This window comes from Brevundimonas faecalis, assembly GCF_040549405.1.
Classification (GTDB): Bacteria; Pseudomonadota; Alphaproteobacteria; order Caulobacterales; family Caulobacteraceae; genus Brevundimonas; species Brevundimonas faecalis.
The window spans coordinates 278,610-386,507 of record NZ_JBEPTF010000004.1 but is presented as its reverse complement, the minus strand read 5'-3'; the positions used below and the strand labels follow the sequence as shown (position 1 = coordinate 386,507).

Annotated in this window: 113 protein-coding genes, 1 pseudogene and 2 riboswitches (2 of these 116 running past the window's edge); of the genes and pseudogenes, 55 read left to right on the top strand and 59 right to left on the bottom strand. The window is 68.5% G+C overall.

Annotated features, from left to right (window positions below; all coding sequences use genetic code 11):
* From nagE to ABIE19_RS15200, 7 genes are all read left to right on the top strand, one after another.
* Positions 1-835 carry the 3' portion of an N-acetylglucosamine-specific PTS transporter subunit IIBC gene (gene nagE, locus ABIE19_RS15230; RefSeq protein ID WP_354090064.1) on the top strand. Its footprint begins 878 nt before the window's first position, so 835 of the gene's 1,713 nt are visible here — the last part of the coding sequence; its start codon lies beyond the left edge, outside the window; the stop codon is at positions 833-835.
* A 64-nt stretch (positions 836-899) separates the two neighbouring features.
* The gene (locus ABIE19_RS15225; RefSeq protein ID WP_354090063.1) at positions 900-2,519 is read left to right on the top strand and encodes an acyl-CoA dehydrogenase family protein; all 1,620 of its coding nucleotides are present in this window, start codon (positions 900-902) and stop codon (positions 2,517-2,519) included.
* Positions 2,520-2,639: 120 nt separating this feature from the next.
* Positions 2,640-3,113, top strand: a complete 474-nt coding sequence (locus ABIE19_RS15220; RefSeq protein WP_354090062.1) for a helix-turn-helix domain-containing protein — start codon at positions 2,640-2,642, stop codon at positions 3,111-3,113.
* 13 nt (positions 3,114-3,126) lie between these two features.
* Positions 3,127-3,645, top strand: a complete 519-nt coding sequence (locus ABIE19_RS15215) for a hypothetical protein (protein WP_354090061.1) — start codon at positions 3,127-3,129, stop codon at positions 3,643-3,645.
* The gene (locus ABIE19_RS15210; RefSeq protein ID WP_354090060.1) at positions 3,611-3,937 is read left to right on the top strand and encodes a hypothetical protein; all 327 of its coding nucleotides are present in this window, start codon (positions 3,611-3,613) and stop codon (positions 3,935-3,937) included. The genes ABIE19_RS15215 and ABIE19_RS15210 overlap by 35 nt, the downstream gene beginning before the upstream one ends.
* 116 nt (positions 3,938-4,053) lie before the next feature.
* Positions 4,054-6,435 carry a TonB-dependent receptor gene (locus ABIE19_RS15205; protein ID WP_354090059.1) on the top strand — a complete coding sequence of 794 codons (2,382 nt, stop codon included), beginning with the start codon at positions 4,054-4,056 and terminating at the stop codon, positions 6,433-6,435.
* Positions 6,436-6,496: 61 nt separating this feature from the next.
* Positions 6,497-6,757, top strand: a complete 261-nt coding sequence (locus ABIE19_RS15200; protein ID WP_354090058.1) for a hypothetical protein — start codon at positions 6,497-6,499, stop codon at positions 6,755-6,757.
* A 3-nt stretch (positions 6,758-6,760) separates the two neighbouring features.
* Here ABIE19_RS15200 and ABIE19_RS15195 read toward each other — a convergent pair whose 3' ends face one another.
* Complete coding sequence (locus tag ABIE19_RS15195) at positions 6,761-7,132, bottom strand: DUF983 domain-containing protein (protein WP_376854899.1); 372 nt, start codon at positions 7,130-7,132, stop codon at positions 6,761-6,763.
* 293 nt (positions 7,133-7,425) lie between these two features.
* Between ABIE19_RS15195 and ABIE19_RS15190 the strand changes: the two genes are divergently transcribed.
* On the top strand, positions 7,426-10,278 hold the full coding sequence (locus tag ABIE19_RS15190; RefSeq protein ID WP_354090056.1) for a tetratricopeptide repeat protein: 2,853 nt from the start codon (positions 7,426-7,428) through the stop codon (positions 10,276-10,278).
* 126 nt (positions 10,279-10,404) lie between these two features.
* Here ABIE19_RS15190 and ABIE19_RS15185 read toward each other — a convergent pair whose 3' ends face one another.
* The 3 genes from ABIE19_RS15185 to ABIE19_RS15175 form a co-directional block, all read right to left on the bottom strand.
* Positions 10,405-10,683 carry an HU family DNA-binding protein gene (locus ABIE19_RS15185; RefSeq protein WP_105564062.1) on the bottom strand — a complete coding sequence of 93 codons (279 nt, stop codon included), beginning with the start codon at positions 10,681-10,683 and terminating at the stop codon, positions 10,405-10,407.
* A 114-nt stretch (positions 10,684-10,797) separates the two neighbouring features.
* The gene (gene fliP, locus ABIE19_RS15180; protein ID WP_354090055.1) at positions 10,798-11,622 is read right to left on the bottom strand and encodes a flagellar type III secretion system pore protein FliP; all 825 of its coding nucleotides are present in this window, start codon (positions 11,620-11,622) and stop codon (positions 10,798-10,800) included.
* Complete coding sequence (locus ABIE19_RS15175; RefSeq protein ID WP_354090054.1) at positions 11,619-11,894, bottom strand: flagellar biosynthetic protein FliO; 276 nt, start codon at positions 11,892-11,894, stop codon at positions 11,619-11,621. The genes fliP and ABIE19_RS15175 overlap by 4 nt, the downstream gene beginning before the upstream one ends.
* Before the next feature lie 147 nt (positions 11,895-12,041).
* On the opposite strand from ABIE19_RS15175, the gene ABIE19_RS15170 reads away from it, so the two are divergent.
* The 3 genes from ABIE19_RS15170 to fliE are packed head-to-tail and all read left to right on the top strand — an operon-like array spanning position 12,042 to position 13,222.
* Positions 12,042-12,446, top strand: coding sequence for a flagellar basal body protein (locus ABIE19_RS15170; protein ID WP_354090053.1), 405 nt, complete (start codon positions 12,042-12,044; stop codon positions 12,444-12,446).
* A gap of 19 nt (positions 12,447-12,465) precedes the next feature.
* Entirely contained in the window at positions 12,466-12,900 is a 435-nt protein-coding gene (flgC, locus tag ABIE19_RS15165) for a flagellar basal body rod protein FlgC (RefSeq protein WP_354090052.1), read from the top strand.
* 10 nt (positions 12,901-12,910) lie between these two features.
* Positions 12,911-13,222: a flagellar hook-basal body complex protein FliE gene (gene fliE / locus ABIE19_RS15160; RefSeq protein WP_354090051.1), complete on the top strand. Its 312-nt coding sequence runs from the start codon at positions 12,911-12,913 to the stop codon at positions 13,220-13,222.
* A 41-nt stretch (positions 13,223-13,263) separates the two neighbouring features.
* Here fliE and ABIE19_RS15155 read toward each other — a convergent pair whose 3' ends face one another.
* Positions 13,264-13,575: a hypothetical protein gene (locus ABIE19_RS15155; RefSeq protein WP_354090050.1), complete on the bottom strand. Its 312-nt coding sequence runs from the start codon at positions 13,573-13,575 to the stop codon at positions 13,264-13,266.
* Positions 13,576-13,584: 9 nt separating this feature from the next.
* Positions 13,585-14,544, bottom strand: coding sequence for a DUF2268 domain-containing putative Zn-dependent protease (locus tag ABIE19_RS15150; protein WP_354090049.1), 960 nt, complete (start codon positions 14,542-14,544; stop codon positions 13,585-13,587).
* 187 nt (positions 14,545-14,731) lie between these two features.
* Here ABIE19_RS15150 and ABIE19_RS15145 point away from each other — a divergent pair, with 187 nt between their 5' ends.
* Together ABIE19_RS15145 and ABIE19_RS15140 are read left to right on the top strand one after the other, a co-directional pair.
* Positions 14,732-15,181, top strand: coding sequence for a GFA family protein (locus ABIE19_RS15145; protein ID WP_354090048.1), 450 nt, complete (start codon positions 14,732-14,734; stop codon positions 15,179-15,181).
* A 77-nt stretch (positions 15,182-15,258) separates the two neighbouring features.
* A complete protein-coding gene (locus tag ABIE19_RS15140; protein ID WP_354090047.1) occupies positions 15,259-15,633 on the top strand; it encodes a VOC family protein in 375 nt (124 codons plus the stop codon).
* On the opposite strand, the gene ABIE19_RS15135 is transcribed toward ABIE19_RS15140, so the two are convergent.
* From ABIE19_RS15135 to ABIE19_RS15120, 4 genes are all read right to left on the bottom strand, one after another.
* Positions 15,630-16,733, bottom strand: coding sequence for an acyltransferase family protein (locus tag ABIE19_RS15135; protein WP_354090046.1), 1,104 nt, complete (start codon positions 16,731-16,733; stop codon positions 15,630-15,632). The two genes, ABIE19_RS15140 and ABIE19_RS15135, sit on opposite strands and share 4 nt — an antisense overlap.
* 100 nt (positions 16,734-16,833) lie before the next feature.
* Complete coding sequence (locus ABIE19_RS15130; RefSeq protein ID WP_354090045.1) at positions 16,834-17,757, bottom strand: alpha/beta hydrolase; 924 nt, start codon at positions 17,755-17,757, stop codon at positions 16,834-16,836.
* A 28-nt stretch (positions 17,758-17,785) separates the two neighbouring features.
* A complete protein-coding gene (locus ABIE19_RS15125) occupies positions 17,786-18,466 on the bottom strand; it encodes an SdpI family protein (protein WP_354090044.1) in 681 nt (226 codons plus the stop codon).
* A complete protein-coding gene (locus ABIE19_RS15120; protein ID WP_354090043.1) occupies positions 18,463-18,750 on the bottom strand; it encodes a metalloregulator ArsR/SmtB family transcription factor in 288 nt (95 codons plus the stop codon). The genes ABIE19_RS15125 and ABIE19_RS15120 overlap by 4 nt, the downstream gene beginning before the upstream one ends.
* A gap of 119 nt (positions 18,751-18,869) precedes the next feature.
* Here ABIE19_RS15120 and ABIE19_RS15115 point away from each other — a divergent pair, with 119 nt between their 5' ends.
* A complete protein-coding gene (locus ABIE19_RS15115) occupies positions 18,870-19,628 on the top strand; it encodes a 3-oxoacyl-ACP reductase (RefSeq protein ID WP_354090042.1) in 759 nt (252 codons plus the stop codon).
* Between the two features lie 40 nt (positions 19,629-19,668).
* Here the strand turns inward: ABIE19_RS15115 and ABIE19_RS15110 are convergent, their stop codons facing one another.
* The 4 genes from ABIE19_RS15110 to ABIE19_RS15095 are packed head-to-tail and all read right to left on the bottom strand — an operon-like array spanning position 19,669 to position 23,253.
* Complete coding sequence (locus ABIE19_RS15110; RefSeq protein ID WP_354090041.1) at positions 19,669-20,157, bottom strand: DUF411 domain-containing protein; 489 nt, start codon at positions 20,155-20,157, stop codon at positions 19,669-19,671.
* 2 nt (positions 20,158-20,159) lie between these two features.
* Positions 20,160-20,357, bottom strand: coding sequence for a heavy-metal-associated domain-containing protein (locus tag ABIE19_RS15105; protein WP_354090040.1), 198 nt, complete (start codon positions 20,355-20,357; stop codon positions 20,160-20,162).
* Positions 20,354-20,773, bottom strand: a complete 420-nt coding sequence (gene cueR, locus ABIE19_RS15100; RefSeq protein WP_354090039.1) for a Cu(I)-responsive transcriptional regulator — start codon at positions 20,771-20,773, stop codon at positions 20,354-20,356. Before cueR ends, ABIE19_RS15105 begins: the two co-directional genes overlap by 4 nt.
* Positions 20,770-23,253 (bottom strand): heavy metal translocating P-type ATPase, encoded by a 2,484-nt coding sequence (locus ABIE19_RS15095; RefSeq protein WP_354090038.1) that lies wholly within the window; start codon positions 23,251-23,253, stop codon positions 20,770-20,772. The genes cueR and ABIE19_RS15095 overlap by 4 nt, the downstream gene beginning before the upstream one ends.
* Before the next feature lie 150 nt (positions 23,254-23,403).
* Between ABIE19_RS15095 and copC the strand changes: the two genes are divergently transcribed.
* A complete protein-coding gene (gene copC, locus ABIE19_RS15090; RefSeq protein ID WP_354090037.1) occupies positions 23,404-23,769 on the top strand; it encodes a copper homeostasis periplasmic binding protein CopC in 366 nt (121 codons plus the stop codon).
* A gap of 1 nt (position 23,770) precedes the next feature.
* Entirely contained in the window at positions 23,771-24,673 is a 903-nt protein-coding gene (gene copD, locus ABIE19_RS15085; RefSeq protein WP_354090036.1) for a copper homeostasis membrane protein CopD, read from the top strand.
* Here copD and ABIE19_RS15080 read toward each other — a convergent pair.
* Positions 24,670-25,404 (bottom strand): PepSY domain-containing protein, encoded by a 735-nt coding sequence (locus ABIE19_RS15080; protein WP_354090035.1) that lies wholly within the window; start codon positions 25,402-25,404, stop codon positions 24,670-24,672. The two genes, copD and ABIE19_RS15080, sit on opposite strands and share 4 nt — an antisense overlap.
* A 123-nt stretch (positions 25,405-25,527) precedes the next feature.
* On the opposite strand from ABIE19_RS15080, the gene ABIE19_RS15075 reads away from it, so the two are divergent.
* The 8 genes from ABIE19_RS15075 (at position 25,528) to ABIE19_RS15040 (ending at position 34,068) form a co-directional block, all read left to right on the top strand.
* Complete coding sequence (locus ABIE19_RS15075) at positions 25,528-25,809, top strand: hypothetical protein (RefSeq protein ID WP_354090034.1); 282 nt, start codon at positions 25,528-25,530, stop codon at positions 25,807-25,809.
* The gene (locus tag ABIE19_RS15070) at positions 25,806-26,246 is read left to right on the top strand and encodes a Spy/CpxP family protein refolding chaperone (protein WP_354090033.1); all 441 of its coding nucleotides are present in this window, start codon (positions 25,806-25,808) and stop codon (positions 26,244-26,246) included. The genes ABIE19_RS15075 and ABIE19_RS15070 overlap by 4 nt, the downstream gene beginning before the upstream one ends.
* Before the next feature lie 7 nt (positions 26,247-26,253).
* A complete protein-coding gene (locus ABIE19_RS15065; protein ID WP_354090032.1) occupies positions 26,254-26,808 on the top strand; it encodes an RNA polymerase sigma factor in 555 nt (184 codons plus the stop codon).
* Between the two features lie 149 nt (positions 26,809-26,957).
* A complete protein-coding gene (locus tag ABIE19_RS15060; protein WP_354090031.1) occupies positions 26,958-28,727 on the top strand; it encodes a copper resistance system multicopper oxidase in 1,770 nt (589 codons plus the stop codon).
* On the top strand, positions 28,724-30,187 hold the full coding sequence (locus ABIE19_RS15055; protein WP_354090030.1) for a copper resistance protein B: 1,464 nt from the start codon (positions 28,724-28,726) through the stop codon (positions 30,185-30,187). Before ABIE19_RS15060 ends, ABIE19_RS15055 begins: the two co-directional genes overlap by 4 nt.
* A gap of 78 nt (positions 30,188-30,265) precedes the next feature.
* Complete coding sequence (gene dusA / locus ABIE19_RS15050) at positions 30,266-31,276, top strand: tRNA dihydrouridine(20/20a) synthase DusA (RefSeq protein ID WP_354090029.1); 1,011 nt, start codon at positions 30,266-30,268, stop codon at positions 31,274-31,276.
* A 49-nt stretch (positions 31,277-31,325) separates the two neighbouring features.
* On the top strand, positions 31,326-32,150 hold the full coding sequence (locus tag ABIE19_RS15045) for a sulfite exporter TauE/SafE family protein (protein ID WP_354090028.1): 825 nt from the start codon (positions 31,326-31,328) through the stop codon (positions 32,148-32,150).
* Between the two features lie 94 nt (positions 32,151-32,244).
* Positions 32,245-34,068: a methyl-accepting chemotaxis protein gene (locus ABIE19_RS15040; protein WP_354090027.1), complete on the top strand. Its 1,824-nt coding sequence runs from the start codon at positions 32,245-32,247 to the stop codon at positions 34,066-34,068.
* A gap of 59 nt (positions 34,069-34,127) precedes the next feature.
* On the opposite strand, the gene metB is transcribed toward ABIE19_RS15040, so the two are convergent.
* On the bottom strand, positions 34,128-35,306 hold the full coding sequence (gene metB / locus ABIE19_RS15035; RefSeq protein ID WP_354090026.1) for a cystathionine gamma-synthase: 1,179 nt from the start codon (positions 35,304-35,306) through the stop codon (positions 34,128-34,130).
* Positions 35,303-36,370 carry a homoserine O-succinyltransferase MetX gene (gene metX / locus ABIE19_RS15030; protein WP_354090025.1) on the bottom strand — a complete coding sequence of 356 codons (1,068 nt, stop codon included), beginning with the start codon at positions 36,368-36,370 and terminating at the stop codon, positions 35,303-35,305. The genes metB and metX overlap by 4 nt, the downstream gene beginning before the upstream one ends.
* Positions 36,371-36,450: 80 nt before the next feature.
* Positions 36,451-36,574: riboswitch (SAM riboswitch) on the bottom strand.
* 433 nt (positions 36,575-37,007) lie between these two features.
* On the opposite strand from metX, the gene ABIE19_RS15025 reads away from it, so the two are divergent.
* Both ABIE19_RS15025 and ABIE19_RS15020 read left to right on the top strand, forming a co-directional pair.
* Complete coding sequence (locus ABIE19_RS15025) at positions 37,008-38,741, top strand: amino acid kinase family protein (protein WP_354090024.1); 1,734 nt, start codon at positions 37,008-37,010, stop codon at positions 38,739-38,741.
* Positions 38,742-38,744: 3 nt separating this feature from the next.
* Positions 38,745-39,707, top strand: a complete 963-nt coding sequence (locus tag ABIE19_RS15020; protein WP_354090023.1) for a homoserine kinase — start codon at positions 38,745-38,747, stop codon at positions 39,705-39,707.
* A 3-nt stretch (positions 39,708-39,710) separates the two neighbouring features.
* Here ABIE19_RS15020 and ABIE19_RS15015 read toward each other — a convergent pair whose 3' ends face one another.
* Complete coding sequence (locus ABIE19_RS15015) at positions 39,711-40,205, bottom strand: nuclear transport factor 2 family protein (protein WP_354090022.1); 495 nt, start codon at positions 40,203-40,205, stop codon at positions 39,711-39,713.
* A gap of 104 nt (positions 40,206-40,309) precedes the next feature.
* Positions 40,310-41,698 carry a threonine synthase gene (thrC, locus tag ABIE19_RS15010; RefSeq protein ID WP_354090021.1) on the bottom strand — a complete coding sequence of 463 codons (1,389 nt, stop codon included), beginning with the start codon at positions 41,696-41,698 and terminating at the stop codon, positions 40,310-40,312.
* Positions 41,699-41,853: 155 nt separating this feature from the next.
* On the opposite strand from thrC, the gene ABIE19_RS15005 reads away from it, so the two are divergent.
* Both ABIE19_RS15005 and ABIE19_RS15000 read left to right on the top strand, forming a co-directional pair.
* Complete coding sequence (locus ABIE19_RS15005) at positions 41,854-42,807, top strand: retropepsin-like aspartic protease (protein WP_354090020.1); 954 nt, start codon at positions 41,854-41,856, stop codon at positions 42,805-42,807.
* A gap of 58 nt (positions 42,808-42,865) precedes the next feature.
* Positions 42,866-44,164, top strand: a complete 1,299-nt coding sequence (locus tag ABIE19_RS15000) for a DUF418 domain-containing protein (RefSeq protein ID WP_354090019.1) — start codon at positions 42,866-42,868, stop codon at positions 44,162-44,164.
* A 21-nt stretch (positions 44,165-44,185) separates the two neighbouring features.
* Here ABIE19_RS15000 and ypfJ read toward each other — a convergent pair whose 3' ends face one another.
* The 3 genes from ypfJ to erpA form a co-directional block, all read right to left on the bottom strand.
* A complete protein-coding gene (gene ypfJ, locus ABIE19_RS14995) occupies positions 44,186-45,037 on the bottom strand; it encodes a KPN_02809 family neutral zinc metallopeptidase (protein WP_354090018.1) in 852 nt (283 codons plus the stop codon).
* 82 nt (positions 45,038-45,119) lie between these two features.
* A complete protein-coding gene (locus ABIE19_RS14990) occupies positions 45,120-45,521 on the bottom strand; it encodes a hypothetical protein (protein ID WP_354090017.1) in 402 nt (133 codons plus the stop codon).
* A 43-nt stretch (positions 45,522-45,564) separates the two neighbouring features.
* Positions 45,565-45,918 carry an iron-sulfur cluster insertion protein ErpA gene (gene erpA / locus ABIE19_RS14985; RefSeq protein ID WP_354090098.1) on the bottom strand — a complete coding sequence of 118 codons (354 nt, stop codon included), beginning with the start codon at positions 45,916-45,918 and terminating at the stop codon, positions 45,565-45,567.
* A 103-nt stretch (positions 45,919-46,021) separates the two neighbouring features.
* On the opposite strand from erpA, the gene ABIE19_RS14980 reads away from it, so the two are divergent.
* The 10 genes from ABIE19_RS14980 (at position 46,022) to ABIE19_RS14935 (ending at position 53,540) form a co-directional block, all read left to right on the top strand.
* A complete protein-coding gene (locus ABIE19_RS14980; protein WP_354090016.1) occupies positions 46,022-47,209 on the top strand; it encodes a deoxyguanosinetriphosphate triphosphohydrolase in 1,188 nt (395 codons plus the stop codon).
* 78 nt (positions 47,210-47,287) lie between these two features.
* A complete protein-coding gene (locus ABIE19_RS14975) occupies positions 47,288-48,088 on the top strand; it encodes an SPOR domain-containing protein (RefSeq protein ID WP_354090015.1) in 801 nt (266 codons plus the stop codon).
* A gap of 22 nt (positions 48,089-48,110) precedes the next feature.
* A complete protein-coding gene (gene nagZ, locus ABIE19_RS14970; RefSeq protein WP_354090014.1) occupies positions 48,111-49,172 on the top strand; it encodes a beta-N-acetylhexosaminidase in 1,062 nt (353 codons plus the stop codon).
* A gap of 4 nt (positions 49,173-49,176) precedes the next feature.
* A complete protein-coding gene (locus tag ABIE19_RS14965; protein WP_354090097.1) occupies positions 49,177-50,004 on the top strand; it encodes a segregation and condensation protein A in 828 nt (275 codons plus the stop codon).
* Positions 50,001-50,666, top strand: a complete 666-nt coding sequence (gene scpB / locus ABIE19_RS14960) for an SMC-Scp complex subunit ScpB (protein ID WP_354090013.1) — start codon at positions 50,001-50,003, stop codon at positions 50,664-50,666. The genes ABIE19_RS14965 and scpB overlap by 4 nt, the downstream gene beginning before the upstream one ends.
* Before the next feature lie 192 nt (positions 50,667-50,858).
* The gene (locus ABIE19_RS14955; protein ID WP_354090012.1) at positions 50,859-51,209 is read left to right on the top strand and encodes an AtpZ/AtpI family protein; all 351 of its coding nucleotides are present in this window, start codon (positions 50,859-50,861) and stop codon (positions 51,207-51,209) included.
* Positions 51,210-51,259: 50 nt separating this feature from the next.
* On the top strand, positions 51,260-52,024 hold the full coding sequence (locus ABIE19_RS14950; RefSeq protein WP_354090011.1) for a F0F1 ATP synthase subunit A: 765 nt from the start codon (positions 51,260-51,262) through the stop codon (positions 52,022-52,024).
* 60 nt (positions 52,025-52,084) lie between these two features.
* Positions 52,085-52,309, top strand: coding sequence for a F0F1 ATP synthase subunit C (locus ABIE19_RS14945; protein ID WP_105562970.1), 225 nt, complete (start codon positions 52,085-52,087; stop codon positions 52,307-52,309).
* An 83-nt stretch (positions 52,310-52,392) separates the two neighbouring features.
* A complete protein-coding gene (locus tag ABIE19_RS14940) occupies positions 52,393-53,025 on the top strand; it encodes a F0F1 ATP synthase subunit B family protein (RefSeq protein WP_354090010.1) in 633 nt (210 codons plus the stop codon).
* Positions 53,025-53,540 (top strand): F0F1 ATP synthase subunit B, encoded by a 516-nt coding sequence (locus tag ABIE19_RS14935; RefSeq protein WP_354090009.1) that lies wholly within the window; start codon positions 53,025-53,027, stop codon positions 53,538-53,540. Before ABIE19_RS14940 ends, ABIE19_RS14935 begins: the two co-directional genes overlap by 1 nt.
* Before the next feature lie 102 nt (positions 53,541-53,642).
* Here ABIE19_RS14935 and ABIE19_RS14930 read toward each other — a convergent pair whose 3' ends face one another.
* The 6 genes from ABIE19_RS14930 to gcvT form a co-directional block, all read right to left on the bottom strand.
* Positions 53,643-54,113, bottom strand: coding sequence for a DUF6789 family protein (locus ABIE19_RS14930; RefSeq protein WP_354090008.1), 471 nt, complete (start codon positions 54,111-54,113; stop codon positions 53,643-53,645).
* Between the two features lie 112 nt (positions 54,114-54,225).
* On the bottom strand, positions 54,226-54,645 hold the full coding sequence (locus tag ABIE19_RS14925; protein WP_354090007.1) for a hypothetical protein: 420 nt from the start codon (positions 54,643-54,645) through the stop codon (positions 54,226-54,228).
* Positions 54,646-54,819: 174 nt separating this feature from the next.
* Positions 54,820-56,400, bottom strand: coding sequence for an aminomethyl-transferring glycine dehydrogenase subunit GcvPB (gene gcvPB, locus ABIE19_RS14920; RefSeq protein ID WP_354090006.1), 1,581 nt, complete (start codon positions 56,398-56,400; stop codon positions 54,820-54,822).
* A gap of 14 nt (positions 56,401-56,414) precedes the next feature.
* A complete protein-coding gene (gene gcvPA, locus ABIE19_RS14915) occupies positions 56,415-57,761 on the bottom strand; it encodes an aminomethyl-transferring glycine dehydrogenase subunit GcvPA (RefSeq protein WP_354090005.1) in 1,347 nt (448 codons plus the stop codon).
* Positions 57,762-57,882: 121 nt separating this feature from the next.
* Positions 57,883-58,248, bottom strand: a complete 366-nt coding sequence (gcvH, locus tag ABIE19_RS14910; RefSeq protein WP_354090004.1) for a glycine cleavage system protein GcvH — start codon at positions 58,246-58,248, stop codon at positions 57,883-57,885.
* A 27-nt stretch (positions 58,249-58,275) separates the two neighbouring features.
* Positions 58,276-59,391, bottom strand: a complete 1,116-nt coding sequence (gene gcvT, locus ABIE19_RS14905) for a glycine cleavage system aminomethyltransferase GcvT (protein ID WP_354090003.1) — start codon at positions 59,389-59,391, stop codon at positions 58,276-58,278.
* A gap of 141 nt (positions 59,392-59,532) precedes the next feature.
* A riboswitch (glycine riboswitch) is annotated at positions 59,533-59,631 on the bottom strand.
* 112 nt (positions 59,632-59,743) lie between these two features.
* On the opposite strand from gcvT, the gene ABIE19_RS14900 reads away from it, so the two are divergent.
* Together ABIE19_RS14900 and pncA are read left to right on the top strand one after the other, a co-directional pair.
* A complete protein-coding gene (locus ABIE19_RS14900) occupies positions 59,744-60,712 on the top strand; it encodes a class 1 fructose-bisphosphatase (RefSeq protein ID WP_354090002.1) in 969 nt (322 codons plus the stop codon).
* Between the two features lie 4 nt (positions 60,713-60,716).
* A complete protein-coding gene (pncA, locus tag ABIE19_RS14895; protein ID WP_354090001.1) occupies positions 60,717-61,352 on the top strand; it encodes a bifunctional nicotinamidase/pyrazinamidase in 636 nt (211 codons plus the stop codon).
* A 397-nt stretch (positions 61,353-61,749) separates the two neighbouring features.
* On the opposite strand, the gene ABIE19_RS14890 is transcribed toward pncA, so the two are convergent.
* The 4 genes from ABIE19_RS14890 to ABIE19_RS14875 all read right to left on the bottom strand — a co-directional run bounded on the left by ABIE19_RS14890 (position 61,750) and on the right by ABIE19_RS14875 (position 66,825).
* Positions 61,750-63,048, bottom strand: a complete 1,299-nt coding sequence (locus ABIE19_RS14890; protein ID WP_354090000.1) for a Y-family DNA polymerase — start codon at positions 63,046-63,048, stop codon at positions 61,750-61,752.
* A 62-nt stretch (positions 63,049-63,110) separates the two neighbouring features.
* Positions 63,111-64,127 carry an adenosine deaminase gene (locus tag ABIE19_RS14885; protein WP_354089999.1) on the bottom strand — a complete coding sequence of 339 codons (1,017 nt, stop codon included), beginning with the start codon at positions 64,125-64,127 and terminating at the stop codon, positions 63,111-63,113.
* A 253-nt stretch (positions 64,128-64,380) separates the two neighbouring features.
* A complete protein-coding gene (argS, locus tag ABIE19_RS14880; protein WP_354089998.1) occupies positions 64,381-66,183 on the bottom strand; it encodes an arginine--tRNA ligase in 1,803 nt (600 codons plus the stop codon).
* 3 nt (positions 66,184-66,186) lie between these two features.
* The gene (locus tag ABIE19_RS14875) at positions 66,187-66,825 is read right to left on the bottom strand and encodes a Tat pathway signal sequence domain protein (protein WP_354089997.1); all 639 of its coding nucleotides are present in this window, start codon (positions 66,823-66,825) and stop codon (positions 66,187-66,189) included.
* Between the two features lie 149 nt (positions 66,826-66,974).
* Here ABIE19_RS14875 and ispH point away from each other — a divergent pair, with 149 nt between their 5' ends.
* Entirely contained in the window at positions 66,975-67,946 is a 972-nt protein-coding gene (gene ispH / locus ABIE19_RS14870) for a 4-hydroxy-3-methylbut-2-enyl diphosphate reductase (RefSeq protein WP_354089996.1), read from the top strand.
* Here ispH and ABIE19_RS14865 read toward each other — a convergent pair.
* From ABIE19_RS14865 to lspA, 3 genes are all read right to left on the bottom strand, one after another.
* Positions 67,943-68,383: a PaaI family thioesterase gene (locus ABIE19_RS14865; protein ID WP_354089995.1), complete on the bottom strand. Its 441-nt coding sequence runs from the start codon at positions 68,381-68,383 to the stop codon at positions 67,943-67,945. The genes ispH and ABIE19_RS14865 overlap by 4 nt on opposite strands.
* 102 nt (positions 68,384-68,485) lie before the next feature.
* On the bottom strand, positions 68,486-69,052 hold the full coding sequence (locus ABIE19_RS14860) for a DUF3035 domain-containing protein (RefSeq protein WP_354089994.1): 567 nt from the start codon (positions 69,050-69,052) through the stop codon (positions 68,486-68,488).
* 68 nt (positions 69,053-69,120) lie between these two features.
* Complete coding sequence (lspA, locus tag ABIE19_RS14855) at positions 69,121-69,648, bottom strand: signal peptidase II (protein ID WP_354089993.1); 528 nt, start codon at positions 69,646-69,648, stop codon at positions 69,121-69,123.
* Positions 69,649-69,756: 108 nt separating this feature from the next.
* On the opposite strand from lspA, the gene ABIE19_RS14850 reads away from it, so the two are divergent.
* The 5 genes from ABIE19_RS14850 (at position 69,757) to ABIE19_RS14830 (ending at position 73,994) form a co-directional block, all read left to right on the top strand.
* The gene (locus tag ABIE19_RS14850; RefSeq protein WP_354089992.1) at positions 69,757-70,626 is read left to right on the top strand and encodes a TIGR01459 family HAD-type hydrolase; all 870 of its coding nucleotides are present in this window, start codon (positions 69,757-69,759) and stop codon (positions 70,624-70,626) included.
* 38 nt (positions 70,627-70,664) lie between these two features.
* Positions 70,665-71,126, top strand: coding sequence for a MaoC family dehydratase (locus ABIE19_RS14845; RefSeq protein ID WP_354089991.1), 462 nt, complete (start codon positions 70,665-70,667; stop codon positions 71,124-71,126).
* 7 nt (positions 71,127-71,133) lie between these two features.
* Positions 71,134-72,063 (top strand): bifunctional riboflavin kinase/FAD synthetase, encoded by a 930-nt coding sequence (locus tag ABIE19_RS14840; protein ID WP_354089990.1) that lies wholly within the window; start codon positions 71,134-71,136, stop codon positions 72,061-72,063.
* 81 nt (positions 72,064-72,144) lie between these two features.
* Positions 72,145-72,999: an alpha/beta hydrolase gene (locus ABIE19_RS14835; RefSeq protein ID WP_354089989.1), complete on the top strand. Its 855-nt coding sequence runs from the start codon at positions 72,145-72,147 to the stop codon at positions 72,997-72,999.
* Positions 73,000-73,211: 212 nt separating this feature from the next.
* Positions 73,212-73,994: a DUF3313 family protein gene (locus tag ABIE19_RS14830; RefSeq protein WP_354089988.1), complete on the top strand. Its 783-nt coding sequence runs from the start codon at positions 73,212-73,214 to the stop codon at positions 73,992-73,994.
* Between the two features lie 13 nt (positions 73,995-74,007).
* On the opposite strand, the gene ABIE19_RS14825 is transcribed toward ABIE19_RS14830, so the two are convergent.
* Together ABIE19_RS14825 and ABIE19_RS14820 are read right to left on the bottom strand one after the other, a co-directional pair.
* Complete coding sequence (locus tag ABIE19_RS14825; protein WP_354089987.1) at positions 74,008-74,622, bottom strand: TetR/AcrR family transcriptional regulator; 615 nt, start codon at positions 74,620-74,622, stop codon at positions 74,008-74,010.
* A complete protein-coding gene (locus ABIE19_RS14820) occupies positions 74,619-75,164 on the bottom strand; it encodes a DUF3828 domain-containing protein (protein ID WP_354089986.1) in 546 nt (181 codons plus the stop codon). The genes ABIE19_RS14825 and ABIE19_RS14820 overlap by 4 nt, the downstream gene beginning before the upstream one ends.
* A 254-nt stretch (positions 75,165-75,418) precedes the next feature.
* On the opposite strand from ABIE19_RS14820, the gene ileS reads away from it, so the two are divergent.
* Complete coding sequence (gene ileS, locus ABIE19_RS14815; RefSeq protein WP_354089985.1) at positions 75,419-78,340, top strand: isoleucine--tRNA ligase; 2,922 nt, start codon at positions 75,419-75,421, stop codon at positions 78,338-78,340.
* Positions 78,341-78,553: 213 nt separating this feature from the next.
* On the opposite strand, the gene ABIE19_RS14810 is transcribed toward ileS, so the two are convergent.
* Positions 78,554-79,240: a 2OG-Fe(II) oxygenase gene (locus ABIE19_RS14810; protein WP_354089984.1), complete on the bottom strand. Its 687-nt coding sequence runs from the start codon at positions 79,238-79,240 to the stop codon at positions 78,554-78,556.
* A 208-nt stretch (positions 79,241-79,448) separates the two neighbouring features.
* Positions 79,449-80,717, bottom strand: coding sequence for a flagella assembly cyclic-di-GMP phosphodiesterase TipF (tipF, locus tag ABIE19_RS14805; RefSeq protein ID WP_354089983.1), 1,269 nt, complete (start codon positions 80,715-80,717; stop codon positions 79,449-79,451).
* Positions 80,718-80,828: 111 nt separating this feature from the next.
* Between tipF and ABIE19_RS14800 the strand changes: the two genes are divergently transcribed.
* The gene (locus ABIE19_RS14800; RefSeq protein WP_354089982.1) at positions 80,829-81,599 is read left to right on the top strand and encodes an SDR family NAD(P)-dependent oxidoreductase; all 771 of its coding nucleotides are present in this window, start codon (positions 80,829-80,831) and stop codon (positions 81,597-81,599) included.
* The gene (locus ABIE19_RS14795; protein ID WP_354089981.1) at positions 81,589-82,524 is read left to right on the top strand and encodes a lysophospholipid acyltransferase family protein; all 936 of its coding nucleotides are present in this window, start codon (positions 81,589-81,591) and stop codon (positions 82,522-82,524) included. Before ABIE19_RS14800 ends, ABIE19_RS14795 begins: the two co-directional genes overlap by 11 nt.
* Here ABIE19_RS14795 and ABIE19_RS14790 read toward each other — a convergent pair.
* Entirely contained in the window at positions 82,494-82,988 is a 495-nt protein-coding gene (locus ABIE19_RS14790) for a response regulator (RefSeq protein ID WP_354089980.1), read from the bottom strand. The two genes, ABIE19_RS14795 and ABIE19_RS14790, sit on opposite strands and share 31 nt — an antisense overlap.
* Before the next feature lie 16 nt (positions 82,989-83,004).
* Positions 83,005-83,205, bottom strand: a complete 201-nt coding sequence (locus ABIE19_RS14785; protein WP_354089979.1) for a DUF2093 domain-containing protein — start codon at positions 83,203-83,205, stop codon at positions 83,005-83,007.
* On the opposite strand from ABIE19_RS14785, the pseudogene ABIE19_RS14780 reads away from it, so the two are divergent.
* A pseudogene (locus tag ABIE19_RS14780) lies at positions 83,204-84,328 on the top strand (DmpA family aminopeptidase); the annotation flags it as partial. The gene ABIE19_RS14785 and the pseudogene ABIE19_RS14780 overlap by 2 nt on opposite strands.
* Before the next feature lie 161 nt (positions 84,329-84,489).
* Here the strand turns inward: ABIE19_RS14780 and xseA are convergent.
* The gene (xseA, locus tag ABIE19_RS14775; protein WP_354089978.1) at positions 84,490-85,956 is read right to left on the bottom strand and encodes an exodeoxyribonuclease VII large subunit; all 1,467 of its coding nucleotides are present in this window, start codon (positions 85,954-85,956) and stop codon (positions 84,490-84,492) included.
* Between the two features lie 274 nt (positions 85,957-86,230).
* Between xseA and ABIE19_RS14770 the strand changes: the two genes are divergently transcribed.
* Positions 86,231-86,650 (top strand): hypothetical protein, encoded by a 420-nt coding sequence (locus ABIE19_RS14770; RefSeq protein ID WP_354089977.1) that lies wholly within the window; start codon positions 86,231-86,233, stop codon positions 86,648-86,650.
* Positions 86,651-86,721: 71 nt separating this feature from the next.
* On the top strand, positions 86,722-87,999 hold the full coding sequence (gene purD / locus ABIE19_RS14765; protein ID WP_354089976.1) for a phosphoribosylamine--glycine ligase: 1,278 nt from the start codon (positions 86,722-86,724) through the stop codon (positions 87,997-87,999).
* A 16-nt stretch (positions 88,000-88,015) separates the two neighbouring features.
* Here the strand turns inward: purD and ABIE19_RS14760 are convergent, their stop codons facing one another.
* A complete protein-coding gene (locus tag ABIE19_RS14760) occupies positions 88,016-88,711 on the bottom strand; it encodes a murein L,D-transpeptidase catalytic domain-containing protein (protein WP_354089975.1) in 696 nt (231 codons plus the stop codon).
* A gap of 125 nt (positions 88,712-88,836) precedes the next feature.
* Here ABIE19_RS14760 and ABIE19_RS14755 point away from each other — a divergent pair, with 125 nt between their 5' ends.
* Positions 88,837-90,153 carry a metal-dependent hydrolase family protein gene (locus ABIE19_RS14755; RefSeq protein WP_354089974.1) on the top strand — a complete coding sequence of 439 codons (1,317 nt, stop codon included), beginning with the start codon at positions 88,837-88,839 and terminating at the stop codon, positions 90,151-90,153.
* A gap of 53 nt (positions 90,154-90,206) precedes the next feature.
* Positions 90,207-90,701, top strand: coding sequence for a hypothetical protein (locus ABIE19_RS14750; RefSeq protein ID WP_354089973.1), 495 nt, complete (start codon positions 90,207-90,209; stop codon positions 90,699-90,701).
* Positions 90,702-90,705: 4 nt separating this feature from the next.
* On the opposite strand, the gene ABIE19_RS14745 is transcribed toward ABIE19_RS14750, so the two are convergent.
* The 7 genes from ABIE19_RS14745 to ABIE19_RS14715 all read right to left on the bottom strand — a co-directional run bounded on the left by ABIE19_RS14745 (position 90,706) and on the right by ABIE19_RS14715 (position 100,102).
* On the bottom strand, positions 90,706-92,991 hold the full coding sequence (locus ABIE19_RS14745; RefSeq protein WP_354089972.1) for a CHASE2 domain-containing protein: 2,286 nt from the start codon (positions 92,989-92,991) through the stop codon (positions 90,706-90,708).
* A 4-nt stretch (positions 92,992-92,995) separates the two neighbouring features.
* Positions 92,996-94,354, bottom strand: coding sequence for a FecR family protein (locus tag ABIE19_RS14740; protein WP_354089971.1), 1,359 nt, complete (start codon positions 94,352-94,354; stop codon positions 92,996-92,998).
* Between the two features lie 11 nt (positions 94,355-94,365).
* Positions 94,366-95,097 (bottom strand): response regulator transcription factor, encoded by a 732-nt coding sequence (locus ABIE19_RS14735; protein WP_354089970.1) that lies wholly within the window; start codon positions 95,095-95,097, stop codon positions 94,366-94,368.
* Positions 95,098-95,215: 118 nt separating this feature from the next.
* The gene (gene lpxK, locus ABIE19_RS14730) at positions 95,216-96,238 is read right to left on the bottom strand and encodes a tetraacyldisaccharide 4'-kinase (protein WP_354089969.1); all 1,023 of its coding nucleotides are present in this window, start codon (positions 96,236-96,238) and stop codon (positions 95,216-95,218) included.
* Entirely contained in the window at positions 96,235-97,545 is a 1,311-nt protein-coding gene (locus tag ABIE19_RS14725) for a 3-deoxy-D-manno-octulosonic acid transferase (protein ID WP_354089968.1), read from the bottom strand. The genes lpxK and ABIE19_RS14725 overlap by 4 nt, the downstream gene beginning before the upstream one ends.
* Positions 97,542-98,234, bottom strand: a complete 693-nt coding sequence (locus ABIE19_RS14720) for a lysophospholipid acyltransferase family protein (RefSeq protein ID WP_354089967.1) — start codon at positions 98,232-98,234, stop codon at positions 97,542-97,544. Before ABIE19_RS14720 ends, ABIE19_RS14725 begins: the two co-directional genes overlap by 4 nt.
* Entirely contained in the window at positions 98,231-100,102 is a 1,872-nt protein-coding gene (locus ABIE19_RS14715) for an ABC transporter ATP-binding protein (protein WP_354089966.1), read from the bottom strand. The genes ABIE19_RS14720 and ABIE19_RS14715 overlap by 4 nt, the downstream gene beginning before the upstream one ends.
* A gap of 115 nt (positions 100,103-100,217) precedes the next feature.
* Here ABIE19_RS14715 and ABIE19_RS14710 point away from each other — a divergent pair, with 115 nt between their 5' ends.
* Positions 100,218-100,883 carry a protein tyrosine phosphatase family protein gene (locus ABIE19_RS14710; RefSeq protein WP_354089965.1) on the top strand — a complete coding sequence of 222 codons (666 nt, stop codon included), beginning with the start codon at positions 100,218-100,220 and terminating at the stop codon, positions 100,881-100,883.
* Positions 100,884-100,885: 2 nt separating this feature from the next.
* Here the strand turns inward: ABIE19_RS14710 and ABIE19_RS14705 are convergent, their stop codons facing one another.
* The 9 genes from ABIE19_RS14705 to ABIE19_RS14665 all read right to left on the bottom strand — a co-directional run.
* Complete coding sequence (locus ABIE19_RS14705) at positions 100,886-101,098, bottom strand: hypothetical protein (RefSeq protein WP_354089964.1); 213 nt, start codon at positions 101,096-101,098, stop codon at positions 100,886-100,888.
* Between the two features lie 129 nt (positions 101,099-101,227).
* Complete coding sequence (locus tag ABIE19_RS14700; protein WP_354089963.1) at positions 101,228-101,479, bottom strand: DUF4170 domain-containing protein; 252 nt, start codon at positions 101,477-101,479, stop codon at positions 101,228-101,230.
* A 15-nt stretch (positions 101,480-101,494) separates the two neighbouring features.
* Positions 101,495-102,289 carry a 3'(2'),5'-bisphosphate nucleotidase CysQ gene (locus ABIE19_RS14695; protein ID WP_354089962.1) on the bottom strand — a complete coding sequence of 265 codons (795 nt, stop codon included), beginning with the start codon at positions 102,287-102,289 and terminating at the stop codon, positions 101,495-101,497.
* The gene (locus ABIE19_RS14690) at positions 102,286-103,632 is read right to left on the bottom strand and encodes a TldD/PmbA family protein (protein WP_354089961.1); all 1,347 of its coding nucleotides are present in this window, start codon (positions 103,630-103,632) and stop codon (positions 102,286-102,288) included. The genes ABIE19_RS14695 and ABIE19_RS14690 overlap by 4 nt, the downstream gene beginning before the upstream one ends.
* A gap of 43 nt (positions 103,633-103,675) precedes the next feature.
* Entirely contained in the window at positions 103,676-104,071 is a 396-nt protein-coding gene (locus tag ABIE19_RS14685) for an MAPEG family protein (RefSeq protein ID WP_354089960.1), read from the bottom strand.
* Positions 104,072-104,073: 2 nt separating this feature from the next.
* Positions 104,074-105,915, bottom strand: coding sequence for a M14 family metallopeptidase (locus ABIE19_RS14680; RefSeq protein WP_354089959.1), 1,842 nt, complete (start codon positions 105,913-105,915; stop codon positions 104,074-104,076).
* A 49-nt stretch (positions 105,916-105,964) separates the two neighbouring features.
* Positions 105,965-106,603: a hypothetical protein gene (locus ABIE19_RS14675; RefSeq protein WP_354089958.1), complete on the bottom strand. Its 639-nt coding sequence runs from the start codon at positions 106,601-106,603 to the stop codon at positions 105,965-105,967.
* A gap of 99 nt (positions 106,604-106,702) precedes the next feature.
* On the bottom strand, positions 106,703-107,638 hold the full coding sequence (locus tag ABIE19_RS14670; RefSeq protein ID WP_354089957.1) for a DUF3829 domain-containing protein: 936 nt from the start codon (positions 107,636-107,638) through the stop codon (positions 106,703-106,705).
* 140 nt (positions 107,639-107,778) lie between these two features.
* Positions 107,779-107,898 carry the 3' portion of a hypothetical protein gene (locus ABIE19_RS14665; protein ID WP_354089956.1) on the bottom strand. The gene runs 465 nt beyond the window's last position, so 120 of the gene's 585 nt are visible here — the last part of the coding sequence; its start codon lies beyond the right edge, outside the window — the gene reads right to left on this strand; it ends in the stop codon at positions 107,779-107,781.

Here is a 107,898-nt window from a genome sequence, read left to right as displayed (position 1 = left end):
CCTGACCGGGGTGACGGAGCCGATCGAGTTCACCTTCATGTTCTTGGCTCCGGTGCTCTACGCCATCCACGCGGTCATGACCGGCGTCGCCATGGTGGTCATGGACCTGCTGGGCGTGCGGCTGGGCTTCACCTTCTCGGCGGGCCTGTTCGACTATGTGCTGAACTTCGGCCGCTCGACCCGGCCCTGGCTGCTGCTGCCGGTCGGCCTCGTCTACGGCGGCCTCTATTACGGCCTGTTCCGTGTCGCCATCACGGTCTTCAACCTGAAGACGCCGGGGCGCGACGACGAGCCCCTGGCCAGCACTCAGACCCCTGACGTCGCGGGCGGACGCGCGGAAGGCTTCGTCGCCGCCCTGGGCGGGCCGCTCAACCTGACCTCGGTCGCCGCCTGCACGACCCGGCTGCGCCTGGGCGTCCGTTCACGCGAGGCCGTGGACGAGGCGGCGCTGAAGCGGCTGGGCGCGCGCGGCGTCGTCTCGCCCGGCGCCGGCCAGCTCCAGGTCGTCCTGGGACCGATCGCCGACGCCGTGGCCGACGAAATCCGCGTGGTCCTTTCCGGCCTGGCGCAGGTGGGCGAATCTGCACCGGCCCCGTCGTCGACTGCCGTGAAGACCGCTGAACCGGTTGTCACGGATGCGGCTCCGATCCTGTCGTCCGAGATGCTGCGCGCCCTGGGCGGGGCCGACAACGTGGAGGACCTCAGTGTTCGGGCCGGGCGTCTGTGCGTGCGACTGGTGAGACCGAATTCGGCGGATCTGGTCAGGCTCAAGGCCCTGGCGCCGCGCGGCGTGGTCAGCACTGGCGCCCGCAGTCTGCAACTGCTGGGCGTCTGACTCGGGGTTTCAACGCAAGATCGGAACGTGGTTAGCTGGTTTCGTCTGAAAACGGAGTCAGCCCATGTCCTCGCTTCGGCCCATCGCCCAACTGGACACCCATGAGGTGACGAACCAGCCGCCGCCGCTGGAAGACGTCAACCTGTTCACCGGCGACCGGGCCTTGTTGGAGGCTGTGAGGCGGACGGGCGGCGCGGCGCATGAAGCGCGGCTGACGAACCTGGGCGCACGTTGCGGTTCGGCCGAGGTCATCGACTGGGGCGTTCAGGCCAACCGGGTTCCGCCGGTTCTGGAGACGCACGACCGCTATGGCCGTCGCATTGACGAGGTGACGTTCCATCCGGCCTATCATCAGTTGATGAGCCTCGGACTGGAGGCGGGGCTGGCGTCGGTCGCCTGGGACGGGACGGCGAACGGCCATGTGCTGCACGCGGCCATCCTGTTTCTCACGGGGCAGGCGGATTCGGGGACCAGCTGTCCCATGACCATGACCTACGCCAGTGTTCCGGCGTTGGCGGTGGAGCCGACCGTCGGCGACGCCTGGGTTCCTCGCGTCAGGTCGGGCCGCTACGACCCCGCCGTCCGCCCGGCCGTCGAAAAGGCGGGCGTGACCCTGGGCATGGCCATGACCGAGAAACAGGGCGGATCGGACGTGCGCGCCAACGCCACCCGGGCCGAACCCACAGGCGAAGACGGCTGGTATCGACTGACGGGACACAAGTGGTTCTGTTCGGCCCCCATGTCCGACGCCTTCCTGACCCTGGCCTATGCGCCCGGCGGCATGACCTGCTTCCTGGTCCCGCGCTGGGCACCGGACGGACAGCGCAATGCGGGCTTCCGCGTCATGCGGCTGAAGGACAAGATGGGCGATCGGTCCAACGCCTCGTCCGAGATCGAGTACCAAGGCGCCCTGGCCCAGAGGATCGGCGAGGAAGGTCGCGGCGTGGCCGCCATTATCCGCATGGTGCAGCATACGCGCCTGGACTGCGTGGTCGGCTCGGCCTTGCAGATGCGCGGCGCCCTGGCCCAGGCCGTCTGGCACGCGTCGCATCGTGCGGCCTTCCAGAAGCGATTGATCGACCAGCCCATGATGGCCGCGACCCTGGCCGACCTGGCGGTGGAGAGCGAGGCGGCGACGGCCCTGGCCCTGCGGCTGGCCCAGACCTTCGACGAGCAGGACCCTCTGAGTCGCCTGCTGACGCCCGTCGCCAAATACTGGGTCTGCAAGCGCGCGCCGGGCGTGGCCTACGAGGCGATGGAGAGTCTGGGCGGCGCCGGCTATGTCGAGACCGGCCCCATGCCCCGCCTGTTCCGCCAGTCGCCGCTGAACGCGATCTGGGAAGGGTCAGGCAATGTCATCGCCCTGGATGTTCTGCGCGCCTTCGGCCGAGAGCCCGAATCGGTCGAGGCCTTGCGCGCCTGGCTGGACGGGCGACGGGGTCTCGACCGCATCTATGACGCCTTCCTGGACGAGTTCGACGTGGGTTCTGCTTCGGAAATGGGCGTGCGCAGTCTGGTTGAACGTCTGGCCCTGGCGTCTCAGGCCGGAGTGCTGTTGGAGGCGAAGAGCCCCTTGGCCGAGGCCTTCTGTCGCCTGAGGCTTCAATCGCGCGGGGCCTTCTACGGCGCCTATGAGGCGCAGATCGACGCTCGGTCGATTCTGGATCGCGCCATGCCGGTCTGATCCATCGGCGCAAGGTGCGACGTGATGACCACCCTGTAAGTAAAACTTGCAGGAACGACGATTTCCCTCTGGACGCGAGCTAAGCCGCAATCCTAACCATGGGATGTGACGCAAGACGGAATGAGCTTCAAATTGACCCCCCGCGAACTGGAGATCGTCCGGTTGGCGGGAGAGCGGCTGGGCGACAAGGAGATCGCACAGCGGTTGGGCCTATCGCCGCGCACCGTTCAGAACCACCTGCACCGCGCCTATGAAAAGCTGGGTGTTTCCGACCGTTTGCAGGCTGCGCGGCGTCTGAGTGATTCCTACTCAGGGGAGCCGCTCCCCCTATCCGACCTCCCGATTTCTACGCCAGTTGAACCTGTCATTGCGGCGCCGTCAGCGGCGGTTGCGGACAGGAAAACCCGCTCTGGCCTCTACGGCTGGTACGCGGCGTTGGACGGCTGGCGCCGACCCAGGAAGCTGGGGGGCTCCCTGCTGTGGTTGGTCATCGGCTGGGCCTTGGTCTGGCTGATCTTCATCATGGTCGGCGTCAGCCTCGTCCATCCTGTCCTCGAAGCCTTGAACCGCATGCGATGGCTTGGATTGATGTAAGACGCCCTCGACCTTGATCGAGGTCGTCGTATCCGCAGGGGGCGGGCGCGAGTCATGCGAGCATCAACGGGGTTCCGTGCATCCGCTTCATTTCACATTGTTGATCGCCAATGCGGTGGGTCTGGCGTTGATGCTTCGGCGTGGCGGACCCTTCGATCGCGCGGCCGTCCTGACGATCGTCGGCATGGTGTTGACGACCAGCGTCCTGCAGATGTTCTACGTCCCGGGCATGCTGATCTGGGCGGCTATGCTGGATATTTTACTGTTCTTCTCTCTATGGTTGATCGCAGAGAGGGCGCAGCGGTGGTGGATCGTTTTCTGCGCCGGCTTCGTGCTGATCGCAGTTCTCGCCCACGCCGTTCCCTTCATCGTGATGAAGCGGATGTCCTGGGCCGTGATCACCGTGAACTGGGGGATGTGGACCATGATCAGCATCTCGATCCTCGTCGGTCTGTGGGAAATCGCCGCCGATCGGCGCTTCCTGCGGGAGCGGCGTGATGGCGAGCCGATGGAGCATGGAAGCGGCGCGTGACCTGTTGCGTCGCTGGAGCAACGACAAGGTGGAAACCGCCGTCCGCGCCGGCGGACTGACGGTCAATCTGAATGCTCTGGAGCGCTGGCTTCTGGATCAGCAGCCGACCTCCCTGGCGGAGGCGGAGCGCCTGCTGGATCTGATCACGGCGCATGAGGCGGGCGTCGAGCCGGATCTGGAGAGTCTCTGCCGTGTCGGCGGCGCCGTGCGCAACGACCTGGGGCGCGGCGACAGCCGCGTGGAGGTCAGCTTTGATCCGCAGGCCTCCGGCCCCTTGGCCGGGCGGGCCTGAAAGTCATCTGATGTTGACGTAAGGTCAGGCTTTCGCTGCTTCGACGCGACTGCTAGAGCGCGGTCTCTCACCGCGACGATGCTGTTCCGTCGCTCCGCCCAGCGGTCCTCCTCCCCATGACCTTCTCTGTTCGCGCCGCGTGCCTCGCGTCCGCCTCCTTCGCCGTGCTCGGTCTCGCCGCCCCCGTTCTCGCCGCTGACGACGAGCGCGCGGCGGACGGGGCGATCCAGGTGTCGGAGATCGTGGTGACGGCCCAGCGGAAAGAGCAGCCGCTGGCGGCGGCGCCCTTGTCCCTGACGGTGGCGACCCAGCCCCTGCTGAACGATGCGGGCGTGCGCGACATCAAGGATCTGCAGATCCTGACGCCGGGCCTGGTCGTAGCCTCGACCTCAAACCAGACCTTCACCACGGCCCGCATTCGCGGCGTCGGCACCGTCGGCGACAACCCGGGCCTTGAAAGCTCCGTCGGCGTCATGATCGACGGCGTCTATCGCCCCCGCAACGGCGCCGCTCTGGGCGACCTGGGCGAGGTTGAGCGCATCGAGGTGCTGAAGGGGCCGCAGAGCACCCTGTTCGGCAAGAACACTTCGGCCGGCGTCATCAACGTCGTGACCGCTGTTCCGTCCTTCACGCCTCGCATGACGGGAGAGGCGACGGTCGGCGAGCATGGGACGCGGGGCGGCTCGGTCTCCCTGACCGGCCCGATCCTGGACGAGGTCCTGGCCGGCCGCCTCTATGTCGCGGCCCGTCGTCGCGACGGCCTCTATTCGGTGCGGACGGGCGACGGCCCGCGCACAGCGGACGACGATCAGAACGAAGACTACGACACGGTGCGCGGCCAACTGCTGTGGCGGGCGACGCCCAGGCTGACGGCGCGCCTGACGGCCGACTGGACCGCGCGGGACGAGCGTTGCTGCGTCGGCGTGCAACTGATCACCGGCTCGACGGCGGCGCTGCTGGCGACCTTCGCGCCGGACGGCGGCGTGGCCGCCTCGCCCAGGCCCTGGGATCGGGTCGCCTGGTCCAACCGCGACACCAACACCCGCATCCGCGACCGGGGGGCGGCCCTGCACCTGACCGCCGACCTGGGCTGGGCGACCCTGGAGACGACGTCGGCCGTGCGCGACTGGCGCGGCGTCATCAGCCAGGACTGGGACTTCACCTCGGCGGATTTGGCCTATCGCCCCGACGACGGCAGTTGGTCCAACCGCTTCCGCACCCTGACGCAGGAAGTCCGCCTGTCGGGCGAGCACGGACGGCTGGACTGGTCGACGGGCCTCTTCCTGGCGGACGAGAAGCTGACCCGTCGCGACAGCCTCTTCTACGGCGCGGACTATGAAGCCTATGTCGGGCGCCTGCTGTCGCGCTCGACGGCCAATCCCCTGGGCGATCCGGCCTATGTCTCGACCCTGACGGGCCTGCCGGTCGGTCAGAGCTTCGTCGCAGGTCAAGGGCAACTGGACCGCTATTGGCAGACGGCCCGGTCGGCCGCCCTGTTCGCCCAGGCCGCCTACGCCGTCACCGACCGCCTGACCCTGACGGCGGGTCTGCGCCGCACGCATGAGACCAAGGACATGGACGCGGCCTATGCCAACACCGACGGCGGCCGCGCCTGCGCCGCCGCACTGGGGCGCGGCGTGACCAACGCCACCCTCTGCCTGCCCTGGTCCAACCCGGCCTTCAACGGCCTGAAATCTTCGGACACGGTCAAGGATCAGGCCTGGACGGGCCTGGCCCGCGTCGAGTTCCGGGCGGGCGAGGCGACCCGTCTCTACGCCTCCTGGTCGCGAGGCCGGAAGAACGGCGGCTTCAACCTGGATCGCGGCCAGACCAACATGATCCCCGACGTTTTGCGATCCTTCCCGGCGGAAACCGCCGACGCCTGGGAGGTCGGGGTCAAGAGCGTCCTGCTGGATCGTCGCCTGCTGGTCTCGGCCGCGGCCTTCCGTCAGACCTATGACGACTTCCAGCTGAACACCTTCCTGGGGACGACCTTCCTGGTCCGCTCCGTGCCCGAGGTTCGCGCCAAGGGGGTGGAGGCGGACTTCATGCTGACCCCGTTCGAGGGCCTGTCGCTGCAGGGCGGCCTGACCTACGCCCAGACCGAATACGGTGATGATCCTGTGCCGGGCCTGCCCCTGCTGGCGGGACGTCGCCTGGCCTTCGCCCCCCTGTGGAGCGGCTCCCTGGCTGGAACCTATGAGCGTCCGGTCGGCGCGGGCCTGACCGGACGCATCACCCTGGCGGCCAAGTATTCGTCGGAATACAACACCGGCTCCGATCTTGATCCCGGCAAGAGCCAGCCTGGCCACTGGCTGGTGGACGGCCGCGTAGCCCTGGCGCGGGACGAGGCCTGGAGCCTGGAGCTGTGGGGCCGGAACCTGTTCGATCAGGACTATCGCCAGGTCGCCTTCGGCGCGCCCTTCCAGAGCGGAACCCTGGGCGCTTTCCTCGGCGCGCCGAGGACGGTGGGCGTGACCTTGCGGGTGATGCGCTGACCCGGGTGGCGCCGGGCGTGGAAATCCCCATGTCCGGCGTCGCCATTCATGGAGAGACGGCATGACCCAGACGCGCGGCAAGACCCTGACCGGAGATGTGGAACTGGACGGCGTGACCTTCGTCGACTGCCGGTTCGAGGGCGCGCAACTGATCTTCCGGGGCGGAACCCCGCCGAACTTCCAGAACTGCCGCTTCGACCGGACGCGGTTCGCCTTCCTGGATCAGGCGGCCAACACCCTGCAGCTGGTGCGGGCCATGGCGCAGCCGCAGTCGAACATGCGCGGCGTGGTCCTGGGCCTGATCCCCGAACTGACGCAGTAGAGATCAGTCGGCCCTGCGGGCCTTTTCGCGAGCGGCGCGTTCGGCCTGGCCCCGCCAGCCGTAGCCTTCGCCGTGCTTGCCGACGCTGACGAAGGTGGCTTCCTCGGCCTTGTGGAAATATTGCTCGGCCACCATCCAGCCCTTGAAGGGGCGCAGGACGCCCAGGCACATCAGGGCCAGGATGGGGAAGGTGACGGCGAAGTGCACCCAGATCGGCGGGTGGACGTTGAACTCGAACAGCATGAAGCCGATCATGCCGACCACGCCCACGGCCGACATGACGAAGAAGGCCGGGCCGTCCGCCGGATCGGCGAAGCCGTAGTCCAGGCCGCAGGCCGGGCAGCTCTCGCGGATCTTCAGATAGCCCTCGAACAGCGGCCCTTCGCCGCAGCGGGGGCAGCGGCAGCGCACGCCGGTCTTCAGCGTGTTGAGCGGGGGATAGACGGGATCAGACACGAGACGCTTTCCTGAACAACGGCGCGACATGACGTCGATACGCCGATGTCGGATTTTCCGACGCGCGCCGCAAGCGGGTGTTTTGTCCTACCCGTCCCCCGCCCGATCGACGTTCGCGGTTTAACCGGCGTTAACCGCGATTAAAGCCCTTGGCGGCAGCATGGCGGCCGATGTCCGGGGCAACCGCCAGCAAGCGCGTTCTGAAGACGACCGTGGCCGCTGCGGCCGCGGGCGTGGTCGTGCTCGCGCCCCTGTCGCCCCACGCCGAGTCCCAGGCCCGCACCGGCGATCCGGTCGAGATCCGCGTCGGCGTCAATCCGGTCTTCACCAAGGTCGAGTTCGCCGGGGTCGTCGGCGCCCGCGCCCGCGTGCGACAGGAGGGCCGGGTGGTGGTCGTCCGCATCGGCACGACGGCCGCGCCCGACGTCAGCCGCCTGCGCGTCGATCCGCCCAAGGGGGTGGAGAAGATCGAGACCCGTTCCACGCCGGGCGGGACCGAGCTGGTCCTGACCCTGGCCGAGGGCGCGGCCGCCAGCACGGGCTCGGCCGACGGGGCGGTGTGGCTGAACCTCTATGCGCCCGGCCCGCGCGCCGACGGCAGCCGTCCCTCGCCCGTTCCGGCCGGGGGCGTCGTTCCCGTCGCGGCCGAGATCAAGGACGAGGCGACCAGCCTGACCTTCCGCTGGGCCGCGCCCGTGGGCGCCGCCGTCTTCCGACGCGGGGAAGCGGTCTGGGTGGTGTTCGACGCCGCTGCCCGCATGAACATGCCCAAGGGCGTACAGGCCGGGGCCGCCGCCAAGGCGCGCTGGGCCGCGGGTCCCGATTTCACCGCCATCCGCATTCCGGCCGCCGAGGGACAGGCCGTCTCCGCCCGCGCCGACGGCGCCGCCTGGGTCGTGACCCTGGGCGGCATGGCGCCCTCGGTCAGCGGCGTGGACATAGAGCGCGACGACACGGCGCAGACGGCCCTGACCGCGCGCATGGCCGGGGCGACCCGCACGATCTGGCTGACGGACCCCATGGTCGGCGATCGTTTCGCCGCCGTCACCGCCCTGGCGCCCGGCAAGGGGCTGCGGACGGGGCGGCGCACGGTGGACCTGAACCTGCTGCCGACCGCCCACGGCCTGGCGGTTGAGACCCCGACGGACGACCTGACCGTCAAGGCCGAGGGGGACGTGGTCGTCCTGTCCCGCCCGAGAGGGCTCAGCCTGTCGCCCCCGACCGTGGGGCTGGAAGCCGCCGCCCACGCCGACACCGCGCCCAAGGCCGCGCCGCGCCCAGCCCTGATCCTGGCCGACTGGGGCGGATCGGAGGAGGGGGGCTTCATCGCGCGACGCGCCCAACTGCAGGAGGCGGCCGAGCGCGAGAGCATGCGCGCCGTGGACGATCCGCGCGCCCCGATCGAGGCCCGCCTGGCCCTGGCGCGTTTCCTGGTCGGCAACGGCCTGGGCTATGAGGCGATCGGCGTCCTTAACGCCCTGGTCAAGCAGACCCCCGCCATGCAGGGCGTGGCCGAGGTGCGCGGACTGCGCGGCGCGGCCCGCGCCTCCATCGGCCGCCTGGACGAGGCCGAGGCCGACTTTTCCTCTTCCGCCCTGGCCGGCGATCCCTCCACCCGGGTCTGGCAGGGCTATATCGCGGCCCAGCGCGGCGACTGGGCCACGGCGCGCCAGGGGTTCGCGGCGGGCGCCGGCGTGGTCGACGGCTTCAGCCCCGAATGGCGGGCCCGCTTCGGCACGGCCCACGCCCTGGCGGCGGTCGAGACTGGCGACCTAAACGCCGCGCGCGAATTGCTGGCCTATGTCTTCAGCCAGCCGGAGATTTCGGCGCCGGACCAGTTGGCCGCCCGCCTGGTCCAGGCCAAGCTGTTCGAGCTGGAACAGACCCCCGACCGGGCCCTGGCCCTCTACAAGGCGGTGGCGCGCGCCCCGCTGGACGGCGTTTCCACCCCCGCCCGTCTCGGCGTGGTGCGCCTGGAAATGGCCAAGGGAACGCTGAAGCCCGATCAGGCCGCCGCCCAGCTGGAGGCGCTGAAATGGCGCTGGCGCGGCGACATGACCGAGTTGTCGGTCATCCGCACCCTGGGCGAGCTCTACCTGTCCCAGGGGCGCTATCGCGAGGCCCTGACCACGCTGAAGGCGGCGGGGCGCAAGATCATGACGCTTCCGGGCGGCGACAAGCTTCAGGCCGATCTGGACGGCGCCTTCCGGGCGCTCTTCCTCGACGGGGCGGCGGACGGCCTGCAGCCGGTCCAGGCCCTTGCCCTCTTCTTCGACTTCCGTGAACTGACGCCGGTCGGCGCCGACGGGGACGAGATGGTGAGGCGTCTGGCGCGACGCCTGATCGACGTCGATCTGTTGGATCAGGCCGCCGAACTGCTGAAATACCAGGCCGAGAACCGGCTGGACGGGGTGGCGCGGGCTCAGGTCTCGACCAATCTGGCGACCGTCTACCTGATGAACCGCCAGCCGGAACAGGCGCTCCAGGCCATCTGGTCCTCGCGCACCACCCTGCTGCCCACGGCCATGAACGCCGAGCGCCGCGCCCTTGAGGCTCGCGCCCTGATGGAGTTGGGGCGCTATGACCACGCGCTGGAGGTGCTGGGCAAGGACGCCTCGCCCGCCGCTCGCGACGTGCGAGCCGAAATCCTGTGGAAGCAGCAACAGTGGGGCGCGGCCGCGGCCCTCTATGAACAGCAGCTCGGCAATCGTTATCGCGACACGGTCATTCCCCTGACGGCGGACGAGGAAAGCCGGCTGATCCGCGCAGGCGTCGGCTATTCCCTGGCCCGGGACGCCGCCAGCCTGAACCGGTTGTCGCGCAACTATTCCGGCTTCGCCGACGGCGCGCGCGCGTCGGGCGCGATCCGCATCGCCCTGGCGGGGCTGGACGGCGCCGACGGTTCGGGCCGGCCCCAGGACTTCGCCGCCCTCAGCGCCGGGGCCGACACCTACGCCGGCTGGATCGCGCAGACCAAGGCCCAGTTCCGCGAGCGGACGACGCCACAGAAAACGGGCGGAGACCGTCCGGCCCCCGCCCGTCCACAAGCGGCCGCGGCCGCCTGATCTTTTCGGTTTCCCCAAGACCTCACGCGTGGCGTCAGGCGACTTGAGGAAGGTCGGCTCCCATTCTTTCGACGCGAGGCGTTGAAGAAGCGGGGAGCCATGGACCCTGCTTGAGGGTCCGAAGGCTTAGCCGTTGACGGCGTCCTTCAGAGGCTTCGACACGCGGAAGCGCACGGCCTTCGAGGCGGCGATCTTGATGGTCGCGCCGGTGGCCGGGTTGCGGCCTTCGCGCTCAGCGCGCTCGGCGGTGTCGAAGACGCCCAGGTTCGAGATGCGAACGTCCGAGCCCGAAACCAGGCTCTTGTGGATGTTCTTGACGATCGCGTCGAGGACGCGGCCGGCGTCGGCCTGCGAAACGCCCGCGTCCTTGGCGACGGCGGCGATCAGTTCGGCTTGAGTGGTCATGAGGGTTTTCCCAAAGGTGGTCGCCCGATTCCCGGGCGAAGACCTCCGGATCAACACGTGTTTGCGCCGGCTTTGCAAGCCCGGATGACGCTCAAAGCCCCTGAGGCTGGGGATTTATCCCGTTCCGGAGGCCCGCTGGAAGCTTTCGACCAGGCTTCCGGCGACCAGTCTCCACCCGTCCACCAGGACGAAGAAGATCAGCTTGAAGGGCAGGGAGACCACCACCGGAGGCAGCATCATCATGCCCATGGACATGAGCACGCTGGCGACCACCAGATCGATCACAAGGAACGGAACAAAAAGAAGAAATCCGATCTCGAAGGCCTTCTTCAGCTCGCTGATCATGAAGGCCGGAGTGACCACTCGCAGGGGCAGTTCCTGCATGTCGCGCGGGGGCTCGATTTTCGACAGGCGTGTGAACAGAGCCAGGTCGTCGCGGTCCACCTGGGCCAGCATGAAGGTTTTCACAGGTTCCGACGCCGCATCGAAGGCCTGGGGCAGCTCCATCTGCTGATCCATCAGGGGGCGGACCCCCGAATCATAGGCGTCCTGCCAGGTCGGGGCCATGACGATGGCGCTCAGGAACAGGGCCAGGGAGACCAGGACCGCGTTGGGGGGCGACTGCTGCATGCCCAGGGCCGTGCGCAGCAGAGACAGGACCACCACGATGCGGACGAAGCTGGTGGTCATGATGACGATGGAGGGCGCCAGGGACAGGACGGTCATCAGGCCGACCAGTTGAACCACCCGCTGGGTCAGACCCGCGCCGGTGCCCAGGTCGATGTTGATGGCCGAGCCCGACTGGGCGGCCTGGGCCGCCTCCTGCGCCAGGGCGCCCAGGGGCCAGACAAGGCACAGGGCGGTGGTGATCAGCGACAGGAGGGCGGCGCGTTTGAGCTCGGCGCGCGTCGGCAGGCCGAGGAGGGCGGGGCGGTTCATTGGGCGTCTCCCGTCTGGCGCGGTTCAACCAGTTCGCGACCCTCGCCCAGGAGGATCAGCCGTTCCTCGGCGTCCACCCGCACCAGGACCAGGCGGCGGGACGGATCCAGGACCAGGGTCTCCAGCACCTGCAGCCGCCGCGCTCCGCGCTCGGCCTGCAGCTTCGCCATCAGCTGCGGCGCGTAGCGACGCGCGGCCCAGGCCGCCAGGCCGATCAGGCCCAGGGTGATGGCCAGGCCGAACACCGCCCGGAACAGGTCGAGGAAATTCATGCGAGATCTGAGCCCCGGCAGCGCGCACAGGTGCGCCGCTTCGCCCGCACGTTTCGCGGCTCGTGGTTAACGGCGCGTTTAGAAACGCGGGATATTAACCATGCAGGCGGCAAATTCTGCCGATCGAACCGCATGAAGGGGACCGGAGTGTCCGTCACCGACCTGCCTCTGCTGAACCAGATCAAGGGCCGCCTCGGCTGGCTCGATGATCGTCAGCGCGTGATCGCCCAGAACGTCGCCAACTCCGACACGCCGGGCTATGTCGCGCGCGACCTGAAGACGCCGACCGACTTCGCCGAGGCCCTGCGTTCGGGCGGCGGTCTGCGGATGGCGGCGACCAATGCGCGGCACCTTTCGCCGCCGGGCCAGCCGGCCCGGTTCGAGGCCGTCAGCACGCCGGATTCCGAAACCACCCTGGACGGTAACTCGGTCGTGGTCGAGGAGCAGATGCTCAAGATGGCCGAGAGCCGGATGGCCTATGACGCCGCCATCGGTTTCTACCAGAAGTCCATGCAGATGATCCGCCTGGCGGCCAAGAAGCCCGCGGCCTGATCCCGGAGACGACTGACCCATGCCCGATCCAATCAACAACCGTCCCGTCACGCCCCGCAACACCGCCATGGCCGTGGCCTCCAGCGCGCTGAAGGCCCAGCAGTCGCGGATGCGCATCATCGCCGAGAACATCGCCAACGCGGAATCCACGGCCAATGTCGCGGGCGGCCAGCCCTATCGCCGCCAGACTCCGGTCTTCCAGGCGCGCAACGTCGACGGAGCGACCGGCGTCGTCCTGGCCGAGGTCCGACCGGACCAGAGCGATTTCCGCATGGAATACGACCCCTCGCACCCGGCGGCCAACGCCCAGGGCTATGTCCAGCGGCCCAATGTCGACACCCTGGTCGAGGCCATGGACATGCGCGAGGCGCAGCGCGCCTACGAAGCCAACCTGAACGTCATCGAGACGGCGCGGAACATGGAGTCCCGCACCCTCGACATCATCAAGAAGTAAGGCCTGACCCATGAATCCCATGATGGCGGCCAAGGCCTATGCGGCGGTTCAGGGCGGGGCCATGCCCACCGCGACGCCGCCCAGCGCGGCTTCGGCGGCGCAGGGGCCGGGCTTTTCCGAACTGCTGCAGAACGTCATGACCCAGACGGCCCAGCAGACGCGCGGCGCCGAAACCCAGATGAGCCAGATGGTCCAGGGCCAGGGCAATCTGATCGACGTCGTCACGGCTGTGTCGTCCGCCGAGGCCTCGCTGGAAACCGTCATGGCCGTGCGCGACCAGGTCATCTCCGCCTATCAGGAGATCATGCGGATGCCGATCTGAGGGGGGGCCTCCTTCCGCAGACATTCAGGCCGAGCCTGATCTCACTCGTTCAGAATGATGCGATGAGGTTGCCCGTCTATGGGGTAGCAGTACACGCCGCTTTCCGTTTCTGTTTCCCATGCATAGGCATAGCCGCGGTTCTTGATCTGACCGACGCCGCAGCGATGCATACTCTTCGGTTGTTGTTGCCGGCTGGCGCGGGCGCCGTGATAGCCGGCTTGTTCCAGCGCGGCCTCAGCAGCTTCCACCCGGTCGCGATTGGGACGCGGACCAAAGTAGCCAATAGCGAGCACGATCAGAAGGCAGAGCAGGAACCAGCCCCGTTTCGCGTGTTTTTTCAGATTTTGGCGCATATTGACCGCTTAGTCCGCCAGATAGCCCGAAGCCTCCACGAAGGCTTGAACCGCCGCCGGATCGGAATAGTCCAGCTCGATCATGGTCTTGAGCGCGGTCGCCTTGTCCGGGGCGCGGTCGTAATAGCCGCGCGTGACGGCGTAGCCGACGTAGTAGCCCAGGTCGCGCACCCCGAAGGCGTTGTCGGTGCTGTTGTAGAGCCAGCCGCTGAAATCCTCGCCCGCCATGTCGCGGCGGAAGGCGGCCTTGATGGCGAGATCATTGGCCGGACCGTAGGCGACATAGGCGAGGTCGGGCATCCGTCCCGTCACCTGTTCCGCCACGAAATCGGCCACGCCCTCATAGACGGCCTGCGCCAGCAGGCTGCCGCGCTCGCCGCCTTGCTGGGTGTGAACCACCTCGTGCACGGCCAGCAGATCCAGGTTTTCCAGCGGCTTGCTGGCGAAATAAGAGGCGAAGAAGCGCTGCAGGCCCGGCGGCATTTCCGAGATGTCGACGCTGGCGTCGCCCGTGGCCATCTCAACGCCCAGCAGCACCTTGTCGCCCTGGGTGGTTCCGGCCGAGCGCAGTGCGCCGACCTCGAAATAGATCGCGGCCGGACGCAGGTCGGGATAGAGGGTCTTGAAGCGTTCCAGGTGGCCCTCAAGTCGCGTCAGAGCGCCCGCCGCCAGCGCCGTGCGCGGTCGCACCGAGTCCCAGTAGGCCGGATAGGCGCGAATGGCGTTCAAATAGGTGTCGGCCGTATAGCCCTTGGCTTCCATGAAAGCCGCCAGGCCCGGCGTGCCCTGGTCGATATAGAGGCGCTGGAAGGCCGCCTTTTGGGCTTCGGTCGTGTCCGCCGCGCGCACGGCGTCATAGGCGGTCCAGAAGCGGGCGACGTCGCCGTCTTCCAGGCGGATCGGCGTGGTCTGCGCCAAGGCGCTCGTGGCCATGAAGCCCAGGCTGATCGCCAGAATCCACCGACGCATGACTGCTCCCCTTAAAACTGAAGCTGTCAGAAGGCGGCTGGCGGCCGGGCTGTCAACTGAAACGCCCGTTATGTCCGGTCGACTCGACGTGCCTTGAGTGGTGCGTTGCCGTGTCGCGTCGCCGCCGTCTGGACAGGACCCGCATCCATGCGTTTCTCTCGACCAAGGCGATTGACGGAGCTTCCCGATGTTGAAGACCCGACGCGGCGGATGCCATTGCGGCGACGTGCGTTTCGAGTGCGAGATCGACCTGGCGCCCGAAGGACAGCGCTCGCCGCCGCCGCGTCCCGGGATCTGGTGGACGACCACCTTTCGCTGCAACTGCACCTTCTGCCGCAAGACCCGGATGTGGAAGGTCTTCACCACGCCGGAGCGCTTTCGCGTGACGCAGGGCGAGGAGAAGCTGGTCGAGTATCGGCACGGCGCCTGCGAGATCCAGCATGTCTTCTGCGGCCGCTGCGGCCTGCACCCCTTCGCGCGCGCCAGCTTCGAGCCCCTGGGCGGCGACTTCGTCTGCGTCAACATCGCCTGCCTGGACGACGTCGATCCGCAGGAACTGGAGGCGACGCCGATCGTCTATGAGGACGGGATAAACGACGCCTATGACGTCGCCCCGCGCTTCACGGGCTATCTCTGAGAACGCCTTCATCAGGCGGACGGAGGATCGAACCTGCTTCCCGATGGTTTTCTTTCCTGAACAAGGGAGAGAAGGACATGCTCAGCGACAGGAATTCCTCGGCCATCGTCGGCGTAACCGATCTGGAACGGGCGCGGGTCTTCTACTCCGACGTTCTGGGCCTGAACCTGGCCGATACGGCGATGGACGGCGTGCTCGGCTATCGCACCGGCAACACCTGGCTGAGCGTCTATAGATCCGACTACGCCGGGACGAACAGGGCCAACGCCGTCGTCTGGGATGTGGGCGTCGAGATCGACGACATCGTCGCCGACCTCAAGGCCCAGGGCGTGGTCTTCGAGCACTACGACCAGATGGAGTCGGACGGCGACGTCCATGTGTCCGGCGGTCTGCGTCTGGCCTGGTTCAAGGATCCGGACGGCAACATCCTGCACCTGGTCGGCGGCGCCTAGCCTTCGAGCGAGATCACCGGCTCCTTGATGGTCGCCCGGGCGTGGCCGCGTTTCTTCAGCCAGGCGCGGATGCGTTTCTGGATTGGATTGTCGACGCCGTAGTGGAACAGAAAGGCGAAGACGAAGGCTGCGCCCACGCCCATGACCCACAACAGCCAGCGCCAGGCTTCGCCCAGGTTCAGCCTGTTCGACGTGGCCTCGGCCAGGCCGAACCAGCCGATCCGCACCACCTCGTTCGAGATGAACATGGAGAAGGAGACGACGGCCGCCTGTTCGATCAGCTTGGACGGCTTCTTCACCGGCACGGCGCCCGCCGCCAGGATGATGATGGAGATGAAGACGAGGGAGATCAGGGCGTGCTTGTCGAAATACTGGACGATCGCCAGGGCGACCGAGGCCAGCAGCAAGGCCCACCCGGCCAGGCGCGGATTGATCCAGACGCCTTGCGCGAACCAGGCCAGACCCATGCCCAGGATGAACAGGGGCAGGGCGCGCCAGATGCCGAAGGCCAGGGGCATCTGATAGGTCGGATACTTCAGGATCGCCCAGCACAGCTCATTGGCCGCCAGATAGCCGACGATCACCAGGCCAAGCGCTGTCCACGGTCCGACCTGCGTCAGGCCGCGCAGCACCCAGGGGAAGACCAGGTAGCAGCCCAGTAGGGCCGAGATCGACCAACTGGGCGCGTTCCAGCCCAGACCGCCGTGAACCCCGAACGACTGCACCAGGGCCAACTGGGCCGGAAGCTGATCCCAGGCGAACCACTCGGGATGGCTGGGCGGCAGGCCGATGGCCGTTCCCAGCAGCACCATGGCGACCAGCAGGCCGCCCATGATCAGATGGGCCGGATAGACTCGCAGCGCTCGTTTCAGGAAGAAGTCGGTCTTCGACATCCGCCCTCCGGCGACCGAGGCGCCGTAGACGCGCATCAGCACATAGCCGCTATCGATCAGGAAGAAGTTGGTCAGCAGGAAGCCGCCGCGCTCGAACACGGGATGGACCGCCGCCGCCAGGGGGACCGGCGCCGAGGCCTGGAAGTGGTGGAGGATGATCAGCCCGGCCACGATGAACCGCAGGGCGTCCAGCCATCCGCCCCGCATGATGGGCGGTGGCTCATTTCGGGACGAAAACGCGCTCCAACCCATGTCGAAGGCCTCCTTTGCGCCAGCCGTCGCAAGAAAGAGGCCGGGGCGTGGAAGCCTAGCGAGGCTTGAGGATAAAGGCGGCCGTAGTGTCGACCACGCCGGGCGCCAGCGGCAGGGACGGATCCATATAGACGGCGATATTGGCGGCGCGGTCCGCCGGGGCCGTCTTCAGGACATGGTTGACGCCCTCCCACACCGCCAGATCGGCGCGGGGTTGCGCGGCCTTGATCGCCTGGGCGTCGGCGACGCCGACCTGGATGTCCGTCGCGCCCTGGCCGATCAGGATCGGACCGTCATAGGCGGCGGCCAGTCTGGCGGGGTCCAGAGCCAACCACGAAATGAGATAGGGCTGGACCGAGGGGCGGAACAGGGCGGCCAGTTCCGCGGGCGGATCGGCCACTGTGCGGCCGGCTTCCAACTCGGTCAGGACAGCGTCGGCGCGGGTCTTCAGCGGCTCGGGCAGGCTGGCCAGTTGCTCGCGCAGCACCGCCCCCGCCGGGCGACCGGCCCCGGACAGCAGGATCAGACCGCAGACCTTGTCGTCTCCGCCGCTGACCGCCGCCAGGGCGACCAGGGCGCCCTCGCTGTGGCCGATCAGCCAGGCGCAGGGACGACCCGCCTTCATCGCGGCTTCGGCGGCCCAGGCGCGGGTGTCATCGACATAGGCGGAAAAGCGCAGGTCGGCCTCGGCGGGGCCGGCGGCGGCGCTTTCGCCGACGCCGCGCTTGTCGATCCGGATGGAGGCGACGCCGTGTTCGGCCAGTCCCTCGGCCAGCAGGCGGTAGGTCGAGGCGCGGATGCCGAACTGCGGGCTGTTCCCGTCGCGATCGGTCGGACCCGAGCCGGGCAGGATGACGGCGACGGCCTTGGCCTGGCCCTCCGGCGTCAGCAGGGTCCCGTGAAGGGGCGCGGGGCTGGAAGCCAGTTCGACAGGGGTCGACACCGGCGAAAGCAACAGGGCGGCGGCGAGGGTCAGCATGCTTGTCTCCGTCTTGAAAAAGGGGAAGCTAGAAGGGTTGGCGGTCGGGATCGGCGCGCCAGACGCGCCAGCTCTCGAGCACGGACCAGGCGGCGGCGATCAGGACGCCCGCGATCAGCAGGCTGAAGCCCAGGGGCTGGGGCGCGACGGGGGCGGTGATCAGGCCGAGCAGGCCCAGCCAGAAGAAGAGGCGGCCCGCCAGCCGGTTGGAGCGGTCCCAGGCCAGACGGCTCTTGTAGTTCCAGGGGGTGCGGACGCCGACGATGGGATTGGGCGCGATCCGGCCCATGAAGGCGCCCAGAACCGCGAACAGCAGGCTCATCAGGGCGGCGGTCATGGTCAGGGACATGCCCGGTGAGGCGGCGCCGCGTCCGAAGGTCATCCAGATCATGAAGGCGCTGACCCCGGCGACGGCCAGCAGGGAGACCAGTTGCCCGATCTCCAGTCCTCGCCGCCGCGCCGCGTCCGGCGTGCGCTTGGCGTACCAGCTCATCGGTCCGGCGGTGATCGCGGCCATGAAGGCCATGAAGGCGATGACGCCCGCCAGTTCGCTGCGGTCGCCCCAGCGGTCGGGCCGACCGTGGATGTCGAAATGCATGGGGAGGGGCGTGGTGGGACCCGCGACCTGAACGGCGACGGCGACCGCAATCAGGCCGACGACCGTCAGAACGGTCAGGGCGTCCAGTACGGTGAAGCGGGGCATGGTCATGTCGGCGTCTCCTCCTCGTCGGTTTTGCCTGTTCCGCTCAGGTCCATCAGGAAGGCCAGGGCCTCTTCGACCGCCGAGATCTCCAGCCGGTAGCGGATCGATTGGCCTTCGCGTTCGGGGCTGACCAGGCCCGCCTCCTTCAGGGCGTTCAGGTGGCCGGTGATGGTGGGCCAGCTCATGTCGAAGGCGGCGGCGATGTCGCCGGACGCCAGCGGTCCCTTGCGCAGCATGGCGATGATGCGACGGCGCACCGGATGGGACAGGGCTTTGAACAGGCTGTTCATAGGGAAAAGACTAATTAGGAATTTTCCTAAATTCAACCCGTGTTCGTTTAGGCGCGACTGGCCTTGGCCGTGCGGGCGGCCTAAGGCTTGGGGGGTTTCATTCTCTGCGAGTCGTTCTCATGGAAATCCGCGATCAGATCGTCCTCATCACGGGGGGAGCGCGCGGGGTCGGCGCGGCGGCGGCGCGCGCCTTTGCGGGGCAGGGCGCGCGGGTCGTCATCAACTGGCGCGCCAGCGGCGAGCAGGCCGAGGCTCTGGCCGCCGAACTGGGTGATCGCGCGATCGCGCTTCAGGCGGATGTGACGGATCGGGCGGTGGTCGAGGTCATGGTCGCCAAGGCCCAGGCTCGTTTCGGCGGGCCGATCAGCACCGTAGTCAACAACGCCCTGGACTACAGCTTCAACGGCGACGCACGGGCGCAGATGGCCGATATTCCGTGGGAAGACATGGAGCGCCAGTTCTCGACCGTGATCCGCGGCGCGCTCAACGTCATCCAGACCACGGCGCCGGGCATGAGCGCGCAGACGTTCGGCCGGGTGGTCAACATCGGCACCAACCTGTTCCAGAATCCGGTGGTGCCCTATCACGACTACACCGCCGCCAAGGCCGCACTGCTCAGCCTGACGCGGACGGCGGCGGGCGATCTCGGCCCGTCGGGCATTACGGTCAACATGGTCTCGGGCGGCCTGCTGCGTACCACGGACGCCAGCGCGGCGACGCCGGACGCGGTGTTCGACCTGATCGCCGGCATGACGCCGCTGCGTTCGGTCACGACACCGGAGGAGTTCGCCGACGCGGTGCTCTTCTTCGCCTCGCCCTGGAGCCGGGCGGTGACGGGACAGAACCTGGTGGTCGACGGCGGATTGGTCAGGGACTGAAGTGAAAGGCCCCGCCGGCGATCCGGCGGGGCCCTTGTCTTTAGCGACGAACCGGGTTCGCGCCCTCGAAGGTCATGAAGCGGGCGGGGGCGCTGCCGCCGAAGCGCATGACGTCATAGCGTTCGGGGGCGTAGCCGGGCGCCTCCATACCGGGCGAGCCGGTCGGCATGCCGCCGACCCCGATGCCGCGCGAGGCGCCCGGCGCCTTCAGGAAGGCGTCGACGGCGGCGGCGGGAACATGGCCCTCGATCACCTTGCCGTCGACGACGGCGGTGTGGCAGGCCCACAGGGAGTCCGGCACGCCGAGGCGGGTCTTCACTGGCATCAGGTCGTCGGTGGAGACGATGCGGATCGCATAGCCGGCCTTGCGCATGTGCTCGACCCAGCCGCCGCAGCAGCCGCAGGAATCGCTCTTGTAGACGGTCATGTCCGCGGCCTGGGCCACGGTGGGAAGGCCGTTGATCAGGAAGCCCGCGCCGCCGAGGAGGACGGCGCCGAAGGCGAGGGTGGCGATCTTCATCTTGTTCATGTTCAGGCCTCCTCGGCCGGATAGCCGGCCGAGGCCAGGGCGGTCAGCAGGGTCTGGCGGTCGGCCTCGGTCGCCACCTCGACGCGGCGAGCCTCGATGTCGGTCTTGACGACGGCGGCGGGGTCCACGGAGGCGACGGCCTTCTCGACGGAGGCGACGCAGCCTTCGCAGCGGATCTTGGGGATGGTCAGGGCGATCATTGAACAACTCCTTGGGAAACGGCGGCGGGCGCGCCCGCCAGGTCGGATAGGATGGGGCAGTCGGGGCGGTCATCCCCGGCGCAGCAGCGGGACAGGTCGCGCAGGGCGTCGGCCATGGCCTGCATCTCGGCGATGCGGGCGTCCAGGTCGGCGACATGTTTCTCGGCCAGGGCCTTCACCTCGCGACTGGGCCGGTTGCGGTCGCGCCAGAGAGAGAGCAGGCGGGTGATCTCCTCGACCGAGAAGCCCAGCCCCCGCGCGCGGCGAATGAAGCGCAGGTCGTTCAGGTCGCGCTCGCCGAAGTCGCGGTAGTTGCTCTCGGTCCGCTCCGAGGGGCGGATCAGGCCGACGGATTCATAATAGCGGATCATCTTGGCCGAGACGCCGGTGGCCTTGGCGGCCTTGCCGATGTTCATGAGACGGCTCCTTCGATGTGGGGCTTGAAGGCGCGCAGGCGCAGGGCGTTCAGCACCACGCTGACGCTGGACAGGGCCATGGCCCCCGCCGCCAGCATGGGCGACAGCATGTAGCCGAAGGCCGGATAGAGGACGCCCGCCGCGACCGGGATCAGCAGGACATTGTAGCCGAAGGCCCAGGCCAGGTTCTGGCGAATGTTGCTCATGGTCGCCCGGGACAGGCCGATGGCGCTGACGGCGCCGCGAAGGTCGCCGCCGGTCAGGACCACGTCGGCGCTTTCGACGGCCACGTCGGCGCCGCCGCCGACCGCCATGCCGACATCGGCGGAGGCCAGGGCCGGGGCGTCATTGACCCCGTCGCCGACGAAGGCGACGCGGCGGCCGCCGGCCTTCAGCGTGTTGACGGCGGCGACCTTGCCGTCCGGCATGACCTCGGCGTGAACCTCGTCGATGCCCAGGCGACGGGCGACGGCCTCGGCCGTGCGACGGTTGTCGCCGGTGATCATCGCCACCTTCAGGCCCAGGCCGTGCATGGCCTGGATGGCGGCGGCGGTGGTCGGCTTGATCGGGTCGGCCACGGCGATGACGGCGGCCAGTCGGCCGTCGATGGCGGCGTAGAGCGGGGTCTTGCCCTCGTCGCCCAGACGGGCGGCGGCCTCGGCGAAGACGGCGACGTCGTGGCCCAGGTCGGCCATGTAGCGGTCGGCGCCGACCGCGATGCGGCGACCGGCGACCACGCCCGCCACGCCCTTGCCGGGCACGGAATCGAAGGCCTCGGGGCGGGCGATGGTCAGGCCGCGCGCAGAGGCGGCCTCGACCAGGGCGCGGGCCACGGGGTGTTCCGACTGGCCCTCGACGGCGGCGACCAGGGCCAGGACCTCGGCCTCGTCAAAGCCGTCCGCGACGCTCAGGTCGGTCAGTTCGGGACGGCCCGCCGTCAGCGTGCCGGTCTTGTCGAAGGCGATGACCTGAACCCCTTGCAGAGCCTGCAGGGCCTCGCCCTTGCGGAACAGGACGCCCAGTTCGGCGGCGCGGCCCACGCCGACCATGATCGAGGTCGGGGTGGCCAGACCCATGGCGCAGGGGCAGGCGATGATCAGCACCGACACGGCGGCGACCAGGGCCATGCCCAGCGCCGGATCGGGCGCGAACAGATACCAGACGGCGAAGGTCAGGACGGCCACGGCCATGACGACCGGCACGAACCAGCCTGTCACCTTGTCCACCAGGGCCTGGATGGGCAGCTTGGCGCCCTGTGCCGTTTCGACCATGCGGACGATCTGGGCCAGCACGGTTTCGGCGCCGACCTGTTGCGCTTCGAAGCGGAAGGCGCCCGTGGTGTTTAGGGTGCCGCCGACGACCTTGGCGCCGGCGTTCTTTTCGACCGGGATGGGTTCGCCGGTCAGCATGGATTCGTCGATGTATGACGAGCCCTCCGTCACCACGCCGTCGACGGGGACGCGCTCGCCGGGGCGGACGACGATGATGTCGCCGGCCTGGACGGTGTCGATGGCGATGTCCTGTTCGACGCCGTCGCGCACGACGCGGGCGGTCTTGGCCTGCATCGATATCAGGCGGCGGATGGCCTGGCTGGTCTGGCCCTTGGCGCGGGCCTCGATCCAGCGCCCGACCAGGATCAGGGTGACGATGACCGCCGCAGCCTCGAAATAGACGTTGGCCGTTCCCTCGGGCAGCAGGCCGGGGGCGAAGGTCGCGATTGTCGAGAAGGCCCAGGCCGCGCTGGCGCCCAGCACCACGAGGGAGTTCATGTCCGGCGCACGGCGCAGCAGGGCGGGCACGCCCTTACGGAAGAAGATCAGGCCCGGAACGAACAGGACGAAGGTGGCGAGGACGAAACTGATCAGCCGCCAGTTCTGCACGCCGATGGTCTGCTCCAGCCAGTGGTGCATGCCGGGGATGAAGTGCGAGCCCATCTCCAGCACGAACAGGGGCAGCGTAGCGACGCCCGCGATCAGGACGGCCCGGCCCAGGTTGCGGATGTCGGCGGCGCGGGCGGCCTGTTCGCGGTCGGCGGCGTCGAGGCCCGCCTGTTCCGGCTGTTCCAGAACATAGCCCGCCTGCTGCACGGCGGCGGCCAGATCGCGGAAGGCGACGGCGCCCGACAGGAAACGGACGGTGGCGCGCTCGGTCGCCAGGTTGACGCCGGCGCTCAGCACGCCGGGCACGGCGGCCAGGGCCTTTTCCACGCGACCGACGCAGCTGGCGCAGGTCATGTCGCGGACAGAATAGACGACCTCTTCTTCCATCGGCTCATAGCCGGCGGTGCGGATGGCGGCGGCCACGGCGGCGGGCGAACCCTCGGCGCCCAGCACCACATGGGCGCGCTCGGCGGCCAAGTTCACGCGAGCCTCGGTCACGCCGGGCGTCGCGAGCAGGGCTTTTTCGACACGCCCGACGCAACTGGCGCAGGTCATGCCGAGAACCGGCAGGTCGAGGGTTCGGAAGGAGGCGTCGGACATGGGCGGAGCCTTTTCGTCGTTGAAGCCTCACCCTTCTAAACCTTCCCGTTATGGGAAGGTCAACGGGGCGAGAGACGGATTCTTTCGGGCGCCGGAGGGACGGATCGTCGCGCCGCGTAGTCATGAGGAAATCCCTGCATGGAGTACGTCATGATCCCGTTCCGCCCTCTATCCGGCCTCGCCTTCGCCGTCGCCCTGACGCTTGCGGCGCCTGCCGTGGTCCAGGCCCATGCGCGCCTGGTCAGCGCCACGCCCGCGCCGGAGACGACCGTAACGTCGCCGCGTGTCCTGACCCTGACCTTCAGCGAGCGCATGGCGCCGGCCTTCTCGAGCTTCGACGTGGTCAACGCCGTCGGGGTCAAGGCGACGATCCGCACCCAGGTCAGCCAAGACGGCAAGACCCTGACCGGAACCCTGGCGCGGCCTTTGCCGGCCGGCGCCTATGTGGTCGACTGGCGCATCGCCTCCAGCGACGGCCACCGCATGACCGGCCGCTACGACTTCACCGTCCGCTGAGATGGTGGAGGTCGGGATCGTCGTCCTGCGCGGCGTGCAATATGTCGCCGGGACCCTGTTGCTGGGTCTGCCCGCCTTCATGCTCTACAGCGCGCGAGCGGTCGAACCCCTGACCCTGGGCTGGCCTCGTCCGGTCCTGATCTGGGCGGCGGCGATCCTGGCCGTGGCCGCGCCGACCGCCCTGCTGGCCCAGACCGTCCTGATGGCGGGCTCCCTGGAGGAGGCGGTCAAGCCCGCTTCCTTCGGCTTCATGCTCACGGGCATGGGTCTGGGTCAGGCCCTGGCGGTGCGGACGCTGGCGGCGGTCCTGGCGCTCGGCGTCGCGATCCTGTCGCGGCCGGGTCGTCTGTCGTGGGCCATGCTGAGCCTGTTCGGCCTGATCGTCGCGGCCAGTTTCGCCTGGACCGGCCATGGCGCGGCGACCGAAGGGATGGGGCGGTGGCCGCATCTGATCTCGGACGTCGTCCATTCCATCGCCGCCTGTGTCTGGATCGGCGCCCTGGCCGCCTTCGCCGTACTGATCCTGCGTCCTCGCCGCGATCCGTCCTGGAGCGCGGGTCTGGCGCGCAGTCTGACCGGTTTCGCCGGGGTCGGAACGGCGGCCGTGGCCGCCCTGGTCGTCACCGGCCTGGTCAACAGCGTCTTCCTGATCGGGCCTGAGAAGGTCGGGGGCCTCTGGAACAGTCCCTACGGCCTCCTGCTGACGCTCAAGTTGGGCCTGTTCGGCTTGATGGTCGTCCTGGCGGCGCTGCATCGCCTGCGCTTGGCGCCGCTGATGGATCGGGATGCGAGCCAGGCCCTGCCGCATCTGAAGCGGAGTCTGGTCGTGGAGTTCGGTCTGGGCCTGGCCGTCCTGGCCGTGGTCGCCGTCATGGGAACCCTGCCGCCGCCCGCCGCGCTCTAGGCGGCGGCCTTGCGGCGGGCCGCCCGGACGGCGCGGGCCGTCTTCAGGTCCCGGGCCAGACGGATCCACAGAAGGATGAAGCCCGTGACCACGATGCTGAGCGTCAGCAGGGTCAGGCCGATCAGCAGGGGATGGTTGAAGTTCTCGCCGTTCTTGAAGTCCAGGATGTGGAGCCGCCAGAAGAAGTCGTAGAAGCGCCAGACCGCCGAGCGCCGCGTCACCACCTCGCCCGTCTGGGGCGACAGATAGAAGGCGGTGCGTTCCGCGTCCTGGAAGTCCACGCGCCAGATCGGCCCTTCGCGGCCGGTCTCCTTCGGCGCCGGGTCCAGCAGGACGGCGGGGCGCGGCGCGGCCTCTCCTCTGTAGGCGGCGACGGCCAGGGCGGCGGCTTCGTTCGCCGTCATGGGGGCGAAGGGGCGGCCGGTGGCGGCGGCGACCGTGACAGGGGCGCCCTCGACCGGGGTCAGGATCCAGGCCGGACCGCGTTGGGTGGATTTCAACTCGGCCTTGGCCGGCGCCACGCCCGACAGGCGCGCGATCTCGGTCAGGGGCAGGGCCTGATCCAGGAGCAGGGCGGCGGGCGTCGGCGACTTCAGGCGATGCTCGCTGCGGACCGTCTCGATCGGGATGGCGGTCATGACCAGGCCCCCGCCGACCCAGAACAGCACCTGTATCCCGACGACAAGGCCGACCCATTTGTGAATCTGGGTCGAATATCGCAGCACCTTCATGGCTTCCCCCAAAGCGCGAACCAACCAAGCCTATACGCCTCTCGACGCGCGCGCCCTCATGCGCTTTCAAGGGAAAGTACAGCGGGACGCGTATTCCCGATCGAACCGCGAGGAAGTGGGATCATGACGGACGAGATCGAGCGCCTGCTGGCGACGCCGCTTTCGGCGGATGAGGACGGACGGCTGGCCGGGCTGGACGTCGGCGTCTGGCGTCGCATTGAGGAGCGGCAGGCGCAGCGTCGCGCCGGGCAGGTGCGTCTGGCCGTCATGGCCGCCGCCCTGGTGATCGGGGTCGCCAACGGCGGTGTCCTGGGCCGGGCGTTCGAGCCGCGCCCGTCCGATATTCAGGTCTTCAGCGTTTCGGCCGGCCTGTCGCCGATGACGCGCTTCGAGGTCGGCGGATGAGCGCGAACTGGAAATCCGTCGCCCTGACCGTCCTGCTGGCCGCCCTGGCCAGCGGCGGCGGCGCCTGGCTGGGCGCAGGCTGGATGATGAAGCGGCACGAGACGCCCGGCCTGCACGACATCGTCCACCGCAAGTTGGACCTGAAACCCGAGCAGGACGCCCGGCTCGACGCGATCGAGGCCCGTTTCGCCGCGCAGCGTCAACAGCTGGAAGCCGATGTCCGCGCCGCCAACCGCGAACTGGCCGACGCCATCGCCGCCAGCAAGGGCGACAGTCCCGAGGTCCGCGCCGCGGTCGATCACTTCCATGACGCCATGGGCGCCCTGCAGAAGGCGACCATCGCCCATGTGTTCGAGATGCGGGCGGTGCTGACGCCGGAACAGGCCCGCGTCTTCGACCGGGAAATCGCCGGCGCCCTGACGCAAGAGCCCCGGTAGGGCTCAGGTGACGGCCGAGGGCGATACAGAAGAGGCGCGCGCGGCGCGCGGCGACAGGGCCGCCTTCTCCGCCCTGATGGCGGCGACCAGCGGCGACCTCTATCGCTTCGTGCGCCGTTATGTCGGCGATGCGGACGAGGCGCGGGACCTGTTGCAGGAAACCTACGCCGCCGCCTGGCTGGCCATGAGGCGCTACGACCCGGCGCGGCCCTTCGCGACATGGCTGCGCGCCATCGCGGTCAACAAGTGCCGAGACTGGGGCCGCAAGCGCGCCGTGCGGCGCATCGTGCGCGGCGTCATGGGCCTAGACGCGCCCGAGGCGCTGGCGAGGGGAGAGCCGGCGCCCGAGCCGGAAGCGCGCCTGGACGACCGGCGTCGCATGGCCGCCCTGGACCGGGCCCTGGCCGACCTGCCCGACACCCTGAAGGCGCCCTTGCTGCTGGCGTCGCTGGAGGGAAGGTCCCATGCCGAGATCGCCGAACTGCTGGGCGTCACGCCCAAGGCGGTGGAGACCCGCATCGCCCGCGCCCGGCAAAGGCTTGCATCCGTCCTGAAATCCTGAGACCCGGGTCGGCCTTGTCCGGGGGCGCTGCGGCGCCCTGCCGCAAGGCCGGCGTGAGGGATGCGCGCGCTGCATGCGTATCGACAGACAGTTCCTTCCCTTGCGCGTCGCCGCGACCGGCCCGCGCCCTGCTTGAGATGATAGGCTTCATGGCGTTGACATCCCTGGACCGTCGAACCCTGCTGCGAGGCGCCGCCCTGGGCGGCGGCGTCCTGGGTCTGCAAGGCCTGCTGCCCGCCTGGGCCCAGACCGGATCGACGGGGTTGCGCGCCGACCTGCCGACGCTGACGGGGCCGAACATCGACCTGACGGTGGGCCATTCGAACTTCACCGTCGGAGGCCGCACGGGGCACGCCTTCACCGTCAACGGCCTGCTGCCCGCGCCTCTGCTGCGGATGCGCGAGGGGCAGAACGTGCGTCTGTCCGTGACCAACACCCTGGACGAGGACACCTCGATCCACTGGCACGGCCTGCTGCTGCCCTTCCAGATGGACGGCGTGCCGGGCGTCAGCTTCCCCGGCATCAAGCCGCGCGAGACCTTCGTCTATGAGTTCCCGATCAGGCAGTCGGGCACCTACTGGTACCACAGTCATTCGGGCATGCAGGAGGCCATGGGCCACTATGGTCCCATCGTCATCGACCCGGCGGGCGTGGACCCGGTCGGCTATGACCGCGAGCATGTCCTGGTCCTGTCGGACTGGAGCTTCCTGCATCCCCACGAAATCCTGGCCAGGCTGAAGAAGAGCCCCGGCTACTTCAACATGCAGAAGACCACCCTGGCGGGTCTGCTGGACGGGTCGGACGACATGAGCCTGGCCGAGCGCCGGATGTGGGGCGGGATGCGGATGGACCCGCGCGACATCCTGGACGTCAATGGCACGACCTACACCTATCTGATCAACGGCCACGGCCCGGAAGAGAACTGGACCGGCCTGTTCCGGCCCGGCGAGCGGGTGCGCCTGCGCATCATCAACGCCTCGGCCATGTCGATCTTCAATGTCCGCATTCCGGGCCTGGCCATGACCGTGGTCCAGGCCGACGGCGAGCATGTCCGCCCGGTCGAGGTGGACGAGTTCCAGATCTCGGTCGCCGAGACCTATGACGTTGTGGTCCGCCCGACCGAGGATCGCGCCTACACCATCGTTTCGGAAGCCATCGACCGCTCGGGTATGGGCCGCGCCACCCTGGCCCCGCGTCTGGGCATGACGGCCGAGGTCCCGCCGCTGCGCAAGGTTCCGAACCTGACCATGGCCGACATGGGTATGGGCGGGATGGACCACGGCTCCATGGCCGGCATGGACCATGCCGCGCACGGCGCTGCTGCCGGGGCGACGGCCGCACCTATGGATCACGGCGCCATGAGCATGCGCGACCCGAACAACGCCCCGGCCGACATGGCCATCGGCGTCGGGGTGGACGCCATTGCGCCCGCGCCGTCCAATCGCCTGGGCGAACGTCCACAAGGTCTGCAGGACGTGGATCACCGGGTGCTGGTCTACACCGACCTGCGCTCGCTCACGCCGAACAAGGACACCCGCGCGCCGTCGCGTTCGATGGAAATCCATCTGACCGGCAACATGGAACGCTTCATGTGGGGCTTCGACGGACGCAAGTTCTCGGAGCTGGTCGAGCCGATCCGGTTCGAGCTGAACGAGCGGGTGCGCGTGACCCTGGTCAACGACACCATGATGGCCCACCCCATCCACCTGCACGGCCACTTCTTCGAGCTGGTCAACGGGCACGACGGCTATCAGCCGCTGAAGCACACGGTGAACGTGGCGCCTGGGTCCAAGGTGACGTTCGACCTGACCGCAGACGCGCCGGGCGACTGGGCCTTCCACTGTCACCTGCTGATGCACATGCATGCGGGGATGTTCAACGTCGTCACGGTTCGTCCGCTGGAAGGAGCCGCCCGATGAGCCGCGCCCTGTTCGCCGCCGTCGCGGTTCTGCCCTTGGTGCTGGCCGCCGGTTCCGCCGTGGCCCAGAGCCATGGGGGCCATGCGGGCCACGGCGCTCACGCTGCACCTGCGCGCCCGGCGCAAGCCCGTCCGCCGCAAGCTCGTCTGAGGCCCGCGCCCAAGCCGCGCGCCGCTGCGCCTCGTCCCCGGCCTGCCGCTCCGGCTCAGACGCCCGCCGCCGATCCGCACGCGGGTCACGACATGGGCGCCATGCAAATGACTCCGGCCCAGGCACCTGCTGCCGACCCTCATGCGGGGCACGACATGGGCGTGGCTCCGGTAGCTGTGGCTGACCCGCACGCTGGCCACGACATGAGCGCGATGCAGATGGCTCCGACCCAGATGCCAGCGGCTGATCCTCATGCGGGCCACAACATGGCCCCGGCCGCGGCGCCTCAAACGACGGACAAGACCTGCACCTGTCCGAAATGCGCTGAGGGAGCCACGACTCATGATTGCGTCATGCCCGGCGCCTCGCCGGTTGATCCCCATGCTGGCCATGACATGAGCAGCATGTCGGCGGCTCCGGTCGTTGACCTTCATGCCGGCCACAACATGGGCGTGGCTCCCGTAGCTGCGGCTGATCCCCACGCCGGTCACAACATGTCGGCCATGGCGGGCGGGGCGCCCAACATCCCGACCAGCGTGGACGCCGTCGGCGGCCGCATGGTCGAGACGCCGCCGCCGGCCGCCGCGCGGGCCGCGCCCGCCCATGCGGCGGACCTGTTGTTCGATCCCGCCGTCATGGCCGCGTCGCGCAAGCAACTGCTGGCCGAGAACGGGGACGTCCGCATCACCGCCGTCTTGATCGACTCCATCGAGGCGAGCTTCGGCGACGGCGAGAAGGGCTACGGCTGGAACGCCCAGGGCTATACGGGCGGCGACATCAACCGCTTCTGGTGGAAGACCGAAGGCGAGGGCGCCCTTGACGGCAAGCTGCACGACGCCGAGGTCCAGGCCCTCTACAGCCGCGCCGTCGCGCCTTTCTGGGACGTCCAGGCCGGCGTGCGTCAGGACTTCCGTCCCGACGGCGACGACACGACCCACCTGACCGTGGGCGTCCAGGGCGTGGCGCCCTACTGGTTCGAGATGAGCGCCGCCGCCTTCCTCTCGACCGAGGGCGACCTGACCGCGCGCGTCGAGGCGGAATACGACCAGCGCCTCACCCAGAAATGGATCCTGCAACCGGCGATCGAAATCGCCTTGTCCGCCAGCGACATCCCCGAACTGGAGATCGGGTCGGGCCTGACCTCTGTCACGGCGGGGCTGCGGCTGCGCTACGAAATCCGCAAGGAATTCGCCCCCTATGTCGGCGTCGAGTGGAGCCGGTCGTTCGGCGACACGGCCGACTACGCCAAGGCGCGCGGCGACGACGTGGACGCGACGCGCTTCGTCGTCGGGATCAAGGCCTGGTTCTGACGCGGGACGACCTTATTCGCCCTGGCGAGCGGTTTGGGCTATATGGCCCGCCTTTCCGCCCGCCGATCTTCTTGAGCGATGACGCAACACCCGCCGCACAGACTGTCCGTCGCCCCCATGATGGACTGGACCGACCGCAACTGCCGGGCGTTTCACCGCGCTCTGAGCAGCCGGGCCCTGCTCTATACCGAGATGGTCACCGCCCCGGCGGTGATCCATGGCGACCGCGAGCGGCTGCTGGGCTTTGACGGGGTCGAGCATCCGGTGGCGCTGCAACTGGGCGGCTCGGACCCGGTGCAACTGGCCGAGGCGGCGAAGATCGGCGAGGCCTACGGCTATGACGAGATCAATCTGAACGTCGGCTGCCCTTCGGACCGGGTGCAGTCGGGGCGGTTCGGCGCCTGCCTGATGCGCGAGCCGGAACTGGTGGCCGACTGCATGGCGGCGATCAAGGAGGCGGTCAGCCTTCCCGCCACCGTCAAATGCCGCATCGGCGTTGATGATCAGGACCCTGAAGTCAGCCTGTTCGCCACGGTGGACGCCTCGGCGGCGGTCGGGATCACCAGCTTCGTCGTACATGCGCGCAAGGCCTGGCTGAAAGGCCTGTCGCCCAAGGAAAACCGCGACGTGCCGCCTCTGGACTACGCCCTGGTGCGGCGTCTGAAGCGGGAACGGCCGCACCTGACTGTCTGCATCAACGGCGGGATCGGCGATCTGGATCAGGCCGAGGCGCATCTGGATGACGCCGACGGCGTGCGGTTGGACGGGGTCATGCTGGGCCGCGCGGCCTATCATGAACCGGCCCTGCTGGGGCAGGTGGACCGTCGTATCTTCGGCATGGACGCCCCGGACGTCGATCCCTTCGCCGCCATCGAACGCTATCGTCCCTATATGGTCGGACGACTAGAGGCCGGAGCCAATCTGGCGAGCATGACGCGGCACATGCTGGGCCTGATGCACGGTCGGGCCGGTGCGCGCGCCTTCCGCCGCATCCTGACGGTCGAGGGCGTCAGGCCGGGCGCGGGCCTGGAGGTCGTGGACCGCGCCGTCGAGGCCGTCCGCGAGGCCGAGGCGCGCAAGGCCGCCTGATCTTCGTCTTCGGGATGACGTCCATGCCGGCGGAGGCTATGCCAAGGGCATGAACGGCCTGCCGCTTTCCGAACTCCTGATGATGACGGCCGCCCTGATCGGGGCCGGGGCGATCGCCGGTCTGATCGGCGGCCTGTTTGGCGTCGGCGGCGGCACGGTGCTGGTGCCGGCTCTCTTCTACGCCTTTTCCGTTCTGGGCGTCGGGGGCGAGGGAAATCTGCATGTCGCCATCGGCACCTCGCTGCTGACCATCGTCGCCACCTCATGGCGGTCTCTGGCCACGCATCGGGCGCACGGCGCCGTGGACGAGCAGGTGTTGAAGACCTGGACGCCCTGGGTGGCGTTCGGCGGCCTGATCGGTGCGGCCGTGGCGGGTTTCACCTCGATGGGCGGACTGGCGGTGGTCTACGGCCTCTGCCTGTTGTTGGTCGCGGCTCAGATGGGCTTGCTGCCGGAGCGGTTCACGCTGCGAAAGGACTTGCCGACCGATTGGGGCCGCCGCGGCGTGGGAACGGGCATTGGCCTGCTGTCGGCCATGATGGGGGTGGGCGGCGGCAGCCTGGGCGGCATGACCATGACCCTGTGCGGGCGACCGATCCATCAGGCCGTAGCGACGGCCAGCGGCTTCGGCCTGGCCATCGGCGCGACGGCGGCTCTGGGCTTCGCCATCTTCGGCTGGGATGCGCCGGGGCGGCCGCCGCTGTCGCTGGGCTATGTCAATGTTCCGGCCGCCGTGATCATGGGCGTGCTGACGGCCCTGACCGCGCCCTATGGCGCGCGACTGGCGCATCGGCTGAATCGCCAGGTGCTCAGAAAGGCCTTCGCCGTCTATCTGCTGTTGACCGCGCTTTCGGTGGTGCTCAAGGCCCTGTAGGGGCTTCTACGTATATTCCCGCTGTCTCACGCTAAACCTTTGGCTAAGAGGGCGCGCTTAGGGAGAGGGCTCAGTATTTTCATCGAGCGTTCCCATGCTGCAGAATCTGTCGGTTCCCAAGAAGCTGATCCTGTCCTTCGCGGCTGTCATCGGCGCCTGCGGCCTGGCCACCATGGTGGTCTTGTGGGCGGTGACGGTTCTGCATAGGGCGGACGCCGACGATGCGGCTTCGCGCGAGATCTTCAAGACATCGGATCTCGTCATGGCCGCAGCCGTGGAGCAGCAGAACGCCATGCGCGGTTTCGTCGCCACGGGGGACGCAGAGTTCTCTACCCACTACAGGGAGGCGGACGAGCGTTTCACCGCGCGGCTGGCCGACCTGGCCGCCAGCGACGGCGCGGGAGCCTATGCTTCTGAGCAGGCGGGGCTGCAGGCCGCAGGCGACTCCTTCCATCGCAGCGCCGAGGGCGTGATGATCCTGTCGCGTGATCCGGCCACCAGAGCCCAGGCTCTGGCTGATCTCAAGAACGAGGGGCGTCTGACAAATATCCGCGCCGCCGTGAAGGCCATTCAGGACAAGGAGGCCATGGTCGCCGCCGCCAGCGCGAAGGCGAAGGAGACGGCCTATGTCCAGGCCTATGTCAGCTTTGCGGTCGGCGGCGTCCTGGCCCTGGTCATCGCCGTGGCGGCGGCGCTGTGGCTGGTCGGGGCTCTCAGCCGTCCGGTGGAAGCCATGACCCGCGCCATGACGCGGCTGGCGTCGGGCGATCTGGATGTGGCCGTGCCGGCCGTCGGTCGCCGCGACGAGATCGGCCGCATGGCCGATGCGGTCCAGACCTTCAAGCACAACGCCGAGGAAAAGGTGCGGCTGGAGGCCGAGGCCGAGGCTCAACGCGCCGCCGCCGAGCAGGCCCGTCTGGCCAAGGCCGAGCAGGACGCCGAGACGGCTCGCCAGCAGGCCCAGGTCGTGGACGGTCTGGCCGCCGGTCTGGGGCGTCTGTCCAACGGCGAGCTGTCCTTCCGCCTGAACGCCGCCTTCGCCGCCGAATATGAAAAGCTGCGCACGGACTTCAACACGGCCATGGAACGGCTGCAGGCGACCATGCGCGTCATCGTCGAGCGGTCCCAGACCATCGGCGCAGGGGCGCATGAGATCAGCCAGGCCTCTGACGACCTGTCACGTCGCACGGAGCAGCAGGCGGCCAGTCTGGAGGAGACGGCGGCCGCGCTGGAACAGATCACCGCCACCGTCGCGCGATCTGCCGAGAACGCCGTCGAGGCCGGTCAGTTCGTCGACGCCGCGCGCAAGGAGGCGGCCCAGGGACAGGCTGTGGTCGGTCGCGCCGTCGCCGCCATGGGCGAGATCGAGCGCTCCTCCAACGAGATCGGGGACATCATCGGGGTGATCGACGAGATCGCCTTCCAGACCAATCTGCTGGCGCTGAACGCGGGGGTCGAGGCGGCCCGTGCGGGCGACGCCGGCCGGGGCTTCGCGGTGGTGGCCTCGGAAGTGCGGGCCCTGGCCCAGCGCTCGGCGGAGGCGGCCAAGGAGATCAAGACCCTGATCTCGGCCTCGGGCCAGCAGGTCGGAGCGGGCGTCAGCCTGGTCGGCCAGACGGGCGAGGCCCTGCAGCGGATCGGCGACCGAATCGAGCGCGTCACCTCCATCACCGGCGAGATCGTCGCTTCGGCTCAGGAACAGTCCAGCGGCCTGCGAGAGGTCAATGTCGCCGTGGCCCAGATGGACCAGGTCACGCAGCAAAACGCCGCGATGGTCGAGCAATCGACCGCCGCCAGCCATTCCCTGGCCCAGGACGCTCGCGAGCTGGATCGGATGATGGGGCAGTTCACCCTGGACGATGCGCGCGACCTCGACGCGCGCGGCCGCATGGAGGCCCTGGCGCGCGCCGTCGCCTAAGGATTCCGTTCGGATTCAAGGAAAGGCCCTCTTTCGCGTGGCGGAAGAGGGCCTTTTTCTTATGCCGCCTGTTGCAGGACCAGGGCGTCCAAGGCCTGAATCAGGTCGGCCAGGATGTCGTCCTGATGCTCCAGGCCGACCGACAGGCGCAGCAGGCCGTCGGTGATGCCGGCGGTGACGCGGGCTTCGGGCGTCATGGCGGCATGGGTCATGGTGGCCGGGTGGGCGATCAGGCTTTCAACTCCGCCCAGGGACTCCGCCAGGGTGAAGATGTCGAGGGCCTCGATCAGGTCGCGCACGGCGTCCGTGCCGCCGTTCAGCTCGAAGCTGAGCATGGCGCCGGGGCCGACCTGCTGACGCGCCGCCAGGGCGTGGCCGGGATGCGAGGCCAGGCCGGGATAGTGAACCGCCTTGACCGCCGGGTGCTGTTCCAGGGCGGCCGCGACCAGGCCGGCGGTGGCCTGTTGGCGCTCGATGCGGGTGAACAGGGTGCGCAGGCCGCGCAGGGTCTGATAGGCGTCGAAGGGCGAGCCGGTGACGCCCAGGCAGTTGGCCCACCACGCCAGTTGCTCATGATCGGCCGGATCGGCCGCGATCACGGCGCCGCCGACCACGTCGGAGTGGCCGTTGATGTATTTGGTGGTCGAGTGGACGACGATGTCGGCGCCCAGCTCCAGCGGGCGCTGCAGGGCGGGCGACAGGAAGGTGTTGTCGGCCACCACCTTGGCGCCGACCGCATGGGCGCGACGACAGACGTCGGCCACGTCCACGACGCGCAGCAGGGGGTTGGACGGGGTTTCGACCAGCACCAGCCTGGCGCCGTCGGCCAGGGCGGCGTCCAGAGCCTCGCCGTCGTTCTGATCAATGAAGGCGACGCGGAAATGGCCCTTCTTGGCGCGGGCGGTCAGCAGGCGGTGGGTGCCGCCGTAGCAGTCGTGCGGCGCGATCAGCAGTTCGCCGGGATTCAGCAGGCTCAGCGGCAGGTCGACCGCCGCCATGCCTGTGGCGGTGACGACGCAGCCGGCGCCGCCTTCCAACTCGGCCAGGGTTTCGGCCAGGATGTCGCGAGTTGGATTGCCCGAGCGCGAGTAGTCGTAACGACGCTTCTGGTCGAAGCCGGCGAAGGAGTAGTTCGACGACAGATACAGCGGCGGCATGACCGCGCCGTGGGCCGTGTCCGTATCGACGCCCGAGCGGGCGGCGATGGTGCGGGGATCGGCGGGGCGGGCGCGGCTCATTGGTCAATGTCCTTCAGTACGGAAGTCAGGATGTCGGCGACCAGGGCGTCTTCCTTCAGGAAGGCGTCGTGGCCGTAGAGGGAGGAGTGTTGTTCGAAGCGCCAGAGGTTGGGCAGGCGCGCGGCCAGCTCTCTCATGTCGTCGATGGGGCAGAGGCGGTCGGTGGTGAAGCCGACCAGGGTGACGGGGGCGGTGATGGCCTCGGGCTCGACCCGGTGGCGGTCGATGGAGTCCGACAGGGTCAGCCAGCGCGAGGGCGTGGTGCGGTCGCGATAGGCTCGGCCGCGCGCCGTCAGATAGTCGCAGACCGGATAGGCCTGGCCCGCATGGCTGGGGGCCTCGGAATCGAAGCGTTCGCCGAACTCTTCCTGGGTGCGATAGGTGGTCATGGCCAGTTCGCGGGCCAGGCCCACGGCCTGATCGACGCGGCCGGTCTCCAGGCCAAGCTGTAGGATGCGGCGCTGGATGCCGCGCCAGGCGGTGGCCAGGGGGTGTGGGCGGTGTGCGGCGGACACCACCACCAGCTGCTCGGCCCAGTCGGGGAAGAGCTCGCCGAAGGCCAGGGCGATCATGCCGCCGTAGGAGCAGCCGATGAAGGCGGCGACCTTCTCGACGCCCAGATGGTCCAGCAGCAGGGCCAACAGTCGGGCCTGATCCTGGGTGGTGACGGTCAGGGGGGTCTTGGCGTCCTTGACGCCCTCGCCGAACTCGGGCGCAAAATCAAAGGCCAGGACGCGGAAACGGGTCAGGTCGATGGGGGCGCGCACGCCCACGGCGCCCGACCACCAGCCCAGGCCCTTGGTCTCGGTGCGGTGGACGTAGCGGTCGGCCGATATGCCGCCGGCCACGACGATCAGGGGGGCGCCGACCTTGCCGTGCAGGCGGCCGATCACCTGCTTCTGGATCAGGGTTCCGCCGAAATCGAGTTCGAAGCCGTCGGGAATGGGGACGAAGACGTCATGAGCCCCGTCGCGCTGCAGCAACTCGGACGGACGGCGCGCGGAAGCGGACCGACAGGCGGGCTCTTCGGCGGGGGCGACGGGATCGATCAGGGCCAGGGTCATGGGTCTCGGTCACTCAGCAAAACGGCTCGCCAAGGAACCCATGCAGTGACAGACCGTGGAGCATCGCCTCGTCGACGCTCCACCCATCTCTCGCGGTCTTCAGGTCGCCCTGAAAACCCCGCAGGAGTTGGCACCGTTTCGGGCGGAACCCGATGGTTGCCCCGGCGTCAAAGGGCCTAATCCCTCAGCCGGTCTTGATGAGTGATCTTACGTTGCGGTTGCGAAGGGCGCCGGTCAAGGGAAAAATTTCACCCCATTTCGTACCGGTGTCGCGAAATGTCGGTGAAATTGCGCTTGTGGGGATGGTTTGGGAGAAATTCGTTCTTTTGGGGCTTGACGCGGCGCGGGGTCGTGGAACACCTTAAGGCACGATCTTCAACCCGGACGCCGCCTGTGCCTGACCGCCTCGCCAGCATGCAGATGACCATGATCGCCGCCTCGGCGACGGGTCTCGTCGCGTCCGTCATTACCACCACCGGTACCACCACCATGCCCTCGCGGGCGGGGACCGGATGATGCGCGCCGACTAGGCGAAAAACGCAAAAACCGAACACCCCGCCCGGGCCCCCGGGCGGGTTTTTTATTGGCCCGAGCCCACCCCGACATCTTCCCCAGACCCGCCTTCAGGATGACCCCGATGCCCGCCTCAGCCCTCGCCCTCGTCGCCGAAAAACAGAAACCCCAGGCCGCCTCCGCCGCCGAGGTGGTGGTGCTGAAGTTCGGCTCCTCCGTCCTGCGCAATGCGGATGAAGCCCCCGCCGTGGCCTCCGAAATCTACGGCCACGTCCGCGCCGGACGTAAGGTGGTGGCTGTGGTTTCGGCCCTGGCCGGACAGACGGACAAGCTGCTGGCCGAGGCCCGCAGCCTGGGCCTGGATCACGAGAACGAACTTCTGCCCGCCTATGTAGTCCTGGGCGAGGAGAAGGCGGCGGCCCTGGTCGCCATCGCCTGCGACCGGGTGGGTCTGGACGCGGTCGGCCTGTCGGTGCGTGAACTGGGGATCGTGGTCGAGGGGCCGGCCCAACACGCCCGTCCCGTCAGCCTGAAGGGCGAAGCCCTGCATGAAGCTCTGGCCCGGCACGAGGTCGTGGTGGTTCCCGGTTTCGGCGGGGTGCGGTCCAACGGCCGGGTGGCCCTGCTGGGGCGCGGCGGGTCGGATCTGACGGCAGTGGTCCTGGCGGCGGAGCTGGGCCTGAAGCGCGTGCGCCTGGTGAAGGACGTGGACGGCCTCTACGATCGCGATCCGGCGTCGGAAACGGGTCGACCGCTGCGCTATCGTCGCGCCAGTTGGGACACGGCGCGGCAACTGGGCGGCGCCCTGGTCCAGCACGACGCCATTGATCTGGGCCAGTCACGAGGGGTCGAGATCGAGGTCGCGGCCTTGGGGCGGGCTGAAGGCACGGTGGTCGGGGATCGCGGTGCGCCTCCCGGTCCGGTCGCGCGGGATCGGCCGCTGAAGGTGGCCCTGGCGGGATGCGGCGTGGTCGGCGGCGGCCTGCTGAACCGTCTGCTGCCGGACAAACGCTATGAGGTGGTCGGCGTCCTGGTGCGCAACCCGGCCAAGAAGCGCGACGTGGCGGCCCCGGCTGAGCTCTTCACCAACGACGTCGAGGCCTGGCTGGCCCAGAAGCCCGACCTGGTGCTCGAAGCCTTGTCTGAAGGCGAGGCCGGCCACGCCCTGATCCGCCGCGCGCTGGAGGCCGGCTGCGACGTGGTCAGCGCCAACAAGCAGGCGGTGGCCCGTGATCCCGGCGGGCTGCAGGCCTTGGCCGACGCTCACGGCGCGCGCGTCGCCTGGTCGGCCTCGGTCGGCGGCGGCTCGCCCATGATCGAGACCCTGCGCGCCGCCCGCGCCGCCGGCCCGGTCGCGGGCTTCGAGGCGGTGCTGAACGGCACGGTCAACTTCATGCTTCAGCGTTTGGGCGAGGGGGCGACCTTCGCCGACGCCCTGTCCGACGCCCGCGCCGCCGGCTTCGCCGAGGAAGACCCCTCGTCCGATCTGGAAGGTCACGACGCCGCCGCCAAGGTGAAGCTGCTGTGCTTCGAGGCCTTCGGCCGCTCGCCCGACGACGTGCCGCGCGACGTCCTGGCCGCCGAATCGCAGTTGGGCGACAAGCCGGTGCGCCAGATAGGCTCCTGTCACGACCGCGACGGCGACCTGGACGCCTCGGTCCGGCTTGACGGCGAGTTGACGGATGCGCTCTTCCAGTCCCTGGACGGGGAGCGCAACGCCTTGAAGGTCTATGGACAGGATGGTCGGGTCTGGACGTGCAAGGGGCGCGGCGCCGGGCGCTGGGCCACGACGGAAAGCGTCCTGGCCGATGTGGCCGACGTGGTGCGCGCCCGTCGCGCGGCGGCGGAGCTGGTCTAGGTCATGGCCGTCTTCACGCCCGTCACGCTGAAACAGGCCGACGCCTATCTCATGCGCTACCCTCTCGGCGGAGCCAAGGCGCTGACGCCGATCGCCGAGGGGGTCGAGAACACCAACTATCGGCTGGAAACCGATCAAGGGACCTATGTCCTGACCCTGTTCGAGGGGCGGACGGACGCCGCCTCCCTGCCGTTCTGCCTGGGTCTGGCGCGGCATCTGGCGGCGCACGGCTTTCCCACGCCGGCGCCGGTCCTGGACAGCGAAGGCGAGATGATCGGCGCCCTGAACGGGCGGGCGGCGGCCGTGGTCAACTGGGCCGCCGGCGCCTGGAAACGCGAGCCGACGGACAAGGAGCAGTATCGCGCAGGGCAGGTGCTGGCCCTGCTGCACCTCGACGCCGCCGGCTATGCGGGCCAGAGAAAAAATCCTGTCGGGCCAGAGGCTTGGAACGCTTTAGCCGAGCGTTGCGATCCCGCCGCGCGCGGCGTGGACCGCAAGATGTTGGACCAGATCCAGGCCCTGCTGCCGCGCCTGGCCGAGCCGTGGAGCGACCCGGCCCTGCCGCATGGACCGATCCACGCCGACTACTTCCCCGACAATGTCCTCTTCGCCGAGAACGAGCACGGCAAGTGCGACATCGGCGGGGTGATCGACTTCTATTTCGCCTGTGTGGACGTCCTGGCCTACGACCTGGCCATCGCGCTCAGCGCCTGGGGTTTCGACGCCGAGGGACGGCCCATGCCCTCGGCCTTGCGCGCCTTCCAGAAGGGGTATGAATCCGTCCGCCCTCTGACGCCGGCCGAGACCGCGGCCCTGCCGGGCCTGGGCGCGGCGGCGGCGGTGCGCTTCACCCTGACCCGTCTCCACGACCGCCTGTTCCACGACCCGGCCAACCTGGTCACGCCCAAGGACCCTGCGCCCTTCTTCCGACGGCTGGACTACTGGAAGGCGGCGGAGACGGTCTAGGGACTATTGCGTCGGTTGCGAGGGTTTGGGGAACCAGAGGGCGTTGACGATCACCCAACGGTCTCCAAACCGGCCGAGATGAAAATAGTCCACGAACCAAGGGGTTTCAGCGCGGGCTGAAGCGACATTGCCGGCTATGTCCAGGACTCTGACATTGCGGTCCCAGGCATCGCGCGGCGTTCGCAATGCGCCCTGCCGGGTCAGTTCCACCAATTCGTCACGGCTCATGCGACGCAGGCCCAGAGGCTCGTCGGGATCGGGGCGCGTCCTGACGGCGCGCTTGGCGAGATCGGGGTGCAGGGCGCGCGCGACGCGCGCGGGATCCCCTTCCAACTGACCGTCCACATAGTCGTAGATGACGGTCGAGATGGCTTCTACGGCCGCCGGATTCAGAGCATCGGCGGCGGCTGTCTCTGTGACCTCACTGGAGGTTGTTCCGCCCTCGGACGGCGAAGGCGATCCGCTGAGGGCGGCGGCGACGAGCAGGGCGGCGATCATGGCGGGCTCCGATGGTTGGGGTCGGCTTTTCGCCGCGCAGCCAGGGTCTCCTACCTTCCGGAGCGGAGCAACCTTGTATGAGGCGGCGTCCGGATGGTTGACGGCTAACCCGCGAACCCCTTCACCGCCGCCAGGGCCGCCTCGGCCGTATTGTCGATGACGGTCAGGCGTTCCGGTCGGTCGCCCAGGGCGCGGATGACGGGGGCCGGTTCGGGTTCGAAGCCCAGAACATCCGACACGAAGGCGCCGAACTTGGACGGGTGGGCGGTCGACAGGGCGACGACAGGGCCTTCGGCGCGGTCCAGTCGGCGCGCGGCGGCCAGGGCCACGGCCGTGTGCGGACAGACGACCCGGCCCCAGGCGGCGTGGGCGTGGGCGATCTCGGCCTTGGTGGTCGCTTCGTCGATGGAAACGCCTGACACCTCGGCCCGCAGGGCGGCCAGCAGGTCGGGCGACAGCGTGACCGATCCCTCGCGGGCGAAGGTCTCGAACACGGCGCGGGTCGCATCGGCGTCGCGGCCCGAGGCCACATAGACCAGTCGCTCGAAGTTCGACGGCGCCTGGACGTCCATGGAGACGCTGCCGCTCTCGACCGCGGGGCGGCGGGCGTAGACGCCCTGGTTCAGGGCGCGGGCCAGGGCGTCGTTCTGGTTGACGGCGGCGACGAAGCCCCGGACCGGCAGCCCCATCTTCTTGGCCGCGATGCCGGCGAAGGCGTCGCCGAAATTACCCGTCGGAACGACGAAGGTCGCCGCCTGGCCCAGTTGGGCCGCAGCCGAGACGTAATAGGGAAGTTGTCCCGCCAGCCGGCCCCAGTTGATGGAGTTGACCGAGGACAGTCGACCACCTTCGCGCAGGCCTTCCTCGGCCAGCAGCCCCTTCACCAGGCGCTGGCAGTCGTCGAAATCGCCGCGCACGGCCAGGTTCAGGACATTGTCCGCCTGGACCGTGGTCATCTGCTTGCGCTGCACCGGCGAGACGCGGTCCAACGGGTGCAGGACGATCAGCTTGATGCGTTCGGCGCCGGCGAAGGCGCGCACGGCGGCGGCGCCCGTGTCGCCGCTGGTGGCGGTCAGCAGGGTCAGGGTCTGGCCCGTCGCGGCCAGGGCCTCGTCCGACAGGGCCGCGACCAATTGCATCGCCAGATCCTTGAAGGCGGCGGTCGGACCGTGGAACAACTCCAGCACGAACAGGCCGGGCTCCAGTTCGACCAGGGGCGTCACGGCCGGATGGTCGAAGCCCTTGGTCAGGCGATCCAATGCGCGGTCGAGCGCGCCCGCAGGCAGGGCGTCGCCGATGAAGGGCGAAATCGCCTCCCTGGCCATCTCGGCATAGGTCCGCCCCGGACGCGTCGCGTCGGCGGGCAGGGCGGGCCAGGCCTGCGGCATGTAGAGGCCGCCGTCGGGCGCGATTCCGCGCAGCAGGGCGTCGGCGAAGTCGGTCGCGGCGGCGTCGCCGCGCGTCGAAAGGTAGCGGTCGGGCTGGGTGCTCATATCGGGTCGTTTCTAGCTGTCGTAGGGCGCTTCGTCATGATTATTTTGCGCCTGCGAAGGGATTTTCGCGATTTCGCGCAACAAGATGACAATGCGGCGTTTGCGGTCGATCAAGGGGCTGGCGTCGCTCGGCCGTCCGGTCCATGTGGGGCGGGATGAAACGCCGCGCCTTCCTGATCCGGACCGCCGCCGTCGGCGCCGCCGTCGCGGGCGGCCTGTGGCTGAAGGACCATGTCCTGTGGCGCAAGCCCCGGCTGAGCTTCGGAACGGACGGAAGCAGCGGCTGGTCCCCTCTCGCCGTGACGGAGACCGCGACGCCGACGGTGCGCGTGGACATGGCCGGGCGCAGCTTCGTCGCCCTGATCGACAGCGGCGCCCAGTATTCGGTGATCGACCGCGCCCTGGTGGCGGAGCTGGATCTGACCGATGTCTTCGACATGCCGCTGGTGGCCTATGGCGTCGGCGGCCGGCCGCAGGTCGGGCGGGGGACGACGCTCGCCATCACGGTCGGGGACCTGAGGATAGAGGGGCTGCGCGCGGCCATTCTGGATCTAGGGCCTCTGGCGCGCGAAGAAGGTCTGGGTGCGCCCCTGATCCTGGGCCAGGACGTCCTGGGCGAGGCCGTCCTGGATATCGATATGAAAGGGCGGCGGGTGCGGCTGACGCGTCCGGACGCCCATGTCCCGCCGCCGTCGGTGCGGCCCCTGGCGGTTCGACGATCCGGGACCGCCCTGACGACCGAGATCGTGGTGGAAGGGACGCCTTTGACGGCGGTGATCGACACGGGCTCCTCGGCCCTGGCTGCTCTCAGCCGTTCGGCGGCCGAGGCGGCGGGCCTGCTGGACGGACGGCCGGAGCGGTCGGGATCCAGCATCGTCCTGGGCGGATTGACGTCGGCCCGGGTGGTCGAGGCGCGCCGGGTCGTGGTCGGCGACGAGGTCTGGAACGGGACGGAAGTCCATGTCTACGCCGATGCGCCCCTGCCCAACTATCCACGCGCGCTGCTGGGCATGGCGGCCTTCGCCGACCGACAGGTCGTGCTGGACCTGGGCAGGGGACGACTGCATCTCTCGTCGGAGATGGACCTGATGGTCGGACCGCCCGCCTGACGATAGGTTACAATGCTCGGCTGTTCAGGGCGGCTGATCGGCGTAAACTCATGCGCCGATGACCGATGTCGCCGCCCATAGCGCGCCCGTTGCGGCGGGCCGCCGTCTGGACAGCCTCGACCTGCTGCGCGGCTTCGCCCTGTGCGGCATCCTGTTGGTCAACATCATCTCCATGGGCGGGATCTGGGAAGCCTATGTTCCCGACTCGGCGCCCAGCCTGAACAATCCCGACTGGATCGCCTGGCTGATCCAGCATGTCTTCCTGCAGGGGTCGATGCGGGGGTTGTTCACCCTGCTGTTCGGCGCGGGCATGCTGCTGATCACCCTGAGGGGCGGCGGCAAGGGCACGATCGAGTCGGCCGACGTCTATTTCCGACGGTGCATGATTCTGCTGGCCCTGGGCGTGATCAATGTGACCGTCCTGCTGTTTCCCGGCGACATTCTCTATGTCTACGGCCTGTCGGGCTTTTTCCTTTTCGCCTTCCGCGCGGCCCGTCCGAGGACGCTGATCCTGACTTCCGTCCTGTTGATCGCCCTGCTGACAGGCGTGCAGGGGGCGGGCGCCTACAAGCGAGCGATGGAGACGCGCGAGGGCCGCGCCGTGGCCGAGAGTCATCTGCCGCCCGAACGGCTTCAGCCTGCGCAGAGGGAATCCCTAGACGCCTATCAGGCGGCTGTGGCGGCGCGGCATCCTTCAATGGCGGCCCAGGCCGAGCAGGCGGCCCAACGCACCGGCGGCCCTGTCAGCCTGCTGAACTGGAGCCTGCACACCTGGATCGACTACGCCGCCTCCAGCTACACCATCATCCTAGTCATGGAGTGCGTGGCCTTCATGCTGCTGGGCATGGCCCTCTTCAAGCTGGGGGTCTTGGGCGGCGGGCGCAGCCTGGGCTTCTATCTGTTGCTGACGGTCGGGGGCTATCTGATCGGCTGCGCCGTCAATGGAGCGCAGGCGGCCTCCCTGTGGCGGCACGACTTCTCGCCGGAGCTGTGGCTGACGCGGGCCAGTTATGAGATCGGACGGCTGGGCGTGACTCTGGGCCACGTCGGCCTGGTCCTGACCCTATGGAAGCTGGACGTGCTCGGCTGGGTCGGCGTCGGCCTCAAGGCCATGGGGCGGATGGCCCTGAGCAGCTATCTGGCCCAGTCGGCCGTCACCTCCCTGCTGTTCTACGGCCTTGGCCTGTGGGGGCGGTTCGACTGGTGGGGCCTATGGAGCATAGCCGCCGTCATCTGGGTCGTGCTGGCGATCGGCAGCCTGTTGTGGCTGAGGGTCTTCGCCTTCGGGCCGATGGAATGGATACTGCGGTTCGTCGCATACGGCCGCATCCCTCCGCTGCGTCGCAGCCGGGGCTGAAAGGCGAGGTCGTGTCCTCGACTATAGACCGGCGAAGGTGTCGCAGGAGGCGGGATCGCCGCTCTGATAGCCGCGTTGCAGCCATTCGACCCGCTGGGCCGAGGAGCCGTGGGTGAAGCTTTCCGGCGAGACGCGTCCGCCCCCGCGACGTTGCAGGGTGTCGTCCCCGATGGCCTGGGCGGTCTTCATGCCTTCTTCCAGGTCGCCGGGCTCCAGCGCCACCTGGCCGCCAGAGACGGCGCCGGCGTTCCTCGCCCAGACCCCGGCGTAACAGTCGGCCTGGAGCTCCAGCGCGACGGAATATTTGTTGCCCTCGGCCTGCGACCGCGCAGCCTGTTGGGCGCGCTGCACCTGTTCCGTCGCGCCCGTCAGGTGCTGGACGTGGTGGCCAAACTCATGGGCGATGACATAGGCCTTGGCGAAGTCCGCGCCGGACGCGCCCAGCTTGCTTTCCATCTCGCGCCAGAAGGACAGATCCAGATAGACCTTCTGGTCGGCCGGGCAGTAGAAGGGGCCCATGGCCGCCTGGCCGTAGCCGCAGCCGGTCTGGGTGCCCTGTTCATACAGGACGGTGGTCGGCGGGGTGTAGCCGCGCAGCTTGGTCTTCCACACGTCATTGATATTAGTGCCGACCACTTCGACGAACTGGCCGGCCTGATCCTCGGGCGTGCCCGTCTTGCCGGCCTGCTCGGCCTGGCCCGCGCCGCCGAACTGGCTGGCCAGCTGCTGGGTGGTGTTGGGGTCGATGCCGAAGACGAAATAGCCGATGGCCGCCAGCACCATGACGCCGATGCCGCCGCCCGCCACGGCGCCGCCGCCCATGCCGCGCCGATCCTCGATGCCGCCGCCGCGCCGTCCGCCCTGCCAACGCATGATGTCGTCTCCGCCCTGAAATCTCGCTCGAAGCTAGGCTGAAACGCAGGGGCGGGGGAAGGGATGCAATTGTAACGGGCGGTCAGTGCGGACGGCGATCCAACCAGGCGTCGATCTCGGCAAGGCCGCTCCGCGTCGCATCCAGACGGGTCGGCTCCACAGCGTTCGCGGCGGGCGCGACGGCGAACGGACGGGCGTAGGCGGTTTGCGGGAGAGAGGACGGAGCAGGCGCGCGCGCCGCCTCCAAGCGTTGAAGCGTCAGTTGCGTCTGCAGCCGCTGCTGTTGCGCCAGGACTTCGCGTTGATCGGCCAGGGCGCGTAGGCGCTCCATCTCGAACCTGTGCTGATCGGCGATGGCCGAGATGGGGTCGCGCACCGCCGATCCAGGACGCGACGCATCAAGCCAGGCCTGAGCCTGGGCTGGAGCGGACAGGACGGCCGGCAGAAGGGCCAAGGCTGTCAGGAAGGCGAGCAAGCGCGTCATGAGCGAAACATGGGCGTCGCGCCGACATCCGCCAAGCGTGGCCCTAGACGGCGAAGCTGACGCCGCAACCGCAAGAGGACGAGGCGTTCGGGTTGCGCACAACGAATTGCGCGCCCGCCAGTTCGTCGACGAAGGCGATCTCGGAGCCCTTGAGGAAGGGGATGGAGACGGGGTCGATCACCGCCGCCTGACCGTCGCGGCGCACGACCAGGTCATCGGCCTCGGGCTCATCGACCAGTTCCAGCCGATACTGGAAGCCGGAGCAGCCGCCGCCGTCGACGGCGACGCGCAGCATGACCGGTCTGCCCTCGGTCTCGGCCAGCCGGGCCAGGCGCTTGGCCGCGCTCTCGGCCAGGACGATGCCTTCCGGGGCGCGGGCGGAAACCGAAAGCGACAGGTCGCGGGCTGATTCTGTGGATTGGACGGTGCTCACGGCTCTCTATATGAGGAGCTGACAGGCGTTCGCAAAGGCCTGTGTCGCAATAGAAGTGCTGTCCGCCTTGAGCCAGACCCGCGCGTCCTTCGCCGAAGACCCCGCCGCCAGCCGCGGCCGCCATGTTTTCGAGCCCGCCAGCCGCACCCGCACCCCCTTCGCCCGCGACCGCGACCGCATCATCCACGCGACCGCTTTCCGCCGTTTGAAGGAGAAGACCCAAGTCTTCGTGGCGCATGAAGGCGATCATTACCGCACCCGCCTGACCCACAGCCTGGAGGTGGCCCAGATCGCCCGGTCTCTGGCCCACGCCCTGCGGCTGGACGACGATCTGGCGGAAACCATCGCCCTGGCCCACGACCTGGGCCATCCGCCCTTCGCCCACGCCGGCGAGGACGAGCTGCAGGCCCAGATGGCCGACTTCGGCGGCTTCGACCACAATGTTCAGAGCTTCCGCGTCATCACTGAGCTGGAGGTCCGCTATCCCAAGTTCGCTGGTCTGAACCTGAGCTGGGAGACGGTCGAGGGGGTCATCAAGCACAACGGACCCGTGGTCCATCGCCTGGACGACCCGGCCTGGGCGGCCGTGCGCGCCTATGCGCCCGGCGGATCGGCGGACTGGGACCTGCGGCTGGACACCTTCGCCTCGCTGGAGGCCCAGTGCGCGGCCATCGCCGACGACATCGCCTACAACAATCACGACGTGGACGACGGGGTGCAGGCGGGGCTCTTCACCCTGGCCGATCTGGCGGACGTGCCCCTGATCGGGCCCTGCCTGGCCGAGGTGCGCCGCGACTGGCCCGCGCTGGATGACCGCATGGTGCGTCTGGAAGCCGTGCGCCGGATGATCGGGATCATGGTCGACGACGTCCTGGCCGAGACGGAGCGTCGCCTGGCCGAGCATCGCATCGTCACAGTCGAGGACGTGCGCACGGCGCCGCGCACCCTGGTCCAGTTCTCCGAAGGCATGACGGCTGAGCTGGCCGTGCTGCGCCGCTTCCTGTTCGAGCGCATGTATCGCCACTATCGGGTCAACCGCACCCGCAGCCAGGCGCGCCGCGTCCTGGCCCAGTTGTTTCACCTCTTCATGGAAGAGCCGGAGGTCATGCCGCCCGAATGGTCGGCCCCGGCCCTGACCGACGATCGCGCCCTTAGGGCGCGCGCCGTCTGCGACTACATCGCCGGCATGACCGATCGATACGCCATAGAGGTGCACGGCAAGCTGTTCAGTCTCGACCTCGCGCTCGATCTGTGATTCGAAAGCGGCCGCAGGCGGGGTAGAGTGCAGACTCCACGCGCCGATTCGCGCGGGGCCGATCCAGAAAGCGCGACCATGTCCTACGACGACGATCACCGAGGCAATCCGAACGCCGGCCGCGACCGGGGCGCCTATACGCCCCCGACCGACGACGACCTGCCCTTCACGCGCGGGGGCTACGACCCGCGTCGCGCACCGGCCGCCAAGTCGCCGCCCATCACCCTGATCGTCAGCGCGGTGGTCCTGCTGCTGCTGATCGTGGTCGTGGTGCTCTTCTATCGCTCCGGCGTCCGTTCCTCGACCGACACCCCGCCCGCCGTGGGAACGCCCGTCGAAAGCATGAAGGTCGAGGCGCCGCTGGACGCCCAGCCGATCGATCCGGAAGCGGGCGTGCGCGTCTATCGCGACGGCGGCGAGGCGGCCGACGCCGCGCCGACCTTCACCCCCGGCCCGGAAACGGTCGAGCCGCGTCCCGCGCCTCAGCCTCTGCCCGCCGCGCCGACGACCCTGCCGCCCGCCGCACCGGCGGCGACCACGCCCGCGCCGGTCGCTCCGGCCAAGCCCGCGCCCGTGACCCCGGCGCCGGCGCCCAAGGCGACGCCCGCTCCGACGGCTCCCGCTCCCGCCGCCGCGAGCGGAACCTCGGGCGTTCAGATCGGCGCCTTCTCCTCGACGGCCATCGCCGACCGTGAATACGCCGCTGTGGCGTCGCGCTTCGGTCAGTACGCTTCGGGCGCCGAGAAGCGCGTGCAGGAAGTGACCGCCGCCAACGGCTCGACCGTCTATCGCACCACCTTCACCGGCATGAGCCGCGAGCGCGCCGTCGCCTTCTGCAATGCGCTGAAGGCCGCGGGCCGTGACTGCATCGTCCGCTAAGCGTCCGGACGAGAGCGACCGCATGACCTCCGCCGCCATCTACGGCTGCTCCGGCCACCGGCTGACGACGGAGGAGCGCGCCTTCTACGCCGAGACCAAGCCTTGGGGCTTCATCCTGTTCCGCCGCAACGTGGACAGCCCGGATCAGGTGAGGGCGCTCGTTTCCGAGCTGCGCGACAGCATCGGCCGCGACGACGCCCCCGTCCTGATCGACCAGGAAGGCGGCCGGGTCCAGCGCCTCGGCCCGCCGCACTGGCCCAAGTATCCGCCGGGGTCCGCCTATCTGAAGGCGGTCAACGACCCGATGGCGGCGCGCGAACTGGTGCGTCTGGGCGCGCGTCTGATCGCCCATGACCTGCGCGCGCTGGGCATCACCGTCGATTGCGTCCCGGTGCTGGACGTGCCCGTGCCCGGCGCCCACGACATCATCGGCGACCGCGCCTACGCCCAGGATCCGGCGACCGTGGCCCAACTGGGCCGGGCGGCGGCGGAAGGCCTGCTGGCCGGCGGCGTCCTGCCCATCATCAAGCATATCCCCGGCCACGGCCGCGCCTTCGCCGACAGCCACCATGACCTGCCGGTGGTCGAGGAAGACCTGGCGACCCTGGACGCCTGGGACTTCGCTCCGTTCAAGGCCCTGTCGGACATGCCCATGGCCATGACGGCCCACGTCGTCTTCACCGCCGTCGATCCCAAGCGCCCGGCGACGACCTCGAAGAAGGGCGTCCGCCTGATGCGCGAGCATCTGGGCTTCTCCGGCCTGATCCTGTCGGACGATCTGTCGATGCAGGCCCTGTCCGGAACCCTGACCGAACGGGCTGAGCAGTCGCTGAAGGCGGGCTGCGACGTCGTGCTTCACTGCAACGGCGATCTCGGCGAAATGCGTCAGGTGGCTGGGGGGACCGGCAAGCTGAAGGGCGAGGCCAGGCGCCGCGCCGAGGCCGCGCTGGCCCGCATCGTCCATACGCCCGAGCCGCTGGACGCGGTCGAGGCGCGCGCTCGGCTGGAGGCGGCCCTGAACGGCCGTTTCGCAGCCGCCAAGGGGCCGGACGTCGGCGAGGCCCAGGCGCCGGATCCGGCCTGACATGATGGATCAGGCGTTCCAGCCCAATCTGGACTTCGCCGCCGTCGATGACGCTGACGCCGCCGAGGCCTTCGTCGTCGATCTGGAGGGTTATGAGGGGCCGCTGCACGTTCTGCTGGCCCTCGCGCGCACGCAGAAGGTGGACCTGCTGAAGCTGTCCATCACCAGGCTGGCGGAACAGTATCTGGCCTTCGTTCACGAGGCGCGGCGGCGCAACTTCGCCATGGCCGCCGACTATCTCGTGATGGCGTCGTGGCTGGCCTATCTGAAGTCGCGCCTGCTGTTGCCGCGCAACGAAAAGGGCAAGGCGGAGGAGCCCCCGGCCGAGGAAATGGCCGCCGCCCTGGCCTTCCGTCTGCAGAAACTGGAGGCCATGCGCCGTTCGGTCGAGGCCATCACCAGCCGCCCGCAGCTGAAGCGCGACGTCTTCACGCGCGGCGACCCGGAAGCCACCGTCATCATCCCCTCGGACCGGGTGGACGCCAGCCTCTATGAGCTGATGGCCGCCTATGTGGCCCAGCGCCGTCGCGAGGAGCGCCGCAAATACGCGCCGGGTCAGCGGGTCGAGGCCTTTCAGCTGGAGGCCGCGCGCGACTGGCTGCGCGCCATGATGCCGCGTCTGGCCGACTGGACCCCGCTGGATCAGGTGGCGCCGGCGCGCGAGGACGATGACGGGGAGGGTCCCAGCCAGGCCAGCTATACCGCCTCCACCCTGTCGGCCAGTCTGGAACTGGTGAAGGAGGGGGCCATGGACGTGCGCCAGGCCGAGGCCTTCGCCGACCTCTTCCTGAAACGTCGCGGCTTCGGCCAACCGCTGGAGCTGACGCCGTGAGCCTGACCTTCAAACCAGACGAGGCCGAGATCGAACGCCGAGTCGAGGCCCTGTTGTTTGCCGCCGCCGCGCCGCTGTCGGCCGCCGACATCGGGCGCCGTCTACCGGAAGGCGCCGATGCGGGCCGGGCCATCGCCGCCTTGCGCCAACGCTATCAGGGTCGGGGCGTCGAACTGGAATGCGTGGCCGACCGCTGGCGTTTCCGCACGGCTCCGGACCTCGGCTTCCTGATGACCGAGGAGCGGGAAGAGCCGCGCCGCCTGTCCAAGGCCGCGCTCGAGACCCTGGCCATCATCGCCTACCACCAGCCCTGCACCCGCGCCGAGATCGAAAGCGTGCGCGGCGTCTCCCTGTCCAAGGGGACGCTGGACCTGCTGCTGGAGATGGACTTCGTGCGCCTGCGCGGACGCCGCCGCACGCCGGGGCGGCCCGTCACCTACGCCACGACCGACCGCTTCCTGGAGCATTTCAGCCTGGCCAGCCTCTATGACCTGCCCGGCGTGCAGGAGATGAAGGCGGCGGGCCTGCTGGATCTGTCGATCCCCGTCGGCTTCGAGGTGCCGGATCCGACCCGCAGCGGCGACGTGGAAGGGGAGGATCTGTTGACCGGGCTGGACGAGTCGTCGCCCGAGTTCGCCCAGGATTTCGTCAGCGAGGACTAAGAGTCGCCGGATAGACAGCGGCGCATCGCCACGGCTTAGGTCGGAGAAGAGATAATCCTTCTTGTTTCAATGGTTTGGGGGGATTGCTCCCTATCTTGACCTTCGAGCCCCTCGCCTATAGGTTCCGCGCCGAATTCAGACCTGTCCCGATGTCTTGTCGGGGCGCTGAGCGCACAGGCCATGTCCCCAACGATGGAATCGCGCGAAGAGGCGATCAAACGTCTCAACGAGCAGGCCGATGCGCTCAAGGCCCGGGCCGTGCCGACGCCTCCCGACTATGGGGCGAACGCGGCGGGCTACGGCTATCGCCTGATGGGCGAGATGATCGCCGGCCTGGCGGTCGGTCTGGGGCTGGGGTGGGGTTTCGATCTTCTGGTCGGGACCATGCCCTGGGGAATTATCGCCGGAACCCTGATCGGTTTCGGCATGTCGATCTGGCTGGCGCTTCGTTCAGCCCGAAAGATGAGTGCGGCCGCGCTGAAGGAAATGGGGCCTCCCCAGGATCTTCCCGATGACGAGGTCGAGGACGAGCGGAATTTCTGACCAAACCGTCGCACGGCGGTTTGGCCTTTTGACTTAGGAGACCGGGCGGCATGGCCGATCCGATGCACCAGTTCCAGATCAGCAAGGTTGTTGATCTTCCGGCCGTCAATGTGCCGGGTCTCGGCATGGTTGATCTGTCGATCACCAACTCGACGATGGCGATGATCGTCGCCGCCGTGCTGATCACCCTGTTCTTCGCCGCCGTGACGGCCAAGCCCAAGCTGGTGCCCGGACGTCTGCAGGTCGTGGGCGAAGGGGCCTTCGCCTTCATCGACGATCTGGCCACCTCGATCATGGGTGAGCAGGGGCGCGCCTTCTTCCCCTTCATTCTGACCCTGTTCGTCTTCATTCTGGCGCTGAACCTGCTGGGCATGTTCACGGTCTTCACGGCTACGTCTCAGGTCGCCGTCACCGCCACCTTCGCGGCCCTGACCATCCTGCTGGTCATCGGCGTGGGCTTCGCCAAGAACGGCATCAAGTTCTTCAAGCTGTTCGCCCCGACCGGCGTGCCGTGGTACCTGCTGGTCCTGGTGACGCCGATCGAGTTCATCTCCTTCCTGCTGCGCCCCGTGTCGCTGGCCCTGCGTCTGTTCGGCAACATGCTGGGCGGCCACGTGGCGATGAAGGTCTTCGCCGGCTTTGTGGTTTCGCTGGGCGCCTTCGGCATCGTCGGCATCCCTGGCGCGGTTCTGGCCATGGGCGGCGTGGTCGCCATCACGGCGCTGGAGTTCCTCGTCGCCTTCCTGCAAGCTTTCGTTTTCGCCGTTCTGACCACGGTCTATCTGAACGACGTCGTGCACCTGGATCAGCACTAAAGCCGGTCCAGCCCGCCACCACCCCTCTTCTTTCAATCCATACAACCAGGAACAAAAGTTATGGAAGCTGAAGCCGCAAAATACATTGGCGCCGGTCTCGCCACCCTCGGCATGATCGGTTCGGCGCTGGGCGTCGGCCTGATCTTCTCGGGCTTCCTGCAAGGCGCGACCCGTAACCCTTCGGCCGCTCCGGGCCAGTTCACCAACCTGATCCTGGGCGCCGCCCTGGCCGAAGCCCTGGGCATCTTCGCCTTCGTGATCGGCCTGCTCTGCCTGTTCGCCTAAGTCGAACCGCGTATCTGGGCGGCGGCGCGGTCATTACGACCGTTCCGCCGCTCGCGTCTTTCTGAGATCACCGGATAGAGCCCATGGCCGCCCCTATCGCGAGCGCCGCCTCGCAAGACCCGACCCAGCCTGCGCCGACCGTCGCCGTTCAGAACGGTGAAGTCGCGCCCGTGGCCGCCCCCGAGGCGACCCATCAGGCCGAAGTCGCCCACGGCGACGCCCATGGCTCCGGCGGTCTGCCGCAGCTGGAGATGCAGCACTGGGCCGGCCAGATCGTCTGGCTGCTGCTGATCTTCGTCGTCCTCTATATTCTGCTGTCGAAGGTCTTCCTGCCGCGTCTGCGCGCTGTTCGCGACGAACGCGCCGGCACGATCGCCAGCGCCGTCGACGCCGCTCGTCAGGTCCAGGCCGAGGCCTCGGCTCAGGCTGAAGAAGCCAAGGCTGAAGTCGCCAAGGCCCGCGCTGATGCGCGCGCCACTGCGGCCGCCGCCAAGGCGCGCGTCACTCAAGACGCCGCTGCTCGCCAGGCCGCCGAGGAATCCGTCGTCAACGCCCGTATCGCCGAGGCGGAAACCGCTATCGGCAAGACCCGCGACGCCGCCATGGCCAATGTTTCCACTATTGCTTCCGACACCGCCCGCGCCATGGTCGAGCGTCTGACCGGCAAAGCCGCCACCGCCGCCGAAGCTGACGCCGCCGTCAAGGGAGCCGCCTGATGCCCGCCTTCTTCCATCCTGAGTTCTGGAACCTGTCGAACGCCGAGTTCTGGGTCGGCGTCGGCTTGGTGATCTTCCTGGGCATTCTGGTTCTGGCCAAGGTGCCGGGCGCCATGGCCAAGGCTCTGGACGCCCAGGGCGAGAAGATCCAATCGGAACTGGACGAAGCCGCCCGTCTGCGCGCTGAGGCTGAAGCCATGCTGGCTCAGATCCGCCAGGAGAAGGCCGAGGCTGAAGCCCAGGCCGCTGACATGCTGGCCGCCGCCGAAGCTGATGCTCGCCGCATCGAGGTCGAGGCCAAGGCCAAGCTGGAAGAAACCCTGGCGCGCCGTCAGGCCCTGGCCGAGCGTCGTATCGCCCAGGCCGAAGCCCAGGCCACGACCGAGGTGAAGGCCGCGGCCGCCGACCTGGCCGCAAAGGCTGCTCAGGACATCCTGACGGCCCGTCTGGCCGCTGCGAAGAGCGATCCGCTGATCGATGCCGCCATCAGCCAGATCGGCGCCAAGCTGAACTGATCCCGTCAGGGAAGGCTGCTAACATCAGGCCCCGCCGTCGCCGGCGGGGCCTTTTGCATTCGGAGGCGCCTTTATCCGGCGCCGGGGCTGGTGAGCCTGGACTCAGTGAGCCGGGGCGCCGTCGACGAAGGCCGCCGCGCGTTTCTCGCGCGCCAGCATCCGGGCGTAGACATTGCCCATCACCCCGCCGAAGATCATGTGGGTGATCAGCATCCAGGCCAGGGTGCCGAAGCCCGCGCTGCCGGTGAAGGTGCGCGGATCGCCGATGATGGTGATGATCAGCATCATGGCCACCCAGGCGGCCACGGCGAACAGGATGCCGCGGGTCTCTGGCGTATTGGTCGGCAGGCGGGAATAGGCGATCGCGAACAGCGGACCCAGGACCAGCGAACCGACGATGAAGTGAAGCACCCATCCCGCCAACAGGTTGCCGGGCATGCCGAACATGCGCGCGACGATTTCGGGGAAGGGATCGAATACCTTGGCGAACAACAGGTTGGCCGCTTCAAGGATGGAAACAACGAGGGTCGCAACAAAGCCCGCGATGATTCCCGGTTTTACGCGTGACATCATGAGAAGAGCGCCTCCCAACGCCATCTGCTTTTGACTTACGCAAGGGGAAGCATACGCCGTCTGCTGCAAACGCAAGCATGACGTCGTTCACGTTACCGTGTGTTGCGAACGGTCAAGCTTGGCGGAAGACCTTGCGGAAGGTCCGCCGGGCGCGCTTGCGGAAGCGGATCAACTGGCGCGAGGGGCGGCGACGCAGGACGACCTTTTCCGCGCGCAGGGCCTGCTGCCAGAAGACCGGGGCGATCTCCGGCTTCTTCCGCATCAGGCGACGGAAGGGATAGACCCACTTGGGCCGCGCGTGCTGGGCGCGGATGAACTGCCGCTTGGCCCACCAGGAGTTGCGCAGCACCAGGACCAGGCCCAGGGCGATGACCGGGATGCCGCCCGGGCCGGGCAGGGGCGCGATCAGCACGCCCAGGGCGATGACGGCCAGGCCCAGGCCCATCATGCCCCAGCGCTTGGCGCGACGCAGCAGGCCGGCCTTGCGGCTGGGCTGAGGATCGGCGCGGAACGGGATCAGGGCGAGGGTCACGGGCGTCACGACGAACAGAGAAGGCGGCGTCGGGAGGAACGCCGTCCCCTGCCATAGACATGCGCGACAAGGCCGAACCGTGGCGTCGCCGTGACGCTTTCGTAAGGGAGGGCGAAATGCAAAACGCCGTGTCCCGAAAGACACGGCGCTTCACTTCAGGTCGGGTTCGCTGCCTTATTCGGCGGCGATGTTGGAGCCTTCCGGGGCCGACCAGCGCAGACGCGGCGAGCGCGCGGCGCGAGTCTCGTCCAGACGTCGCAGCGGCGCGTGGAAGGGCGCGCCCTTGAAGCGTTCGACTTCGCCGGCTTTCGCCGCCTCGGCCAGCAGACGCATGGCGTGGATGAAGCGGTCCAGCTCCTGCTTGGATTCCGTCTCGGTCGGCTCGATCAGCATCGCGCCATGCACGACCAGCGGGAAGTACATGGTCATCGGGTGGAAGCCCTCGTCGATCATCGCCTTGGCGAAGTCGAGCGTGGTGATGTCCGTGCCCTTCAGCCATTCGTCGTCGAACAGGGCCTCGTGCATGCACGGGCCCTCGGGGAAGGCCGGGCTCATCAGGTCCTGCAGGCGGGCCTTGATGTAGTTGGCGTTCAGGACGGCGTCCTCGGCCACCTGACGCAGGCCGTCCGAGCCGTGGCTCATCATGTAGGACAGGGCGCGCACATACATGCCCATCTGGCCCTGGAAGGCGCACAGACGGCCGAAGGCGTCCTTGGCCTCGTCTTCCTCACGCTCGACCAGCTTGTAGCCGTCCGCGCCCGCCACGACCCAGGGAGCCGGGGCGAAGGGGGCCAGGGCTTCGGACAGGACCACCGGACCCGCGCCGGGACCGCCGCCGCCGTGGGGCGTCGAGAAGGTCTTGTGCAGGTTGATGTGCATGGCGTCGACGCCCAGGTCGCCCGGGCGAACCCGGCCGACGATGGCGTTGAAGTTGGCGCCGTCGCAGTAGAAGTAGGCGCCAGCCTCATGGGTCAGGCGGCTGATCTCCAGGATGTCGCGCTCGAACAGACCGCAGGTGTTCGGGTTGGTGACCATGATGGCCGCCACGTCCGGACCGAGCTTGGCGGCCAGGTCGGCCACGTCCACGCGACCGTCGTCGGTCTGGGCGACTTCGACCACCGAATAACCGACGAAGGCGGCGGTGGCGGGGTTGGTGCCGTGGGCCGAGGTCGGGACCAGAACCTTGCGGCGCTGCTCATGCTCGCCCTTGGCCTCATGGGCGGCGCGGATGGCCATCAGGCCGCACAGTTCGCCGTGCGCGCCAGCCTTGGGCGACAGGGCCACCGCAGGCATGCCCGTCAGCGTCTTCAGCCAGTGGGCCAACTGGTCCATCAGCTCCAGCGCGCCCTGAACCGTCGATTGCGGCTGCAGCGGGTGGATGTCCGAGAAGCCGGGCAGACGCGCCATCTTCTCGTTCAGGCGCGGGTTGTGCTTCATCGTGCACGAGCCGAGCGGATAGATGGCCAGGTCGATGGCGTGGTTCTTCTGGCTCAGGCGCACATAGTGGCGCATGGCCTCGGGCTCGGACAGGCCAGGAAGCCCAATGGGGTCCTTGCGGACCAGGTCGCCCAGGTCCGAACCGTTGGTGGCGGGCTGGGGCAGGTCGACGCCGGTCTTGTTCCAGCCGTCGATCTCGAAGATCAGGGCCTCGTCCTGCAGCAGGCCGCGCGCGCCCGTCAGGGTCGGGTGCTTGTAGTCGTTGTCCGGCGTGGCGTTCGGGGCGGTCGGGCGGCCGACGTTGTTCATGGTGCTCATGCTTCTATCTCCCCTCAGGCCGCCAGGACCTTGGCGAGCGCGCCCGCCAGAATCTTGATGTCGGCGTCCAGCGTGGTCTCGGTGGCGGCGACCAGCAGGATATCGTCCAGGCCCGCGTCCGGGTTCAGGCGGCTGTAGGGCACGCCGGCCAGGATGTGGTGGTCGGCCAGGGTCTGAACGACCTCGGCGGCGTTCTTCGGCAGCTTGACCGCGAACTCGTTGAAGAAGCGCGGGGTCAGGATCTCGACGCCCGGAATGGCGGCCAGGGCGTCGCGCGTGGCGACGGCCTTCTCGTGGTTGAGCAGGGCCATCTGACGCAGGCCCGTCTCGCCCAGCAGGCTCATGTGGATGGTGAAGGCCAGGCAGCACAGGCCGGAGTTGGTGCAGATGTTCGACGTGGCCTTGTCGCGGCGGATGTGCTGCTCGCGCGTCGACAGGGTCAGGACGAAGCCGCGACGGCCGTCGGCGTCCACCGTCTCGCCGCAGTAGCGGCCGGGCGTCTGGCGCAGCAGCTTCTCGCGGGTGGCGAACAGGCCGATGTAGGGGCCGCCGAAGTTCAGGGCGTTGCCGATCGACTGGCCTTCGGCCGCGACGATGTCGGCGCCCATTTCGCCGGGCGATTTCAGCAGGCCCATGGACACGGCTTCGGTGACGACGACGATCAGCAGAGCGCCGGCGGCGTGGGCGGCCTCGGCGATCTTCGTCACGTCGGTGGCGGTGCCGAAGACATTGGGGGTCTGGACGACGACGCAGGCCGTGTCCTTGTCGATGGCGGCGATGACGGCGTCTTCGGCATCGACGGTGGGCGTCAGGGCTTCAGTCTCGACGCCGACGGCGTGAACCACGGTCTCGGTCGCCTTGACGTAGTGGGGGTGGACCCCGCCCGAGATGACGGCCTTGTTGCGGCGGGTGACGCGGGTGGCCATCAGCACGCCCTCGGCCATGGCGGTCGAGCCGTCATAGAGGGAGGCGTTGGCGACTTCCATGCCGGTCAGGTTCGCGACCTGGGTCTGGAACTCGTACAGATACTGCAGGGTGCCCTGCGCGATTTCCGGCTGGTAGGGGGTGTAGCTGGTCAGGAATTCCGACCGCTGGATCACGTGATCGACCGTGGCCGGGACGTGGTGCTTGTAGGCGCCGGCGCCGCAGAAGAAGGGCACGGTCCCCGCCGTGGCGTTCTTGCCCGCCATGGCCGAGAGGGCGCGTTCGACCTCCAGTTCGCCCGCCACGCGGGGCAGGTCGACAAAGCCGTCGCGGCGCGCGGCCTGCGGCACGTCGACGAAGAGGTCGTCGATGGATTTGGCGCCGATGGCGGCCAGCATGGCCTCACGGTCGTCGGGCGTCAGGGGGAGGTAGCGCATTACAGGTCCTCGGCGGCATCCCGGAGGTCGCGAGGCGCGACGCTCCGGGAGCGCTTCAAGCGGCGGGGAATCCGGCGATCCCGGATCGGCGCGCCGCGCCGTCCGGGGACGACGGCGGGTCTTAGAGGGTGGTCAGGTAGGCCTCGTAGGCGGCCTGGTCCATCAGGGCGTCGATCGCCGAGGCGTCCGCGACCTTGATCTTGGCGAACCAGCCTTCGCCTTCCGGGTCGGCGTTGACGGTTTCCGGGGCCGAGGCGAGGGCCTCGTTGCCCTCGATGACCTCGCCGGCGACGGGGGCGTAGACGTCCGAGGCGGCCTTGACCGATTCCACGACGGCGAAGCTGTCGCCGACCGAGACGGTCTTGCCGGCTTCCGGCGTCTCGACGAACACCACGTCGCCCAGGGCGTCAGCGGCGTGCTTGGAGATGCCGACCGTGGCGACGTCGCCCTCGAGGCGAACCCACTCGTGATCTTTGGTGAAGCGCATGTTTTTGATCTCTCAGGCCCAGAAAATTCAGGATTTGGGTTTGCGATAATAGCGGGTCGCCACGAAGGGCATGGCGACGACTTCGGCGGCCGCGGGCTTGCCGCGGACGATGACTTTCAGATCCGTGCCCAGCTCGGCGAAGGCCGGCGGGACGTAGCCCATGGCGATGTTGTGGCCGAGCGTCGGCGAGGGGCCGCCCGACGTCACCTTGCCGATGACGGCTCCGTCGGCGTCGGCGATCTCGGCGCCTTCGCGGGCCGGGGCGCCTTCCTTGACGTGCAGGGCGATGCGGACGCGCGCTGGGCCCTCGGCCAGTTCCTTGAGGATGCGCTCGGCGCCGTTGAAGTCGGCGGCTTCCTTGCGCGACTTGGACAGGGCGAAGGTCAGAGCGCCCTCGACCGGGCTGGTCGAGGCGTCGATGTCGTGGCCGTGCAGCGGCAGGCCGGCCTCGAGGCGCAAGGAGTCGCGGGCGCCCAGGCCGATCGGCTTCACGCGGGCGTCTTCCAGCAGCAGGTTCCAGACGCGCTCGGCGTCGGCGTTCGGCACGGAAATCTCATAGCCGTCCTCGCCGGTGTAGCCCGAACGCGAGACGAAGCAGTCGACGCCGAACAGCATCAGGCGGACCGAATCCATGAAGCCCATCTCGCCCAGGGCCGGCTCGTGCCTGGCCATGACCTCGGCGGCTTCCGGCCCCTGGATGGCCAGCAGGGCGCGGTCGTCCAGGACGGTCAGCCTGGCGTCGCCGGCCAGGTTGGCGTTCAGGAAGGCGAAGTCGGCGTCCTTGTTGCCGGCGTTGACCACGACATAGAGGCCGTCATGGTCGGGCTTGCCCGCCATCAGGTCGTCCATGATCCCGCCTTCGGCGTTCAGCAGCAGGGAGTACTTCTGCTTGCCGTCCTTCAGGATCTGATAATCGCCAGGCACGAAGCGCTGGAACTGGGCGATGGCGTCGGCGCCGCTGATGCGGGCCTGGCCCATGTGCGAGACGTCGAACAGACCGGCGTGTTCGCGGGTCCAGCGGTGTTCGGCCAGGACGCCTTCGTACTGGACCGGCATGTCATAGCCGCCGAACCCGACCATGCGGGCGCCCAAGGCGCGGTGCGCCGCGTTAAGAGGGGTGGTCTTCAAGGCCTGGTCGCTCATGGCGCACTCCGGGTCGCGGGTTGCGGCGATAGCTTCGCCGTCGTCGCGCCCCCGCTGTCCTGAAGCCTGAGAGATTCCGACCGTCCCTGAAAGGTCGGCCTTGCTCCGTCGGCGCGCCATACGGCGACTTTCCAGCGTCCGTGCGCCTTCGCGGTCCTTTTGCCTGAGCGTTTCCGGGGCGGTTGCGCCTTCGGCCCCGACGGCCGCTGCGCGACCGCCGATCTCTCCCGCGAGAGCGTGTGACCTAAGGCCCCGACTCCGGGCCGAAGTCAAGCGGCGCCGGGCTTGCCGCGAACGATCCGACAGGCCATGAGGGGCGCGAACCGATCTCGTGACAGGATTGAAGGCCGCCATGACCGCCCGCACCGACCTCGCCGCCCATCTGGCTTCGCTCGACCTGCCGCAGGGCCTGACCCAGACCCTGACGATCGCCGCCGCCGCCTGCGTCGAAATCCGCAAGATCGTCTCGGGCGGCGCCCTGGTCGGGGCGCTCGGCGCATCGGGCGCCGTCAACGTCCAGGACGAGGAGCAGAAGAAACTAGACGTCATCTCCAACGACGTCCTGACCGACAGGCTGCTGGCCTGTCCCGCCGTGGCCGGCGTGGCGTCCGAGGAAATGGACACGGTCCAACCGGCGACCAATCCGGCGGGCGAGTACCTGGTGCTGTTCGATCCGCTGGACGGCTCGTCCAACATCGACATCAACGCCCCGGTCGGCACCATTGTCTCGGTGCTGAAATCGCCGTCGGCCACCCCGACCGAGGCCGACTTCCTGCAATCGGGCCGTCAGCAGGTCGCGGCCCTCTACGCCGTCTATGCGGGCCAGGCCATGCTGGTCCTGACCACGGGCAAGGGGGTGGCGGGCTTCACCCTGTCGCACGACGGCGAGTGGCTGATGACGCATGAGGACGTGCGTATCCCCGCAGACACCAAGGAGTTCGCCATCAATATGTCGAACCAGCGCCACTGGGCCGAGAGCGTCCAGCGCTATGTCGACGGCTGCCTACAGGGCGCGGACGGTCCTCGGGGCAAGAATTTCAACATGCGCTGGGTCGCCGCCATGGTGGCCGACGTCCATCGCATCCTGATGCGCGGCGGCGTCTTCCTCTATCCGTGGGACAAGCGCGAGCCGAACAAGCCGGGCAAGCTGCGCCTGATGTACGAGGGCAACCCCATGTCCTTCCTGGTCGAGCAGGCGGGCGGCAAGTCCACCACGGACGGCAAGCAGGCCATCATGGACGTGACCCCGACCGAACTGCACCAGCGGGTGCCGGTCGTTCTGGGCTCGGCCAACGAAGTCGATCAGATCGCGGCGGCCTGACGTTATGGAGATCGCCGCCACGGACGCCCTTCTGGTCATCGACGCCCAGAACGACTTCTGCGAGGGCGGCGCCCTGGCGGTTCAGGGCGGGGCGAGGATCATGCCCCTGATCAACCGGCTGGCCGAGCGCTTCGACACGGTGATCGCCACCCAGGACTGGCACACGCCGGACCAGATCAGCTTCGCCTCCAACCACGAGGGCAGGGCGCCCTTCACCGAGATCGAGGTCGCCTACGGCCGCCAGATGCTGTGGCCGGATCATTGCCTGCAGGGGACGCCGGGCGCGGACTTCCATCCCGACGTCCTGCCGGCCGTGACCAAGGCCCTGGCCGTGGTCCGCAAGGGCTATAATCCGGCGGTCGATTCCTATTCCGGCTTCTATGAGAACGACCACAGGACGGCGACGGGTCTGGCGGGCCTGCTGCGCGACCGGGGCGTGAAGCGGGTCTTCCTGTGCGGCCTGGCCTATGACTACTGCGTCCGCTTCACCGCCGAGGACGCCGTGCGCGAAGGCTTCGAGGCCGTGGTGGTCGAGGACGCCTGCCGGGCCATCGCCGAAGAGACGGCTCAAGCGGCGCGAGAGAGCTTCGACAGGCTGAGCATCTCCACGCTTAACGCGGCTAGCCTCATCCGATTTTGAGAACGTATCGGCCGAAAAAGAATATCAGCACTAAGGTCAAACCGACATGACCAATGATGTTGGAGGCGGCGACCCCACGCTGGAGAATCCCGCCGGGCCTGTAGAATCTGGCCTTCAGATAAGTGACCATGAAGCTCGGTGTTTCGAATCTCTCGGGGTTCTCTTCAATATAGCGTTGCACGGGGTCGAGAGGCGGGGGGATGTGCGCTCGACGCTTTCTGCTGAACAGGTCCGTAAGCCTTGCGAAGGCAATCATTAGGAAGCCTGCAAAGCCAACGGCAGAGAGTAGATTCTGGAGCAACAACCGCACGACCCACATCGAGATATCGCGCTTCCATAAGCGAGCCGATGTCAGTTGTCGCGGGCTGTGTTGTCGCCTGTAAGTGAGCTTCGTCAGTCACTCATAGAAGTCCGCCTCGTCCGGAATGCGGGTGAAGGCGATCTTGGCGCCGATGTAGTCGGGCAGGCCCGCTTTGGGACCGATGCTGACCGTGTCCTTGCCGTAGCGCTGGTTCAGGGCGTCCAGGGTTTGGGACAGGCGTAGGGATCGGGCCTGACCGCCCTGATCCGGGCCGATGTCGAACAGGTCGGCCTCGAAGGCGGCGACCGATTTCAGTCCGTGTACCCCGACCCCGACATAGCTCAGCCGCCCCGCTTCAAGCCCGGGCTCCACCCGGCGCCACAGATGATCCAGCGCGGCCAGCAGGGCGAAGGTGTCCTGGGTCGGGGCGACGGCGCGGTTCAGACCTGTCGTGTCCCAGCTTCGCGGCGCCCCCTTCAGACCCATGTCCAGGTGAAGACTGATCCCCGCGCCGGTTAGCCCCATCCGCCGCAGCCGCGCCCCGCACTTGACCATCAGGCGTCGGGCGACGGCCCGAGCCTTTTCCGCGGTGCGCATGTCCTGGGCCAGGACATGGCTGTGGCTGATGGAGGCGGGCGGCTTTTCCGGCGTCGGCTCGCTGTCCAGGCCGTGCAGGCCGCGCCAGATGCGCTCGCCCTCGATGCTGTTCCAGACGGCGCGCGCCTGTTTGGCGGTCATGGCCCACAGGCCCGCCGTGTCGGTGACGCCCGCCGCCGCTAGCCGCTCCCGCATCCGCGAGCCTATGCCGGGATATCTCGACAACGGCAGGTCCAGCAGCGGGCCGGGCAGTTCATTCGCCCGCAGGATGGTCAGCCCGGCCGGCTTCTTCATGCCGCAGGCCGTCTTGGCCAGGAAACGCGACGGGGCCAGACCGATGGAGGATCGCAGGCATTCCCCGACATTCTTCATGATCCCGGCCTGGATGCGTCGGGCCAGGGTCACGGCGTTCGCCTCCTGACGTTCCGATCCGCTGAGTTCGCACGAACATTCGTCGATGGAGCCGACCTTCCACACCGGCGCGTGGCGGTCGATCTCCTTCATGATCTGCTTGTGGATCTGGACGTAGATGTCGGGCCGGGCCTCGGCGACGATCAGGTCGGGGCACAGCCTGCGGGCCTCGGCCGTCTGCATCCCCGTGCGGACGCCGAAGGCCTTGCTCTCATAGCTGGCGGCGATGGCGCCGGAATATTCGCTGATCGCCGGGCGGACAATGACTGGCCTGCCGCGCCAGTCGGGGTTCAACTGCTGTTCGACGCTGGCGAAGAAGGCGTTCAGGTCGATGAACAGCCAGCGCAGGTTCGCGCCGCCGTCCTGTTGTGTGTCCGCCTGCTCCATGATGCGAACATATCAGGAACATTGAGGCGCCGAAAGCGGCTTGCCGAGGGAGACGAAAGGGCTCAGTTCGTCGCCGCGTAGGCCTCGACCTCGGCGATGCGCGCGGCCTTGTCGGCGTCGCTCAGGAAACTGCCCTCGAAGCTGTTCTTCGCCAGTTGCGCCACCTGTTCGCGGGTCAGGCCGACCGCTTGCGCCAACTGGATGTAATTAGCGTTCACATAGCCGCCGAAATAGGAGGGGTCGTCCGAGTTCAGGGTGACGTGCAGACCCCGGCGCAGCATCTCGGGGACCGGGTGGTCCTTCAGGTCCTTGACCACGCAGAGCTTCAGGTTCGACAGGGGGCAGACCGTCAGGGTCATCTGCTCGGCGGCCAGGCGGGCGATCAGGGCCTCGTCCTCCATCGAGCGGTTGCCGTGGTCCATGCGGTCGATGTGCAGCAGGTCCAGGGCCTCGTGCACATAGGCGGGCGGGCCCTCCTCGCCGGCGTGGGCGCACAGTTTCAGGCCCAGCTCGCGGGCGGCGGCGAAGACGCGCTGGAACTTCGACGGCGGATGCCCGACCTCGGACGAATCCAGTCCGACGCCGATGAAGTGGCGCAGATAGGGCTTGGCCATCTCCAGCGTGGCGAAGGCTTCGTCCTCGCTGAGGTGGCGCAGGAAGCTGAGGATCAGGCCGCTGGTGACGCCCAACTCGGCCCTGGCTCGCTCCATGCCCGCGATCAGACCCTCGACCACCACGCCGAACGCCACGCCTCGGTCGGTATGGGTCTGGGGATCGAAGAAGATCTCGGCGTGGCGGACATTGTCGGCAGCGGCGCGCTGGAAATAGGCGAAGGCCAGGTCCTCGAAGTCCTGACGCGTCAGCAGGACGGCGGCGCCCGCGTAATAGATGTCGAGGAAGTCCTGAAGGTTCGAGAAGTCATAGGCCGCGCGCACGGCCTCGACGCTGTCATAGGGAATGGCGACGCCGTTGCGCTGCGCCAGTTCGAACATCAGTTCGGGCTCGAGGCTGCCCTCGATGTGCAGGTGCAGTTCGGCCTTGGGCAGGCCGGCGATGAAGGCGTCGAGGGCAAGGGGCATTGGGGGGAGGCTCCGAAACTTGGAGCGCAGCCTAGCGGCCCGAGCGGGCGGCGTCATCTGCCGCAGCCATCCTCCCCTGCGAAGCGGGGGAGGGGGACCACCGTAGGTGGTGGAGGGGGCGAAGGTTGCGGCTGCGGTGTCCGGCTTCGGGCGGGACGGCGGTGGGAAGGGGGCATGGCGGCGGCTGTGGTCGCCCCCTCCACCGCTCCGCGGTCCCCCTCCCCCGTAAACGGGGGAGGAGATTGCAGCAGGCCTACATCCGCTCGGGCGTCTCGATGCCCAGCAGGCGAAGCGCCGTCTCCAGCTGGTGCAGGGTCGCGGCGGCCAGGGCCAGGCGCGAGCCCTTGGTCGCCTCGTCGGGGGCGACCAGAATCGGACAGGCGGCGTAGAATTTCGAGAAGCTCTGGGCCAGTCGATAGGCGTGCTCGGCGATCAGGTTGGGCGAGCGCTTGTCATAGGCGTCGGCGGTGGCCGCATCGAAGGCGTCCAGCGTCAGAGCCAGGTCACGCTCGGCCGGTTCGACGACGACGATGGGGGCGAAGGCCACGCCTTGGTCCGCCGCCTTGCGCAGCAGGGATTTCACCCGCACGGCCTGATACAGCAGATAGGGGCCGGTCTTGCCCTCGAAGCTCATGAAGCGGTCGAGGTCGAAGACGTAGCTGGTGGTGCGGTTGTTCGACAGGTCGGCGAACTTCAGCGCGGCCACGGCCACCTTGCGGGCGATGTCCTCGAACTCGGCCTCGGGCAGGTCGTCGCCCAGTTTGGCCTCGTGCAGGCGCTCGCGCGCCTTGTCGGTGGCCATGGTGATCAGGTCGTGCAGCTTCAGCACGCCGCCCGCGCGGGTCTTGAAGGGCTTGCCGTCGGCGCCGTTCATGGTGCCGAAGCCGAGGTGCTCCAGCGACTTCTCAGGCGCGTAGCCGGCCAGATAGGCGGCGCGGAAGACCTGTTCGAAATGCTCGGCCTGACGTTCGTCGACGACGTAGAGGATCAGGTCGGGTCCGATCGACTTCTTGCGGTCCAGGATCGTGGCCAGATCGGTCGTGCCGTACATGGCCGAGCCTTCCGACGACACCACCAGCAGGGGCGGAGGCGACGGGGCCTCGATGACCGAGCCGTCGGCCAGCTTCTTCTTGCGGGTCTCGCCTTCGCGGGCGACGTGGACCACCTGGGCGCCGTCGTCCTCGACCAGCAGACCGGTATCCTTCAGGTGCGCCAGCATTTCGGGCATCAGGGGATCGGCGTCGGACTCGCCGTTCCACAGGTCGAAGGTGACGTCCAGAGCGCCGAACTCGCGCTCCAGCGCCGTGCGGCTGACGGCGACAAAGTGGGCCCACAGGGCGCGGTAGCCGGGACGACCGCCCTGTAGTTCAGCGGTCGCCTTGCGGGCGCGGTCGCGGAAGGCGGGGTCTTCCTTGGCCTTGGCGGCGGCCTGCGGATAGAGGCGCTCCAGGTCTTCCAACGTGACGGGGCTGTCGGGGGGGAAGGGGCCGTCGCCCTCGGCCATGAAGGCTTCGGCCAGGTTCTCGTCGCCGCAGGCGGTGATCAGCAGGCCCATCTGGAAGCCCCAGTCGCCGAAGTGGGCGTCGCCCCAGACGGTGTCGCCGCGGAAGCGGAACAGGCGCTTCAGGCTCTCGCCGATGATGGAGGAGCGCAGGTGGCCGACGTGCATCGGCTTGGCCACATTGGGACCCGCGTAGTCGATGACGACCTTGCGCGACGGCGTGCTCAGCGAGGCGCCGGCCAGGGTTTCATCCGCCGCGACCTCGGCCGCGCGCTGGGCGAGGGCCGCGTTCGACAGCTTGAGATTGATGAAGCCGGGGCCGGCGACCTCGACGGAAGCCAGGCGCGGATCGGCGGCCAGGCGTTCGGCGACCTTGGCGGCCAGCTCGCGTGGATTGGCCTTCAGCGCCTTGGCGGCGGCCAGGGCGCCGTTCGACTGGAAGTCGGCCAGGTCGGGACGGTCGGAGGCGGTGACGCGGGCCAGGGCCTTGTCCACGCCTTCGGCGGCGAAGGCGGCGCCGACCGCTTCGCTGAGAGAAGTCTTGAGGTCGGTCATGTCTTAGTTGGTCTGCTGGCCTGCGGTCGGGCGGAATCGGCTGCCCGACCGGTTGAACTCGGCCATGTCGGGCGTGACTTCAAAGCCGATCAGGACTTCGAAATTGCTGCCGGCCGTGGTCGAGTCGGCGCGCGGGATGACGATGGACTGGGTCTGTTCGACGGAGACCGTCTCCTGGCCCTGGAAGTTCACCGGCAGGTCGAAATATTCCTTGGCCAGGACGGCGGTGTTCCGCTCGGTCACGGCGATCCAGTAACGATAGGTGCGGGCGTCGCCCTGGGCCTGCGGGCCGCGGCCCAGGTTGAACAGGATGTTCATGTCCAGGCGGATCGGGTCAGCCTCGCGATAGACGCAGTCGGCGCTGAGGCCCTCGATCTCGCCGGTATAGCCGACGCCGGACACGGCCGGGCGCTGGAAGTCGGCCAATTCGACGTAACGGGCGGCGTCGTACAGCACCTTCACATAGGGGCAGGGGCCGGCGTTGGCGCGGCGGGTCAGCGGAGCGAAGCGCGTCGGGCGTTCCTTGGGCTTTTCCTCGCGAGCCTGGCCTTGCTGCGGACGCCCGGACTGGGCGACGGCGGCGACGGGGAAGAGCGCGGCTGTCATCGACAGGGCCGCCAGTGCGGTAAGGACGCGACGCATCAATTTCTTTTCCGGCAAGCGAAAGGGAGCGCGCGATCATCGGCGCCGACCGCGACACGCTTGATGCTGATAGCGGCTAAAGCGAGGCGCGGCAAACGGGGAGGCGCGAGCGGTGGCGCGAAAGGTCGCGAAAGACTAGGTTCCGGGCCATGAACGCCCCCGTGTCGCCCTCCGCCTTCGATCGCCGACCCCTGACGGTGCGCCTCGCCACGCCGCGCGGCTTCTGCGCCGGGGTGGATCGCGCCATCCAGATCGTGGAGCGCGCGATCGAGAAGTTCGGCGCCCCTGTCTATGTGCGCCATGAGATCGTCCACAACCGCCATGTCGTCGAGCGGCTGAAGGGCATGGGCGCCGTCTTCGTCAAGGAACTGGACGAGTGCCCCGCCGATCGGCCGGTCGTCTTCTCGGCCCACGGCGTGCCGAAATCGGTTCCGGCCGCGGCCCGCTCGCGCGAGATGCTGTTCCTGGACGCGACCTGTCCCCTGGTGTCCAAGGTCCACGTCGAGGCCGAGCGTCATCACGCCGCCGGGCGGCACATCATCCTGATCGGCCACGCCGGCCATCCGGAGGTCGTCGGCACCATGGGCCAGTTGCCGCCGGGAGCCATCAGCCTGGTCGAGACGACCGAGGATGCGGAACGTTTCCAGCGGCCGGGCGACCAGCCCCTGGCCTACGCTACCCAGACCACCCTGTCGGTCGACGACACGGCCGACATCCTGGCGGCGCTGAAGCGGCGTTTCCCCGAACTGCCCGACCCGCACAAGGAAGACATCTGCTACGCCACCACCAACCGACAGGAGGCGGTCAAGCGGCTGGGCGAAGGGTGCCAACTGGTGCTGGTGGTGGGGTCGAAGAATTCCTCCAACTCCGCACGCCTGGTCGATGTGGCTCTGAAGGCCGGGGCGAAGGACGCGCGGCTGGTCGACGACGCCGGCGACGTGGATTGGACCTGGTTTGACGGCGTGACGACGGTAGGGGTCACGGCCGGCGCCTCGGCGCCCGAGCCCCTGATCGAAGCCCTGATCGACGCCATCCGCGACCGATTCGACGCCGTTGTGACCGAGGACGACGGGGCGAGAGAGACCGTCTCGTTCAAGCTGCCGCGCGCCCTGACGGCCTAAACCCGCTCCATCACCAGGCAGGTCGAGGTGGCGGTGGCGTAGAGCGTCCCGTCCAGGCCGCGCAGGTCGGCCTCGGAGAAGGCGGCGCGGCGGCCGGACTGGACGATTCGCCCTTCGGCACGAACCGGAACGCCGGCCTTCAACGCCTTGTGGAAGACGGTCTTCAACTCCAGCGTCGTATAGGCCTGCCCCGGCTTCAACATGGAATGGACCGCGCAGCCGCAGGCCGAATCGAGCAGGGTCGCCATCCAGCCGCCATGCACCGAACCGATGGGGTTGTAGACCGCCAGCGTCGGCTCGCCCTCGAAGGCCACGCGGCCCTCCGATAGTTCGGTCAGGCGAAAGCCCACAGTCTCCGCGATGGGGGCGGGGGGCAGGCGGCCGTCCAGCATCAGGCGTAGCTGGTCCAGGCCCGACAGGGCGGCGAGATCGGTCATGTCAGACAGGGGAAGGGCTCCTGGGACTATCCGCAAATGAAAAGGACGCGCCGGCCGTGGGGCCGGACGCGTCCTGAAACTCGGCTTCGACGCCGAAGGGCCTTAGAGGCCCGGCAGCTTGAAGCGGCTGTCGCGGCGCGGCGCGATGGCGATGCCTTCGCGGCCGCCGGTCAGGGCCTGCAGGCGGGCGTGCTCGCTGGCGGCGTCGATGTTGCGGGCGCCTTCGGCCGTCTGGGTGACGGTCGGGGCCTGGGTCGCGGGATCGTCCTTGCGCCAGAACAGGACGCGGTCGGCCCAGCTCTTTTCCTTGTGGGCCAGGTCGCCGAACTCGTCGTCGACGACATAGCGGGCCAGGGGATCGGCGCGGTCGGCGCCGGCCTGGGCCACCAGGGCCTGCTCGCCGCCGGTGCGGGTCACGGCCTGGCGTTGACCCAGCAGAATCTGGCGGGCGGCGCTTTCAGGGGCCAGTTCCTGCGGGCGCGGCTGGCCGGGAGCGGGCGGGGTCAGGCCGTATTCCGGCGGCACGGTCAGCGGCGCGCTGGCGACGGTGACGAACTCGTCCGGCACGACCTTGGACAGGCCCATGCTCTGCTTCATGCTCTGGCAGGCGGTCAGGCCCAGGGCGGTGGTGGCCATCAGGGCCACGGCGGCGGCGCTACGAATACGCATAGTGTCAGCTCGGCTCCGGGAGGCGCGCCGGTCGGCGCTGGCTCGGGACGATAGTGAAGAGGGGGTGATTACGACTTTTCGTTGGCCGCGCCAACCTTGGTGCGACGTTCGGACAGGAAGCTGTCGAGGATCAGCAGGACGACGCCGACGGTGATGCCGCTGTCGGCGATGTTGAAGATCCAGGGAAACAGGCCCGTTCCCGAAAAGTCTAGGAAGTCCACGACGCCGCCGAATCGGATGCGGTCGATGACGTTGCCGACAGCGCCGCCCATGACCATGCCGATGGCCAGGATCAGAAGGCGGCGATCCACGCGCGTGGCCCACCAGGCCAGCAGGCCCGCGACCAGGACGGAAAAGACGCTCAGGATCCAACGCCCTGCGCCCCCGCCGAACAGGCCGAAGCTGACGCCCGTGTTCAGCACATAGGTCAGGTTGAAGACCGGCGGCGCGACCTCGGCGATCCGATAGCCGTCGGGAATCTGCGAGATGTGCGAGGCGTCGATCGCGCCCAGAACCCAGGCCTTGGTCAGCTGGTCCAGGACGATGACGAGAAGGGCGACGCCGTAGGCGGTCCAGGCGAGACGAGAGATTTTCATGTCAGACGCCGGTTAGCAGGAACGGGGCGCGCGGCGAAGAGGGAAAGCGACGCGGCCGCTGCAGCGAACGGCCTTTCCACCCGCGCCCCGGCGGCTATAACCCCTTGCATGACCCTGCCTCATCCCCTGCCTCGCCTGTCGGCCGTCGCCGACGACTACGACGTCTTGCTCTGCGACGTCTGGGGCGTGATCCACAATGGTCGCGAAAGCTGGGCCGCCGCCTGCGAGGCCCTGACCCGTTTCAATGAAAAGGGCGGCCATGTCGTCCTCATCTCAAACTCGCCGCGCCCGTCCTCGGACGTGGTCGCCCAACTGGACGCCCTGGGCGTGCCGCGCGACAGCTGGCAGGCCTTCGTCACCTCGGGCGACGCCACTCGCGCCGAACTGGCGCGCCGCGCGCCGGGCCCGGCCTGGATCATCGGTCCGGACCGCGACTTCGTCCTTTACGAAGGCCTGAACCTGACCGGCGCCCATGACGCGGCGGACGCGGCCTTCATTTCCGTCACCGGCCCCTATGACGACACGCGGGAAACCCCGGAGGACTATCGCGAGCGGCTGGAGCCGGCCGTGGCGCGCGATCTGGAGATGATCTGCGCCAATCCAGACCGGATCGTGCAGCGCGGGGACACGATCATCTATTGCGGCGGCGCCATCGCCGATCTCTACGAATCCATGGGCGGCCGGGTCGTCATGGCCGGCAAGCCTTTCGGACCGATCTACGCCCTGGCGCTGAAGGCGGCGGAGGGGCTGATGGGCCGCCCGGCCGACCGCTCGCGCGTGCTGTGCATCGGCGACGGCGTGGTGACCGACGTCCTGGGCGCGGCGGAGCAGGCGCTGGACTGTCTGTTCATCGCCCAGGGCATCCACGGCGACGCCGCCAAGGGGCCCGACGGCGCCCTGGACCCGGCCCGCGCGGCCGAATTGCTACGCGCCGAGACCACCTTCGCTCGCTACGCCGCGCTGGAACTGGCGTGGTGAGGCTCGCCATTTCGTCGCACCTGCCGTAAAGGCGGGCCATGGTTGATCTGGTTCAAGCACACCCGTCGGGCGGCTACATCCTCGACGAACTCCATGTCGGCATGGCCGCCGAGAAGACCGTCCACGTCACCGAGGAGCGCATCCGGCTGTTCGCGGAGGCGTCGGATGACTTCAATCCGGTCCATCTGGATGAGGCCTTCGCCGCCAAGACCGCCTATCGCGGCCGCATCGCCCACGGCCTGCTGTCGGCCGCCTTCGGCTCGGCCGTGGTGGGGACCATCCTGCCCGGCGCCGGCTCCATCTATATCTCCCAGACCCTGGCCTTCCACTTCCCGGTGCGGATCGACGACACGGTGCGCATCCGCATCACCGTCATCGAACTGGATCAGGAAGGCGCCCGCGCCCAGCTGAAGTGCGAAGGCTTTGTCGAGGACAGGCTGATCATGGACGGCGTCGCCGTCGTGCGCGTGCCGCGCCGCCGCAAGCCGTCCGCCCGCTGAGGCCGTCATGGTCGAGATGATCCGGGACTGGCGCGGCCTGTCGGAGGCGCAAAAAGGCGCCGCCGTGGCCGTGGGCGCCTTCGACGGCGTGCACCGGGGGCATCAGGCGGTCATCGCCTCGGCCCGCGAGGCGGCCCAGCGTCTGGGCGTTCCTCTGGGCGTGGTCAGCTTCGATCCGCATCCGCGCCGTCTGTTCCAGCCGGACGCCGCGCCCTTTCGCCTGATGACGCCGGATCAGATGGCGCGCGCCATGGCGCCCCTGGGCGTGGATCGGCTGTACCTGATCCCCTTCGACCGCGAGATGGCGGCCATGACGGACGAGGCCTTCGCCCGTCAGGTCCTGCACGAAGGCCTGGGGATCGCCCACGCCGCCGTGGGCTTCGACTTCACCTATGGGCGCGGCCGGACCGGCTCGCCCGAGGGCCTGCGTCGTCACGGACATGAACTGGACTTCTCGGTGTCCGTCACCAACCGCATCGACGACGCCTCGGGCCTGAAGCTGTCGTCCAGCGCGGTGCGCGAGGCGCTGAAGGCCGGCGACATGGCGCGCGCCGCCGCCATCCTGGGGCGTCCCTTCGCCATCGAGGGCGAGGTGATCCACGGCGACAAGCGCGGCCGCACGATCGGCGTCCCTACCGCCAACGTGGCCTTGGGCGAATACATGCGCCCGGCCTACGGGGTCTACGCCACGCGCACTCGCCTGCCGGACGGGCGTGTGGTCAAGGGCGTCGCCAACCTGGGCGTCCGTCCCATGTTCGAAATCGAAGAGCCCCTGCTGGAAGTCTGGCTGCTGGACTTCGACGAAAGCCTCTACGGTCAGACGCTGGAGACCGAACTGGTCGCCTTTCTACGCGGCGAGATGAAGTTCGACGGCCTGGACGCATTGAAGGTCCAGATCGAGGCCGATGCGGCGGCGGCGCGGGCGGTTCTGGGCTGATCCCTGTTCGATGAAGCATTTGTAAGTCGTTGAAGCGGGTTCCGCGGGTTAGGTTTCGACCCGGGCAGGAGGAGCTCTTCGATGTTTCGGGACGTCGCATACTCTGTTTTCGGCTGTCTTCTGGCCATGGCGGCCACGACCGCCTTCGCTCAGGAACCTCAGGTTCGCGCCTACAAGAGCGTCGGCGACCGAAGCCTGTCGGTCCATGTCTTCAAGCCCGAAGCCGCGTCCAGTCCACGCCCCGCAGTTCTGATGTTCCATGGCGGCGGCTGGGTGGCGGGCGAGCCGGAGTGGACCTATCCCGCCGCGCGCAATTTCCAGGATCTGGGGCTCGTCGCCATACCGGTTCAGTATCGCCTGTCCGGCGACGGCGTGACGCCGGCCGACGCCCTGGTCGACGCTTGCGACGCCTTCGCCTGGGTCCGAGGCCATGCGTCTGAACTGGGCGTCGATCCGGCGCGTGTTGCGGGATATGGCGTCAGCGCCGGCGGACATCTGGTTTCGGCGGCGACGCTGGGGGCCTGTCCGAACGGTGGCAAGGGGGCCGATCTGCTCCTGCTGTGGTCCCCGGCCCTCGACCTCTCCAAGGACGGGTGGGTGCGGCGTCTTCTGGGCGGGGCGGATCCGGCTTCGATCTCGCCCCTGGCCTTGGCGTCGCCGGGCGGTCCCGCGACTGTCGTCATCCAGGGGGCGGCGGACACCCTGACGCCCCTGCGTGGCGCGCTCGCCTTCTGCGAGGCCATGGGCGGCGCGGCGAGCGATTGTCGGGTCCATTCCTATCCGGGGCTGGGCCATCTGCTGACGCGGAACCTCGACAATCAGGAAAGCGACTTCGACATTGATCCTGTCGCCCGGCGCGACGGCGAAGAGAGATTGTCCGTCTTCCTTGTCGAGCGGGGATACGCCCAGGCGGTGAGGGTGCGGCCCGGTTCCTGACGGCTGGGCCTCAAAGCCGGCTCTCAAATGCGAGTAAAGGACGGCGGCCGGCGATGTTGTGCTCTTTTCGTATTGAATTTTATCATTTTTCTTGAAGGCTTGCGCCCGAGCTGCGCGAGTTTCCGGCCGCTGACGGACGGTTAGAGTTTCTCCATTCGCCGCGCCGCGCGAGACCAGTCCCTGGTGTGACGGGCGCGTCCGACGGAGGCGTCATGACCGCTCAACACAGGATCGCCCTCGGCGGCCTCGCCCTGATGGCGCTGGGGGGATGTCAGACGACCCCCGGCGCCGATGCGGGCTTTCTCAGCCGCTATGACGAGATGACGCCGCGCAGAAACAGCCTGCGCGCCGCCGTTCGCGAGCGACGGGACGAGGTCGGGGCCGCCAGGATCGAACGGGTCTTCATCGAGCCAGCCGTCGTCGTCGGCGACGCGGGCGCCACGGTGGCCGAGGAGGATCGGGCGGCCGTGTTGAGCGAGGTGGATCGACAGGTCTGCTATGAGTTGAGCGAGCGTTTCACCATCCTTCCGGCGCCGCACCATGAAGCCGCGCGGGTCAGGATCGGGGTGGCGCGCATCACCCCGACCGGACAGGTTTCCAGCGCGGTCTCGGCGGCGGCGGCCTATTTCATCCCCGGGCCGCTGGACGTGCGCGTGCCGGGAACGACGGGCGGCCTGGCCGCGGAGGCGGAATTGCTGGATCCGGCGACCGGAGACCAGATCGCCTCCATCGTCTGGGCCCGCGACGCGACGGTGGTCGGCACCGACGCGCCGTCCCTGTCGCGGGTGGGCGACGCCTTGCAACTGGCCGAGCCGTTCGGCGATGCGGTCGGCGACGCCTTCTCCCCCGCTGACCGCAAGCCGCGTCCGATCGCCAAGCCGGATCCCTGCGCGGCGTTCGGGCCGCGCTTCAGCCCAGCCGAGATGGCCGCCGGCTTGGTGACGGGCCTCTATGTGCCGGAACTCAGCGGAGCGACGCGGCGCGACCCTCGCTGAGCGGCGGGCAGGCTCAGGCCGTGGCGGCGCAACTGGCCAGAACGTCGGCGATACGGCGTTCGGCGTCTTCGCCGATTCGGCCCGTGCGCAGGGCCTCCGCGATCAGGGCCTGACCCACCAGTTCCAGTTCACGCACGACCTGATCCTCGGCCTTCCGGCCCGCGCGTTCCAGGAAGGCGCGCACGAAGCCGGCCATGTTTTCCTCGGCCCCGGCCAGTTCGTCCTTGGCCAGGGGACCCAGGCGGCGCTCTTCCTGTTCGAGGATGGCGCACAGGCGCGGGGCGGCCCGGTGGTGATCCATGGCCGCGGCCACGACCAGGCGAATCCCCTGGTTCAGATCGCCCGGCGGGGTCTGGCTCAGGGCCGTCGTCACCCGGCTGCGCAGGGTCGCCTCTGACCGGATCATCAGACTGGCGAGGATGGCGTCCCGGTTGGGGAAGTACTGATAGAGGGAGCCGATGCTGACCCCCGCCCGCGTCGCCGCGAGATTGGTCGTCAGGGCGTCCAGCCCCTCCGCCTCCAGAATCTGGGCCGAGGCGTCCAGAATGGCGTCGACCAGGGCGATGGAGCGCGCCTGGGTCGGCCGCTTGCGCGGCGAAAGCGCCCGGGGACGGGCGGCGGCGGTCATCCAGCCTTCTCGGCGATGGCCATCAGGGCGTCGTGCAGAGACTTGCCCTTGTCGTCGACCACGTCGGCGATGCGCCACATCGGGCCTTCCTTCACTAGTTTCAGGGTCTGGCGGTGCGTCTGGCCGTGGTTGGTGAAGGTCACCTCCGCGGACGCGGCCCGGTCGCCGTCCGGCGTCATCTTCAGGGCCGTCATGGCGAAGCCGTCGGCGTCCTGGCAGGCGCAGATCGGATCATAGTTCAGATAGGGGACTTCGCCCTTGGCCTCGCGGAAGTCGACGCCGACCAGGGCGTTCAGGGTGCGGGAGTAGAGGGGTTCGCGTCCGGGGGTTATCATCGCCGCCTTCGGGTCGTTCGGCTGGGGCGCGGCGGCGTTGGCGTAGAGGGCGCGGACAAAGGCCTCGGCGTCCTTTTCGCCCGCGGCGTAGACGGCCGCACGGCCGGTCAGCGGCGCTTCGGCCGGAGCGGGCGTCTTTTCCTCTGCGGGAGAGCAGGCCGCCGTGGCCAGGATCAGCACCGCCGCCGTCATCGCCTGAACGCGCATCTGTTCGTCTCCCGTCTGTTCGCTTCGACTATGGCGCAGGCGCCGCCCGGTCTGCTAGACGGTTCGAGCATGACCGTTCGCGTGATCCGTCCGATTTCGATTAGCCGCCCGGCGTAGCGCCCAGTTTTGTCTGGGGGGGCTGAACGCCCCGTGCACGTCGGGATCGAATATCGCCGATGCCGTTTAACGGCCTTCACGCTAGACTGCGCCCGCGCCGCTTCCTCGGCGCCCGCGAACAAGACAAAGATCATCCCATGGCCGACGCCGACACCCAGACTCCTTCCGGCCGCGACTATCGCGACACCGTCTTCCTGCCCGAGACGCCCTTCCCCATGCGCGGCGGCCTGCCGAAGAAGGAGCCGGAAATCCTGGAGCAGTGGGGCGACCTCTACGGCCATCTGCGCAGCGTCCGTCAGGTCCAGAAGGCGCCGCTCTACGTGCTGCACGACGGCCCGCCCTACGCCAACGGCGACATCCACATCGGCCACGCCCTGAACAAGACGCTGAAGGACTTCGTGGTCCGCTCGCGCTTCCTGCTGGGCTATGACGTCGACTACGTCCCCGGCTGGGACTGCCACGGCCTGCCGATCGAGTGGAAGATCGAGGAGCAGTTCCGCGCCAAGGGCCGCCGCAAGGACGAGGTCTCGAAGGAAGAGTTCCGCACCGCCTGCCGCGAATACGCCGGCAAGTACATCGACCTGCAGCGCGACCAGTTCCTGCGCCTGGGCGTCACCGGCGACTTCGCCAACCGCTACGCCACCATGGACTTCACGTCCGAGGCGGCCATCGTTGCGGAGTTCCACAAGTTCAAGAACTCGGGCCAGCTGTATCGCGGCTCCAAGCCGGTGATGTGGTCGCCCGTCGAGCGCACCGCCCTGGCTGATGCGGAGGTCGAGTATCACGACCACGTCTCGCCCACGATCTGGGTCAAGTTCCCGGTGGTCGGCGCGACCGACAGCCATCCGGACGACCTGCTGTCCTTCCGCACGGCCACGCCGTCGATCGTCATCTGGACGACCACGCCCTGGACCATCCCGGCCAACCGCGCCATCAGCTATGGACCCGAGATCGCCTATGGTCTGTATGAGGTCACGGCCCTGGAGGAAGGCCTGGACTACGAGCCCTGGGCCAAGCCGGGCGACCGCTTCATCATCGCCGACAAGCTGGCCGAGGACGTGTTCAAGGCGGCCAAGATCAGCGGATTCATCCGCATCGACGCCATCAATCCGTCGGGCCTGGAATGCGCTCACCCGCTGGCGGCGCTGGACAGCGGTTACGGCTTCTCCGTGCCCCTGCTGGCCGGCGACCACGTGACCGACGACGCCGGCACCGGCTTCGTCCACACGGCGCCGGGCCACGGCGCGGACGACCACGCCGTCTGGCTGGCCCACGGTCATCGCGAGGTGCCGGACACGGTCGATCCCGACGGCGCCTATTATGATCACGTCCCCCTGTTCGCCGGTCTCAAGGTGCTGGAGACCGAGGGCAAGAAGACCGGCAAGTTCGGTCCCGCCAACGGCGCGGTGATGGAGAAGCTGATCGAGGCGGGCAATCTGCTGGCGCGCGGCCGGTTGGAGCACTCCTATCCGCACTCCTGGCGCTCCAAGGCCCCGATCATCTTCCGCAACACCCCGCAGTGGTTCATCAAGATGGACGAGCCGCTGGAGGATGACGGGACCCTGCGCGACCGCGCCCTGAACGCCATCGACGCCACCGCCTTCCACCCGGCGGCGGGCAAGAACCGCATCCGTTCCATGGTCGAGGGTCGTCCCGACTGGCTGATCAGCCGTCAGCGCGCCTGGGGCACGCCCCTGGCCATGTTCGTGGACAAGCAGACCGGCCAGCCCCTGCACGACCCCGAGGTCGACGCCCGCATCGTCAAGGCGGTGGCCGAGGGCGGCGCCGACGTCTGGTTCTCGGCCTCCGACGCCGACTTCCTGGGCGCGCATGATCCCGAGCGCTTCGAGAAGGTCACCGACATCCTGGACGTCTGGTTCGACAGCGGCTCGACCCACGCCTTCACCATCGATCCCCGCACGGCCGAGAGCGGCTATACGGGCGACCGCCCGTCGCACTGGCCCGCCGACCTCTATCTGGAAGGCTCGGACCAGCACCGCGGCTGGTTCCAGTCGTCGCTGCTGGAGGGCTGCGGCACGCGCGGCCGCGCCCCGTTCAAGGCTGTCCTGACCCACGGCTTCACCCTGGACGAGAATGGGGAGAAGCAGTCCAAGTCGCGCGGCAACACGACCGATCCCCTGACGGTCATCAAGGAATCGGGCGCCGACATCCTGCGCCTGTGGGTCGCCCTGGTCGATTATTCGGACGACCAGCGCATCGGCAAGCAGATCCTGCAGACCACGGTCGACGCCTATCGCAAGCTGCGCAACACGGTCCGCTATCTGCTGGGCGCGCTGAACGGCTTCGACGAGGCCGAGCGCCTGACCGACTATGACCAGTTCCCGCCGCTGGAGAAGTTCATCCTGCACCGCCTGTGGGAACTGGATGCACAGGTGCGTCAGGCCTATGAGGAATACCGCTTCCAGGATGTGATCCGCCCGGTGCTGGAGTTCTGCTCGGGCGACCTGTCGGCCCTCTATTTCGACGTGCGTAAGGACAGCCTTTATTGCGACCGTCCCGATAGCATCAAGCGCCGTGCCGTGCGCACGGTGATGGACGAGGTGTTCAGCCGTCTGACCGCCTGGCTGGCGCCGCTGACGCCCTTCACCATGGATGAGGCCTGGACCACCCGCTTCCCGGAAGCAGGCACCAACTGCGCCCGCGTCATCCCGGAAACGCCCGGCCAGTGGCGCAATCCGGCCGAGGCCGAGCGTTGGGCCGAGGTCAACACGGTGCTGGAAGTGGTCAACGAAGCCCTGGAAGCGGCGCGTCGCGACAAGCTGATCGGCGGCGCTTTGGACGCCTGGCCGACGGTCACGGCGCCGGCTGAACTGTTGGCTCTGTTCGACGGCCTGGACGCCGCCGAGGTCTTCCGCACCTCGGGCGCTGAGCTGGTTGCGGGCGGCGAGGCCGTGACCGTCGAGGTGAAGACCGCCGACCATCCCAAGTGCGCCCGCTCCTGGCGCCGGGTGCCGGACGTCGGCTCGGACGCCGACTTCCCCGACCTGTCGGCCCGCGACGCCGACGCGGTCCGTTGGTTGGACGCTCAGAAGGGCTAAAGGATCAGGCCCCTTCGCTTCGGCGGAGGGGCCTTTATCTTCCTTCTCCCCTTGAGGGAGAAGGTGGCAGGCGGAGCCTGACGGATGAGTGGTGTAAGTGTTGCGCTTGAAGATCTTGCGATCCAGCGCTGCGACAATCCTTTTGACCGGAGCGCCGCCACCCCTCATCCGAGCGCCTCCGGCGCCCACCTTCTCCCTCAAGGGGAGAAGGGATTATTGGGCATCATGAAAGATCAGCCCCAGCGTCATCCGCTTCCCTGATCGCACCGTGCTGACCCCGTGGCGCATCTGCACGCGGTAGTCGCCGCGCGTCCCGGCGACCGGCCGTTCGCGCACGGCGAAAATCACCGCCTCGCCTTGTTTCAGCGGCACGACATGAGCTTGTGACTGGGAGCGGGGCTTCTGCTCGACCAGGACGAACTCGCCGCCTTCGAACGCGACCGGATCGCTGAGCAGGACAGCCGCCTGCAGCGGGAAGACCAGGTCGCCGTAGATGTCCTGATGCAGGCGGTTGTAGTCGCCCAGGCCGTAGCGGAGCATCAGCGAGGTCGGCCGCGTCTGGCCTGCCGCCCGGCATAGCGCCGTCAGGTCTTCGAGGCTGGCGGGAAAGCCCGGCCGATCCAGACGCGCCGCCCAGCCGTTGGCGATGGGAGCCAGACCTTCATAGAGCCGCGCTCGCAGCCGGGGCAGGGGATCGGGCAGGGGATTGGCGAAATACTGATACTCGCCCTGACCGAAGCCGTGGCGCTGCATGACGATGCGGCTGCGGAACCGCTCGGGCCGGTCGTAGAGGGCCTGCAGGGCGTCGCAGGTCGTGGGCGTCAGCAGCGGCCCGACCACGGCCCAGCCTTGGGCATTTAGGTTCTCGGCGATGCGGGGCCAGTCGAGGACGTCGGTCATGAGCGCCATAGACGCCGACCGAGGCGGTCTGTCTGGCGGTTTTCGGCTCTCCTTGCCTCCCCATTTCATGGGGAGGTGGCGCGGACGCATCGCGTCCGTGACGGAGGGGGCGGCAGGACGGTTGATTGCGTGAGAACGAGGGACAGGGCGGCGTCGCCCCGTCACCACTATGCGGCCCCCTTCCCACAAGCGGGGAGGAAAGCAGGGGTTAGAACCGTACGCGTTTCTCGGCCGATTTCAGCGTCGAACGGACGAAGTCGGCCGGCGGGTCGGTCTCGGCCAGGACGGCTTCCTTGATGGCGCGCGGCTCGCCGAACAGGTGACCCTGGCCCATGCCGACGTCCAGTTCGAGGATGTCGACCACCTGTTTCTCGCTCTCGACCTTTTCGGCGATCAGTTCCAGGCCGTAGCGGCGGGTCAGGGGGGCGAAGTCGGCGGCCTGGATGTCCGGCTGGTTGGCCAGGGGCGCGGCGCCGTCCAGATCCAGAAGCTGTTCGATCAACAGATCGGCGGCGATCTTGATGAAGCGCACGTCCGAGCGTTGCAGGTCGGCGAAGTCGAGGTCCAGGGTCTGGACCTTGTCGATGGAGAAGCGGAAGCCCAGGTCGGCCAGCTTGGCCATGTTGCGCGCCTCGACGGCGCCGCGGGCGTCGAAGGTGGCCTGGCCCAGTTCGAAGATCAGGGCCTCCTTCAGGTCGCGGTTCTGGCTGAGGAAGTCTAGGAACTGCGGGAAGAAGGTCTCGTCGCCCAGCGAGGCCAGGGAGATGTTGCAGAAGACCCCGACCTTGCGGTCCTGGCGCGCCAGTCGCCGCACGATCTGGGCGCAGCGGAACAGCAGCAGGTTGTCGATGGCGGGCAGCAGGCCCTCGCCCTCGGCCACCGACAGATACTCGGCCGGCATCATGACCCGGTTCGACGGATCGCGCAGGCGGGTGAAGCTTTCGTAGAAGACGGTCCGGCGCTGCGGCAGGGTGACGACCGGCTGCAGATAGAGGTCGATGCGGTTTTCCGTCAGGGCGTCGTGAACGGTCTTGAGCAGGGTGTTCGACTGGACCTGGCGACGGCCTTCATAGGTGTCGGCCGTGATGCTCGACGTGGCCAGGCGCTCGTCGATGGACTCGCTCATCTGCTGGATCAGACCCTCCAGCATCCGCACCTCGCCGGTCAGGGCCTCGGTCTTGGACAGGGCGCCGCTTTCGATGGCCTGGGCCAGTTCGGTCAGGGCGCCCTGCGTCGACTCCATGGCGTCGGCCAGCAGGCGGTGCGCCTCGCGGACCTTGGCGATCTCCTTGCGCAGGGCGCGGCGGTCGGCGATTCCCGTGACGACGGCGTGCAGACCGGCCAGGACGCCCAGCGCCCCCAGGGCCCCGGCCGCGCCCGGTCCGGCGCCCAGACCGGCGCGCCAGATCGCCGCCCCGATGGTCAGGGCGAGGAACAGGTAGCCGAAGAAAAGAAATCCGCCGGTGATCTTGCGCATGGGACCGGTGTTGAGCCGCCTTTCCCGTATGGAATCGGCCGAGTATCGGTCTAACTAGAGACAACGGCTAGGGTTCGCACACAGAAATCCGGCCATCAGGGAGGTTAAGGCATGGAATTGTTCGATCTGAGCGGCAAGGTCGCGATCATCACCGGCTCCTCCAAGGGGATCGGCAAGGCGATCGCCGAGCGTCTGGCCGAGCACGGCGCCCGCGTCGTCATCTCCTCGCGCAAGGCCGGACCCTGCGAAGAGGTCGCCGCCGCCATCAACGCCAAGCACGGTGAAGGGCGCGCCGTCGCCATTCCGGCCAACATCGCCTCCAGGGAAGATCTGCAGCGGCTGGTGGACGAGACGCGCGCCGCCTTCGGTCCGATCGACATCCTGGTCTGCAACGCCGCGACCAATCCCTACGCCGGACCGATGGCCGGCATTTCGGACGAGCAGTTCGGCAAGATTCTTCAGAACAACGTCGTGTCCAATCACTGGCTGATCCAGATGGTCGCGCCCGAGATGCTGGAGCGGAAGGGCGGATCGATCCTGATCATCTCCTCCATCGGCGGGCTTCGCGGCAACGCCCTGATCGGCGCCTACAACATCTCCAAGGCCGCGGACATGCAACTGGCGCGCAACCTGGCGGTCGAATACGGGCCATGGAACGTGCGGGTGAACTGCATCGCGCCCGGCCTGGTGCAGACCGACTTCGCCAAATACCTGTGGGAGAATCCTGAGGTGCTGAAGACCGTCACTGATCCGGCGCCGCTGAAAAGGATCGGCCAGCCTGATGAAATCGCCGGCACGGCCGTCTATCTGTGCAGCCCTGCGTCGGCCTATGTGACCGGCCAGACCCTGGTGGTGGACGGCGGACTGACGATTGCCTGGTGAAAACGAGAAAAGGCCCGGGATCCTTCAGGATCTGAACTGGCGGCTGGAGGCGGCGGCTTTCGCCGGGCTGTTCGGCCTGCTGCGCCTGCTGGGGGTCGAGCGCGCCTCGGCCTTCGGCGGCGGGCTGCTACGCGCCCTGGGGCCGCTGACCGGCACGCACAAGACGGTGCGGCGCAACCTGCTGATCGCCTTCCCCGACATGGACCCGGCCGAGCGTGATCGCCTGGCCGTCGAACAGTGGGAGCAGACCGGCCGCACCTTCGCCGAGCTGGCGGTCATGGATCGTTTGACGCCGGAAAGCGGTCGTATCGACCTGGTCGGCATGGAGCGGCTGCATGCGGTGCGCGACAGCGGCAGGCCGGTCGTCCTGATCTCGGGTCACCTGGCCAATTTCGAGGTCATGGCGGCGGTCATCATGGCCGCGGGCGTGCCGTGTCAGGTGACCTATCGCGCGGCCAACAACCCCTATGTCGACGCTCAGATCCGCAAGGCGCGCGAGCGCTACGGCATCCGCCTGTTCGCGCCCAAGGGCGACGGCACGCGCGAGCTGATGGCGGGGATGAAGCGCGGCGATTCCATCGCCCTGCTGGTGGATCAGAAATACAGCCAGGGGCCGGAGGTCGAGTTCTTCGGCCAGCCGGTGAACGCCTCGCCGGGCGCGGCGCGGCTGGCGCTGAAGTTCGGCACGGTGATGCAGCCGCTGTCGGTGGTGCGTCTGCCGGGCGTGCGGTTCCGCGTCACGGCTCACGAGCCCATCCATGTTCCGGATACGGGCGACAAGGCGGCTGATGTCCTGGCGGGAATTCAGGCCGCCAACCGCTTCGTCGAGGACAGGGTGCGCGAGCATCCGGTGGACTGGTTCTGGGTCCACAAGCGCTGGCCGCCCGAAGTCTATCAGTCCTTGGGATCGCTCGACCGACGATAGGGACCGGCGTAGGCCTCCGTCCGGGTCCGGCGTCGGTCGGGCCCGAAATAGGTCGCGCTGCGGATGAAGGAGCGCGGCCGCAGGATGACGGCCTGGACCCGCCCCAGCAGGGCCTGGGGATCGACCGGCTTGGTGATGAACTCCGTGACGCCGGCGTCGCGCGCCTCGGTCACGCGGCGGCGGTCGGAATGCCCCGTCATCATGATGATCGGCAGGTAGGGGTTGGGGCTATCCGGTGCATTGCGCACGGCGCGTGTGAAGGCGACCCCGTCCATGGGCGCCATCTTGAAATCGACGATGGCCATGTCGGCCGGCCGTTCCGCCAGGGCTTTCAAGGCCGCCTCGCCGTGGTCGACCTCGCGCACGCGGGTGACGCCGATGGACTTCAGCATGGCGCAGACGATGGCCCGCATATTGGGGTTGTCGTCAGCCAGAAGGATGTCGAGCGATTGAAGGGCGGACATGGAAAACCGCGACGGCTCAGGCGTCGCGCAACGCCTTCATATATTCCAGCGGCCCGGCATAGGCCTCCTGCCGCTCTGTCGACCAGTAGCGCAGGGCCGCCAGGGGAATGGCGACGCCGCTGACCGCGCAGCGAACGAAGGCGCCGGGCTGAAGAACGGCGAACTCGCCGTCGCCGAAGTGCAGCAGGGCGGAGGAAGGGGAGGCGGGCGTGGACATGGGCGTGATGAATGGCACGGCCGCTCGCGCGAGACGAGAGGCGAATCGCTGTCATTTGACGGAAGTCGAATTTCAGGAGCCGATCATGACCGCTTCCCGTTCCCGTCTGGCGGCCGCCGCGCTTACGACGGCCGTCGCGACCACACTGATTGCAGCGCCCTCGACCGCGTCGGAGCCGTCGTCGGCGCGACCGACGATTCGCGACCTGGGCCGAGCGCCGGGGATTCTGACGCCCGGTCCCTTGAACGCCGTCACCGATGTGGCCGGAGTGCGGGTCGGCCAGGTCACCCTGCGTTCGGGCGACAGCGTCCGCACCGGCGTCACCGCCGTCCTGCCGCATGGCGGCGACCTGTTCCGCGACAAGGTTCCGGCCGGGCTGTCGGTCGCCAACGGCTTCGGCAAGCTGGCGGGGGCGACCCAGATCAGGGAACTGGGCGAGATCGAGACGCCTATCGTCCTGACGAACACCCTGTCGGTGGCGCGGGGGATCGACGGCGTCCTGGACTGGACGCTGAACCAGCCGGGACATGAGGACATCCGTTCGGTCAACGCCGTGGTGGGCGAGACCAACGACGGGGGCCTCAATGATATCCGCGCGCGCGTGGTGACGGCGGCCGACGTGGTGCGCGCGATAGAGACGGCGACGCCGGGACCGGTGGAACAGGGCGCGGTCGGCGCCGGGACCGGAACCATCGCCTTCGGCTTCAAGGGCGGGGTCGGCACCAGTTCGCGCAAGCTGCCTGACAGTCTCGGCGGCTTCACCGTCGGCGTCCTGGTTCAGTCGAACTACGGCGGGGTGTTGAGCATCGACGGAGCGCCGGTCGGGGTGCGGCTGGGCCGCTACTATCTGCGCGAAGAAGTCGAGGCGGAACGCGCGGACGGCTCCATCATGATCGTGGTGGCGACCGACGCGCCCCTGTCGGACCGCAATCTGGAGCGGCTGGCGAACCGCGCCTTCGCCGGTCTGGCGCGGACGGGGGCGGCCTTCTCCAACGGGTCGGGCGACTACGCCATCGCCTTCTCCACGGCCGAGAGCGTACGGCGAACGCCGGAGCAGCGAGCCGGGCGGGCGAGCGTGGCGGACTGGCCCAACGACCGCATGTCGCCTTTGTTCGTCGCCGTGGCCGAGGCGACCGAGGAGGCCATCCTCAACTCCCTGCTGAAGGCGCAGACCACGACCTCGGTGATCGACGGTGACGGTCGAGGCGCTGGACGTCGAGGCGGTGAAGGCGGTGCTGAACGAGGGACGCTAGGCCGTTCTTCCCCCATGCGTGGAGAAGGAAATCAGAACAGATCGCCCTGGCTCGGCGGCGCCGCTTTCGGACGCGAGGCGGGTTTGGGCGCCGGACGCGGCGTCGCGCCTTCGCCGTCGATGGTTGCTTCCCTGGCGCCGTCGCCGAAGACGATGCGCACGGCCTGGCCGGGCGACAGGACGGCGGCTGAAGCGATCATGGCCCCGGCCGCATCCTCGATACGGGCGAAGCCGGGCTTCGGTCGCTTGGGATCGAGCGTGGCGAGGGCGCGCGACAGGGCGGCCAAGCGGGTTTCATCCCGCTCCAGTCGTCGCTTCATCGCCGGGCCGAAGCGGTCGGCATAGGCCGCCAGCCGGTCGCCGCGTCGTTCGATGGCGCGTTCCAGCAGGCCTTTCGACAGGCGTCCGGCGACGACGGCCAACTGCCGTTCATGCACGGCGACATTGCGGTGCAGACCAGAGCCCAGGCGGCTGGCGGCCAGGTCCAGCCTTTGTTGCGGCAGGGCCAGCAGGTCGTCGGGCCGGGCGGGCAGGCCGCGCGCGGCGGCGCGCAGGCGGGTGCGGCGGTCCTCCAGCATCCGGGCTCCGGCGCGCGACAGCCGACCGTCCAGGTCGGTCAGCGCCCAGCGCAGGTCGGCCAGAACGGGCGTCGCGATTTCGGCCGCGCCGGTCGGCGTCGGCGCGCGTCGGTCGGAGACGAAGTCGATCAGGGTGGTGTCCGTCTCGTGCCCCACGGCCGAGATGATGGGAATGCGGGCCTCGGCCACCGTGCGGGCCAGGGCTTCGTCGTTGAAGCACCACAGGTCCTCGACCGAGCCGCCGCCGCGCGCGACGATCAGCAGGTCGGGGCGAGGGATGGGCCCGTCCGGGCGCATGGCGTCGAAGCCGCGAATGGCGTTCGCCACCTGGCCGCTGGCGGCGTCGCCCTGGACCACCACCGGCCAGACGATGACACGGCAGGGCCAGCGTTCAGCGATGCGGTGCAGGATGTCGCGGATCACGGCGCCGGTCGGGCTGGTGATCACGCCTATGGTCGCCGGGAAGCCGGGCAGGGGCTTCTTGCGCGACGGTTCGAACAGGCCCTCTTCGCGCAGCCTGGCCTTCAGCCGCTCCAACTGGGCCAGCAGGGCGCCCGCGCCCGCCGGCTCCATGGTCTCGATGACGATCTGATAGGAGGATCGCGCCGGATAGGAGGTGATCTTGCCGGTGACGATGACCTCCAGCCCTGTTTCCGGCTGGGCGCCCAGGCCCCGGACCACGCCCTTCCACACCACGCCGTCGATGGCCGCCTTGTCGTCCTTCAGCGTCAGATAGACATGGCCGGAGGCGTGGCGGTTCACCTTTGAGATTTCGCCGCGCAGCCGCACATGGCCGAAGCGCTCCTCCAGCGTGCGCTTCAGCGCGAAGCTGAGCTCCGAGATCGACAGGGGCGGATTATTGTCCCGGGCGGCGGGCGGCGGGGCCGCGCCCTCGAAGGCGTAATCGTCGTCGGAGGTCATAGGCGTACCTTAGCTCCGACCGCTCGGCGACAGAAGGCGTCAGCGTCACGGAACGACGGATACCGGCATACGTTGATCGCGGGTGACGGCTACGTCTCAGGAAGCGCAGATGCTTGACGACCCGGAGCCAGAGGAAGACCGCGAACGCGACTTGGCGCGCCGTAGTAGAAATCCCGTGCTCGGTCCTTGGCTGATCGTCGGTCTGCTCCTTCTGGCGGGGGGAGGCGCCTATGTCGCCTTCGCGCTCTTTCCTTGATCACATGGAGCTTTTCCGATGATGCGCAGCCTGCTTATCGCCGCCTCGGGCGCGGCGCTGCTAGTCGCCTGTTCACAACAGCCGTCCTCGAAGACGGAGACCGAACCGGCCCGGAGCGAGGCGCCGGCTTCCATGCCGTCTCCGGTCGCGACGCCCGCGACGCCTGCAGGTGCCATGGCCTTGGGTCTGACGGCGGCCCAGTTGGAAGAGGCGGATCTCGTGTCGCCGACGGGCGCGGACCTGGGCGACGTCCAGCGTGTCGACGTGGATGGAGCCGGCGTCATCACGGGTCTGATCATCGAGCCGACGGGCGCGGGCGAACGCTGGGTCCGCCTGTCGCTCGACGGTTTGAAGACGAAGGCGGACGGCGACGGTCACGACATCGTGGCGGACATGACGCTGGAACAGTTGAAGGCCATGCCCGCCTGGACGCCCTGATCGAGAGCGGACTTCGCCCATGATGTCCGCAGGCGCTTGACCCCGGCGGCGCGGACGGTCATTCCGCGACCATGAACATTCTGCTCGTCGGATCGGGTGGGCGCGAACACGCCCTGGCCTGGAAAATCGCCCAGTCGCCGCTGGTCGCGCGGCTCGTCGTCGCGCCCGGCAATCCCGGGATGGCGAAACACGCCGAGCTTCGTCCGGAGCTGAAGGCGACCGACGCCGAGGGCCTGACCGCCCTGGCGAAGGAGATGCAGGCCGACCTGGTCGTTGTCGGCCCCGAATCGGCCCTGGCGGAAGGTCTGGCCGACAGGCTGGCGGCGGCGGGGATCCCCTGCTTCGGCCCGACGGCCGAGGCGGCTCAGCTGGAATCCTCCAAGGCCTTCTCCAAGGCCTTCCTGCAAAGACACGGCATCCCCACCGCGGGCTACGGCGTCTATGAGGACGTGGCGGCGGCCAAGGCGGCGCTGGATCAGTATTCGGCCCCCTATGTGATCAAGGCCGACGGCCTGGCGGCGGGCAAGGGCGTGGCCATCAGCCCCGATCGCGCCGACGCCGAGGCCGAGATCGAACGCATGCTGGGCGGCCGCTTCGGTTCGGCCGGATCGCGCGTGGTCATCGAGGAATTCATGGAGGGGGAGGAGGGCTCCCTCTTCGCCCTGTCGGACGGAACGCGCGCGGTCCTGTTCGGCGGCGCCCAGGATCACAAGCGGGCCTTCGACGGCGACATGGGGCCGAACACCGGCGGCATGGGCGCCTATTCCCCCGCGCCGGTCTTCACGCCTGAACTGATCCAGGCGGCGAACGACCGCATCGTCCAGCCGACGATCCGCAAGATGGCCGAGGAAGGCGCTCCCTATCGCGGTGTCCTCTACGCCGGACTGATGGCGACGCCCGAAGGGCCCAAGGTGGTCGAGTTCAACGCCCGCTTCGGCGACCCGGAATGCCAGGTCTTGATGATGCGGTTCGACGGCGACGTCGTGCCCCTCTTGCTGGCCTGCGCCCAGGGCGACCTGTCCAAGGCGCCGCCGCCGGCCTTCAAGCCCGGCGTGGTGATCACTGTGGTCCTGGCGGCCAAGGGCTATCCCGACAGTCCGCTGGAAGGCTCGGTCATTCGCGGCGCCGACCAGGATTTCGGCCCCCACGTCCAGGTCTTCCATGCCGGAACCCGGCTGCGCGAGGACGGCGCCCTGACGGCGGCGGGCGGGCGCGTGCTGAACGTCTGCGCCTATGGCGACGACGTGGCCCAGGCGCGCGAACGGGCCTATGAGGCGATTGCGAAGATCGACTGGCCCGGCGGTTTCCACCGGACAGACATCGGCTGGCGGGCGCTGGAGCCGCGCTGAGGCGGCTCCGCGAAACTCAGGTCATTGCAAACAGCAGTCGACCTTCGCCCATGCGTTCGCGCAAGGGAACCAGGTCGGCGTGGGACACCGAGAAGCAGCCGTAGGAGCGCCCCAGCTTGCCCTCCCGCGCCAGGAAGGCCGGGTCGGCGTAGTCCGCGCCGTGGATGATGATGGCCCGCTCGCGCGCCAGGTTGTTGGAATACTCCAGCCCGTCCAGCAGGACGTTCGGTCCCTGCTGACTGCCCCAACTCGCGCCCGCCGTGGCGTAGGCGCCGATCGAGGACATGTGGCTGTCCGGCTCGTTCGAGAAACGCTGGGCGTAGCCCGAATGCGCCGGGTCCGAGCCGCGCCCGTGGCTGGTGCGATAGGAGGTGACCCAGCCGCCTTCCAGATCGACCTCGTACAGGCGCTCCGATCCCGAGAACTTCTGGAAGTCGACCAGATACATCCGGTCGCGCCTGCTGATGCGGTGACCGTGGGTGTCCATGGCGGCGCGTGCGCGCTCCACCAAATCCTTGCGGACCAGACCGTGGGGATCGATCATCGTCCCGGCGTCAGCCATGTGGACCTGGGGCGCGGGAGCGTGATCCGGAACGCGGGACAGGGTTGGCGCAGCGCCGACGAGCGGGATGCTGGAGGTGGTCGCGGCGGAGGAACACCCCGCCAACAGGGCCGAACCGCCCAGGATCAAGCCACGTCTGGAAAGCCGCATGCGACGCCCCTCGCACGTTAAACAACTGTGTCGCCTTGTTTCACAAAGGGACGTAACGGCGCAACCTGAGCCTTGGCGGACTGTCGAAAGGGGCATAGAAAAATCCCCAGTACTGGGAGGGTTCAATGAAAAAACTGGCTCTGATTGTGACCGTCGCCGTTCTGGCGGCGACTTCGGCGCAGGCGCGGCAAGCGTCTGCCCCGGCTGCTGTTTCGGCTGAACAGCCGACCACGTTCGTCCAAGTGGGGCGACTTTTGGCCGATCCGGCCAGCGGTCGGGTGCTTCGTGATAAAACTCTCGTGATCAGAGGGAACCAAGTCGTCGAAATCCGCGACGGCTTCGTCGGCGACGGCCAGGTGGTCGATCTGCGTAGCGCCTTCGTCCTGCCCGGCCTGATCGACAGCCATGTTCACCTGACCGGCGAATCCAGCCCGACCTCGCGTCTGGACGGCGTGACCCAGTCCAATGCGGCCCAGGCCATGATCGGCGCCCGCTACGCCCGTCGCACGCTGAATGCGGGCTTCACCACGGTGGCGGATCTGGGCGCGGCCAATGAATCCATCTTCGCCCTGCGCGACGCGATCCGCGCGGGCGACGTGCCCGGCCCGCGCATCATCGCCGCCGGCTCGGCCGTTTCGGTCCACGGCGGCCACGGCGACGTCAACGGCTATCGCGACGACATCCTGCACCTGCTGTCGCCCGAAAGCATCTGCTCGGGCGCGGAGGACTGCCGTCGCGCGGTGCGCCTGCAGGTGCGCGCGGGCGCCGACATCATCAAGATCACGGCCACGGGCGGGGTCCTGTCCAATACGGCTGCGGGCCTGGCACAGCAGTTCACCGAGGACGAACTGGCCTCCATCGTCGAGGTCGCCCACCGTATGGGGCGTCAGGTGACGGCCCACGCCCACGGCGTCGACGGCATCAACGCCTTCCTGAAGGCCGGCGGGGATTCCATCGAACACGGCACCTATCTGGACGACGAGTCCATGCGCCTGTTCAAGCAGCACAACGCCTGGCTGGTGCCGACCCTGATGGCCGGCGACTATGTCTCGCGCATCGCCTCCAGCCCGACCAACTTCTTCACGCCGGCCCAGACGGCCAAGGCGCTGGAAGCCGGGCCGAAGATGCTGGACATGGCGCGTCGCGCCCATACGGGCGGCGTTCGCATCGCCTTCGGTACGGACAGCGGCGTCTCGGCCCACGGCGACAACGCCCAGGAGTTCGCCCTGCTGGTCCGCGCCGGCCTGACCCCGCTGGAAGCCATCCAGGCGGCCACCGTCGGGGCGGCTGAACACCTGCGCATCTCCAATGAGGCCGGTCGTCTGGCTCCGGGCATGCCCGCCGACCTGATCGCCGTCTCGGGCGACCCGCTCAACGATGTGACCGAACTGGAACGCGTCCGCTTCGTCATGAAGAGCGGCAAGGTCTTCCGCCAGGACTGACCTCTTGACTATCGGGCATGGCCGGGGGGCGCACGGCGCGCTAGAACCCGGCCATGAACGCTCGACACCTGATCCTCGCCCTGGCGAGCAGTCTGCTGGTCGCGGGATGCGCCTCGACGCCGCGCATCGCGGTGACGGGGCCGTCCGCCTTTGCGGCCGGGACGGCGACCTATCGTCTCGCCGACGGCGAAGCCGGTGAGCCGGCGGCCGATGCTGTGCGGCGCGCCCTTTCGGCGCGGGGCTGGCGCGAGACGGCGGATCGCCCCGCCTGGCAGATCGAGGCCTCCTACGCCGTCCGCCCCCAGAAGACCGGCGTCTATACGGACGAAGGCGCGCGCCAAGGCGAATGGACGACCGCGCCGGTGACGCCGCAATGGTGGAGCGCGGGCCGCAAGGCCCATGTGCTGATCCTGACGCTCAACAGCCTGGGAGAGGCGCAGAACCTTCGTCGCGTCGAGGCTCGCGCCGTGGTCGCCGACCGCAAGGCTGAGGCGACGCTGGAAGCGTTGGCCCAGGCGGTCGCGGCGGAATTGCCGCCCGCCGGTTGAGGTTTCAATCCTCGGTCTCGATGACCTGGGGCAGGGTCAGGACGAAGATCGCGCCGGGATCGCCGGCCTCATAACGGACATGGCCGCCGTGGCGCTGCGCCACAGTGCGGACGAAGGCCAGGCCCAGGCCGGAGCCTCGCGCATCCGCGCCGCCGTGGCCGAAGGGCTGGAACAGACGTTGCATCGCCTCTTCGGACAGTCCTGGGCCCCGGTCGCGGATACGTAGAATGCAGACGGGACGACCCTCTTCCTGGCCGGCGTCCAGGGTGCAGTCGATCGCCTGTCCGGGCGGCCCGTATTTCAGGGCGTTGTCCAGAAGATTGGTCAGCAGCCGTCGCAGCAAGGACGGATCGCCCTGGACCAGATGCTCCGCTTCCCCCTCTGGCGTGCGGATGGCGACGCCTTTCGCCGAGGCCTGGGGCCACAGAACGTCGGCGGCGTCCATCAGGACCTGCCCCAGGTCCAGGATCTGGTTGCGATAGGCCTGGGTCTCGGCGCGCGCCAGTTGGACATAGGCTTCGGCCAGGTCCAGCGTCTGGCGGGCGTAGGCGGCGATACGCTTCTCGAACGACGGATCGGCGCGGTCCTGGCGGCTGTCCAGCAGGGTCAGGATCGAAGCCTGTGGCGCGCGCATGTCATGGCTGAGAAGCTGCATGGCCTGTTCGCGCTGGCGTTCCGCGACGCGGAAACCGGTCAGGTCGGCGAAGCGGACGATATGGCCCAGGGAACGGCCGTCGGCGTCCGCCAGGGGTGCCGAGGCGACCTTCAGCACGCGCCCGTCCGGCGTACGGATGTCGCCCGTATCCTCTTGCTCGTTCAGGACGAAACGTCGCCAGACCGGCTCGCCCAGGCTGAGGAAGACGGCTTCGAGATGCGGGTGCTCCGTCTCGTCCAGGGCGAAGGTTTCAGTCGCGCGGTCGTTGGCGATCAGGATGCGCCCGTCCTGCGCCGCGACCACGGTGGCGTCGGGAAGACTGCGTAGGGTGTCGGCGATGAAGCGTTCGGCGTCGCGCTGTTGTTTCAGGGCGGCGCGCAGGGTGTCGACCTGTCGGGCCACGACGTCCCCGTGAAGCGGAGCTTCGGGCGCGGGGTCAAGGAAGGGGGCGACGGGCTCCGCCTGACGATAGGCCTCGACCTCGCTCTGCAGATAGGCGGAGGCGGCGGCCAGGCGGCGCCAGCTCCAGAAGGGATAGGCGACGGCCAGCCCCGCCACGGCCGCGGCCGGCGGAAACCACAGGCCCAGCGCCAGGAAGGCGACGGCCGACCCGGCCAGAGTCATGAGGATCAGGCTGGCGCCCAGGACCATGTTCGCCAGGGGGCGCAGGATCAGGAAGCCTCCGACCAGAAGGGCCAGGGGCAGCAGGGACAGGATCAGGACCCAGGGCGGCGAGATCGTGCGAGGGCCGCCGCCTTCCAGCAGGGTCTGCAGCAGAGCAGCCTGAATCTCGACGCCGGGGCTCAGTTCGCCGTGGGGCGAGGCAGGGGTGGCGTAACGGTCGCCCAGGCCGGGGGCCGTGGCGCCGACCAGCACCAGCCTGTCCTTCAGGAAGTCGGCCGGGACTTCCCCGTTCAGGACGTCGACGAAGGACAGGGTGCGGTAGGACCCGGGAGGCGCGCGATAGGCGATGGCTTCCGGCGCGGCGGAGATCAGGGCCTGGCCCAGATCGGGATCGGCGGCGGGCGGAGGCGGAACCTCGGCGCTGTTCGCCGCCATAGGCAGGATGAGTTGGGGCCAGGTCCGCGTTCCGGCCTGCATGTAGAGCGGCAGTCGGCGCACTACGCCGTCGCCGTCGATGATCATGTTGACGTGTCCCAGGCCCGCCGCCGCCTGGACCAGTTCGGGCGCGGGTCGGGTTTCCTGCCACGGCGCGCCGTTTTGGCCGGGCGCGTCCACCAGCAGGGGAAGATGGACATCGCGGGCGCGGGTCAGGGCTGCGGCCAGGGCCGGGTCGCCGTCCTCGGGCTCCGTGAACAGGACGTCATAGGCGACGGCGCGCGGATCGGCGGCGGTCAGGCGGTCGATCAAGCGGGCATGGGTCGTGCGCGGCCAAGGCCAACGCCCCAGGGCGCTCAGGCTGCGATCGTCGATGGCGATGATGACGATGGAGTCGTTCGGCGGCGCGTCCGTCGTCCGGATCAGGGCGTCGTAGACCAGGTTGTTCGGCCGGTCCGCCGCCTGGCTGAAGGCCAGCCAACCCACCAGCGCGGCGGTCAGCAGGGCGACCGCCGCCCATTCGATCAGGGCGCGGCGACCGGTCAGGCGCGCGCCGATCCTCGCCCGCGCCGTCACGGCTTCAGCGCCCGATGCGCAGTTGCTGCGGTTCCGACCAGGCCTGCAGCAGTCGCCCGAAGCGATGGCGCGAGCCCTGGACGCGCCAGGAATAGACGCCCGGCGGCAGGTCGGTCAGGGTGAAGGCCTGCTCCACCACGCCGGGCTGGTCGACCAGGGGCGGCCCGTCCGCCTGGCCGTCTTCGCCCTCGCGCCAGAGCTGGAAGCGGAACTCGGCGGCGCCTTCGCCCTCGGCTTCCCAGCGGAAGCGATAGAGACGGCGTTGGCCCAGGGCTTCCGACGTGCCGACCAGGCCCCCGACGCCGTTCCGCGCCCGGATGAAGCTGTAGGTGGTGGCCCGTCCCTCCATGCCGTCGCCGGACAGGGCGCTGAGGCGCACGAAGTAGGCGCCGTCGGCCAGATCTCCGTAGTTCAGGCGGGGGTCGCCACCGGCCCCTTGGAGAGCGCTGTCCGTTTCCGCAAAGGCGTCGATCATGCCCGCATCGGTCGCCAGGCGACCGCGATAGCGGGCGGCGCCTTCCAGAGGGACGATGTCGAACACGGCCTGTCGCTCCGACAGGACGGCGTCGGGCCGCGTCAGGGCAGGCGCGGGCAACAGGGGCGCCAGGCGCAGGACGCCGGCGGAGGCGGACACGCCCTGATCCTTGACCGCTAAGGTTTCCTTCACGCCCGCGCCGACCGCGACCACGCCTTCCGTGACCTCGGTGGCGGAACGGTCGGCGTCGTCGTCGAAGGAGACGCGGAACTCGGTGCCACGAACGGCCGAGACGGAGACCGGGGTGCGGACGACGAAGCCGCCCGGCCGCCGTCGCGGCGTCACGCGGGATTCGGCCCGCCCGGCCTCCACCGTCACGGCGTGATCGACGGCGCCGTTCAGGGCGTAGCGACGCAGGCGCGACAGGCGCACGCGGCTGTTGGAGGGCACGACCACATGGCTGCCGTCCGACAGGGCCAGTCGGAGGAAGGCGTTGGCGCCGGTGGAGACGACGGCGTCCTCGGACACGGTCTGCCCCTGTTGTGGCGGCGCGGTGCGTCCGCCCTGGGTCAGGGTCACGGCGCCGCGGAAGCCCTCGATGCGAGCCTGATCCGGGTCGGCGCGCAACAGGGAGATCGGAATGGCCAGATGGCGGCCGATGGCCAGACGGCGCGGATCGGCCACCCGGTTGTCGCGCTGAACCCGGCGATAGTCGGTCGGCTGATTCAGATAGGCGGTCGCCAGATCGATCAGGGTGTCCCCAGGCTGAACCACATAGTCCAGGGTCTCAGGAACAGAAGCGGCGGCCGGCCGGGTCTGGGCGAAGGCGGGCGTGGTCGAAAGCAGCGCCGCCGCAAGGCCGGCGATGATCGCCCGGTTCCGATTCATGTCCTCGCCTCTTACGCGTGCGCCCCTTCGGGCAAGGCGTCGCCGTCGACGGAGTCTCCGCCGATGCGCTCAAGGCGGTATCCGTAGCTGTAAATGGGCGTCAGGCGAAAGCCCTGTTCGGGGCGAAGGTCCAGCTTGGTGCGGATGCGCGAGATGTGCATGTCCAGCGAGCGGCTGTTCAGATTGGGTTCGTTGCCCCAGACCGTCTCGAGGATATAGGTCCGCGACAGGGCCCGGTGCAGGTTGCGGAACAGCAACTGGGCCAGGGCGTATTCCTTGGCCGTCAGCACCACGGTCTTGCCGTTGCGCGCGACCGAGGTGGCGGCGTCGTGGAAGACGGTGTCGCCGTGGACTTCCGCGCCCGGCGCCGACGGGCGGGCGTAGACGCGCCGCATCAGGGCGTTGATGCGGGCTTCCAGAACGGCAGGGGACAGGGGCTTGGCCAGATAGTCGTCGGCTCCGGCGTTCAGGCCCGCGACGATGTCGTCGTCCTCGACGCGGCTGGTGACCAGCAGCATCGGCGGCGGCGGTTTCAGATTGCCGCGCGCCCAGGCCAACACTTCCAGGCCGGAACGGTCCGGCAGGTTCCAGTCGACGATCAGAAGATCGAAAGTATCCTTGCGAAGGGCGGAGATGAGCGCTTGGGCGCGAGAAAATTGCACGGACCGGTATCCGGCGGCATGAATTACGCCGGAAATGGTCTCCAGCTGGACTGGATCGTCGTCTAGGACTGCAATCTTCATCTTACTGAACGCTCCGAGGGGATACGGCGACCATATCCCGTAACGTCGGAATTAGGTGCGAAGACCAAGGCGCTGAATGTAAAATTGCGTCACTTTCGGAAGGATTCCTAAAGTGGATTCAATCCACTTGCGGAAGTTGCAGAGACGTCAGCAAGAAGCGGCGAAACGCAGTTTCATCCTCGAGGCGGGCGAGAACCGGCCAGGCGACGACCTGATCGCGCCATTCGGGCGGCAGACGAACCCAATCCTTTTCCGTGGTCACCAGGCCGGCGTCGAACAGGGCGGCGCGTTCCTTCAGGAAGTCCATGTCGCGCGGGCTGAGGGCGGCATGGTCCGGGAAGGGGACGAAATCCTTGAGGTCGCATCCCGCCGCGATCAGCGAGCGCTCGACCTTCCAGGGCTTGGCTATGCCGGCGAAACCGACCTGGGGGCCGGACGGCGGGGCGACGGCGGGTTCCAGTCGGGCGATGAAGACAGGCAGGTCGCCGAAGACGGCGATCAACTCCGGATCGACCGATCCCATGTCGGCGGGCGCCAGGACGATCACGGCGTCGGCGCGGGCCAGGCCGGCCTTCAGGGGTTCGCGCATCGGTCCGGACGGGAAGACCGAGCCGTCGCCGAAGGGCCATTCGTCGTTGCGGGTCTCGCCGTCCACCACGATCAGGCTGAGGGCCTTCTCCAACGCAGGGTTCTGATGGGCGTCGTCCAGGACCAGGGCGGCGGCGCCCTCGGCCACGGCGGCGCGAGCGCCGGCGACGCGGTCGCGGGCGATCCAGGCAGGGGCGTCCTGGGCCAGCATCAGGGGCTCATCGCCGACGTCGGCGGCGGCGTGGACCGCGAGGTCGACGCGGACGGGGCCTTCCAGGCGGCCGCCGTAGCCGCGCGACAGGGCGACGGCCTCGACGCCGCGTTCGCGGAGCAGGCGCAGAACCTCGCGCGCGATCGGCGTCTTGCCCGATCCGCCGACGGTCAGATTGCCGATGGAGACGACCGGCGCGCCCGGATCGACGGGCCGGGCGCGGGCGATCTTCCGCGCTGTCGCCCCGGCCCATAGCCAGGAGGCGGGCTTCAGCAGCAGGCGGGTCATGGGCGCGTGCCGACGGTCGCGGCTGTACCACCAGCGGGGCGTGTTCAGCTTCATCGGCGGCGTCCGGCGAGGCCGCGCGGGGCGGCGGGCAGGTGGGCCTGAAGCGCCAGCCACAGCCGATCCAGACCGGCGGCGGCCTCGGTCGCCGCCCGGCGCGCACGTTCGCCCATGTCACGAGCGGCGTCCGGATCGGCCAGCAGGGGGCCGACCACGCCGGGCAGTTCGGCGGGCGAGAGGACGGAGACCAGGCCGCCCGACTGCTTCAGCATCCGGGTCACGGCGGTCCAGTTGCTGGCGTCCGGCCCGGTGACGACGGGCTTGCCCAGCCGCGCGGGCTCCAGCGGGTTGTGACCGCCGACCGAACCGCCGCCCAGGGCGGGGGCGAAGGAGCCGCCCATGACGATCACGTCGCCCAGCCGCAGGAACAGGCCCAACTCGCCAAGCGTGTCAGCCAGATAGATGTCGGTCATGTCCGTGATCGGCTGACCCAAGCTGCGTCGGGCGAAGCTGTAGCCGTCGGCGGCCAGGTTGCGCGCGATCTCCTCGCCGCGCTCCGGATGGCGCGGCACGACGATCAGGAACAGGCGCTCGGCCAGGTGATCCAGGGCGCCGACCACGGCCATTTCCTCATGTTCGTGGGTGCTGGCGGCCACGACGACCGGACGATCGTCGATCAGGGCGGACAGACGGCCGAACTCGCCCTTGTCATAGGGCAGGGGCTCGCCGGAGAGTTTGAGGTTCACCTGGCCGTCGATGCGGGCGCCCATGGCGGCCAGCCGCTCGGCGCTGGCCTGGTCCTGGGGCCAGACGTGGGCGAAGCAGGCGGTCAGGGCGCGCGCCATGCCGGGCGCCTTGCGCCAGCCCTCCACGGTCTTGTCGGTGATGCGGGCGCTGACCAGGGCCAGGGGAACGCTGCGCTTCTTCGCCGCCGTCAGCAGATTGGGCCAGAGTTCGCTCTCGACGAAGACGCCGATGGTCGGCCGCCAGTGGTCCAGGAAGCTCGCCACGGCCGAGGGGGCGTCCACCGGCGCGAACTGATGGATGACGCCGGGCGGCAGGCGCGTGGCCAAAATCTGCGCCGAGGTCAGGGTCCCGGTGGTGACCAGGACGCCGACGTCCGGCCGGTCCTTACGGATGCGCTCGACCAGGGGCAGGATGGACAGGGCCTCGCCCACGCTGACCCCATGAATCCAGATCAGGGGGCCGGCGGGCCGGGCCGCACCGGCCAGCCCCAGGCGTTCGTCGACGCGCGCCGGATCCTCCTTGCCCTTCTTGACCCGGGCGTCCAGCAGGCGCGGCGCCAGGGGCTCCAGAAGTCGGGTCAGAAGGCGATAGGCGATCAGGGCGGGGCTGAAGATCACGTTTCGACGCGCTCCAGACCCGTCAGGGCGTCGGCTCTTTCCTCGACGGCGTTCAGTCGCGCGGTCCAGTCGGCCGCGACCTCGGTCAGGTCGGCGCCTTCGGGATAGACGGCCTTGTCCCAGACGATCGCCCCCTTGCCGAAGGGCAGGGGCAGGACGGCCTGATCCCAGCTCTGCAGCCGGATCGCGGGCCTGCACGACAGGCCGATGAACAGGACGGGCGCGCCCGAAATCCTGGCCATCATGGGCAGGCCTTCCGCCATCTTGCGGGCTGGGCCGCGCGGGCCGTCAGGCGTGATGGCCAGGCCCCCGACCTTCAATTGCTTCAGGCCGTCGCGCAGGGCCTGGGTTCCGCCCTTGGCCTGCTTGGACTTGTCCTTGTTGGCGGAAGAGCCGCGCACGGCGGGGATGCCTAGCCGCCCCACGGCCTTGGTGAAGAACTCGCCGTCAGGGCTGAGCGAAACCAGGCCCTTGATCGGTTGCGCCCGATCCATGGGCCAGCAGGCCGGCGCCAGCGCCAGACGGGAATGCCAGAAGGCGCACAGGACGCCGCCGCCGTCGCGCCAGACCTCCTCGGCGACCTGTGTGTTCTCATGGGTCCAGCGGGTGGTGGCGTAGCAGAACCGCATCCACTCGGACAAAATCCAGGCCATGGCGGTCTGGACGGCCGGATTGCGCAGCGGCCTCATGCCCCGGTCTCGTCGGGCAGGGCGACCAGGGGCGGAAGGGCGGCGGGATCGACGTCCAGAGACTGTTGCCGCGCCAGGCGGGAATAGAGGCCGCCCTGGGCGACCAGGGAGTCGTGGGTTCCCTCCTCGACCACGCGGCCGGCTTCGATCACATAGATGCGGTCGGCGTTCTTCACTGTCGACAGGCGGTGGGCGATCATCAAGGTGGCGCGGCCCGCCATCAGGCGGTCGAGCGCGGCCTGAACCAGGGCCTCGCTTTCGGTGTCCAGGGCGCTGGTCGCCTCGTCCAGCAGAAGGATGGGGGCGTCCTTCAGGAAGGCGCGGGCGATGGCGATGCGCTGACGCTGGCCGCCGGACAGGCGGGCGCCGGCCTCGCCGACACGGGTCGCATAGCCGTCGGGCAGGGCGGCTATGAAGTCGTGGGCGGCGGCGGCGCGCGCGGCCTCCACGATCTGCTCCGCCGTCGCGCCCCGACGGCCGTATGCGATGTTGGCCGCGATGGTGTCGTCGAACAGGAAGGGCTCCTGTGTCACCAGGGCGATCTGGTCGCGCAGGGAGGACAGGCTCAGTTCGCGAATGTCGCGGCCGTTCACCGTCACCCGGCCCTCGGTCACGTCATAGAAGCGCGGCAGCAGGCTGAGAATCGTCGACTTGCCTCCGCCCGAGGGGCCGACCAGGGCGATGGTCTCGCCCGGCGCGACGTGCAGGCTGACGTCGGTCAGGGCGGGCGCCGCACCCGCCTCGCCGGTCCGGTAGGAGAAGGAGACATGCTCCAGGGCGGCCGTCACCGGACCGGGCTCGAGAACCGCGGCGTCGGCCGCGTTGCGAATCTCGGGCTCGATGTCCAGGGCGGCGAACAGGCGTCTGGCCGCCGTCAGGCCTTCGCTCAGCACGGTGCTGAGGTTGGTCACCTGGCGCAGGGACTGGCCCGCCATCAGCAGCATGCCGATGAAGGAGGCGAAGGCGCCGACCGTCATCTGACCCTGGCTGGCGCTCCAGCCTGCATAGGCCATGACGGCGGCGACGACGCTGTAGGCGACGATGTCGCTGGCCGGACCAGAGAAGGCGCGGCTGTCGGCGCCCTTGATGACGTGGCGCTGACGGCGGTCGATCACGGCGCCGACATTGGCCTCCTCGGCCTCTTCGCGGTTCTCGATCTTGACGACCCGGACGCCGTCCAGGTTCTCCATCAGGGCGCTGGACAGGGCCTCGGTCTCGATCATGGCCCCGTGGGCCGCCTTGCGCGACTTCTTGCCGAAGCGCCGGATGATCCAACTGACGACGGGCACGCCCAGCAGGACGATCAGCGTCAGAGGCAGGTCGATGAAGCCCATGGCCACGATGACGCCGACCAGCATCAGGATGTTCTGGGTATAGTTGACGATGCCGGTGGTGAAGGCCTCGCGCACCAGGTTGGCGTCGAACAGGACGGAGGAGACGAAGGTTCCCGAGTGCTGGCTGCGCAGGCGCGACAGGTCGGCCCGGATCATGCCGGAGAACAACTGCTTCTGGATGTCGCCCACGACGCCGTGGCCCAGCCGGTTCACCAGGGCCGACTGACCGGCCATGGCCAGGGACCGGATCACGGAGATGACGATGATGAACAGGGGAACGGCGATCAGCACCATGTTCCCCGGCACGGTCACGACGCCCCAGATGCTGACCGGGCCCTTGTGCGCGCCGAACAGCAGGTCGATCGCGGGTTCGAGGAATTTCAGCAGCAGGGCCGTCAGCCCGCCCGACACCGCGGCCAGCAGCATGGAGAAGAAGAAGGCCGGCTTGTGATGCGACAGATACTCCCGCCAGATGCGGGCGAGCAGCGGACGCAGAGGCTCGCGGGCCTGGGGGCTTGGGGCGGGAACGGTCATCAGCCTTCGGTCGAACGGCGGGGCGGCGGAGTCAAGCGGGCAGAGCGATACGGCGTCATCTGTTCCTCGTCCGGGAGCGGGTGACGGCGGCGGCAATCGGCGCTATCTGGCGGCCATGGGGCGCTATGATCTGACTACGCCGTTCGGCCGTTTCAAGGCGCGCTGGTCCTATTTCTGGAAGGATCACGCCTTCCTGCGCCTGTCCTTCACCAACGCCCACTGGCTGGGACCGGACCTGGTGCGGACCAACCAGCCCTCGCCGGGGCAACTGGTCTGGTGGGCCAGGCAGGGCGTGCGCACTGTCATCAACCTGCGCGGCGCCCGGGACGAGGCCTATTACTGGCTGGAGAAGGACGCCTGCGAGCGGCTGGGCCTGACCCTGATCGACGCCCCCCTGGATTCGCGCGACCCGCCGGAAAGGGACCGCATCCGCCGGGCCAAGGCGCTGTTCCAGACCATCGAATATCCGGTCCTGATCCACTGCAAGTCGGGGGCGGATCGGGCGGGCATGATGGCGGTCCTGTATCGCCATTTCCATCTGGGCGAGCCCATTTCGGCGGCTCTGTCGGAACTGGGCAAGCGCACCCTGCATAGCCGCGAAGGCTTGACCGGCGTCCTGGACTACACGCTCGAAAAGTATGTCGAGGAGATCGAACCGACCGGTCTCAGCTTCGAGGAGTGGGTCGAAAGCGACGCCTATGACCCCGGGGCGATCCGGGCGGAGTTCAAGGCCGGATGGTGGGGCAAGCTGGTCGTCGATCGCCTGTTGAAGCGCGAATAGGCTCAGCCCCAGGGGCCGCGCCGGTCTCCGTTTTTTTCACCGGTCAGGGCGTTTTCGGCGTCGCGCCGAGCCTTCCTGTCGGCTTCCCACTGCCGGAACCAGCGCGCATAGCCGCGTTCGCGCTTCAGAACGACCAGCCACAGACCCAGCATGCACAGCAGGGAGATCAGGCCGAAGACCTGCTCTCCATCCAGGGTCTGTCCGAACAGGGTCATGACGGGCGCTCCGGGTTGGGCATGGCGACGATCACGCCGGAACCCTCCTGAAAAAGCAACAGGAGGCTGACGCGATAGCGCGCCGCCTCCCGTGCGGTTCCCGTTTTCGTCCTGCGACGAAGCGCGGGATCAGGCGTCGGTGCGCGGATCAATCAGCTTGTGCGCGTGCAGGATGAAGTAGCGCATGTGGGCGTTGTCGACCGTGGCCTGGGCGCGGGCCTTCCAGGCCTGCTTGGCTTCGTCGTAGCTGCCGTAGGCGCCGACGAATTCGACCTGGCTCAGGTCGCGGAAGACGGGCTCGGCCGGGTGGCGCATCTCGCCGCCGATGACGAGGTGAAGCAGTTGGGCGTCGTGGGCGTCGGCCATGGAGAGGGGGTCCATTGCTGAAAGGGATGATCAGATGGCGAGCGGGATAGGCGCTGTACGCCTGACGATCAACGGGTGAAGGGCCGGTGCGGCGCATATAAGGCTGGTTTGACGCGGATCGGGCCGGTTGAAACGCCAGGGACGGCCCATGTGGTCGCTGACCTTGGCGCCCGCTTCTTCAGCGATCAGGGCGCCGGCGCAGACGTCCCAGTCCCATTTGGGGCTGATGGCGATGGCTGCGTCGAAGGCGCCCGCCGCCACCAGCGCCATGCGATAGGCCAGGGCGTTGCGCTTGCTGAACCGCATCTGAGGCCAGGGCTCGGCCCATTCGCGGGCCTCCATCAACCGGGCGTCGGCCAGGAGTTCGGCGTCCTCCAGGTCGTCGGTGTCGGAGGCGGTGATGCGGCGGCCCTGCAGCCGGGCGCCCCCGCTCAGGCTCGCCTCGAACATCTCGTCCATCATGGGGGCGTAGATGGCGGCGGCCACGGGACGGCCGTCCTCGACCACGGCGATGGGGACGCACCACCAGGGCTTGTTCTTCATGAAGGCCACTGTGCCGTCGATGGGATCGACGACGAAGATGCGTTTCTTCGTCAGGCGCTCGGCGCTGTCGGCGGTCTCTTCCGACAGCCAGCCGTAGTCGGGACGCGCGCCCAGCAGGCGGTCGCGCAGCAGTTCGTCGACCGCCAGGTCAGCGCTGGTGACGGGCGAGCCGCCATCCTTGGACCAGACCTTCAACCCCGCCTCGCGGTGTTCCAGGGCCAGGCGTCCGGCCGCGCGCGCGGCGTCGCGGATCAGGTCCAGATCGTCGGTGAAGGCGTTCATTTGCCCGCGATCGCCACCTTGTCGAACAGCAGGGAGGGGCTGTTGAAGGCGCCGCGGAACTCCAGGTCGGAGCCGCGCTGCAGCCGGGCGTAGAGGTCGATCAGATTACCGGCCACCGTCACCTCGTTGACCGGATAGGCGCGCTCGCCCTTCTCGAACCAGAAGCCGGACACCCCGGCGGACCAGTCGCCGGTGTTGCCGTTCAGCGAAGGGCCGAACATGGAGGTGATCAGCAGGCCGGTTCCCGCCTGCGCCATCAGGGCGTCCAGATCGCCTTCGCCCGGGGCCAGGTGCAGGTTGTGGGTCGAGACGCCGGCCGGTCCCGCCAGACCGCGCGAGGCGTGGCCGGTGGAGGCCAGACCAAGCTGGGCGGCCGAGGCCGTGTTCAGCAGCCAGGTGGTCAGGACGCCGTCCCGCACGATCTCACGCCGCTCGACCGCCACGCCCTCGTCGTCGAAGGGGGTGGAGCCCAGGCCGCGTGGACGGAAGGGGTCGTCGATCAGGTCCACGCCCGACGGCAGGACCGCCTGGCCCAGCCTGTCCTTCAGGAAGGAGCTGCCGCGCGCGACGGCCGGGCCGGATATGGCGCCCAGCAGGGGCGACAGCACCTGGGTGGCGATGCGGTTCTCGAAGATGACCGGGGCGGCGCCCGAGGCGATCTTGCGCGCGCCGACGCGCGCAATGGCGCGTTCGCCCGCCTTCAGGCCCAGGCTCCGGGCGTCGGGCAGGTCGGACAGATGCCGGACGGTGCGGCTTTCGCCGCCGCGCTCCATGGCGCCGTCCTTTTCGGCGATGACGCCGACGCCGGCGGAAAAGGCGCTGCCGCGATGGCGGCCGTCGAAGCCGTGCGAGGTGACCAGTCGCCATTCGCTGGTCGACCAGGCGGCGTGGCCGCCTTCGGACTTGGACACGCCCGCGACCGCCAGGGCGGCGGCTTCGGCTTCGGCGGCGACGGCCTCCAGGGCCTCGGCCGTGCGCTCGCTGGGATCGAACAGATCCAGGTCGGCGTGGGGCGCGGCGGCCAGCCGGTCCTGGGGCGCGAGGGCGGCGTAGGGGTCTTCCGGCGCCAGGCGGGCCATGGCGACGGCGCGTTCGACCAGGCGGGCGCGGGTCGCATCGGACAGGTCGGACGCCGACACCGTCGCCTGGCGACGGCCGATGAAGACGCGCAGGCCCAGGTCGCGCGCCTCTTCCTGTTCGACCTCCTCCAGGGCGGCGTTGCGCACGCCGACGGACAGGGTGGCGCGGCGGGCCGATACGGCCTCGACGGCGTCGGCGCCAGCCTTCAGCGCGGCGGCGACCAGATCATGGAGCATGTCGGGGGAGGGCGTCTTGTCGGACATGCCCCGATATGGCGGACGCTTATCCTTATCGCAACATCGACGATCAGATGACGGACCAGGCGATCAGGCTGACGGCCGCCACCAGCAGGGCCAGCCAGGTCAGCATCATTCCGGTCGACCGGCCGAAGGACGGCCCGCGCTGATACAGCAGGCCCAGGGCGTGGATCACACGTCCCGCGAACAGGACTCCGCCCACGCCATGAATCAGGAAGGCGGGCGCCCCGACGAAGGCCAGGAGGATCAGACCGCAGATGCCCGCCGGAACATATTCGGCGGCGTTGGCGAAGGCGCGCGTGGCGCAGACCAACTCCCGCACCCCGCCGTCGCCGAACTCGACCATGTGTTGCCGACGTCGGCGCACCACCACGCCCGACAGGACGAACAGCAGGAGGATCAGAAGCCCTCCCCACAGGGCGGCGGCCTGGATCGACGGAACCATGCTCAGTTCTCCCGGCCCACCGGATACAGGCGATAGCGCTGATCATAGAAGGGCGTGCGTTCGTAGAACCAGGCCAGGCGCGCGTCGCCGTCGGCGGCGAAGGCGGGCTCGGCCGCCAGCTTGGCCTCGAACTCGGCCTTCAGCGCCGGATCGGCGGCCAGCATCTTCTCGGCCAGGGGGGCGATGGCGTAGGCCTCGATGTATTCGACGCGGTTCAGCACCTCGGGGAACATGCCCCAGGCGAAGAAGCTTTCCGACGACTGCGGTTCCAGCAGCAGGACGGCCACGTCGCCCATCGGCTGATCGGTCGGCACCCGCACCGAACCGACGGGGAAGGTCCAGTCTTTCGCTTCCGCGCGGACTTCGCCGACTGTGATCGGCACATGGCCTTCGTTGGTGCGGCCCGAGACCTTGGGATCGATCAGGCGCAGCATGTCGACGGCGACCGTGCGCGGCGCGGCCAGGGTCTCCATCTGCACGCCATGCGTCTTCAGGCGCTCGATGATGTCGGCGCGGTAGGACGGCACCCAGTAGGCGGTCGGGCGCTTCAGCGTCAGGGTCGGGTGCGAGCCGTAGAAGGGCACCTGCCACAGCTCCGGGTCCGGCTGGCCCAGCCAGCGCAGTTCGGGACGACCCGAGGCGACGCTGTCATAGGTGTCGTAGAGGATGCCCTTGAACGGACGGATGCGGGTCGGCTGATCGTCGCCGTCGAAGTTGGCGGGCAGTTCGGCGGGGCGCAGGGCGCGATCGGCGCTGATGGCGGCGCGCAGGCTTTGCGACTTCTCGGCCAGCAGCTTCAGCGCCTCCTCCAGGAAGACATAGGTTCCCAGCACCCGCTGTTCATGCGGTTTCAGGCTGTGGTTCTCGATCAGGATGGTCGGGACGTGGGCCGCCGAGCCCCAGCCGTTCGAATAGCGCTCGCCCAGACCGCCATCGTTCATGCCCTTCTTCGGGTCGCGGTCGTCGATGGCGAAGACCAGTTCGCCGGGGATGTGGCCCTGGGCCTCCAGGGCGGCGTTCATGTCGGGCTTGAAGGCGTCGTCCAGCCATTGGGCGATGGCCGGGCTGCGGCTCCAGACGCCGTCCTCGCCGTTGTAGCCGTAGGTGACGTCGTATTGATAATCGATGCCGTCGGTGACGTGGATGTCGACGTAGAGGTCGGGCCTGTACTTGTGGATCAGGCCCATGACGGCCTGCATCTCGGCCTGGTCCAGCTTCATGAAGTCGCGGTTCAGGTTCTGGTTGGTCGCCGTGTGGCGCCAGCCCTGATTGCGCGGTCCGCGCTGGTTGGGGCGGGAGTAAGGACTGGTGCGCTCATGTCCGTCCACGCTGAGGATCGGGATCAGGATCAGGTTGGCCCGATCCAGCAGGCCGTCCTTGCCGTAAAAAGCCATGTCGCGCAGCAGCATCATGCCCGCGTCCTTGCCGTCGATCTCGCCGGGGTGGATGCCGGCCTGGGCCAGCAGGACGGGCTTGGACGGGTCCAGGGCCGCGCCGTCCTTCGACGCGATCACCACATAGATGGGCCGACCTTCCGGCGAGACGCCGAACTGTTCGATGCGGATCAGGTCGCTGGCCGCGTCCAGCCGGTCGAACCAGGCGCGGGTATCGGCGTAGGAGGGCGAGAAGTCATGCGCCGCATCGGCCTCGAAAGCCGTGGCCCAGGGATCGGAGGCGTCGCGCAGCAGGGCCTTGGACGCGCCGTTCCACGCGGGCGCAGGCGGCAGGAAGGTCTGATCCCAGGGGGCGACATTGGAGGCTGAGGTCGGGGTCTGGGACATGGCGGGGCTCACGCAGGCGACGAAGGCGGCTACGGCCGCCGCAACAAGATAATCAGGGCGCATGGCCTTTCGTGGGCGCATCGTCATCGTCTGGCAAGTCTCGGCCAAGGTTTCAGCCTGCGGTTAGGGCGGGCGCCCAACCGCCGACAGCCAAGGCTGCGGCCAGGGCGGAGGCTGACTTGGCCACGCCCCACAGGCTGTAGATCAGGACGACGATCAGGGCTCCCGTCGCGACCCGGCGCCAGGGAGCGAAGGCTGCGGTCGCAGTTCCGACCACGAAGATGGCGACGCCGGTCCACAGGGTCACGGAACTGGCCACCTTGGCGAAACCGGGGTTCATCTGGCCCAGGATGACGACCATGACGGCGACGATCAGATTGGCGGCCAGGATGCAGCCGAACACTAGCCTGCGATGGGCCCAGAAGTGGGCGTCCAGATCGAGGCGTTCATGCGCTCCCTCGGCCGAGACGCGGGGGAAGGTCACGCTGGCGGCCACATAGAATGTGGCGGCGATGCTCAGGCTGACCAGCAGCAGGAAGGTGTTGAAAGGCGCGCCCCGAAAGATCACCCAGGCCTGGTTCCAGAAGGTGACGATGTCGATGGCCACGAACAGGGCCAGGGCGGGGGTCAGCCAGCCGAAGCGGATACGCTCGCGCTCATGCAGGACCCGCGCGAAACCGCCGACCAGTTCGGCGACGGACAGGCCCAGCAACAGGCCGTAGAAGCTGAAGAAGAATTCAAACGCGCTCAACGCCGCCCCCCGGAACCATGGCGAACGGCAGGCTAGACGGATCGCGCGCGGGCCGCCAGCAAAAGGAAATCCCCCGGCCCGTAGGCCGGGGGAAGGGGATCAGGCCGGGAACTCGACGTCGTTCATCTGTCCGACGGCTCTGTTGTACTGGTCCACGACGCGTTCGCGGTCGGAATCGTCGGGATCCTGCTTGTAGTCGCGCCAGGCGCCGACCATGCCGGTCAGGTAGTCGGAGATCAGCTTGTACTCTGTCCTGTTGCCATCGTCGGCGGCCAGGGCGGCCTCGCTCTTGCGCAGTTCGGCCATGGCGGCTTCCAACTGCGGCAACAGGCGGTCGGCCTCGGGGATGTTCTTCTCGATCACGGCGCTGCTGAAGTGGTCGGCCAGTTGCATGGCGGAGACCAGGTTGGCGGCCTCGTTATGGCCGGCCTTGCGATAGTCCTCGATGCGCTTGGCGTCGCGCGCGCGCAGGTACTGGGTCAGGGCCACGTCCAGTTCGTCGATGCCGGCCAGGGTGTTCTGATAGGCGGTCATCAGCGCGGCGTGCGCGGCCTTGCCCTTGGCCAGGTTGTCGTCGCGATAGCCGCGCGATTCATAATAGGGATCCAGCGTCTTCCATTGGGCCAGAAGCGCGTCGCCGTTGGCGATGACCTTGTCGGCGGCCGCATCGGCAGCGGCGCCGGCGGATCCGCCGCGCAGGGCGCGACCTTCCTTCAGCTTCTCAAGCGCGCCTTCCAGGGTGGAGATGTTCTCGGGGAAGGACAGGGAGTCGGAGGCGCTGGCGTTGGGCACATCCATCTTCTGATAGCGGTCGAAGTTCTCGCTGACGCCCCAGCTGTCGTCGATCAGCTTGTTGAAGGCCTCGGTATAGGCGCCGAACTTCTCTTCGGTCGATTGACCGCCGACGGCCGCGGCGGCGTTCTCGAGCGGGTTGCCGCCCTTCTTGCCGTCCGACTGGCCGCAGGCCGCGACCGAAAGTGCGGCGGCGCACACGACAACCAGCGCGACGCCGCCGCGCTTCATCGATGAATTCATATGGTTTTACTCCCCAGGACTCGGCGAGCACAGGCGTCGCCATTCAGCAGTCGGGGAGGTCAACGCACGGAAACGGTCTAGGTTCTGCCGTTTTTCGAGAACTTGCGTCGCTTATTGTAACTTAATGTAAATAGCGCGCCCTAGCGCCATGCGGCGTCCAGAGGCGCGCCCGGCTCGTCCAGGGGGCCGACAGGCAGGTCGTGTTCGCGCCGGACGGCGGCGATGGCTCCGGGGTCGATGCTGGCGAAGACCTGACGGAA

What these genes read in the sequence shown, in the direction of transcription:
- ABIE19_RS15225 (WP_354090063.1), top strand. Translation starts at nt 900, where the DNA reads ATGTCCTCGCTTCGGCCCATCGCCCAACTGGACACCCATGAGGTGACG.
- ABIE19_RS15220 (WP_354090062.1), top strand. Translation starts at nt 2,640, where the DNA reads ATGAGCTTCAAATTGACCCCCCGCGAACTGGAGATCGTCCGGTTGGCG.
- ABIE19_RS15210 (WP_354090060.1), top strand. Translation starts at nt 3,611, where the DNA reads ATGGCGAGCCGATGGAGCATGGAAGCGGCGCGTGACCTGTTGCGTCGC.
- ABIE19_RS15205 (WP_354090059.1), top strand. Translation starts at nt 4,054, where the DNA reads ATGACCTTCTCTGTTCGCGCCGCGTGCCTCGCGTCCGCCTCCTTCGCC.
- ABIE19_RS15200 (WP_354090058.1), top strand. Translation starts at nt 6,497, where the DNA reads ATGACCCAGACGCGCGGCAAGACCCTGACCGGAGATGTGGAACTGGAC.
- ABIE19_RS15185 (WP_105564062.1), bottom strand. Translation starts at nt 10,683, where the DNA reads ATGACCACTCAAGCCGAACTGATCGCCGCCGTCGCCAAGGACGCGGGC.
- fliP (WP_354090055.1), bottom strand. Translation starts at nt 11,622, where the DNA reads ATGAACCGCCCCGCCCTCCTCGGCCTGCCGACGCGCGCCGAGCTCAAA.
- ABIE19_RS15175 (WP_354090054.1), bottom strand. Translation starts at nt 11,894, where the DNA reads ATGAATTTCCTCGACCTGTTCCGGGCGGTGTTCGGCCTGGCCATCACC.
- flgC (WP_354090052.1), top strand. Translation starts at nt 12,466, where the DNA reads ATGCCCGATCCAATCAACAACCGTCCCGTCACGCCCCGCAACACCGCC.
- fliE (WP_354090051.1), top strand. Translation starts at nt 12,911, where the DNA reads ATGAATCCCATGATGGCGGCCAAGGCCTATGCGGCGGTTCAGGGCGGG.
- ABIE19_RS15155 (WP_354090050.1), bottom strand. Translation starts at nt 13,575, where the DNA reads ATGCGCCAAAATCTGAAAAAACACGCGAAACGGGGCTGGTTCCTGCTC.
- ABIE19_RS15150 (WP_354090049.1), bottom strand. Translation starts at nt 14,544, where the DNA reads ATGCGTCGGTGGATTCTGGCGATCAGCCTGGGCTTCATGGCCACGAGC.
- ABIE19_RS15145 (WP_354090048.1), top strand. Translation starts at nt 14,732, where the DNA reads ATGTTGAAGACCCGACGCGGCGGATGCCATTGCGGCGACGTGCGTTTC.
- ABIE19_RS15140 (WP_354090047.1), top strand. Translation starts at nt 15,259, where the DNA reads ATGCTCAGCGACAGGAATTCCTCGGCCATCGTCGGCGTAACCGATCTG.
- ABIE19_RS15135 (WP_354090046.1), bottom strand. Translation starts at nt 16,733, where the DNA reads ATGCGGGGCGGATGGCTGGACGCCCTGCGGTTCATCGTGGCCGGGCTG.
- ABIE19_RS15130 (WP_354090045.1), bottom strand. Translation starts at nt 17,757, where the DNA reads ATGCTGACCCTCGCCGCCGCCCTGTTGCTTTCGCCGGTGTCGACCCCT.
- ABIE19_RS15125 (WP_354090044.1), bottom strand. Translation starts at nt 18,466, where the DNA reads ATGACCATGCCCCGCTTCACCGTACTGGACGCCCTGACCGTTCTGACG.
- ABIE19_RS15120 (WP_354090043.1), bottom strand. Translation starts at nt 18,750, where the DNA reads ATGAACAGCCTGTTCAAAGCCCTGTCCCATCCGGTGCGCCGTCGCATC.
- ABIE19_RS15115 (WP_354090042.1), top strand. Translation starts at nt 18,870, where the DNA reads ATGGAAATCCGCGATCAGATCGTCCTCATCACGGGGGGAGCGCGCGGG.
- ABIE19_RS15110 (WP_354090041.1), bottom strand. Translation starts at nt 20,157, where the DNA reads ATGAACAAGATGAAGATCGCCACCCTCGCCTTCGGCGCCGTCCTCCTC.
- ABIE19_RS15105 (WP_354090040.1), bottom strand. Translation starts at nt 20,357, where the DNA reads ATGATCGCCCTGACCATCCCCAAGATCCGCTGCGAAGGCTGCGTCGCC.
- cueR (WP_354090039.1), bottom strand. Translation starts at nt 20,773, where the DNA reads ATGAACATCGGCAAGGCCGCCAAGGCCACCGGCGTCTCGGCCAAGATG.
- ABIE19_RS15095 (WP_354090038.1), bottom strand. Translation starts at nt 23,253, where the DNA reads ATGTCCGACGCCTCCTTCCGAACCCTCGACCTGCCGGTTCTCGGCATG.
- copC (WP_354090037.1), top strand. Translation starts at nt 23,404, where the DNA reads ATGATCCCGTTCCGCCCTCTATCCGGCCTCGCCTTCGCCGTCGCCCTG.
- copD (WP_354090036.1), top strand. Translation starts at nt 23,771, where the DNA reads ATGGTGGAGGTCGGGATCGTCGTCCTGCGCGGCGTGCAATATGTCGCC.
- ABIE19_RS15080 (WP_354090035.1), bottom strand. Translation starts at nt 25,404, where the DNA reads ATGAAGGTGCTGCGATATTCGACCCAGATTCACAAATGGGTCGGCCTT.
- ABIE19_RS15075 (WP_354090034.1), top strand. Translation starts at nt 25,528, where the DNA reads ATGACGGACGAGATCGAGCGCCTGCTGGCGACGCCGCTTTCGGCGGAT.
- ABIE19_RS15070 (WP_354090033.1), top strand. Translation starts at nt 25,806, where the DNA reads ATGAGCGCGAACTGGAAATCCGTCGCCCTGACCGTCCTGCTGGCCGCC.
- ABIE19_RS15060 (WP_354090031.1), top strand. Translation starts at nt 26,958, where the DNA reads ATGGCGTTGACATCCCTGGACCGTCGAACCCTGCTGCGAGGCGCCGCC.
- ABIE19_RS15055 (WP_354090030.1), top strand. Translation starts at nt 28,724, where the DNA reads ATGAGCCGCGCCCTGTTCGCCGCCGTCGCGGTTCTGCCCTTGGTGCTG.
- dusA (WP_354090029.1), top strand. Translation starts at nt 30,266, where the DNA reads ATGACGCAACACCCGCCGCACAGACTGTCCGTCGCCCCCATGATGGAC.
- ABIE19_RS15045 (WP_354090028.1), top strand. Translation starts at nt 31,326, where the DNA reads ATGAACGGCCTGCCGCTTTCCGAACTCCTGATGATGACGGCCGCCCTG.
- ABIE19_RS15040 (WP_354090027.1), top strand. Translation starts at nt 32,245, where the DNA reads ATGCTGCAGAATCTGTCGGTTCCCAAGAAGCTGATCCTGTCCTTCGCG.
- metB (WP_354090026.1), bottom strand. Translation starts at nt 35,306, where the DNA reads ATGAGCCGCGCCCGCCCCGCCGATCCCCGCACCATCGCCGCCCGCTCG.
- metX (WP_354090025.1), bottom strand. Translation starts at nt 36,370, where the DNA reads ATGACCCTGGCCCTGATCGATCCCGTCGCCCCCGCCGAAGAGCCCGCC.
- ABIE19_RS15025 (WP_354090024.1), top strand. Translation starts at nt 37,008, where the DNA reads ATGCCCGCCTCAGCCCTCGCCCTCGTCGCCGAAAAACAGAAACCCCAG.
- ABIE19_RS15020 (WP_354090023.1), top strand. Translation starts at nt 38,745, where the DNA reads ATGGCCGTCTTCACGCCCGTCACGCTGAAACAGGCCGACGCCTATCTC.
- ABIE19_RS15015 (WP_354090022.1), bottom strand. Translation starts at nt 40,205, where the DNA reads ATGATCGCCGCCCTGCTCGTCGCCGCCGCCCTCAGCGGATCGCCTTCG.
- thrC (WP_354090021.1), bottom strand. Translation starts at nt 41,698, where the DNA reads ATGAGCACCCAGCCCGACCGCTACCTTTCGACGCGCGGCGACGCCGCC.
- ABIE19_RS15005 (WP_354090020.1), top strand. Translation starts at nt 41,854, where the DNA reads ATGAAACGCCGCGCCTTCCTGATCCGGACCGCCGCCGTCGGCGCCGCC.
- ABIE19_RS15000 (WP_354090019.1), top strand. Translation starts at nt 42,866, where the DNA reads ATGACCGATGTCGCCGCCCATAGCGCGCCCGTTGCGGCGGGCCGCCGT.
- ypfJ (WP_354090018.1), bottom strand. Translation starts at nt 45,037, where the DNA reads ATGCGTTGGCAGGGCGGACGGCGCGGCGGCGGCATCGAGGATCGGCGC.
- ABIE19_RS14990 (WP_354090017.1), bottom strand. Translation starts at nt 45,521, where the DNA reads ATGACGCGCTTGCTCGCCTTCCTGACAGCCTTGGCCCTTCTGCCGGCC.
- ABIE19_RS14975 (WP_354090015.1), top strand. Translation starts at nt 47,288, where the DNA reads ATGTCCTACGACGACGATCACCGAGGCAATCCGAACGCCGGCCGCGAC.
- nagZ (WP_354090014.1), top strand. Translation starts at nt 48,111, where the DNA reads ATGACCTCCGCCGCCATCTACGGCTGCTCCGGCCACCGGCTGACGACG.
- ABIE19_RS14965 (WP_354090097.1), top strand. Translation starts at nt 49,177, where the DNA reads ATGGATCAGGCGTTCCAGCCCAATCTGGACTTCGCCGCCGTCGATGAC.
- ABIE19_RS14955 (WP_354090012.1), top strand. Translation starts at nt 50,859, where the DNA reads ATGGAATCGCGCGAAGAGGCGATCAAACGTCTCAACGAGCAGGCCGAT.
- ABIE19_RS14950 (WP_354090011.1), top strand. Translation starts at nt 51,260, where the DNA reads ATGGCCGATCCGATGCACCAGTTCCAGATCAGCAAGGTTGTTGATCTT.
- ABIE19_RS14945 (WP_105562970.1), top strand. Translation starts at nt 52,085, where the DNA reads ATGGAAGCTGAAGCCGCAAAATACATTGGCGCCGGTCTCGCCACCCTC.
- ABIE19_RS14940 (WP_354090010.1), top strand. Translation starts at nt 52,393, where the DNA reads ATGGCCGCCCCTATCGCGAGCGCCGCCTCGCAAGACCCGACCCAGCCT.
- ABIE19_RS14935 (WP_354090009.1), top strand. Translation starts at nt 53,025, where the DNA reads ATGCCCGCCTTCTTCCATCCTGAGTTCTGGAACCTGTCGAACGCCGAG.
- ABIE19_RS14930 (WP_354090008.1), bottom strand. Translation starts at nt 54,113, where the DNA reads ATGATGTCACGCGTAAAACCGGGAATCATCGCGGGCTTTGTTGCGACC.
- gcvPB (WP_354090006.1), bottom strand. Translation starts at nt 56,400, where the DNA reads ATGAGCACCATGAACAACGTCGGCCGCCCGACCGCCCCGAACGCCACG.
- gcvPA (WP_354090005.1), bottom strand. Translation starts at nt 57,761, where the DNA reads ATGCGCTACCTCCCCCTGACGCCCGACGACCGTGAGGCCATGCTGGCC.
- gcvH (WP_354090004.1), bottom strand. Translation starts at nt 58,248, where the DNA reads ATGCGCTTCACCAAAGATCACGAGTGGGTTCGCCTCGAGGGCGACGTC.
- gcvT (WP_354090003.1), bottom strand. Translation starts at nt 59,391, where the DNA reads ATGAGCGACCAGGCCTTGAAGACCACCCCTCTTAACGCGGCGCACCGC.
- ABIE19_RS14900 (WP_354090002.1), top strand. Translation starts at nt 59,744, where the DNA reads ATGACCGCCCGCACCGACCTCGCCGCCCATCTGGCTTCGCTCGACCTG.
- pncA (WP_354090001.1), top strand. Translation starts at nt 60,717, where the DNA reads ATGGAGATCGCCGCCACGGACGCCCTTCTGGTCATCGACGCCCAGAAC.
- ABIE19_RS14890 (WP_354090000.1), bottom strand. Translation starts at nt 63,048, where the DNA reads ATGGAGCAGGCGGACACACAACAGGACGGCGGCGCGAACCTGCGCTGG.
- ABIE19_RS14885 (WP_354089999.1), bottom strand. Translation starts at nt 64,127, where the DNA reads ATGCCCCTTGCCCTCGACGCCTTCATCGCCGGCCTGCCCAAGGCCGAA.
- argS (WP_354089998.1), bottom strand. Translation starts at nt 66,183, where the DNA reads ATGACCGACCTCAAGACTTCTCTCAGCGAAGCGGTCGGCGCCGCCTTC.
- ABIE19_RS14875 (WP_354089997.1), bottom strand. Translation starts at nt 66,825, where the DNA reads ATGCGTCGCGTCCTTACCGCACTGGCGGCCCTGTCGATGACAGCCGCG.
- ispH (WP_354089996.1), top strand. Translation starts at nt 66,975, where the DNA reads ATGAACGCCCCCGTGTCGCCCTCCGCCTTCGATCGCCGACCCCTGACG.
- ABIE19_RS14865 (WP_354089995.1), bottom strand. Translation starts at nt 68,383, where the DNA reads ATGACCGATCTCGCCGCCCTGTCGGGCCTGGACCAGCTACGCCTGATG.
- ABIE19_RS14860 (WP_354089994.1), bottom strand. Translation starts at nt 69,052, where the DNA reads ATGCGTATTCGTAGCGCCGCCGCCGTGGCCCTGATGGCCACCACCGCC.
- lspA (WP_354089993.1), bottom strand. Translation starts at nt 69,648, where the DNA reads ATGAAAATCTCTCGTCTCGCCTGGACCGCCTACGGCGTCGCCCTTCTC.
- ABIE19_RS14850 (WP_354089992.1), top strand. Translation starts at nt 69,757, where the DNA reads ATGACCCTGCCTCATCCCCTGCCTCGCCTGTCGGCCGTCGCCGACGAC.
- ABIE19_RS14845 (WP_354089991.1), top strand. Translation starts at nt 70,665, where the DNA reads ATGGTTGATCTGGTTCAAGCACACCCGTCGGGCGGCTACATCCTCGAC.
- ABIE19_RS14840 (WP_354089990.1), top strand. Translation starts at nt 71,134, where the DNA reads ATGGTCGAGATGATCCGGGACTGGCGCGGCCTGTCGGAGGCGCAAAAA.
- ABIE19_RS14835 (WP_354089989.1), top strand. Translation starts at nt 72,145, where the DNA reads ATGTTTCGGGACGTCGCATACTCTGTTTTCGGCTGTCTTCTGGCCATG.
- ABIE19_RS14830 (WP_354089988.1), top strand. Translation starts at nt 73,212, where the DNA reads ATGACCGCTCAACACAGGATCGCCCTCGGCGGCCTCGCCCTGATGGCG.
- ABIE19_RS14825 (WP_354089987.1), bottom strand. Translation starts at nt 74,622, where the DNA reads ATGACCGCCGCCGCCCGTCCCCGGGCGCTTTCGCCGCGCAAGCGGCCG.
- ABIE19_RS14820 (WP_354089986.1), bottom strand. Translation starts at nt 75,164, where the DNA reads ATGCGCGTTCAGGCGATGACGGCGGCGGTGCTGATCCTGGCCACGGCG.
- ileS (WP_354089985.1), top strand. Translation starts at nt 75,419, where the DNA reads ATGGCCGACGCCGACACCCAGACTCCTTCCGGCCGCGACTATCGCGAC.
- ABIE19_RS14810 (WP_354089984.1), bottom strand. Translation starts at nt 79,240, where the DNA reads ATGACCGACGTCCTCGACTGGCCCCGCATCGCCGAGAACCTAAATGCC.
- tipF (WP_354089983.1), bottom strand. Translation starts at nt 80,717, where the DNA reads ATGCGCAAGATCACCGGCGGATTTCTTTTCTTCGGCTACCTGTTCCTC.
- ABIE19_RS14800 (WP_354089982.1), top strand. Translation starts at nt 80,829, where the DNA reads ATGGAATTGTTCGATCTGAGCGGCAAGGTCGCGATCATCACCGGCTCC.
- ABIE19_RS14790 (WP_354089980.1), bottom strand. Translation starts at nt 82,988, where the DNA reads ATGTCCGCCCTTCAATCGCTCGACATCCTTCTGGCTGACGACAACCCC.
- ABIE19_RS14785 (WP_354089979.1), bottom strand. Translation starts at nt 83,205, where the DNA reads ATGTCCACGCCCGCCTCCCCTTCCTCCGCCCTGCTGCACTTCGGCGAC.
- xseA (WP_354089978.1), bottom strand. Translation starts at nt 85,956, where the DNA reads ATGACCTCCGACGACGATTACGCCTTCGAGGGCGCGGCCCCGCCGCCC.
- ABIE19_RS14770 (WP_354089977.1), top strand. Translation starts at nt 86,231, where the DNA reads ATGATGCGCAGCCTGCTTATCGCCGCCTCGGGCGCGGCGCTGCTAGTC.
- purD (WP_354089976.1), top strand. Translation starts at nt 86,722, where the DNA reads ATGAACATTCTGCTCGTCGGATCGGGTGGGCGCGAACACGCCCTGGCC.
- ABIE19_RS14760 (WP_354089975.1), bottom strand. Translation starts at nt 88,711, where the DNA reads ATGCGGCTTTCCAGACGTGGCTTGATCCTGGGCGGTTCGGCCCTGTTG.
- ABIE19_RS14755 (WP_354089974.1), top strand. Translation starts at nt 88,837, where the DNA reads ATGAAAAAACTGGCTCTGATTGTGACCGTCGCCGTTCTGGCGGCGACT.
- ABIE19_RS14750 (WP_354089973.1), top strand. Translation starts at nt 90,207, where the DNA reads ATGAACGCTCGACACCTGATCCTCGCCCTGGCGAGCAGTCTGCTGGTC.
- ABIE19_RS14740 (WP_354089971.1), bottom strand. Translation starts at nt 94,354, where the DNA reads ATGAATCGGAACCGGGCGATCATCGCCGGCCTTGCGGCGGCGCTGCTT.
- ABIE19_RS14735 (WP_354089970.1), bottom strand. Translation starts at nt 95,097, where the DNA reads ATGAAGATTGCAGTCCTAGACGACGATCCAGTCCAGCTGGAGACCATT.
- lpxK (WP_354089969.1), bottom strand. Translation starts at nt 96,238, where the DNA reads ATGAAGCTGAACACGCCCCGCTGGTGGTACAGCCGCGACCGTCGGCAC.
- ABIE19_RS14720 (WP_354089967.1), bottom strand. Translation starts at nt 98,234, where the DNA reads ATGAGGCCGCTGCGCAATCCGGCCGTCCAGACCGCCATGGCCTGGATT.
- ABIE19_RS14715 (WP_354089966.1), bottom strand. Translation starts at nt 100,102, where the DNA reads ATGACCGTTCCCGCCCCAAGCCCCCAGGCCCGCGAGCCTCTGCGTCCG.
- ABIE19_RS14710 (WP_354089965.1), top strand. Translation starts at nt 100,218, where the DNA reads ATGGGGCGCTATGATCTGACTACGCCGTTCGGCCGTTTCAAGGCGCGC.
- ABIE19_RS14705 (WP_354089964.1), bottom strand. Translation starts at nt 101,098, where the DNA reads ATGACCCTGTTCGGACAGACCCTGGATGGAGAGCAGGTCTTCGGCCTG.
- ABIE19_RS14700 (WP_354089963.1), bottom strand. Translation starts at nt 101,479, where the DNA reads ATGGACCCCCTCTCCATGGCCGACGCCCACGACGCCCAACTGCTTCAC.
- ABIE19_RS14695 (WP_354089962.1), bottom strand. Translation starts at nt 102,289, where the DNA reads ATGAACGCCTTCACCGACGATCTGGACCTGATCCGCGACGCCGCGCGC.
- ABIE19_RS14690 (WP_354089961.1), bottom strand. Translation starts at nt 103,632, where the DNA reads ATGTCCGACAAGACGCCCTCCCCCGACATGCTCCATGATCTGGTCGCC.
- ABIE19_RS14685 (WP_354089960.1), bottom strand. Translation starts at nt 104,071, where the DNA reads ATGGTTCCGTCGATCCAGGCCGCCGCCCTGTGGGGAGGGCTTCTGATC.
- ABIE19_RS14680 (WP_354089959.1), bottom strand. Translation starts at nt 105,915, where the DNA reads ATGCGCCCTGATTATCTTGTTGCGGCGGCCGTAGCCGCCTTCGTCGCC.
- ABIE19_RS14670 (WP_354089957.1), bottom strand. Translation starts at nt 107,638, where the DNA reads ATGAATTCATCGATGAAGCGCGGCGGCGTCGCGCTGGTTGTCGTGTGC.